90 protein-coding genes and 1 other RNA gene (1 of these 91 running past the window's edge) are annotated in these 115,343 nt (G+C 64.1%); 58 read left to right on the top strand and 33 right to left on the bottom strand.

What is annotated here, in order from left to right; translation table 11 throughout:
- The coding region (locus tag EBB56_RS22270; RefSeq protein ID WP_148091670.1) for a helix-turn-helix domain-containing protein at window positions 1–149 on the bottom strand (149 nt) is incomplete at its 3' end.
- Window positions 150–318: 169 nt separating this feature from the next.
- On the opposite strand from EBB56_RS22270, the gene EBB56_RS09980 reads away from it, so the two are divergent.
- The 3 genes from EBB56_RS09980 to EBB56_RS09990 all read left to right on the top strand — a co-directional run bounded on the left by EBB56_RS09980 (window position 319) and on the right by EBB56_RS09990 (window position 3,285).
- Window positions 319–1,197: an MBL fold metallo-hydrolase gene (locus EBB56_RS09980; RefSeq protein ID WP_124804256.1), complete on the top strand. Its 879-nt coding sequence runs from the start codon at window positions 319–321 to the stop codon at window positions 1,195–1,197.
- A 252-nt stretch (window positions 1,198–1,449) separates the two neighbouring features.
- Window positions 1,450–2,628 carry a PLP-dependent aspartate aminotransferase family protein gene (locus tag EBB56_RS09985; RefSeq protein ID WP_124804258.1) on the top strand — a complete coding sequence of 393 codons (1,179 nt, stop codon included), beginning with the start codon at window positions 1,450–1,452 and terminating at the stop codon, window positions 2,626–2,628.
- Between the two features lie 168 nt (window positions 2,629–2,796).
- Window positions 2,797–3,285, top strand: a complete 489-nt coding sequence (locus tag EBB56_RS09990; protein WP_108132572.1) for a DUF2938 family protein — start codon at window positions 2,797–2,799, stop codon at window positions 3,283–3,285.
- Here the strand turns inward: EBB56_RS09990 and EBB56_RS09995 are convergent.
- On the bottom strand, window positions 3,272–4,351 hold the full coding sequence (locus EBB56_RS09995; RefSeq protein WP_148091671.1) for a cytochrome c: 1,080 nt from the start codon (window positions 4,349–4,351) through the stop codon (window positions 3,272–3,274). The two genes, EBB56_RS09990 and EBB56_RS09995, sit on opposite strands and share 14 nt — an antisense overlap.
- Window positions 4,352–4,964: 613 nt before the next feature.
- Between EBB56_RS09995 and EBB56_RS10000 the strand changes: the two genes are divergently transcribed.
- Window positions 4,965–5,405 (top strand): hemerythrin domain-containing protein, encoded by a 441-nt coding sequence (locus EBB56_RS10000; protein WP_124804262.1) that lies wholly within the window; start codon window positions 4,965–4,967, stop codon window positions 5,403–5,405.
- A 967-nt stretch (window positions 5,406–6,372) separates the two neighbouring features.
- Window positions 6,373–16,077 (top strand): immunoglobulin-like domain-containing protein, encoded by a 9,705-nt coding sequence (locus tag EBB56_RS10005; protein WP_124804264.1) that lies wholly within the window; start codon window positions 6,373–6,375, stop codon window positions 16,075–16,077.
- A 136-nt stretch (window positions 16,078–16,213) separates the two neighbouring features.
- Here EBB56_RS10005 and EBB56_RS10010 read toward each other — a convergent pair whose 3' ends face one another.
- Entirely contained in the window at window positions 16,214–18,187 is a 1,974-nt protein-coding gene (locus EBB56_RS10010; protein WP_124804266.1) for an acyl CoA:acetate/3-ketoacid CoA transferase, read from the bottom strand.
- Window positions 18,188–18,496: 309 nt separating this feature from the next.
- Between EBB56_RS10010 and EBB56_RS10015 the strand changes: the two genes are divergently transcribed.
- On the top strand, window positions 18,497–19,348 hold the full coding sequence (locus EBB56_RS10015) for an SDR family oxidoreductase (RefSeq protein WP_045993342.1): 852 nt from the start codon (window positions 18,497–18,499) through the stop codon (window positions 19,346–19,348).
- Between the two features lie 113 nt (window positions 19,349–19,461).
- On the opposite strand, the gene cysK is transcribed toward EBB56_RS10015, so the two are convergent.
- Together cysK and EBB56_RS10025 are read right to left on the bottom strand one after the other, a co-directional pair.
- The gene (gene cysK / locus EBB56_RS10020; protein WP_124804268.1) at window positions 19,462–20,433 is read right to left on the bottom strand and encodes a cysteine synthase A; all 972 of its coding nucleotides are present in this window, start codon (window positions 20,431–20,433) and stop codon (window positions 19,462–19,464) included.
- A gap of 279 nt (window positions 20,434–20,712) precedes the next feature.
- Complete coding sequence (locus tag EBB56_RS10025; RefSeq protein WP_185696413.1) at window positions 20,713–21,660, bottom strand: alpha/beta fold hydrolase; 948 nt, start codon at window positions 21,658–21,660, stop codon at window positions 20,713–20,715.
- A gap of 407 nt (window positions 21,661–22,067) precedes the next feature.
- Here EBB56_RS10025 and EBB56_RS10030 point away from each other — a divergent pair, with 407 nt between their 5' ends.
- Window positions 22,068–23,006 (top strand): oxidoreductase, encoded by a 939-nt coding sequence (locus EBB56_RS10030; protein ID WP_221621164.1) that lies wholly within the window; start codon window positions 22,068–22,070, stop codon window positions 23,004–23,006.
- Between the two features lie 126 nt (window positions 23,007–23,132).
- Here the strand turns inward: EBB56_RS10030 and EBB56_RS10035 are convergent, their stop codons facing one another.
- The 8 genes from EBB56_RS10035 to EBB56_RS10070 all read right to left on the bottom strand — a co-directional run bounded on the left by EBB56_RS10035 (window position 23,133) and on the right by EBB56_RS10070 (window position 31,696).
- A complete protein-coding gene (locus EBB56_RS10035) occupies window positions 23,133–23,942 on the bottom strand; it encodes a transporter substrate-binding domain-containing protein (RefSeq protein WP_124804274.1) in 810 nt (269 codons plus the stop codon).
- A gap of 110 nt (window positions 23,943–24,052) precedes the next feature.
- Window positions 24,053–25,552 (bottom strand): tripartite tricarboxylate transporter permease, encoded by a 1,500-nt coding sequence (locus EBB56_RS10040; protein WP_260425328.1) that lies wholly within the window; start codon window positions 25,550–25,552, stop codon window positions 24,053–24,055.
- Window positions 25,553–25,582: 30 nt separating this feature from the next.
- Window positions 25,583–26,116 (bottom strand): tripartite tricarboxylate transporter TctB family protein, encoded by a 534-nt coding sequence (locus tag EBB56_RS10045; protein WP_124804276.1) that lies wholly within the window; start codon window positions 26,114–26,116, stop codon window positions 25,583–25,585.
- Window positions 26,113–27,114 carry a tripartite tricarboxylate transporter substrate binding protein gene (locus EBB56_RS10050; RefSeq protein WP_124804278.1) on the bottom strand — a complete coding sequence of 334 codons (1,002 nt, stop codon included), beginning with the start codon at window positions 27,112–27,114 and terminating at the stop codon, window positions 26,113–26,115. Before EBB56_RS10050 ends, EBB56_RS10045 begins: the two co-directional genes overlap by 4 nt.
- Window positions 27,115–27,241: 127 nt before the next feature.
- Entirely contained in the window at window positions 27,242–27,772 is a 531-nt protein-coding gene (locus EBB56_RS10055) for a chromate transporter (RefSeq protein WP_045993337.1), read from the bottom strand.
- Window positions 27,772–28,338, bottom strand: a complete 567-nt coding sequence (locus EBB56_RS10060; RefSeq protein ID WP_124804280.1) for a chromate transporter — start codon at window positions 28,336–28,338, stop codon at window positions 27,772–27,774. The genes EBB56_RS10055 and EBB56_RS10060 overlap by 1 nt, the downstream gene beginning before the upstream one ends.
- A gap of 3 nt (window positions 28,339–28,341) precedes the next feature.
- Window positions 28,342–30,003 carry a gamma-glutamyltransferase family protein gene (locus EBB56_RS10065; RefSeq protein WP_124804282.1) on the bottom strand — a complete coding sequence of 554 codons (1,662 nt, stop codon included), beginning with the start codon at window positions 30,001–30,003 and terminating at the stop codon, window positions 28,342–28,344.
- Between the two features lie 238 nt (window positions 30,004–30,241).
- Window positions 30,242–31,696, bottom strand: a complete 1,455-nt coding sequence (locus EBB56_RS10070; RefSeq protein WP_124804284.1) for a Na+/H+ antiporter NhaC family protein — start codon at window positions 31,694–31,696, stop codon at window positions 30,242–30,244.
- 257 nt (window positions 31,697–31,953) lie between these two features.
- Here EBB56_RS10070 and EBB56_RS10075 point away from each other — a divergent pair, with 257 nt between their 5' ends.
- The gene (locus EBB56_RS10075; protein WP_045993333.1) at window positions 31,954–32,631 is read left to right on the top strand and encodes a GntR family transcriptional regulator; all 678 of its coding nucleotides are present in this window, start codon (window positions 31,954–31,956) and stop codon (window positions 32,629–32,631) included.
- Window positions 32,632–32,886: 255 nt separating this feature from the next.
- Here EBB56_RS10075 and EBB56_RS10080 read toward each other — a convergent pair whose 3' ends face one another.
- Both EBB56_RS10080 and EBB56_RS10085 read right to left on the bottom strand, forming a co-directional pair.
- Window positions 32,887–33,579 carry a GntR family transcriptional regulator gene (locus EBB56_RS10080; protein ID WP_124804286.1) on the bottom strand — a complete coding sequence of 231 codons (693 nt, stop codon included), beginning with the start codon at window positions 33,577–33,579 and terminating at the stop codon, window positions 32,887–32,889.
- Window positions 33,580–33,686: 107 nt separating this feature from the next.
- Window positions 33,687–35,441, bottom strand: a complete 1,755-nt coding sequence (locus EBB56_RS10085; RefSeq protein WP_108132591.1) for an IlvD/Edd family dehydratase — start codon at window positions 35,439–35,441, stop codon at window positions 33,687–33,689.
- A gap of 331 nt (window positions 35,442–35,772) precedes the next feature.
- Between EBB56_RS10085 and EBB56_RS10090 the strand changes: the two genes are divergently transcribed.
- The 7 genes from EBB56_RS10090 to EBB56_RS10120 all read left to right on the top strand — a co-directional run bounded on the left by EBB56_RS10090 (window position 35,773) and on the right by EBB56_RS10120 (window position 43,388).
- Window positions 35,773–36,744 carry a tripartite tricarboxylate transporter substrate binding protein gene (locus EBB56_RS10090; RefSeq protein WP_124804288.1) on the top strand — a complete coding sequence of 324 codons (972 nt, stop codon included), beginning with the start codon at window positions 35,773–35,775 and terminating at the stop codon, window positions 36,742–36,744.
- A 57-nt stretch (window positions 36,745–36,801) separates the two neighbouring features.
- Window positions 36,802–37,311 (top strand): tripartite tricarboxylate transporter TctB family protein, encoded by a 510-nt coding sequence (locus EBB56_RS10095; protein WP_124804290.1) that lies wholly within the window; start codon window positions 36,802–36,804, stop codon window positions 37,309–37,311.
- A gap of 79 nt (window positions 37,312–37,390) precedes the next feature.
- The gene (locus EBB56_RS10100; RefSeq protein WP_045993329.1) at window positions 37,391–38,899 is read left to right on the top strand and encodes a tripartite tricarboxylate transporter permease; all 1,509 of its coding nucleotides are present in this window, start codon (window positions 37,391–37,393) and stop codon (window positions 38,897–38,899) included.
- 99 nt (window positions 38,900–38,998) lie between these two features.
- A complete protein-coding gene (locus EBB56_RS10105; RefSeq protein ID WP_108447595.1) occupies window positions 38,999–40,120 on the top strand; it encodes a mandelate racemase/muconate lactonizing enzyme family protein in 1,122 nt (373 codons plus the stop codon).
- Window positions 40,121–40,196: 76 nt separating this feature from the next.
- Window positions 40,197–41,138: a dihydrodipicolinate synthase family protein gene (locus EBB56_RS10110; RefSeq protein ID WP_124804292.1), complete on the top strand. Its 942-nt coding sequence runs from the start codon at window positions 40,197–40,199 to the stop codon at window positions 41,136–41,138.
- Entirely contained in the window at window positions 41,131–42,153 is a 1,023-nt protein-coding gene (locus EBB56_RS10115; RefSeq protein ID WP_124804294.1) for a D-glycerate dehydrogenase, read from the top strand. Before EBB56_RS10110 ends, EBB56_RS10115 begins: the two co-directional genes overlap by 8 nt.
- Window positions 42,150–43,388, top strand: a complete 1,239-nt coding sequence (locus EBB56_RS10120; RefSeq protein ID WP_108132597.1) for an alpha-hydroxy acid oxidase — start codon at window positions 42,150–42,152, stop codon at window positions 43,386–43,388. The genes EBB56_RS10115 and EBB56_RS10120 overlap by 4 nt, the downstream gene beginning before the upstream one ends.
- Before the next feature lie 21 nt (window positions 43,389–43,409).
- Here the strand turns inward: EBB56_RS10120 and EBB56_RS10125 are convergent, their stop codons facing one another.
- Complete coding sequence (locus EBB56_RS10125) at window positions 43,410–43,841, bottom strand: STAS/SEC14 domain-containing protein (RefSeq protein WP_045993324.1); 432 nt, start codon at window positions 43,839–43,841, stop codon at window positions 43,410–43,412.
- Window positions 43,842–44,122: 281 nt separating this feature from the next.
- On the opposite strand from EBB56_RS10125, the gene EBB56_RS10130 reads away from it, so the two are divergent.
- From EBB56_RS10130 to EBB56_RS10150, 5 genes are all read left to right on the top strand, one after another.
- A complete protein-coding gene (locus EBB56_RS10130; RefSeq protein ID WP_213230607.1) occupies window positions 44,123–44,647 on the top strand; it encodes a hypothetical protein in 525 nt (174 codons plus the stop codon).
- 259 nt (window positions 44,648–44,906) lie between these two features.
- Entirely contained in the window at window positions 44,907–45,398 is a 492-nt protein-coding gene (locus EBB56_RS10135) for a VOC family protein (RefSeq protein ID WP_124804296.1), read from the top strand.
- Window positions 45,399–45,570: 172 nt separating this feature from the next.
- Window positions 45,571–47,244, top strand: coding sequence for a carbon starvation protein A (locus EBB56_RS10140; protein ID WP_108132599.1), 1,674 nt, complete (start codon window positions 45,571–45,573; stop codon window positions 47,242–47,244).
- A 17-nt stretch (window positions 47,245–47,261) separates the two neighbouring features.
- Window positions 47,262–47,528, top strand: coding sequence for a cory-CC-star protein (locus EBB56_RS10145; RefSeq protein WP_045993347.1), 267 nt, complete (start codon window positions 47,262–47,264; stop codon window positions 47,526–47,528).
- 150 nt (window positions 47,529–47,678) lie between these two features.
- Entirely contained in the window at window positions 47,679–48,686 is a 1,008-nt protein-coding gene (locus EBB56_RS10150) for an ArsA family ATPase (protein ID WP_124804298.1), read from the top strand.
- A 24-nt stretch (window positions 48,687–48,710) separates the two neighbouring features.
- Here the strand turns inward: EBB56_RS10150 and EBB56_RS10155 are convergent, their stop codons facing one another.
- Window positions 48,711–51,824: an efflux RND transporter permease subunit gene (locus EBB56_RS10155; protein WP_124804300.1), complete on the bottom strand. Its 3,114-nt coding sequence runs from the start codon at window positions 51,822–51,824 to the stop codon at window positions 48,711–48,713.
- Entirely contained in the window at window positions 51,824–52,948 is a 1,125-nt protein-coding gene (locus EBB56_RS10160) for an efflux RND transporter periplasmic adaptor subunit (RefSeq protein ID WP_124804302.1), read from the bottom strand. The genes EBB56_RS10155 and EBB56_RS10160 overlap by 1 nt, the downstream gene beginning before the upstream one ends.
- A gap of 434 nt (window positions 52,949–53,382) precedes the next feature.
- Here EBB56_RS10160 and EBB56_RS10165 point away from each other — a divergent pair, with 434 nt between their 5' ends.
- A complete protein-coding gene (locus EBB56_RS10165) occupies window positions 53,383–54,558 on the top strand; it encodes an NAD(P)/FAD-dependent oxidoreductase (RefSeq protein WP_124804304.1) in 1,176 nt (391 codons plus the stop codon).
- A 19-nt stretch (window positions 54,559–54,577) separates the two neighbouring features.
- On the opposite strand, the gene EBB56_RS10170 is transcribed toward EBB56_RS10165, so the two are convergent.
- Window positions 54,578–55,480 (bottom strand): LysR family transcriptional regulator, encoded by a 903-nt coding sequence (locus EBB56_RS10170; protein WP_108132603.1) that lies wholly within the window; start codon window positions 55,478–55,480, stop codon window positions 54,578–54,580.
- Between the two features lie 124 nt (window positions 55,481–55,604).
- Between EBB56_RS10170 and EBB56_RS10175 the strand changes: the two genes are divergently transcribed.
- The 6 genes from EBB56_RS10175 (at window position 55,605) to EBB56_RS10200 (ending at window position 64,188) form a co-directional block, all read left to right on the top strand.
- Window positions 55,605–56,669 carry a tartrate dehydrogenase gene (locus EBB56_RS10175; protein ID WP_045993316.1) on the top strand — a complete coding sequence of 355 codons (1,065 nt, stop codon included), beginning with the start codon at window positions 55,605–55,607 and terminating at the stop codon, window positions 56,667–56,669.
- Window positions 56,670–56,857: 188 nt separating this feature from the next.
- On the top strand, window positions 56,858–57,835 hold the full coding sequence (locus EBB56_RS10180) for a TAXI family TRAP transporter solute-binding subunit (RefSeq protein WP_124804306.1): 978 nt from the start codon (window positions 56,858–56,860) through the stop codon (window positions 57,833–57,835).
- A 97-nt stretch (window positions 57,836–57,932) separates the two neighbouring features.
- The gene (locus EBB56_RS10185; RefSeq protein ID WP_185696414.1) at window positions 57,933–60,119 is read left to right on the top strand and encodes a TRAP transporter permease; all 2,187 of its coding nucleotides are present in this window, start codon (window positions 57,933–57,935) and stop codon (window positions 60,117–60,119) included.
- Window positions 60,120–60,395: 276 nt separating this feature from the next.
- Window positions 60,396–60,959: an RNA polymerase sigma factor gene (locus EBB56_RS10190; RefSeq protein WP_197037111.1), complete on the top strand. Its 564-nt coding sequence runs from the start codon at window positions 60,396–60,398 to the stop codon at window positions 60,957–60,959.
- Window positions 60,956–63,100, top strand: a complete 2,145-nt coding sequence (locus EBB56_RS10195; protein ID WP_124804308.1) for a VWA domain-containing protein — start codon at window positions 60,956–60,958, stop codon at window positions 63,098–63,100. The genes EBB56_RS10190 and EBB56_RS10195 overlap by 4 nt, the downstream gene beginning before the upstream one ends.
- 53 nt (window positions 63,101–63,153) lie before the next feature.
- A complete protein-coding gene (locus EBB56_RS10200) occupies window positions 63,154–64,188 on the top strand; it encodes a CHAD domain-containing protein (protein WP_124804310.1) in 1,035 nt (344 codons plus the stop codon).
- Window positions 64,189–64,250: 62 nt separating this feature from the next.
- On the opposite strand, the gene EBB56_RS10205 is transcribed toward EBB56_RS10200, so the two are convergent.
- The 5 genes from EBB56_RS10205 to EBB56_RS10225 all read right to left on the bottom strand — a co-directional run bounded on the left by EBB56_RS10205 (window position 64,251) and on the right by EBB56_RS10225 (window position 67,626).
- Entirely contained in the window at window positions 64,251–64,985 is a 735-nt protein-coding gene (locus tag EBB56_RS10205) for a ParA family protein (protein ID WP_124804312.1), read from the bottom strand.
- 236 nt (window positions 64,986–65,221) lie between these two features.
- Entirely contained in the window at window positions 65,222–65,521 is a 300-nt protein-coding gene (locus EBB56_RS10210; protein WP_045993311.1) for a YqjK-like family protein, read from the bottom strand.
- Window positions 65,522–65,559: 38 nt separating this feature from the next.
- Window positions 65,560–65,976, bottom strand: a complete 417-nt coding sequence (locus tag EBB56_RS10215) for a phage holin family protein (protein WP_045993310.1) — start codon at window positions 65,974–65,976, stop codon at window positions 65,560–65,562.
- Window positions 65,976–66,365 carry a YqjD family protein gene (locus tag EBB56_RS10220; RefSeq protein WP_045993309.1) on the bottom strand — a complete coding sequence of 130 codons (390 nt, stop codon included), beginning with the start codon at window positions 66,363–66,365 and terminating at the stop codon, window positions 65,976–65,978. The genes EBB56_RS10215 and EBB56_RS10220 overlap by 1 nt, the downstream gene beginning before the upstream one ends.
- A 136-nt stretch (window positions 66,366–66,501) precedes the next feature.
- On the bottom strand, window positions 66,502–67,626 hold the full coding sequence (locus EBB56_RS10225; protein WP_108132605.1) for a phospholipase A: 1,125 nt from the start codon (window positions 67,624–67,626) through the stop codon (window positions 66,502–66,504).
- 181 nt (window positions 67,627–67,807) lie between these two features.
- Between EBB56_RS10225 and mscK the strand changes: the two genes are divergently transcribed.
- The gene (gene mscK, locus EBB56_RS10230) at window positions 67,808–71,212 is read left to right on the top strand and encodes a mechanosensitive channel MscK (protein WP_260425329.1); all 3,405 of its coding nucleotides are present in this window, start codon (window positions 67,808–67,810) and stop codon (window positions 71,210–71,212) included.
- A gap of 105 nt (window positions 71,213–71,317) precedes the next feature.
- Here mscK and EBB56_RS10235 read toward each other — a convergent pair whose 3' ends face one another.
- The gene (locus EBB56_RS10235; protein ID WP_124804314.1) at window positions 71,318–72,076 is read right to left on the bottom strand and encodes a TlyA family RNA methyltransferase; all 759 of its coding nucleotides are present in this window, start codon (window positions 72,074–72,076) and stop codon (window positions 71,318–71,320) included.
- A 1,447-nt stretch (window positions 72,077–73,523) separates the two neighbouring features.
- Here EBB56_RS10235 and EBB56_RS10240 point away from each other — a divergent pair.
- The 6 genes from EBB56_RS10240 (at window position 73,524) to EBB56_RS10265 (ending at window position 76,635) form a co-directional block, all read left to right on the top strand.
- The gene (locus tag EBB56_RS10240) at window positions 73,524–73,880 is read left to right on the top strand and encodes a hypothetical protein (protein WP_124804315.1); all 357 of its coding nucleotides are present in this window, start codon (window positions 73,524–73,526) and stop codon (window positions 73,878–73,880) included.
- A gap of 113 nt (window positions 73,881–73,993) precedes the next feature.
- Window positions 73,994–74,386, top strand: coding sequence for a GFA family protein (locus tag EBB56_RS10245; RefSeq protein ID WP_124804316.1), 393 nt, complete (start codon window positions 73,994–73,996; stop codon window positions 74,384–74,386).
- Between the two features lie 166 nt (window positions 74,387–74,552).
- A complete protein-coding gene (locus EBB56_RS10250) occupies window positions 74,553–74,963 on the top strand; it encodes a VOC family protein (protein ID WP_124804317.1) in 411 nt (136 codons plus the stop codon).
- A gap of 124 nt (window positions 74,964–75,087) precedes the next feature.
- A complete protein-coding gene (locus EBB56_RS22150; RefSeq protein ID WP_260425330.1) occupies window positions 75,088–75,216 on the top strand; it encodes a hypothetical protein in 129 nt (42 codons plus the stop codon).
- Between the two features lie 319 nt (window positions 75,217–75,535).
- Window positions 75,536–75,988: a VOC family protein gene (locus EBB56_RS10260; RefSeq protein ID WP_260425331.1), complete on the top strand. Its 453-nt coding sequence runs from the start codon at window positions 75,536–75,538 to the stop codon at window positions 75,986–75,988.
- An 83-nt stretch (window positions 75,989–76,071) separates the two neighbouring features.
- A complete protein-coding gene (locus EBB56_RS10265; protein WP_124804318.1) occupies window positions 76,072–76,635 on the top strand; it encodes a GNAT family N-acetyltransferase in 564 nt (187 codons plus the stop codon).
- 253 nt (window positions 76,636–76,888) lie between these two features.
- Here EBB56_RS10265 and EBB56_RS10270 read toward each other — a convergent pair whose 3' ends face one another.
- Window positions 76,889–78,910, bottom strand: a complete 2,022-nt coding sequence (locus EBB56_RS10270) for a hypothetical protein (RefSeq protein WP_124804319.1) — start codon at window positions 78,908–78,910, stop codon at window positions 76,889–76,891.
- A gap of 174 nt (window positions 78,911–79,084) precedes the next feature.
- Window positions 79,085–80,308 carry an acetyl-CoA carboxylase biotin carboxylase subunit family protein gene (locus tag EBB56_RS10275; protein ID WP_045993197.1) on the bottom strand — a complete coding sequence of 408 codons (1,224 nt, stop codon included), beginning with the start codon at window positions 80,306–80,308 and terminating at the stop codon, window positions 79,085–79,087.
- A gap of 324 nt (window positions 80,309–80,632) precedes the next feature.
- On the opposite strand from EBB56_RS10275, the gene ffs reads away from it, so the two are divergent.
- Window positions 80,633–80,729: signal recognition particle sRNA small type (ffs, locus tag EBB56_RS10280), an RNA gene on the top strand.
- Window positions 80,730–81,034: 305 nt separating this feature from the next.
- Here ffs and EBB56_RS10285 read toward each other — a convergent pair.
- Window positions 81,035–81,997, bottom strand: a complete 963-nt coding sequence (locus EBB56_RS10285; protein ID WP_045993201.1) for a hypothetical protein — start codon at window positions 81,995–81,997, stop codon at window positions 81,035–81,037.
- A 30-nt stretch (window positions 81,998–82,027) separates the two neighbouring features.
- Window positions 82,028–82,219: a hypothetical protein gene (locus EBB56_RS10290; protein WP_124804320.1), complete on the bottom strand. Its 192-nt coding sequence runs from the start codon at window positions 82,217–82,219 to the stop codon at window positions 82,028–82,030.
- Here EBB56_RS10290 and EBB56_RS10295 point away from each other — a divergent pair.
- The 4 genes from EBB56_RS10295 to EBB56_RS22340 all read left to right on the top strand — a co-directional run bounded on the left by EBB56_RS10295 (window position 82,218) and on the right by EBB56_RS22340 (window position 87,017).
- Window positions 82,218–83,243 carry an aldo/keto reductase gene (locus EBB56_RS10295; RefSeq protein WP_124804321.1) on the top strand — a complete coding sequence of 342 codons (1,026 nt, stop codon included), beginning with the start codon at window positions 82,218–82,220 and terminating at the stop codon, window positions 83,241–83,243. The two genes, EBB56_RS10290 and EBB56_RS10295, sit on opposite strands and share 2 nt — an antisense overlap.
- Window positions 83,244–83,413: 170 nt before the next feature.
- Window positions 83,414–84,784 carry an NAD-dependent succinate-semialdehyde dehydrogenase gene (locus tag EBB56_RS10300; protein ID WP_108132613.1) on the top strand — a complete coding sequence of 457 codons (1,371 nt, stop codon included), beginning with the start codon at window positions 83,414–83,416 and terminating at the stop codon, window positions 84,782–84,784.
- A 249-nt stretch (window positions 84,785–85,033) separates the two neighbouring features.
- On the top strand, window positions 85,034–85,777 hold the full coding sequence (locus EBB56_RS10305; protein ID WP_124804322.1) for a tellurite resistance TerB family protein: 744 nt from the start codon (window positions 85,034–85,036) through the stop codon (window positions 85,775–85,777).
- Between the two features lie 595 nt (window positions 85,778–86,372).
- Complete coding sequence (locus EBB56_RS22340; RefSeq protein ID WP_409360205.1) at window positions 86,373–87,017, top strand: histone deacetylase family protein; 645 nt, start codon at window positions 86,373–86,375, stop codon at window positions 87,015–87,017.
- A gap of 20 nt (window positions 87,018–87,037) precedes the next feature.
- On the opposite strand, the gene EBB56_RS10315 is transcribed toward EBB56_RS22340, so the two are convergent.
- Window positions 87,038–88,315: a hypothetical protein gene (locus tag EBB56_RS10315; RefSeq protein WP_124804323.1), complete on the bottom strand. Its 1,278-nt coding sequence runs from the start codon at window positions 88,313–88,315 to the stop codon at window positions 87,038–87,040.
- Between the two features lie 281 nt (window positions 88,316–88,596).
- On the opposite strand from EBB56_RS10315, the gene dnaX reads away from it, so the two are divergent.
- The 6 genes from dnaX (at window position 88,597) to EBB56_RS10345 (ending at window position 94,047) form a co-directional block, all read left to right on the top strand.
- On the top strand, window positions 88,597–90,930 hold the full coding sequence (gene dnaX / locus EBB56_RS10320) for a DNA polymerase III subunit gamma/tau (RefSeq protein WP_124804324.1): 2,334 nt from the start codon (window positions 88,597–88,599) through the stop codon (window positions 90,928–90,930).
- A gap of 39 nt (window positions 90,931–90,969) precedes the next feature.
- Window positions 90,970–91,296 (top strand): YbaB/EbfC family nucleoid-associated protein, encoded by a 327-nt coding sequence (locus tag EBB56_RS10325; RefSeq protein ID WP_045993209.1) that lies wholly within the window; start codon window positions 90,970–90,972, stop codon window positions 91,294–91,296.
- A 92-nt stretch (window positions 91,297–91,388) separates the two neighbouring features.
- Window positions 91,389–91,994 carry a recombination mediator RecR gene (recR, locus tag EBB56_RS10330; RefSeq protein WP_045993210.1) on the top strand — a complete coding sequence of 202 codons (606 nt, stop codon included), beginning with the start codon at window positions 91,389–91,391 and terminating at the stop codon, window positions 91,992–91,994.
- 36 nt (window positions 91,995–92,030) lie between these two features.
- Complete coding sequence (gene rnd, locus EBB56_RS10335; RefSeq protein WP_124804325.1) at window positions 92,031–93,164, top strand: ribonuclease D; 1,134 nt, start codon at window positions 92,031–92,033, stop codon at window positions 93,162–93,164.
- A gap of 117 nt (window positions 93,165–93,281) precedes the next feature.
- Window positions 93,282–93,584: a YcgL domain-containing protein gene (locus tag EBB56_RS10340; protein ID WP_124804472.1), complete on the top strand. Its 303-nt coding sequence runs from the start codon at window positions 93,282–93,284 to the stop codon at window positions 93,582–93,584.
- Window positions 93,585–93,588: 4 nt separating this feature from the next.
- Window positions 93,589–94,047: a YcgN family cysteine cluster protein gene (locus tag EBB56_RS10345; RefSeq protein ID WP_045993212.1), complete on the top strand. Its 459-nt coding sequence runs from the start codon at window positions 93,589–93,591 to the stop codon at window positions 94,045–94,047.
- A 95-nt stretch (window positions 94,048–94,142) separates the two neighbouring features.
- Here EBB56_RS10345 and EBB56_RS10350 read toward each other — a convergent pair whose 3' ends face one another.
- Window positions 94,143–95,051 carry a LysR substrate-binding domain-containing protein gene (locus tag EBB56_RS10350; RefSeq protein ID WP_045993213.1) on the bottom strand — a complete coding sequence of 303 codons (909 nt, stop codon included), beginning with the start codon at window positions 95,049–95,051 and terminating at the stop codon, window positions 94,143–94,145.
- A gap of 132 nt (window positions 95,052–95,183) precedes the next feature.
- On the opposite strand from EBB56_RS10350, the gene EBB56_RS10355 reads away from it, so the two are divergent.
- The 6 genes from EBB56_RS10355 to EBB56_RS10380 all read left to right on the top strand — a co-directional run bounded on the left by EBB56_RS10355 (window position 95,184) and on the right by EBB56_RS10380 (window position 101,112).
- Window positions 95,184–95,939 (top strand): 5-oxoprolinase subunit PxpA, encoded by a 756-nt coding sequence (locus tag EBB56_RS10355; RefSeq protein WP_124804326.1) that lies wholly within the window; start codon window positions 95,184–95,186, stop codon window positions 95,937–95,939.
- Window positions 95,940–96,020: 81 nt separating this feature from the next.
- Window positions 96,021–96,278 (top strand): acetyl-CoA carboxylase, encoded by a 258-nt coding sequence (locus EBB56_RS10360; protein ID WP_045993215.1) that lies wholly within the window; start codon window positions 96,021–96,023, stop codon window positions 96,276–96,278.
- Window positions 96,275–97,663, top strand: coding sequence for an acetyl-CoA carboxylase biotin carboxylase subunit (locus EBB56_RS10365; protein WP_124804327.1), 1,389 nt, complete (start codon window positions 96,275–96,277; stop codon window positions 97,661–97,663). Before EBB56_RS10360 ends, EBB56_RS10365 begins: the two co-directional genes overlap by 4 nt.
- Window positions 97,660–98,574 carry an allophanate hydrolase subunit 1 gene (locus EBB56_RS10370; protein ID WP_124804328.1) on the top strand — a complete coding sequence of 305 codons (915 nt, stop codon included), beginning with the start codon at window positions 97,660–97,662 and terminating at the stop codon, window positions 98,572–98,574. The genes EBB56_RS10365 and EBB56_RS10370 overlap by 4 nt, the downstream gene beginning before the upstream one ends.
- Window positions 98,564–99,568 carry a biotin-dependent carboxyltransferase family protein gene (locus EBB56_RS10375; RefSeq protein ID WP_124804329.1) on the top strand — a complete coding sequence of 335 codons (1,005 nt, stop codon included), beginning with the start codon at window positions 98,564–98,566 and terminating at the stop codon, window positions 99,566–99,568. The genes EBB56_RS10370 and EBB56_RS10375 overlap by 11 nt, the downstream gene beginning before the upstream one ends.
- 209 nt (window positions 99,569–99,777) lie before the next feature.
- Complete coding sequence (locus tag EBB56_RS10380) at window positions 99,778–101,112, top strand: cytosine permease (protein WP_124804330.1); 1,335 nt, start codon at window positions 99,778–99,780, stop codon at window positions 101,110–101,112.
- A gap of 97 nt (window positions 101,113–101,209) precedes the next feature.
- On the opposite strand, the gene EBB56_RS10385 is transcribed toward EBB56_RS10380, so the two are convergent.
- On the bottom strand, window positions 101,210–102,088 hold the full coding sequence (locus EBB56_RS10385; protein ID WP_124804331.1) for a hypothetical protein: 879 nt from the start codon (window positions 102,086–102,088) through the stop codon (window positions 101,210–101,212).
- A 57-nt stretch (window positions 102,089–102,145) separates the two neighbouring features.
- Window positions 102,146–104,329, bottom strand: coding sequence for a S9 family peptidase (locus EBB56_RS10390; RefSeq protein ID WP_124804332.1), 2,184 nt, complete (start codon window positions 104,327–104,329; stop codon window positions 102,146–102,148).
- 70 nt (window positions 104,330–104,399) lie between these two features.
- On the opposite strand from EBB56_RS10390, the gene EBB56_RS10395 reads away from it, so the two are divergent.
- The 7 genes from EBB56_RS10395 to EBB56_RS10425 all read left to right on the top strand — a co-directional run.
- On the top strand, window positions 104,400–104,852 hold the full coding sequence (locus EBB56_RS10395) for a hypothetical protein (RefSeq protein WP_045993220.1): 453 nt from the start codon (window positions 104,400–104,402) through the stop codon (window positions 104,850–104,852).
- A gap of 180 nt (window positions 104,853–105,032) precedes the next feature.
- Window positions 105,033–106,847: a vWA domain-containing protein gene (locus EBB56_RS10400; RefSeq protein WP_185696415.1), complete on the top strand. Its 1,815-nt coding sequence runs from the start codon at window positions 105,033–105,035 to the stop codon at window positions 106,845–106,847.
- A complete protein-coding gene (locus EBB56_RS10405; protein WP_045993222.1) occupies window positions 106,840–107,625 on the top strand; it encodes a class II glutamine amidotransferase in 786 nt (261 codons plus the stop codon). Before EBB56_RS10400 ends, EBB56_RS10405 begins: the two co-directional genes overlap by 8 nt.
- Window positions 107,626–107,750: 125 nt before the next feature.
- On the top strand, window positions 107,751–109,439 hold the full coding sequence (locus tag EBB56_RS10410) for an AMP-binding protein (RefSeq protein ID WP_045993223.1): 1,689 nt from the start codon (window positions 107,751–107,753) through the stop codon (window positions 109,437–109,439).
- Window positions 109,440–109,595: 156 nt separating this feature from the next.
- A complete protein-coding gene (gene hrpA, locus EBB56_RS10415) occupies window positions 109,596–113,618 on the top strand; it encodes an ATP-dependent RNA helicase HrpA (protein WP_124804334.1) in 4,023 nt (1,340 codons plus the stop codon).
- Window positions 113,619–113,710: 92 nt separating this feature from the next.
- On the top strand, window positions 113,711–114,838 hold the full coding sequence (locus EBB56_RS10420; protein WP_124804335.1) for a beta-ketoacyl-ACP synthase III: 1,128 nt from the start codon (window positions 113,711–113,713) through the stop codon (window positions 114,836–114,838).
- A 160-nt stretch (window positions 114,839–114,998) separates the two neighbouring features.
- Window positions 114,999–115,343: the beginning of a VacJ family lipoprotein gene (locus EBB56_RS10425; RefSeq protein ID WP_240184119.1), read on the top strand. It continues 426 nt past the right edge of the window; the window shows 345 of its 771 coding nt (coding positions 1–345); its start codon is at window positions 114,999–115,001; its stop codon lies beyond the right edge, outside the window.

The raw sequence follows: 115,343 nt of genomic DNA on the forward strand, positions 1-115,343 counted from the left end.
GAAGGTACCGCATGCCGAGCCAGTTCTCGAGAAATCGTGCTGGCAGCTCTCCCAAGGAACTTGGCGATGGAGCGTATCGAGTGACCTTCACGCATCAGCATGATGGTGGCACGTTCTTCAGCAGTAAGGTGGTGGTAGCAATGAGTCATAGCGATAGCGTACCTGATCGATCAGGTGTTGCACTTGCTCATTGAGACCACCGAGTTGGGCTTCTTTCGTTTCTGCTTCCCATGCGGAATGCTGCTCTGGATGGAACAAAGGTGCTAAAGAAAGATCGAAATGGCATATTCATCGTACACAGAGCGAAGGAGGTGCCAGATGCAACGAATTCGTCATTCCGAGGGACGGCCACAGGTGACGGGGTTCTTCGATACCGCGACATCGAGCGTCCAGTACGTGGTCACGGACCCCGATACCAGACGGTGTGCCATCATCGATCCGGTGCTTGATTTCGATGCGGCCTCCGGTGCGACGTCCACCGCCAGCGCGGATGAACTGCTTGGCTACGTGAAGGAGCACGGCCTCGAAGTGGAGTGGGTGCTGGATACCCATCCCCATGCCGATCATCTGTCGGCGGCGCAGTATCTCAAGCAGCAGACGGGGGCGCCGACGGCGATTGGGCAGAAGATCACCGAGGTACAGGCGCTGTGGAAGGATATCTATCATTGGCCGGAGCTGGCCTGCGACGGTAGTCAGTGGGACAGGCTGTGGGCCGAGGGGGATCGCTTCTCCATCGGTAGTCTCGAGGTCGAAGTGATGTTCTCTCCCGGGCATACCCTGGCGTCGGTGACCTACCGCGTCGGTGATGCTGCCTTCGTCCACGACACCCTGTTTCAGCCTGACTTCGGCACGGCCCGGGCAGACTTTCCCGGTGGCGACGCTCAGGCATTGTGGCAGTCGATACAGGACCTGCTTGCCTTGCCGGAAGATACCCGCATATTTACCGGGCACGACTATCGCCCTGGAGGCCGAGAGCCCCGGTGGGAGAGCACGGTGGCTGAGCAGCGCCGTGACAACATCCATCTCCAGGGTCAGCACGAGGCCGGCTACATCGCCATGCGCAATGGACGCGACCAGGACTTGCCGATGCCTGCGCTGATGCTGCCGTCACTCCAGGTGAATATCCTTGGAGGACGTTTGCCCAAGGCAGAGTCCAACGGTCGTCGCTACCTCAAGATCCCGGTGAACGCCTTTTAAGCGCCGTAATGGCTGCTGAGAACGGCCTCCGAGAGCGGAGTCCATGAATATCTCTGCGGCGGGCGCTTGCCGATAGGGTCCGGTGAATATCATCCAGTGATGGTTCCTCGGGCCTTGCCCTTTCGATAGCGACTTCGATATCGACGTCGTTATCTAGCTCGGGCGCTTGGGCATGCGTTTCTGGTGAAGTGTCTGCTTTCACGCTAGGTTGGTCAGGCGGTGATTGGCTTGCAAGCTCACAAAGGAGGCAGCATGCCCCGTCTCGACCGCTACGGACTGGCGACGCGCACCATCCATGGCCAGCAACAGCGTGATCCCTTCGGCAGTCCCCATATGTCGATCTACGACACCACGACCTTCGCCTTCGATGATACGGCCTCTCTGCGAGAGGTCGGAGAAGGGAAGAAGCGTGGAGGATTCTATTCGCGCTATGGCATGAATCCGACGTTGTACGCCCTCGAGGATGTGTTGGCAGGACTGGAGGGGGCCGAGGCCGCCCTAAGTTTCAGTGCAGGGATGGGGGCCATCAGCGCCTTGCTGCTGGCCCACGGCAAAAAAGGGGTGGTGGGCTACGGTGAGATCTACGGTGGCACTCTGGGGCTGATGGCGAAGGGGTTGCCAAGCCTCGGTTATCCCGTCGACCTGGTGTTGGGCGATGAAGGCGACGCTCTCGAGCGGAGGCTACGCGAGGGCGTTGGACTGGTCTTCGTGGAGACACCGAGCAACCCGATGCTTGCCATCACCGATATCGAAAAGCTGGCGAGGCAGGCGCACGCCCATGGCGCACTGGTGGTGGTGGACAATACCTTTGCCACGCCGGTCAACCAGCTGCCGCTGCCACTCGGCGCCGATCTGGTGGTGCACAGTGCCACCAAATATCTGGGAGGGCACAGTGATCTCACCGCAGGGGCGGTGATGGGCACTCGTGCGTTGCTGGAGCCTATCGATTGGTGGCGTCAGTCTCTGGGCAGTGCACCATCGCCGCAGACAGCGTCATTGTTGTCGCGAAGCCTCAAGACCCTGTCGGTTCGAGTGGCGCAGCACAACCGTTCGGCGCAGACGATCGCCGAAGCGCTGCAATCGCATGCGGCAGTACGTCGTGTCCACTATCCTGGTCTGACGAGTCACCCCGGGCACGAGGTGGCTAGGCGGCAGATGCGTGGGTTCGGGGGCATGTTGACGCTCGAGCTGGAGGCGGACCTTTCGTTGACGGAGAAGATCGCGGAATCGCTTCGCTGGTTTGCCCTGGCACCAAGCCTGGGTGGCGCCGAAAGTCTGGTGACTCAGCCCCGCACGACCACCCACGTGGACTTGAGCGACGAGGAACGCCAGCGCAGAGGTATTTCGGACAGCATGTTGAGATTGTCGATAGGGCTCGAGGACGTGGAAGACCTGCTCGAGGATCTCGATCAGGCGCTGAGGCTTGCTTGAAGCAGCATGAAGAAGGCGGGGCAGGTCGATGCTATCTCGGCACGGCGATCGTCTTGCCTGTATTTTTCAGCTTGGCCTGCGCACGTCGGTGGTGACGCCGATCGTGTGATGGGCGCTTATGCCTTCGGCTCCAGGGCGATTGATGGAGTCCAGTGTCAGGAGAAAGGGATGTTCGATACGCTTGGTCTTGCCCTGGTGATCGGTGTCGGCGGGACGGCGCTGCTGGATCTGTGGAATTGGCTGTTGAACAAGTCGATAGGGCAACCACTGCCACCCTGGCATCTGGTCGGCCGCTGGTTTTCGGGCTTGCCCAAGGGGAGACTGGTCCATCGCCAGGGGATCGCTTCCTCGCCTGCGATCGGCGGGGAGCTCGCCATCGGCTGGATCATGCACTACGTCGTGGGCGTGAGCTTTGCCTTGGCGCTGTTGTTGGTGTGGGGAGATGGCTGGGCGTTGGCACCGACCTTTGGCCCGGCCTTGATCGTGGGCCTGGTAACGGTAGGCGCGGGCTGGTTCATCCTGCAGCCTGGCATGGGAGTGGGGGTTGCCTGCTCGGGCGCTCCCAACCCGAGCCTCGCCCGCATGAACAACGTAGTGGGCCATATCGTCTTTGCCCTGGGCATGTATCTGGCGGCGCGTCTGATCACGGCGGGCTGAGCAGATACCTCGGGGTGAAGCGAGGTTCCAGATAGACGGTCTGGGCCGTCAGAGCAATGCTCTCGAGTGCCTTGTTCAATCGCTCCGGTGTCAGATCGGCCCCCGCTGCAGCCAGGGCTTCTCCGAGCAGGGCGCCAAGGGCGTAGCCGCGCAGGGCTTCGGGCCCCTGATCGTGGAGGGCGGCCCAGCTCAGGGCGTCCTGGTGCGGTATGGCGAGGATAACCTCATGGCCGGCTTCTGCCAGGGCAGCGGCGTGTTCGCCGAGATGATCCAGACAACCGACCAGGGTTCTGGGGGTGTCCAGCAGTTCACCATTTTCCAGTTCGTCGACAATATTGTCGCTGGCGACCAGGGTCACATCGGCTGCCGCCGAGAGCGGAAGACTCATGGTCATCAGCCGAAAGCGAAATTCATCGCCATGGCGGCCGAGCAGGCCCACGCGCTGTGCGCTGGTATTGCGCACTTCCCTGACGGCGGCCACCAGGCAGGCCGTCTGCAAGCGCTCTTCCAGCCGGTCGTCGATCTCGGTCAGGGTCGTCAACACGTCAGGCCGCGTCGTCACCTCGATACGTCGACCAAAAGCGCCGCCCTGGCTATTGAAGGCAGCAATGGCCGCGCTGAAGCCGATATCCAGGTCCGAATTTCCGGAGATGCCCACCAGCACTCGTGTGGGTTCGATGCCGGTGTCCGTCGCCGCCGAGAGCTGTTGCAGGTGGTCGATCAGCGAGTCCAGAACGTCGTCGTCCAGCGCGTAACGTGGCATCTGCGCAGACAGTCGGCGTTGATCGGGAGCGATGCCCTGACTCAGTGCCTTCAGCAGACTCGTTCGATCATAGCCAGGCTGGTGGTCTTCGCTGGTCAATGCCGTCCAATGGACAGCAGGTGCAGTGCCATCGATCCCCAGGCCATCGACACCGTGGCAGCTTGCACAGGAGGTATGAGGCGACTCGCCGTGGGTTCCCTGCTGGTAGAGGGTCTGTCCTGACGTCAGAGGAGGGGAGTCGGCGGCTCGGGCGGAAAGCACGATGCATGAGGCCATGACGGCAAGTCGAATGCTGGCTCTCAAGGCAGGGTGTCCTCCCGCTATTGCGTGTCCATGTACAGTAACGCAGCTTCCGAGTGACTGGGCAAGCTACCATCGTCCACCCCCCGGCTCCTTGGTGCCCACACACTGTAGCCGGAATTGCCGACTCAGGGCGGCCGACGGCCGAGTTTGTAGTCAGTCGACGTAGCCTCTGTCGGATGCTAACCGACAACCTGTCGGTGCGACTCGAGGTGTTCCCGAAGCCGCCCGATTTGGCACGTACCGAACAAGAATTTGCCAATTGGGTCCGCCCGAAAATGACGTCCGTCCCAATGCTGGCGGTCGCTACCTGGCGTCTCCTGGACGAGCCCGACCGGCTAGCGTCCTCAAGCGTTCGCAAAGCGCTCCCGCGGGTTCCCTGAGCAAGCTTTCTTCCCGTAGCCGTCTGGCCTGGGAGTAAAGCCCAGCAGGAGTGGAGCAGAATTGGGCAAAAGACTCGGTAGACTTAGGCGATCGTAGGCTTCGGGTTGCGGATCTTGAACAATATAACCATCCTTGTACAAGTTTGGTATATGGAAGAGCCGTGACATCGCCATGGAACAGACGCCGTCGACGGCGCGATCCTGGCTTCGCTTCGACAAGGAGGAAGAGATCCGTGACCATCTTTGAAGCCCTGCGTGAGAGCCACGACAAGCAGCGCCGCCTGCTGGAACTGCTGGTGGAGACCGAAGGCGACAGTAACGGGCGTGATGAGCTGTTCAAACGCGTCAAGGAGGAGCTCGAGAACCACGCTGGCGCAGAAGAGCGGGCGCTGTACATGCCGATGATGGAGCATGACATGACCCAGGAGAAGGCGCGGCACAGCGTGGCCGAGCACCACGAGATCGATGAGCTGATCGAGGCGCTTGAGACGACCGACTACAGTTCACCGGGCTGGCTTGCCAGCGCCAAGAAGCTGCAGCATCTGGTCACTCATCACCTCGACGAGGAAGAGCAGGAGGTGTTCCAGCTCGCCGGACGCGCCTTTGACGATGCCACCAAGGCCAACCTCGCCGAAGAGTACCTGCAGGACATGCAGGATCGGGAAGCCGGCTGAAGGCAGACGCTTTCCAAGCCGCTTGCATAAAGGGCGCCGGAGGAAACTCCGGCGCCCTTTGTCGTGTGACAGGACTCTAGGACTTGTCTGAAAAGTGCCTGCGCTCGGTAATACGGCGTTAAAAATCGGATCAACATGCTCATTTACACCCCGTAAACTGCGCTGTCTCACCGATTTTTGCCTTGTCTAACCTTCGCTCGTCGACTTTTCGGACAGCGCCTAGGACCGGGCGTGTCGGAGTGGCGCCCCGGCGGACCAGGTTTCCAGCGCTCCACCCAGCGAATGCCTTCAACGGTGCTACCTCCGTAGCTTCGCCGAATATCCAGCGCTCTATGCCACAAGGCAGAGGTGGGTGCAGCCTGGCCAGGTCGGCCCGCCTGAAATGATTAGTAAAAAAGAATGATGAGAAACGTACTTTAATAGTGATAAATATAATACCTTAATATCTAGAATAATAATATAAAGTGTTTTATATAGTGGTTTCTGGAATCGAGAAGCATGGTGTCACGCAGAGGCGTGAGTGTTACTTAATATGCAGTTTCGTGCATTCTTGAGACGTGTTTTAGCTAACAATGTAACAAAATGTTCCAAAGTGCTATAACTCGGGCAAGGTTTCTTGGATGCATCTTACCGGTGTTAAGGCGCTGATCAATGTGGTCTCCCTCCTTGTTCACCGGTTGCGATACGTCGGTTTGCATTCCTTCCGAGGATTCGGTCCAGGAGCCTGGGTGACTGGCCAGTGACAATGATAATCGATCTACGACGGGGGCTTGGTGCTATGAATTCACGGGTTAGAATTCTCGACATGGAAGGGGAGGTCTGGATTCGTGATGACTCCGGTCAACTGCGTCTGCTGAGAGTAGGCGAAAGCCTATCTACCGATGCTGTTGTTTCGGCTCCCCAAGCCGCCACCTTGGTACTCGAAGGAGACCCAGCCCTTAGACTGAACCTGATGACGACGGATGGCGTGCTCGTTTCTCGACTGCTGAGTGAGAGCCCTTCGCCATCCGATTCGGGCGATTTTTACCGCGGGCCCGATGATGACACGCCCCTCGGTGAAGGGGATTTCAGTCGTCCGGGAGAGGAGATCGGTGACGAAACCCTGAATGAGCTGCTGGCTGAACTCGAGGAGAATCCTCCCCAGGCGGGTAGTAGCTCATCGGCTGGAGGGAGCGGTAATGAAGGACACGGTTTCGTACGCCTTTTGCGCATCGTCGAAAACGTGGATCCGCTAGCATTCAATTTCCCACTGGCGGATGAGGTGGGCATTGAAGTGCGTGACGGTGACCCCATCGACGATGATGATGGTGCCTTGCTGGATGATGCGCTCAGCGTGAGCGTCGAACTGTTGGGCGCGGGAGCCGACGGCATCTTTTCTCTGGCGGAAATCGGCGATGATGGCAGCGTCACCGCCAGAGTGATTCTTGGTGACGATACGGAGGTCGGTGATCGCCTGGTGGTGGTTGCCGCCGATGGCAGTGTACTGCTGGATCGCCCGGTCACGGTGACTGATCTAACGGAAGGCGTCGATCTGGAAGTGCCTGTTGCGCCCGGCGATGACAGTGTCAGTGTCCAGGCGACCGTGACCGACGCCGATGGCAACAGCGACAGCGACGACGACACCAAACCGATCGACGACCAGCCGCCGACGGTGGAGGTCAATCTGGCCGGCGCCGGTGATGATGGCGTCTACAACCTGGCCGAGATCGGCGACGACGGCAGTGTCACTGCCAGGGTGACCCTGGGTTCGGGCACCGAAGTAGGCGACACCCTGAGGGTGACCGATGGTCAAGGTAACGTGCTGCTCGAGCGCAGCCTCACCGCCCGGGACTTGAGCGATGGGCTCGACGTCGAGGTGCCGGTCACCAAGGGCGACGAAAGCGTGAGTGTCACCGCCACCGTCACCGATCCTGCCGGCAACAGCGACAGCGACGACGATACCAAGCCGATCGACGACCAGCCGCCGACGGTGGAGGTCAATCTGTCCGGCGCCGGTGACGATGGTGTCTATAACCTGGCCGAGATCGGCGACGACGACAGTGTTACTGCCAGGGTGACCCTGGGCGCGGGCACCGAAGTGGGCGACACCCTGAGGGTGACCGATGGTCAAGGCAATGTGCTGCTCGAGCGCAGCGTCACCGCCCAGGACCTGAGCGATGGGCTCGACGTCGAGGTGCCGGTCACCAAGGGCGACGAAAGCGTGAGCGTCACTGCCACCGTCACCGATCCTGCCGGCAACAGCGACAGCGACGACGATACCAAGCCGATCGACGACCAGCCGCCGACGGTGGAGGTCAATCTGTCCGGCGCCGGAAGCGATGGTGTCTATAACCTGGCCGAGATCGGCGACGACGGTAGTGTTACTGCCAGGGTGACCCTGGGCGCGGGCACCGAAGTGGGCGACACCCTGAGGGTGACCGATAGTCAAGGCAATGTGCTGCTCGAGCGTAGCGTCACCGCCCAGGACTTGAGCGATGGGCTCGACGTCGAGGTGCCTGTCGCCACGGGTGACGAAAGCGTGAGCGTCACCGCCACCGTCACCGATCCCGCCGGCAACAGCGACAGCGACGACGACACCAAGCCCATCGACGACCAGCCGCCGAGCGTGACGATCTCACTGATCGGGGCCGGTGATGATGGTGCCTACCAGCAGAGCGAGATCGGCAACGACGACAGTGTTACCGCGCGGGTGAACCTGGGTGCCGGCACCGAAGTGGGCGACACCCTGAGGGTGACCGATGGTCAAGGCAACGTGCTGCTCGAGCGTAGCGTCACCGCCCAGGACCTGAGCGATGGGCTCGACGTCGAAGTGCCGGTGGTGGCCGGTCAGACCCACGTTCAGGCAAATGCTCGGGTCACCGATCCGGCGGGCAACTCAGACGACGCCTTGGATCGCAAGCCGGTAGCGCTGAGCATCGAATTGAGCGCCAGCAGCACGGTCGTCGAGGGTGAGTTCATTACCGTAACCGCGACCATGGACAATGTGGCCGATCGCGATGTGGTGGTGACGCTCGAAGACGGAAATACCATCACCATCGTCGAGGGCGAGCGCAGTGCCAGTATTCAGGTGGCGAGCCGACCCGATGAGCATGTGAATCAGGGGGAGACGAGCCGGGGTTTCTCCATCGAGTCGGCCACGCCCACCGGCTACGACCAGGTCGATCTTGGCGATGGCGTCACTACCCTGATGGTGGACGACAACGACATTACTCGACTGGTGCTCAAGGCCACTCCTGAGGTGAAGGAAGGTGGCGCGATCACCTACACGGTGGAGTTGCAGGACCCTCAGGGCCAGCCCCGTAGCGCCGACAAGGCGATCGCTGTGACCTTGGCCAACGGCGAGTCGCTGACTGTACCGGCGGGTCAGACCAGCGCCTCGGTCACGGTGGCCGCGCCATCAGATGATGTCTACGTCGATCCCGGCCAGGTGGTCAACTCGATCCGTGAGGCGAAGGAAGTGGAGCCTGATGGCCAGCCGGCCAGCGGTATTGGCACACTGGAGAAGCTCGAGGTCGACTCCGCCACGGTCAGCACTCAGGTGAATGACACCATCGATGAAGTGGTGGTCTCCCTGAGTGCGCCTGACGATGCGGATGAAGGACAGGCGGTCAGCGTCACACTGACCGTCGAGGAACCACCCCAAGGCGGCCCTCTGACGATTACGCTCGACGATGGCACCAAAGTGGTCATCGCCGAGGGCGCCACCAGTGCCCAGGTGACGTTGCGTGCTCCCGATCAGGACCAGAATCTGGGGCCAGGCGAAAGCGCCGATGATACCGCTTCCTGGACCATTGGCATCGATACCTTGACGGGGGGTAACTACGAGAAGCTGGTTGCCGGGGGCGACAAGACGGTCATCGTCCATAGCGATGTCCCCGAACTGACGATCCCCGATGACAACGGTCCCACTGTGGCAGGAGACGCCAGCGTCAGCGAAGCCGGCCTCGAATCAGGCTCGCTGGCTGACGATAGCGATGTGGTGTCGGGAGTCATCGCCGTCGGCTCGGGCGGAGTCGACGAGGTGGCCAGTGTTGCATTCGGTTCCATCAGCAAGTCCCTGGCAGAGCTTCAGGCAGCGAGCGCCAGCCAGCCGATCTCTATCGACATGGCCTACGGAACCTTGTCGATCACAGGGTACGACGCGGTTGCCGATGAACTGTCCTACACCTATACGTTGACGAAACCAGCAAATCACGCCAGTGGTTCGGTGGTGGATTCGCTAGCGGTCAAGGTGACCGATGACTCCGGTGACAGCCGTCAGGATAATCTGGATATCCTGATCCGCGACGACGGTCCCTCTGCCACCAGCGACTCTCTGCAGACCACCACCGAGGGCGACGCGCGTACAAGCGGCACCAACCTGTTGGTCAACGACACCCTGGGCGCCGATGGGGCCCGGGTCGAGAGCATCACCTTTATCGATCGCAGCGGTGCCACGACCGCCCGCAGCATTTCCGACGGCGGCAGTGTGACTGTGGAGACTCGCTACGGCAGCCTGACCGTTGCAAGTGATGGAAACTGGAGCTATACGCCTGTCGCCAGCGCCGCCCATCCACGCCCGCAGGGTAATGACAGCGGCGATACGCTGCGCGACGATTTCAGCTATGTGCTGATTGATGCAGACGGCTCTCGGTCGAACACCGCGCAGCAGCCGGTGTTGGTCAAAGACACCGAACCGAGCATCGGTGATCCGACCGATGGACGCCTCGACGAACGGTATTTGGCATCTGGCTCCGAGCCGAACACCAGCAAACGCTCGGTGAGCGGTGATCTTGATGTCAACAAAGGTCAGGACAGCATCGATACCCGGTTCACCGCTGATACCGTGGCGACCCTGAATCAGCTTGGGCTGACCTCCGAGAATCAGGCGATCGGCTATTCGCTTTCCAGTGATGGGCACACCTTGACCGCCCGTGCAGACGGCGAAACGGTATTTACCATCAGCGTGCTCGATGCCGGTAGCAACGATGCCAGCTACCGCTTCACCCTGGAGGGCCCGCTGGATCACGTGACCTCGGTGGTCGATAGCAACGGCAATATCGTGCTGACGCTACCGTTCGAGGTGATCGACAGCGACGGCGATATCGATGAAGACGACTTCCAGGTGACCGTGGTCGATGACCCGGCGCAGGAGTCTCAGAGCATCACCTTGAAGGAAGATGGCAAGAAGACCTTCTCCACCCCCGCCAACGCTACCGAAGATACCCTGGCGATCAGCGACGCGCCGGAGTATGGCAGTGTCACCATCGGTGCCGACGGCAGACTCACCTACAAGCCCGACGGCAACTACAGTGGCGCCGATGCCTTTACCTATACCTACACAGAGGGCGGCACCACCTATTCGGTCGACGTCGATGTGACCGTCACCCCCGTGGCTGACAAGCCGGATCTTCCGTCATCATCGGCGGCGACCGACGAAGATGTATCGGTGGCGCTTGGTCTTGCCGCACCATCGCCTACCGACACCACCGATCAGAACATGGGGGCAGCAGGGGACAACCCCGAACTGCTGGGGGCCATTACCGTGTCCGGGCTTCCCTCTGGAGCCAAGCTGCTGAAGGCCGACGGTAGCGTTATCGACACCTTTGGCAAGAGTAGGTTGACCATCAAGCTGTCCGATGGCCCCCACCTCACGACGCTGGACGACGAGGACGTCGATCTGGTGATGACCCGTGCCGAGTTCGAAGGCTTGAAGGTGACGCCCAATGCTCACGATGGCACCAACTTCACGTTGTTGTTCAAGGTCCCTAGCTACGAGGTCGACGCCAACGGCGAGCCCTTGAGCGGTATCCCAAGCGCCACCCGGAGCACCAAGATCCCGGTGACGGTCCAGGCGGTCACCGATCCGGTGACCCTGACCTTCGATGACAACACGAAAGAGCGTGCCTTCACCACTCAGGAAGATGCTGCCTTCAACCTGAGCGAGACGCTGAAGGCGTCTTTCGAGGATCTGGACGGCAGCGAGTATCGTGAACTGTTGCTCGAGGGATTGCCCGAAGGCACTGTGGTGACCATCAACGACAACCTGGCGCGAGTCGTTGGCGCCAGTGGCCAGGTGCGGGTACCCGCCGGTGGGCTGAGTGCTTCGACTACCGACTTCCCCAAGATCACCATTACGCCGCCGGATGACTTCAGCGGTGAAATCAAGGGAGTCTCGGTAACCTTGAGAGCGCGGGATGGCGACGCCGATGGTCCCTCGCCGACCGGCGTCTGGAAGGAAGACAAAGTCACTCTGGACATCGATGTGACTCCAGTGGTGGATAAGCCTTCCGTCAGCGCGCGCGGTACTGAAGATGAGGCCTTCAAGTTTCTCGCCTCGCTCAAGGTCGGGGATGACGACGGTGGTGGTGCGACCAGCGAGACGATCACCTCGATCGAGATCGCCGTGGTACCCGATGGCTGGGAGATCCGCAACGCCGACGGCAACCTGGTGCACACCGGCAACGGCAGCGACGGGTTCAGCGTACCCAAGAGTGACGTGGATAGCGGTGCCTTCAAGAACTACAGCCTGACCGGGCCGGCCCACGAGAGCGATGACCCAAGCCTCACGCTCAAGGTCGGGATCACCGATACGGCCACCATCGATGGCGCTACTGTCAGCGATGAGGAGGTCAAGGAGGTGACCTACTCGCCCAAGGTCGCGCCCAAGGCGGAGGTCATTGCCGCCAGCGGCGTCAGCGACAGCGATGGCGATGGCAAGGCCGATCTCACCATGACCGGTGGGCATACCTATGGCGCCAGCGACGGTGTCGCCGAGGACGAGTGGTTCAAGCTGACCAATGATGATTTCGACTTGAAGGACGATTGGTCGAATCAGGACAGCGATGGTTCGGAGAAGACCTTCGCCCGACTGACGCCGGAGCAGCTGGATGGTCAGGCCGGAGACATGATCGGTGCCAGCTTCCGCTATCTCGATGAAGCTGGTCAGTGGGTAGAAAAGTCCTACGACGGGACCCCGGTAGAAATTCCGGTCCAGCATCTTTCCAGCGTGGAGTTTCGCCCGCCGACCAATCGCAAGGGCACCTTCCAGATCCGCGTGCAAGCGAAGACGGTGGATACCGATGGAGAGGGCAACGTGGACACTGCGGTGTCCGGCGAGGCGCTGTTGACCGGCATCCGCGTCCAGGAACCAGTAGCGGATCGTGTGTCCCTGGGCTACGAGCCGGTGGCCCAGACCGATGAAGACACGGCGGTGGCGCTTGAACTTCGGCCCCAGAGCGATGATCCCAACGAGGTCTATCGCATGACCCTGTCCGATCTGCCGGATGGGGCGGTGCTTCACTACAATGGTCAGCAGGTGGCCGATGACGGCAATGGCAACTATATCATCGACAACTTCGATGCCAGTGTGCCTCTCACCATTACACCTCCACCGGACAGCAACGAAGATTTTTCCATCAAGGCAACACCTGTCAGCGTGGACACCTTCGGTGGCGTCACCAGCGAGTTCACCGGTGAAGCACGCGATATCCTGGTCAAGGTCAAGGGAGTCGCAGACGCTCCCGAGGTGACCACCAGCGTCGAGTCCTACGTGGAGCAGGCGCTGGACGATGGCGTGACCGAGGTACGATTGAGCGATCTTGTCACGGTGCAAAGTGGTGATCGTGATGACTCTGAATCACTGGCCTACCGCATCAGCGGGTTGGACGAAGGCTTCGCCGTGGCCGGTGCGGTGCTGATCAGTCCTGAGGATGCCGAGGGCGACGAGCGGGTCTGGGTCACCAGAGAGCTTGCCGACGTGCGCATCACCACCCCTGACAACTTCAGCGGTCGTGTCGACTTCAGTGTCACCCCGGTGGTGACCGAAGATGATGGCGATTCACGCGATGGGGACCAGCATCAGGTCTCGTTCGAAGTGACGCCGAGTCCCGAAGGGGTGATCGAGACCGATTCGCGTCTTGTCGAGGATACCCTGGGCAAGCTCGATTTCAGTCTGGTAACACAGAATGGCGACACCAACGAGATGCTCGAGACGGTGTGGATCGACGCCGCTGATGTGCTCCAGGCGCCATTTACCATCTACGTCGGCAATTCCACGAGCACCACGCTCGCCCAGGCGGCGGCCACAGACCCGGATGTCACTCTGGAGGGCGGCGAGTACAAGCTGACCAATGGCGCCTGGGAGCGTCTCTACGCCAAGGGGGATGCCAACTTCGGTGCGGGTAGCGCCGAACTGGCGCTGCGCTACCAGGTGACCGACACACCGAACGCCGGCTACGAAGGTCAGGTGGATGACGTGACGTCGGCACCCAGGGATGCCATTCATCAGGTAGTCATCGATGCCGTCACCGACACGCCGACCATCGATATCACCAGCATCGTCAACCTCTCGGGTGGTGGTGTCAGCATCACCGGCAATGACGTCAATGCCGGGACCGGTGATCGCGTTCAGGTCAATGTCGCGGTCGATCAGTCCGCCGACGCCGACGCAGGCAACCAGCCCGACGAGGACGGCAGTGAGTCGCTCCGCTATTTCCTGATCGATGGTGTGCCGGAGGGCGTCAGTGTGGAAGGGGCCGAATATATCGGCGTGGTGGCCGGTGACAGCGGCGGCCGCCAGTGGCGAATCGAGTTGGACCCGCCCCAGAGTTTCGACGGCCCCATTCCGCAGCAGCACTCTTTCGTCTTTGTCCTGGGGGAAGGGGGGCAACTGAACGATATCAACAACCACTCCATCACTATCACCGCGGTGACCCAGGACGCCGGGGGCAACACCCTGGAGCAGAGCGCCAGCGCAAGCTGGACGCTGAGCGGCAGTGGCGATGACAACGACGGGGAGGATGCCTCCGATATCGAGCGCTGGGACAACGACTCCAGTGCTGCCATGACCGAGGACTCGGCGTCTCCGCTGTCGCAGCTGATCGATGCCCAGATCGCAGGGAACGATGGTGCCAGTTCCATCACCCTCAGCAATCTGCCGCCGGGGACCGTGGTCACGGGCATGGAGGAGACCACGGTCAACGGCCAATCGGTGTGGTACGCCAGTACCGACGGCGGTGGTCAGGCCGCATTGGATGACCTGATGGCGTCGATCAGCGTGACGCCACCGGCCAACTGGAATGACAATGGCGAAGATTTCACCTTCGACGCCACCCTGACCACCCGCTCATCCAGTGGCAAGGAAAACTCACATTCTGTCACCGTGGATCCTCCGGTTACTCCGGTGACGGATACCCCCGAGGTCAGCGTATCGGGCGAGCTGGCCGACAATGGTCGTGATGTTGACTTCGAGGTCGGCGTCACCAGCCCTGCCGACAGCCCAGACGTTACGCTGGTGGACGGCCAACTGGTTCTGACCCTCGACGAGAGTGGAGCAACCGATGCCGATGGTGGTGCCGTGCAAGGCGGTACCCTGTTCTACAACGGCCAGGCGCTGACGCCAGGATCAGATGGTCGCTATGTCATCGACGGCGTCGCAGTCGGAGACACGGTCAATCTGACCTACCGTCCGGCGGTGGGGGTCTGGGGAGACGTCTCGCTTGTCGCCGAAGGCTCCACCCAGGAAACCGACGCGACCAATCGGGAAGCCGATCAGGACCAGGCCAGCGTCGAGGTACCGCCGCCGCCGCCGGAAGTGTCGGTCAACGACATCCGGGGCGAGGAGGACAGCCTGATCGATGTCAGCGGTCTCGAGGTTGATTTGCTCGACCCCTCCCAGACCCTGGAAGCGGTGCTGATCGATGGCCTGCCTAACGGCTGGCTGGTGATGACGGGTGCCGACGCGGCTTCCGCGACCCTGGCGGAGAACGTAGGCAAGGGCAGCTGGTCGATTCTCAAGCCTGACGGGAGTTTGCCTGCCTACGTCGGCCTGATCCCTCCACGTGACTGGAGCGGAGACCTCAGTGGCGCCGATAGCCTCTCGGTGACAGCCATCGCCGGCCGTGATGGCGAACGTTACATCGGTGACGAGGCGTTCTCGGTGTTGGTGGACGCCGTGGCCGATCCGATCGAGGCCGATCCGTTGCTGAGCTTCGGCGATGAGGGCGACAGAATTCCGCTCAACCTCAACGCCTCGGTGCTGGATCGAGACGGTTCCGAACAGGTGACGTTGACCCTCAAGGGGCTGGGGGAGCACGCCAGCTTCTTCAGTGGCGACAATCTTCTGGACTGGACCTACGACGCCGGAACCGATACCTATGTGATCGATGACATCTCAATCGACCAACTGAATGCGCTGACGCTGGTGCAGAAGGCGACCGATGGCAATGTCACCCTGGACTTCAGCCTGGCCACCGTGGACGGTCAGGATACCCTCGACCCGCCTTATGAAGGCCAGGTGGATCTCGATATCCGCGCAGTGGAGCCGACGACCGGTGACGATACGCTGCTCTACAGCGGCAAGGCGATCAACGGTCTCGGTGGTGACGATGTGGTCGAGTTGCGCTTTGGCGAGGACATCGATCCCGGCAAGGTGCGCAATATCGAGACACTGGACCTGATGGGGGAGGGCCAGGACCATGACGTTACCTTGAGTGCACAGGATGTGCTCGACATGACCAGTGGTGATGAGCTGTTTGTGCGTGGTGACGCCGGAGACAGGGTCTCCTTGAGAGCCGATGAATGGTCCGCCACCGGCAATCAGGTGCAGGAAGATGGCATCACCTACAACGTCTACGATGGAAACGGCAACGCCGTGCTCAAGATCCAGGATGGTATCGACGTGGACATCTGATTTGCCGACTTGCCCGGCAGGTGGCAACGGGGGGCACGGTCCCCCGTTGCCGCATGGCTAGCGTGAATCGCTGGCTCGGGGGTAGTCGTGGCGCCTCTTCGCGAGCAGATGTACAGGCAGTTGAGCCGCAGAATGGTCAGCTGTCTTGCTGCTCGTCGAGCAGGTGGCTCAGGGCGTCCTTGCGGTTTTCGTAGATGTGCGGTGCATCGGCACGGCGCTCCAGCGCGTCGCCGAGCTTGAGGCGCAGGAAGGCACTGGTGGTGTAGCGAGTGACGCGCTCGTAGAAGCGCTCGGACAATCCGCAGATCATTTCGGTGTAGCGCTCGACCAGGTGCGGCGCGATGGTGAAGTTGTCGTAGTTGACGATGGCATAGACGGGACTGCCCAGGGGCTCAAGCAGGCGTTCTACCTCCCTCTCGATGGTGGCGATGGTGTCATCGTCGTTGACCGCCAGTCCCTCGAAATTGATGAAGAACTGGTAAGTGTCGAGATCGACGCTCAAGCGCTCGGCGATCGGGCGCTCCAGCAGGGTCTCGAGCAGGTCCATGGAGGCGCTGTCGAACAGGCGGGGATCCATGGTGGCAAGGGGCGCGTCGATGTGCGGCCGAAAGTCCATCAGCGCCAGGATGTCGCGCTCCAGTTCCACCCCCGGGGCGATCTCGATCAGCGTCAGCCCTTGCGCACGCAGTTCGAACACGCAGCGCTCGGTGACGTAGAGCACCGGCTGGCCGCGCTTCGCCGCCAGGGGGCCGCTGAAGGTGCGGTGCTCGACGCGCTCGACAAACTTGCGCTGACTGCCGTCGGCGTCGATCTTTAGTCTTCCAGAGTCGATGGACAGCTGGGCACCGGCGGTGAAAGTGCCGACGAACACCAGCCGTTTGGCGTTCTGGCTGATGTTGATAAAGCCGCCGGCGCCGGCAAGCCTGGGGCCGAAGCGGCTGACGTTGACGCTGCCCTCCTGGTCGACCTGGGCGAGACCGAGAAAGGCGATGTCCAGGCCGCCGCCATCGTAGAAGTCGAACTGGCTTGGCTGGTCGATGATCGCCTGGGTATTGATGGCGGCGCCGAAGTCGAGCCCGCCCGCCGGCAGCCCGCCGATGACGCCGGGCTCGGCGGTCAGCGTCAGGTACTCCAGCAGCCCTTCCTCATTGGCCACGTTGGCGATGCCCTCAGGCATGCCGATGCCCAGATTGACGATGCTGTTGGGCCGAAGCTCGAAGGCGGCGCGGCGGGCGATGACCTTGCGCTCGGTCAGCGAGAGGCTGGCGATGTCATTCATCGGCACCTTCACTTCGCCGGCGAAGGCGCGACTGAACTGGGTGGCGAAGGTCTGCCAGTGATGCTCGGGCTGTGCCAGCACCACGGCGTCGACCAGCACGCCGGGGATCTTCACGTCCTTGGCCTTGAGGGTGCCTCGTTCGGCCAGACTCTCGACCTGGACGATGACGATGCCTCCGGAGTTGTGCACCGCCATGGCAATGGCCTGCATCTCCAGAAACAGCGCCTCACGCTCCATCGTCACATTGCCGTCGGCGTCGGCGGTGGTCCCGCGCAATAGCGCGACCTGAATCGGCTGAGCCTGGTAGAACAGGTACTCCTCGCCATCGATGGGCATCAGCCGCACGCGATCCTCGGTGGTGCGCTCGTTGATCTTGCCGCCCCCCTGGCGTGGGTCGACAAAGGTATCGAGCCCCACCTTGGTCAGGGTGCCCGGCTTGCCGGCGGCGGTGTCGCGAAATAGATGGGAGATCACGCCCTGTGGCAGGTTGTAGGCCTCGATCTGGTTGTCGATGGCCAGCTTCTGCAAGCGGGGTACCAGCCCCCAGTGGCCTCCGATGACGCGCTTGAGCAGTCCCGGGTGACCGAAGTGATCGACGCCACGGCCCTTGCCGTCGCCCTGGCCGGCGGCGTAGATCAGCGTCAGGTCACGAGGATGGCCGGACTCCACGAAGCGTTGCTCCAGCGCTACCGCCAGTGCCTCGGGAAAGGCCACCCCGACGAAGCCGCCGGTGGCAAGGCTGTCGCCGTCACGGATCAGCTGTACCGACTCCTCGGCACTGACCACCTTGTTGCGTTGGCGACTGACGCTGGGAGGAGTGCGATGGGGCATGGGTGTTCCTTTTCAAGCCATGGGGATAGGGGGGCACGTCGGCACGCAGAGCCTATGGACCAGTGTGAGCGACATGAAGGCGGCGAGAGGTCGAGATGCTTGACGGTGCAAAGGAGAGAGTCGTTGCTTGGCCCTTGAAGTCAGTCGCTGACTGTCCCACTCTATACAAAAGTGGTACACAACCTTCACGTCACGTGCAGAGAAGGGCTTCTGCCGCAGACGTCTGTTGCGTACCGCCGGCCCCCAGGGATGCCCGTGGTGGCGGGGGTCATGACGTTCGCCATGTCGATGAGCCGAAGGAGTGGATCCATGTCTACACAGCAACCCCCTCAGCAACAGCATCGTCAGCCCGGCAGCGAGTCGGCCATGCAGCCCGAGCCCGAGGTGATCCGTGACAGCTACCGTGGCAGCGGCAAGCTGGACGGCAAGGTGGCGCTGATCAGCGGCGGCGACAGCGGTATCGGTCGCTCCGTGGCGGTGCACTATGCCCGTGAGGGCGCGCACTGCGCCATCGTGCATCTGGAAGAAGACCAGGATGCCGAGACCACCCGCCAGATGGTCGAGAAGGAAGGCGGTGAGTGCCTGGTGCTCAAGGGGGACGTCGGCGATGCCGACTTCTGTCGTCAGGCCGTGGCCAGCACCATCGAGCGCTTTGGACGGCTCAATATCCTGGTCAACAACGCCGCCGAACAGTATGACTGGTCCGATATTACCGAGGTGGATGATGCGCAGCTGGAGCGGACCTTCCGCACCAATGTCTACAGCCACTTCTATCTGTCCAAGGCGGCGGTGCCCCACCTCGACGCCGGCGATACCATCATCGCTACCTCCTCGATCAATGCCTTCAAGGGCAATGACACCCTGCTCGACTACACCGCGACCAAGGGGGCGGTGCAGGCACTGGTACGTTCGCTGGCGGCGACCCTGATGGATCGCGAGATTCGCGTCAACGCAGTGGCGCCGGGGCCGGTATGGACGCCGTTGATCCCGGCGAGCTTCGACGAACAAAAGGTCGCCGAGTTCGGTGGTCAGGTGCCGATGAATCGGGCAGGCCAGCCCAGCGAGATGGGGCCCGCCTATGTCTATCTGGCCAGCGAAGAGTCGTCCTACATGAGTGGCCAGACGCTGCACCTCAATGGCGGCGTGGTGCTCAATACCTGAGATGCCGCGGGAGGCTGCGCGAATCGCCTCTCCAGCGGCAGCGATGAAAGGCGGGATCGAAATGACAGGCGAGCCGGCACGGGCCGGCTCGCCTGTTGACCGTCTGGGCGACGTTACTGGTTGAGTTCCTGCTCGGTGAACAGGTCAGCGAACAGCGCCGAGCTCAAATAGCGCTCAGCGCTGTCTGGCAGTACCACCACGATATTCTTGCCGGCGAACTCGGGCAGCTTGCTGACACGCACCGCAGCTTCGACCGCTGCCCCGCAGGAAATGCCGCAGAGGATGCCTTCCTCACGCATCAGTCGATGGGCCATGGCCATGGCGTCCTCGTTGGTGACCGTCTCGACGCGATCGACCAGATCCATGTCCAGATTGTCCGGCACGAAGCCGGCACCGATGCCCTGGATCTTGTGGGGAGCGGGCTTGAGTTCCTTGCCTTCCCTGGCCTGGGTCAGGATGGGGGAGTCGGTGGGCTCCACCGCCACGGTGGTGATCGCCTTGCCCAGGGTCTTCTTGATGTAGCGCGAGACCCCGGTCAGGGTGCCCCCGGTGCCGACGCCGGCTACGAAGACATCGACCTCGCCGTCGGTATCGTTCCAGATCTCGGGGCCGGTGGTGGTCTCGTGAATGCGCGGGTTGGCCGGGTTGGAGAACTGCTGGGGCAGGAAGTAGGTCGACGGATCGGACTTGGCCATCTCTTCGGCCTTGGCGATGGCGCCGGGCATGCCCTTGGCCGGTTCGGTCAGCACCAGTTCGGCGCCCAGGGCCTTCAGTACCTTGCGCCGCTCCAGGCTCATGGAGGCCGGCATGGTCAGGGTCAGCGGGTAGCCCTTGGCGGCGGCAACGAAGGCCAGGGCGATGCCGGTATTGCCGCTGGTGGGCTCGATGATGGTCATGCCCGGCTTGAGCACGCCGCGTTCCTCGGCATCCCAGATCATCGCCGCACCGATCCGGCACTTGACGCTGTAGGCCGGATTGCGCCCCTCGATCTTGGCCCAGATCGTGGCGCCTTCATTGACCCGGTTCAGCCGCACCAGCGGGGTGTTGCCGATTGCCTGGGCATTGTCGTCGTGGATGCGAGCCATGTCTGACCTCCGTTGCAGGGCCCCGGGTAGCCAGTACAGGCGAGTCGACCAGGGGCAGATGATGGATGCGAAAGAAATCTATCGAGCGTCCACTATGCCTCAGGTTGGCGCCCGCCACGAGAGAGCGAGGGCTCGCTTACCGCCAGGGGAATTAAAGCGGCTGGCGAAACAGCACGCGCCCGCATCAAGCGGGCGCGTGATCGGCATGGTGAACGCCGTCGCCGTTCAGGACCCAAGGTCGGGTCTTCCGGCGAGCAGCGCTGACAAGGGCGGAACCTCCTACTGCTGGTCCCACGCAACGAAGGCGTCGACCACCTCCTGTGGGCGCTCCAGCGGATAGAAGTGGCTGGCGTCCAGATATTCCCAGGTGGCGTGGGGCATGATGCGGGCCAGCGCCACGCCGGAGACGTAGGGCGGCTGGAAGGGGTCATGCACGCCCCACAGCAGCATCGCAGGCTTGTTCCACATCACCATCTGAGGTGAGGCCTCAAGGGTGAGGCGGTTATCCATGGCCTTGAGGTACTCGATGAAATGGTTGCGGGTCGACTCGTTCTCGGCATAGTTGCCGTAGAGGTCCTCGAGGATCTCGTCGGTCAGGGTCTCCTCCGGCTGCATGAGACCTGCCGAGGCGAAGTTCTTGACGATCTCGCGGACGTTGTCGGCACTGAAGATCTGGCTGGCCTCGGCGGACTTGGCCTTGGCGATGGCGGCGTTGGCCTCAGGGACCGGCCACATGTCGAGCACGGCGGAGTTGCCGATCACGATCTTGCGGACCTGGTTCTGCTCCTTGAGCTCGGGATCGGTCACCATGATCTGGGCGATGCCGCCTCCCAGGTCGTGGCCGAACAGGATGTAGGGGCCGGGCATGACCTGATTGGCGAAGTCGGTCATGATTTCGGCCTGGCCCTTGAGCGAGTGGTCGGCATCCATGGGGCCGTCGGTGTAGCTGAGCCCGAGTTGGCCGGGCGCGAAGACGTGATAGCCCTGTTCCGCCAGCAGCGGGCCCACCCGGGAGAACAGCACGCTGTTGAGCGGAATGCCATGGATCAGCATGACCGCCGGATCACCAGGCTCACCCCACTCGCGATAGGCGACGCGAAAGTCTCCTACATCAGCAAACTGGCGGCCTGGCATCTCGTCGGCAAAGGCCGCAAGTGGTGTGACGGCAAGCGGCGGGATGGCAAGGGCGAGCGACAGGGCAAGGGCGTTGATCGTGCGGATGGGCATGGCGGCTCCTGGGATGGTTATCGATAGCGCTGGCGCCGATGAACACGGTCGTGATGGCGGTGGTGCAGGCACGAGTGTCAACGGCGGTGCTGACATGGGAGACGGTGGCCGGCCGAGGGCCGAGGCCAGTCGCTTCAAAGGCACTTCATACTCTAGATCAGCGTTACCCGATAAGAAGCCCCCCTGGATTGTCCAAGCATGTTTGAGCATAACGTGATGAAAGCTCGAGTCTGTGCCTTCTCTCCGAGGCCTGTGCCTCTTCACCATGGTCGGGGCTAAAAGAGCACAAGATCGAGCACCTACCTCGAAAGGTGAGTGCCATCTTCGAATTCAAACGCGCTAGCGTGGTAACCGAATCCATGAAATAGGGAGCTTGGCCGTTGAACCATCAAGGGACTGAAAGGTGCGTGCTGGTGACAGGGGCGTCGTCAGGGATCGGCGAGGCGATCGTCACCGCGCTGCTCGAGCAGGGGTTTATCGTCTACGCAGGCGCTCGGCGGGTCGAGCGCATGAGCCACCTGGCTGACAAGGGCGCCCGGGTGCTGTCGCTGGATATCACCGACGCCGACAGCATTGCCGCGGTGCTGACACGTATCGAGCGCGACGGCGTCGAGCTCGATGGGTTGGTCAACAACGCAGGCTACGGCAGCTATGGCGTGCTGGAGGAAGTCCCGATCGAGGAGGCCAGGCGTCAGTTCGAGGTCAACGTGTTCGGGCTGATGGCGTTGACTCGGGAGGTCTTGCCCGGCATGCGACGTCGACGGCGCGGTCGCATCGTCAATATCGGCTCCATGGCCGGCCGTATCTGGTTTCCGGTGGGTGGCTGGTACCACGCCACCAAGTACGCGTTGGAAGCGCTGAGTGATGCCCTGAGGGTCGAGACGCGCCCCTTTGGCCTGTCCGTCAGCCTGATCCAGCCCGGGGTGATTCGCAGCGAATGGGCGGCGATTGCCCGCAAGCCCTTGTACGAGAACCTTCCCGAGGCGCCCTATGCGCGGATCAAGCGCGGCATGGCCGAGATCCTCGCCGATCACTCCCGGGCCGGCACCCCCGAGATGATCGCCGAGGCGGTGGTCCATGCCCTGACCGCCAGTCGCCCGCGTCGACGCTACGCGCGGCCTCGGGACGCCAGGATATTGATCTTCCTGCACTGGCTTTTACCCACCTGGGCGTGGGAGAGAGGCGTCAGGTGGTTGCTGGCACGCTATGCCCGCAAAGCGAGTGACGACAACGGCGGCGGTGCTAGTGTCGACGGAGACGAGGCCGGCCCTGACAGCGGCCCGGAAAACAGCAACGAAAGCGGTAATCCACGCGACGGCGAACAGCGGGGTGAGGCGGAAAGCTGAGCCGACGCCGGTCAGAACAACGTGGAAAGCATCAAGGGAAGCATCGAGGGAAGCTACAAGGGAAACCACGAAGGAAACGACAAGGGCCCGCCATGCTCAGGCGGGCCCTTGTGATTGCCATGCCGGTTACAGGCGGCTGGCGGGGCGCAGATCGTAGTCGAAGTACTGCTCCATCAGTCGCTGGAAGGTGCCGTCGGCGTAGACCTCGTTTAGAGCCTGGTTGAAGGTCTCGGCCAGGGCTTCATCGCGGGGACGCACGGCGATGGCGTTGCCGCGCCCGAAGATCGACTCCGGCGAATTGATACGCTCGCCGACCTGGGTGAAGTCGCCATCCTCGGCCTTGATATCCAGCGCCTCGATGGCCACCGGGTAGTTGATGAAGGCCAGGTCCAGACGCCCGCTTTCCATGTCGAGGGCGACCTCGTCGGCGGTGGCGTAGCGGCGGATATCGAGGGTGTCGCGATAGCGCCCGGTGATGTAGGTGTCCTGGGTGGTACCGCGCTGGACGCCGACGGTCATGCCCTCGAGGCTTGCCAGGTCTTCCGGGTCGACGGCCTCGCCGCGACGGGCCACCCAGACCTTGGGCGACATGGCGTAGGGCTCGCTGAAGCGAACCTGGCGTTCACGCGCTTCGGTGATGCGCATCGACGACAGGATGGCGTCGTACTTGCGTGCCAGCAGGCCGGGGATGATGCCGTCCCAGCCCTGGACGATCCACTCGCAGTCCAGTTCGGCGCGTTTGCACAACTCGTTGCCCAGATCGATCTCGAAGCCCGCGAGTTCGCCGTTGGCGTCGCGGTATTCGAACGGTGGATAAGGCACATCGACGGCGATACGCACCTGGCGAGCCTCGTCGGCGAAGGCGGCGGGCATCGTCAGCATCGTCGCGCAGGCGATGGCCAGGGGGGACAGCAGACGCTGGGAGAAAGAGCGCATGGGGAACCTTGTCGTCAGGGAAGAAGGGGGAGGGGTTATCGTTATGGTGACCGTCGACGGGGCCAGCAGGGCCCCCTCGACGGTCTGTCGGGTGAGTTGCACCCAGGCCGTCAGGCCGCCTGCAGGCGCTTGGTGCGACGGTGGTGGCGTACCGCCAGCACGATCGACAGTGCCGCCAGCAACAGCAGGCCCAGCGAGATAGGACGGGTGAAGAACAACATCCAGTTCTCGTCGGACATCAGCGCGCGGCGCAGGTTGGTCTCGGCGATGGGGCCGAGAATCACGCCCAGTACCAGCGGTGCCAGCGGGTAGTCCAGCTTGCTGAGCACGTAGCCGAAGACGCCGACACCGAGCAGCAGGTAGACGTCGGTGACCCGGTTGTTCAGCGCGAAGGCACCGATCACGCAGCACACCAGGACCACCGGCACGATGATCGACTTGGGCACCTCGGTGACGCGCAGAAACCAGCGCATGCTGAACAGACACACCACCAGTACCATCAAGGCGGCCACCAGCATCGCCATGAACATGCCGTAGACCAGATCACCGTGATCCATGATCAGGCGCGGACCGACGCCGATGCCGTGGACCATCAGCGAGGCCATCAACACCGCGTCCACCGCGCTACCCGGGATACCGAGTGCGATCATCGGAATCAGGCCGCCACCGGAGGTGGCCGAGTTGCCGGACTCCGAGGCGATCACCCCTTCCGGCGTCCCGGTGCCGAAGGCCTCCGGGGTCTTCGAGGCGCGCTTGGCCTGGTCATAGGCCAGCAGGTTGGCGATGCTGCCGCCGGCGCCGGGCACCGCACCGATGAACACCCCGACCAGGGAAGAGCGCACCAGGTTGACCGGATAGCTGAGCGTTTCCTTCAGCGCCGCCATGGGGTTGAAGTTGACGTCGTCGGGCATCAGCGCCTTGCCGTGCTTGACGCCCTCGGCGTCTTCCACCTCGGACAGCAGCTGGCTGACGGCGAAGATACCGATCAGCACCACCAGGAAGGGGAAGCCGTTGGCGAGCAGGTCCGAGTCGAAGGTGAAACGTGCCACCCCCATCATCGGGTCGGAGCCGACGGTGGCAATGAACAGTCCCAGCAGGCCGGTCATCAGGCCTTTGAGCATGGACTTGCCGACCAGGCTTGCGACCACCGTCATGGCGAAGATGATCAGCGAGAAGTACTCCCAGGCGCCCAGCTTGACGGCGATCAGCGCCAGCGGTGGGGCGGCGATGATCAACACCACCACGCTGACCAGGGCGCCGAAGAAGGAAGCCCAGATACCCAGCGCCAGGGCGCGGCCAGGCTCGCCCTTGCGCGCCATCGGGAAGGCGTCGAAGGTGGTCGCCACCGACGACGGCGTGCCAGGGATGCCGAGCAGCGCGGCGGAGATCAGGCCGCCGGTATAACCGCCGACATAGACCGCCAGCATGGTGGCCACGCCCTGCAGCGGGTCCATGGTGAAGGTCAGCGGCAGGGTCAGCACGATGGCCATGGTGATGGTGAAGCCAGGAATCGCCGAGGCGATGACGCCGGCGATGACACCCAGCAGCATGGCGAACATGGTCGAGAGCGTAAACAGTTGGTCCATGCCGGACAGCAGCGCATCCATCATGAGCAATTTCCTCGAGGAGTCGTTGCCGCCTCAGCCGAACAGGCCGCGGGGCAGGCTGATGACGAAGACGTCGCGGAACAGGGTGTCGACCCCGAGCGAGAACACCAGGGCGACCACCACAGCGATGGCCAGGGCCTTGAGCGAGCGCGCGCCCAGAAGCCATTGACCCGCCAGCAGGAAGGCCAGCGAGGCCAGGCTGAAACCCAGCCAGGGCAGGGCGATGATGTACACCGCAAACAGCGCCAGCACAGCGAAGGCCAGCCGGTGACGCCAGATCCAGGCACCGACCTGGCCGCGCTCACCGGGGCTCTGGCGCAGGAAGGCACGCGCCTCCTTGAAGGCGATGGCCAGGTTCAATGCCACCAGCGCCGCCAGCACCAGCCGCGGGAAGCTGCCCGAACCCAGTGGTTCCCACATCGACGATGGCAGCGCCTGGGCCCTGACAAAGAGCGCGGTGAACAGCGCCGCCAGGGCGATGTTCAACAGCACATGGGCCAGGGGACCACCCCGGCCCGGGGCGTGCCGCTCCCCGGAAGGGGAGCGGTCGGTGGTGCTCTGGCTCATCGTGCAAGCTTCCCTGACAGACGCTCGATGGTGGCGTTGCTGGTCTCGAGGTACTCGGCGAACGCCTCGGGGCCTTCGAACACCACACTGGCGCCGGCGTTGTGCACCGCCTGGGCGAAGGCCTCGTCCTGGCTCATGGCCTCGAAGGCCTCGGCCAGGGTGTCGATGCGTTCTTCCGGGGTGCCCTTGGGTGCCAGAATGCCGCGAATGATGTTCAGCTTGAGCTCAGGATGGCCGAGCTCGGTGAAGGTCGGTACGTCCGGCGCTTCGGGCTGGCGCTCCTCGCTGCCCACCGCCAGGAATCGAAGGTCACCGTTCTTGACGAACTCGCCGCTTGAGGAGATGTCGCCGATGGCGGCGTCGATGTGGCCGCCGACCAGGGCGCGGATGCGCGAGCCGGTGCCCTCGAAGCCGACGTAGCGGAATTGCAGGTCTTCGGCTTCTTCCATCATGGCGGCGTGGATATGCGGCACGCCGCCCAGGGTCACGCCGAAGCGGACCTCACCCGGATTGGCCTTGGCGTACTCGACGAACTCCTCGAAGGTGGTGTAGGGCGCGCCGGCAGGAACCGTCAGGTACTGGGGCGACTGGGTGACGCCGGCCACCGGTTCGAAGTCATCGTAGTTGAGCGGAGTCAGGCCGGTGTGGTGGGCCACCATCAGACCTTCGTGGACCTGACCGATGGTGTAGCCGTCGGCGTCACGCCGGGACAGTTCCTTGAGGCCCGTGGTGCCGCTGACCCCGGGCATGTTGATCACGGGGATCGGCTGACCAAGCTGGGATTCGGCGTGGTTGGCGACCAGGCGCATCAGGGTGTCGCTGCCGCCGCCCGGCGACCAGGGCACGATGAATTCCACCGGCTTGTCAGGGTAGGCGTCCTGGGCCACGGCCATACTGGCGGCGGCCAGGGCGGAGGCAGAGACCACCAGGGCCAGCGCGGTCCGGGTGCAAGAGCGGCGGGAAAGAGCGATCTTTGACGGGGTACGGTGCAGGGTCATGGGATTGTCCTGTGCGTTGAGGGCTTTTGTCAGTGATTGTTGGATTGGGTGGTCGGGTTGATTGTTATGGGTGGATCGAAGGTCACGCGTGGTTGTTGTGGATGGATCGGTGGTGTCGTGTCGTCTCTCAGCCCAGCAGCAGGGCGCCGTAGCCGAGCCCGAAGCACACCACCAGGGCCGGGTGTACGCGGGTCTTGAGCAGCAGCAGTGCCGCCACAGCGGCGATGATCAGGGTGTGCACCAGGCCCGAGGTCGCCATGCCCTCCTTGAGGAAGCTGACGGTCAGGTAGGCCATCAGCACCATGACGACAGGACGGACCCACTGGCTCATGGACTTGACCTTGATCGAGTCGCGGTAGCGATAGAGGGTGCCCAGGGCCGCCAGCATCAACAGCAGCGAGGGACCGACGGTGGCCAGCACCGCCACCATGGCGCCGCCGGCGCCGGCCACTTCGTAGCCGATATAGCCGGCCATCTTGGTGGCGATGGGGCTCGGCAGGGCATTGCCCAGCGCCAGCGTCTCGGCGAAGCCCTGATGGGTCATCCAGCCGTAGGTGCCGACCACCTCGTTCTCGATCAGCGGAATGATCGCGGGGCCACCGCCGTAGCCGACGATATTGGGGATGAAAAAGGCCAGAAACAGCTGCCAGTAGATCATCAGGAGCGACCTCCTTCAGGGGCGTTGCGGGGCTTCTCGGGCCTGAGCAGAGCGGCGATCAGAATGGCGCCGATGATCAGCCCTGGGTTTACGCCAAGACCATAGATCAGGCCTCCGGCGGCCACTCCCATGATCAGGGTGGCGACCACGCCGAGCCCGGCCCGGGACTTCTGGAAGAAATCGAAGGTCAGCTGGGCCATCATCACCATCACCACCGGCACCACGCCCAGCCCCATGCCCTGCACCCAGCGTTGGTCGCCGTAGCGACTGTAAAGGCCGAGCAGCGCGATCATGGCGAAGATTACCGGCACGATCACCGCCACCACCGCATTGATGGCGCCGAACACCCCGCCGACCCGATAGCCGATGTAGCCGGCCATCTTGGTGGCGATGGGCCCCGGCAGGGTATTGCCGATGGCCAGGACATCGGCGAAGGCGTCGTCGTCCATCCAGGCGTGGCGCTTGACCACCTCCTGGTGGACCAGCGGAATCATCGACGGACCTCCGCCGAAGCCGAAGATGCCGATGCGAAAGAAGGCGGCAAATAGCGAAGCTTGTGCGCTCATGGGTCAGAGCACCGCGATGGTGGCGTCGGTGCGGGGCTCGGTGCCGCCGCAGTAGATGCCGGTATCGGGGTCACGCAGGATCACCTGGCCACGGCCGTAGCTGCGGCTGTCGGTATCTACCTGAATGCGATGACCACGTGCGGCCATGGCACGTACCAGCGGTGCCGGATAGCCGTGCTCGATACCGATGGTGCGACCGCCCATCCACTGCCAGCGCGGTGCGTCCAGCGCCGACTGGGGGTTGAGGCCGAAGTCGACCAGGTTCATCACCACCTGGACGTGGCCCTGGGGCTGCATGAAGCCGCCCATCACGCCAAAGGGCCCTAACGCCTTGCCGTTTCGGGTCAGGAAGCCCGGGATAATGGTGTGGAAGGTCTTCTTGCCGGGCTTGAGCACATTGTCGTGGCTCTCGTCGAGGCTGAAGTCGTGACCGCGGTTCTGCAAGGCGATGCCGGTTCCCGGCACCACGATGCCGGAGCCGAAGCCGTGATAGTTGCTCTGGATGAAGGACACCATGTTGCCGTCCGCGTCGGCGGTGGCCAGATAGACGGTGCCACCGGCCCTGGGCTTGCCCGGCTGCGGGTCGATGGCCGCGTCCTGGATCAGCTCGCGACGGGCCTCGGTGTAGGCGTCGGACAACAGCTCCTCGACCGTGTAGGTCATGGCCTGTGGCTCGCTGATATGGGTCTTGCCGTCCGTGTAGGCGAGCTTCATCGCCTCGAGCTGACGATGCAGCAGTTCCGGGTCGTCGCGGTGGGACGCCGGATAGCCATCGAGCAGGCGCAGCGCCATCAGCGCCACCAGGCCCTGGCCATTGGGCGGGATCTCCCAGACGTCGACGTTGCGGTAGCGGGCCGAGATCGGGGTGACCCACTCGGGCTGATAGGCCGCCAGGTCGTCCTTGCGCAGATAGCCGCCGGTGCGACGCGAGAAGGCGTCGATGGCCTCGGCCAGCTCGCCCCGGTAGAAGCTCTCCGCCTGACTCTCGGCGATGGCCTCCAGGGTCCTGGCCTGGTCTTCGTTGCGAAACCACTCACCGGCGTCGGGAGCGCGGCCATCGAAGGTAAAGGTGTCGAACCAGGGCTGGGTGGCTTCGCCTTCGAGGTGCTTGTGGAAGGTCGCGGTGTCGCGCTGCCACAGGCTGGCGATGACCGGTGACACCGGAAAACCATCGCGGGCCAGGCGAATGGCGGGTTCGAGCAGGGTCTTGAAATCCAGCTTGCCGAAGCGGCGCGACAGTTCGGCCCAGGCGGATGGCGTGCCGGGCACCGTCACCGGGGTCCAGCCGTAGAGCGGGACCTTGTCGTGGCCGGCCTCGACCAGCGCTTCCCGATTCAGCGCCTGGGGCGCCACGCCGCTGGCGTTGAGCCCGTGCAGCTCGCCGTTGCCCTGATCGTCGTTGGCGATCCACACCAGCGCGAAGGCATCGCCGCCGATGCCGCAGCCGGTGGGCTCGACCACCGTCAGCGCGGCGGCGGTGGCGATGGCGGCGTCCACCGCGTTGCCGCCGCGGGCAAGCATATCGCGGCCGATCTGCGCGGCTTGGGGCTGGGACGCCGCCACCATGCCATCGCGAGAATAGGTCGGGCTGCGCCGGGACGGGTAGGGCGTGGCATCGGGGTAGGGAGTGGACAGGGAGCTGGGGTTCGCGCGCTGGGAAGACATGGCGTCTCTCTTCAAGGTGGCTGACTCGAGGTCGCTGATCCAAGCTGGATCGGGTCAATCGTTATTGGTGTTAAAAATCGATTTTATGACCCGACTATGCCGCGCCCTCGAAAGGCCGTCAATCCCCTGAAGAGCGATCTAACGGTTCGGGGCCCGGCAAGGCGGGCCCCGAGGATGATGGCGGGTTTGATGTTCATCGTGGCCGCGATCCAGCGGTGACGCAGGTCTTGGCGGAATATCAGGCCCCGGAGGCGGAGCCGGCCGGCTGGCGCTCGTCGCTGCCATGACCCAGGGTCAGGCCGGTGAGTACATAGAGCAACGAGAAGGCGATGGCGCCGTAGCAGAGGATGGCGTAGACGAAGAAGTCGGCGGTGGCGACCCCCAGGGTGGCGGCGGTGAAGGCGCCGGTGACGCCCCAGGGCACCAGTGGCGACAGGGTCGTGCCGGTGTCCTCGAGGATACGTGACAGGTTCTTGGTCGGGCTGCCACTGCTGGCGACCAGCGGGCGCAGCAGCGGGCCAAGCAGCGAGAAGGTCACGTAGTAGCTGCCGGTCAGCAGAAAGGCGAGGCTATGCAGCGCCATGGAGCCACCGAGCACCTGGCGCCGGCCGGCGTGGCGTCGGGCCAGGTAGGCGATGGCGGCGTCCAGGGTGCCGGCACTCTTGAACGGGGCCCCCAATACGGCGGCGGCGATCAGCACCGCCACGGTGGACATCATGCCCTGCAGGCCACCCCGGGACAGCATCTTGTCGACCATGGCGACCCCGGTATCGGCGACGAAGCCTGCGTTCATGGCAGAACCGATCTCGGAAAGGCTCGCGCCCTGGAGCACCACCGCGATCAGCGCCGCGCTGACGATGCCGAGCATGAAGGCGGGCAGCACCGGCTTCTTGGCCAGGATGCAGCCGAACACCACCAGGGGCGGCAACAGGGTCAGCAGATTGTCGCTGAAGGTGGCGGCCAGGGTGTCGATGATCGCCTGGGTCTGGGTCGACATGCCGTCACCGGCGAGGGTCGCCCCGGAGGTGGCGACGTCGCTGCCGAGCCAGGCGTAGACCACCAGGGCGATCAGGTAGGCCGGCAGGGTCGAATACAGCATATGGCGGATGTGGGTGATGATATTGACCTCGCATACCGCCGAGGCCATCACCGTGGTATCCGACAGCGGCGACAGCTTGTCGCCGAAGAAGGTACCGGTGACGATGGCGCCGGCGGCGTAGGCCGGGGGAATGCCGAGCCCCAGCGCGACCCCCATCAGCGCCACGCCAATGGTGCTGAGGGTGCCCCAGGAGGTCCCGGCCATGACCGACATCAGCGAGCATGACAGGCAGGCCACGACCAGAAAGAGCCCCGGCGTCAGCGACTCGAGGCCCAGGGTGACCATGGCAGGAATGGTGCCGGAGAGCATCCATACCCCCACCATCATGCCAACGCTCATCAGGATCAGGATGGGTACCAGCATGGCCTGGATGCCCTTGAGCAGATCACTTTCCAGACGGGACCAGGCGATACCCCAGGCAAGGCATAGCGTCATGGCGATGGCACCGGCAACGATCAGCGCCACCGCGGTGGGAATGCCAAGACCCATGATGCCGACCAGCAGGCTGCCGATGGCGGCGATGAGCAGAATCAGATGGCGAGGGCCAGACAGCGAGACAGCGGGCGCTGTCGAAGGGGAAGCGTCTTGGGACATGGGCGTGTTCCGAAGCTGTTGTTGTGGTGAAAGGGACAGGCTCCGCCCTGTTGGGTCAGGGCTTTCTGTGTCGGGGCATTCTGTGTCAGGGCCTGTTTTGTGAGAGATATCGACCCTTGTGGAAGAAATATCTCGATCGTTGTAAGAAATATCGTCTACTGTAGTTAATATCGATATTTTCTAAAAACTATGGCCCAGCGCTTGGCGAACGTCAATTGCCGACGTACTCTGCAAGCCTGTTATTTGCGAGTGTTGTCATGATCAATTCCCAACCAGCCGAGGTAGCGGCGAGCGGCGAGACGGCGGCGAGCCAGGTATTCAGTGCGCTGAAGCAGGACCTGATCCGTGGGCGTTTTGCGGCGGGGGAGAAGCTCGCCATCAGCGCGCTGAAAGAGCGCTACGAGGTGGGGCTGAGCCCGCTGCGGGAGGCGCTCAACCGGTTGGCTGCCTACGGCCTGCTGGAGCAGCACAATCAGCGCGGCTTCCGGGTGCCGCCGCTGTCGGCGGAAGAACTCGAGGATATCTCTCGGCTACGTATGCAGCTGGAGTGCATGGCGCTGACCCAGGCCTTCCAGGAGGGTGACGCCGAGTGGGAGTCGCAGTTGCTGGCCGCCAGCCATCGTCTGTCGCGGGCCAACAAGGCCCAGGGCGAGATCGAACAGTGGGAGCAGGCCCACCAGCGTTTTCACCGCACCCTGTTGGCGCCCTGTGGTTCGCACTGGCTGTTGCGCTTCATCGAGCAGTTGCACGATCAGTTCGATCGCTATCGTCGTCTGGCCCCGGGCAACCCGGAGATTCGTGACCGCCTTGATGCCCAGCACGGCGAGCTGGTCGAGCTGGCGCTGGACCGGCGTATCCACGATGCCCGCTACCTTCTCGAAGATCATATCCGTCAGTCCTGGGAGGTCGCCAAGGGCGCCTGCGAGCAAGGCTGATGGCTCGCTGATGGCTCGCCCTGTCGGCCGCTGGAGGAAGCGCTGGAAGAGGCTAGGCGCTGTCCGAAAAGTCGACGAGCGAAGGTTAGACAAGGCAAAAATCGGTGAGAAAGCGCAGTTTACGGGGTGTAAATGAGCATTTTGATCCGATTTTTAACGCCGTATTACCGAGCGCAGGCACTTTTCAGACAAGCCCTAGTGGCGCGTCAGTTCCCGGAGGTCGCCAGGGATGCCTGCAAGGGAGGATGTCAGCGCCTAGCGATTGGAAGGATGCAGCTCGAGGTAGCGATTCTTGGAGGGCAGCAGGTGCTGACGGCATAGCTCGCGCAGTGCGTGGCGGTCCTGCTGTCGGATCGCCTCGATCATCGCCTGGTGCTCGTGGCGCGCCCGGGACAGGCTGTGGCTGTCGGCGATGGCGATAAAACGAATGCCGTGGGCCTTCTGGGCGAACTCGTTGATGGTCTCGTAGAGGTAGGGATTGCCGGTCGCCGCGAACAGGGTGCGGTGAAAGGCGATATTGAGATGGAATACCCGTCGCAGATCATGGGCGTCCACGGCAGCGCTGTAGCGCTGATGGATGTCCTCCAGTTCGCTCAGCCACTGCTCCGGCGCCGGTAGTGGCAGGGCGTCGACACCGGCGAGTTCGAGGATCTCACGCATGGCGTAGAGCTGCTCGACCTCTTCGGGCGTGTAGGCCTTGACGAAGGCGCCGCGGTTCCTGATGCGTTCGACCAGGCCGATGCTCTCGAGCTGAAACAGCGCCTGACGCACCACGTGGCGCTTGCAGTCGAAGCGCTCGATCAGGTCCTCCTCGACCAGCCGCTCCCTGGGGTGCAGACGCCCCAGCACGATGTCCTCCTCGACACTGCCGACGATGTCCTCCGCCACGCTGGTGGCGCTGGGACGACGGGTGCTGTTGGAAGGGTCCTGCACGCTGACCTGGCTCATCTCGCATCCTCTGCGATCACGATGGTGAAGCGGCGACGAGACGGTCCCGTCGCCGACTCCAGTCTATCAATAGCGCTCACCGCCTTCATCGGCTTGAATGACTTTCCTCACTCCTGGGTCGGCACGCGACAGTGGGACTCGGGGCGGCACACCTTGAAGTCACAGCCCTGGTCGGCCTGCAGGATCTGCTCCATGAACAGCCGACGATAGCCGAGCATCGGTGGCTGCTCACGCGGCGGGGCCGTGGTCTCCTGGCGGCGGCTCTCCAGGGTCTGCTCGTCCACTTCCAGCGAAATACGGTTGGCAGAGACGTCGAGTTCGATGATGTCGCCGTCGCGCACCAGGCCCAGCGTTCCCCCTTCGGCGGCCTCCGGCGATACGTGCAGCACAATGGTGCCGGCGGCGGTGCCGCTCATGCGTCCGTCCGAGATGCGCACCATGTCCTTGACGCCCTGGGTGGCGAGCTTCTTCGGGATCGGAATGTATCCGGCCTCGGGCATGCCCGGAGCACCCTTGGGGCCGATGTTGGCCAGCACCAGGACGTCGTCGGCGTTGACGTCCAGGTCCGGATCGTCGATGCGCGTCGCCAGATCCTCCAGCGAATGAAAGACCACCGCCCGTCCGCGATGCTGCATCAGCTCCGCAGACGCCGCCGACTGCTTGATGATGGCGCCGGCCGGGGCCAGGTTGCCGCGCAGCACGGCGATACCGCCTTGTGCGTAGACAGGGCGGGAGCGTGGGCGCACCACTGGCTGCTCGACCAGATGCACCGCCGCGTCGATGTTCTCGCCCAGGGTGCGACCATTGATCGTCATGGTGTCCAGGTGCAGCAGGGGCTTCAGCTCTCGCAGCAGCGTCGGCAGGCCGCCGGCGCGATGCAGATCCTCCATGTAGCCCTCGCCGGAGGGCTTGAGGTCGACCAGCACCGGCGTCTCGCGGCTCATGCGATCGAAGGCGTCCAGGTCGATGTCGATGCCCAGACGACCGGCGATGGCGGTCAGGTGGATCAGACCGTTGGTCGAGCCACCCAGTGACAGCAGCACCCGCAGGGCATTTTCGAAGGCCTTGGGGGTCAGGATCCGGGAGGGCGTGACCCCGTCACGGGCCAGCCGTACCGCCTCGGTCCCGGACTGCTCGGCGATGCGCTGGCGGTCGGCGTAGACCGCCGGCGCGGTGGCGCTGTTGGGCAGCATGATGCCCAGGGTCTCGGCCAGGCAGGCCATGGTGCTGGCGGTGCCCATCACCGAACAGGTACCCACGGTAGGCACCAGCTTGTCGTTGACCTCGCTGATCTCGGCGTCGTCGATGTCCTGGCCGCGGTAGGCCGCCCAGTAGCGACGGCAGTCGGTACAGGCGCCGACCCGGGTGCCGCGATGGGAGCCCGACAGCATGGGCCCGGTGACCAGCTGGACGGTGGGTATATCGGCGCTGGCCGCCGCCATCAGCTGGGCCGGCACCGTCTTGTCACAGCCGCCGATCACCACCACCGCATCCATCGGCTGGGCACGGATCATCTCCTCGGTGTCCAGCGCCATCAGGTTTCTCAGGTACATGCTGGTGGGGTGGGCGAAGGACTCATGCAGGGTGATGGTGGGGAACTCCACCGGCAGCCCGCCGGCCAGCATCACCCCTCGCTTCACGCTCTCGACCAGCCCCGGCACGTTGCCGTGACAGGCGTTGTAGCCGCTGTAGGTGTTGGCGATGCCGATCACCGGCCGCGACAGCGCATCGTCGGTATAGCCCATGCCCTTGATGAACGCCTTGCGCAGAAACAGCGAAAAGTCGGCGTCACCGTAGTTGGTCAGGCGGTTGGACATGCCCCGGGTGGCGTTGTTGTGGTTGTTGTCTGAGTCCTGGCTCATCGATCGGTCCTCGTATCTTTATCGCTGGCGCCGAACAGCCCCTTCGCAGGAGGGCGTTGCGTCGTGGTTCGCTAGCTAGGTTAGGACGAGAAAAGATGGTTAACAAGATTATTGACAATTTTATTGGCGACCGTCTACGTTGAATCTGGCAGTCACGACGTGCCCGGCGCCTTCGCCCCGACTCAGCGCCCCAAGACAGCGCCCCAGCGTCCTGAGACAGGGCCCAGCGCTCGAAGACAGCGCCTGAGCAGGTGCGCGATGACCGCGCCCGTCGCACGTACCAGTGCAAGACAACGATAAAGACAACGACAACCGCACAAGAGGTGCAGCCATGAAACATCGTGGAGCTTACGCCGCCATCCTTCTGTCGACCCTGCTTCTGCCCGGCGCCGCCATGGCGGAGTACTCCGCCGGCGACGAGATCAAGGTGCTGCAGGGATTCAAGGCCGGCGGGGGCAGTGACGCCCTGGCCCAGCTGACCCAGCCGTTCCTGCGCGAGTCGCTGGGAGTGGACTTCGTCAACGAGTACCTGCCGGGGGCTACCGGTGCCATCGCCTGGACCCGCCTGGCCAAGCAGACCGAGGCCGACGGCACCACCATCAGCATCACCAATACGCCGATGCTGATGACCAACTACATCATGAACGACACCATCACCTACTCGGTGGACGAGCTGACCCCGATCGCCAATGTGGTGACCGACCCGGGCATCATCGTGGTCCCGGCGGACAGTCCCTACGAGACGGTGGAGGAGTTCCTGGCCGCCGCCGAAGAGAACCCGGGCACCATCACCGTGGGCAACTCCGGCGTGGGCGGTGACGACTTCTTCTCCACCATCCTGATCGAGCAGGCCTCCGGGATCAGCTTCCAGAAGGTGCCGTTCCAGGGTGACGGACCTTCGGCCACCGCCGCCATGGGCGGGCAGATCGACGCCAGCTTCAACAACCTGGGCAACGTCTACGGGCACATTCAGTCCGGTAGCCTGAGGCCGCTGGCGGTGTTTGCCCGCGAGCGCCTGTCGATGCTGCCCGACGTGCCGACCCTGAGCGAGAAGGGCATCGAGGTGGTGGCCGGCTCCTCACGTGGCTACAGCGCACCTGCCGGCATCCCCGAGGAGGCGCGCCAGCAGCTGATCGACGCCTTCGAGGCACTCAAGACCAACGAGGAGTTCAAGAAGGTCGCCGAGGAGCGGGCCATGAACCTCGATATCCAGACCGGCGACGACTATCGCCAGATGATCGAGGACATGGAAGGCCAGTTCGAGGAGATCTGGGCCAGCGTGAAGGACGAGATCAACGGTTGATCGGTGCGCTTGCCGACGGGCCTGGCCCGTCGGCAAGCGACCGAGGGAGTCATACTGATGAAACTCAGTCGCCTGCTGTTTGGCCTTTTCGCCCTGGGGGTGGCCACGCTGTTCGGGGTCACCTCGCTGGGCTATCCCGACGCCGCGGCGCGGATGCCGCTGATCTACGCGGTGGTGGTGGGGCTATTCGCCATCGCCATGATCGTGCAGGAGTTGACCGCGCATTCCCGCACGCGGGCCCAGGCCTCGTCGAGCGCCGCGCCCACCCTCGAGGGCAGTCAGCTGGCCGAGGGCGAACTCACCGAAGGCGATAGCGCGCCCGCGCCGCCCGCCAGGCCGCTCAAGGCGATGGCGGTGTTCGTGCTCGCCGCCGTCTACATCTACAGCATCTCCTGGCTCGGCTATGTGGTCGCCACGGCGGCCTTCATGGGCCTGTCGCTGTGGCTGGTGCGCCATGTGTCACTGCGTTTCAGCCTGATCGGCATCGCCGGCCTGATCACCGTGATCTGCCTGGTATTCATCGGCTTTCTGGGCCTGCCCGTGCCGCTGTTGCCGCCGCTGTTTTAAGCCCTGTCGTGCGCTTCGCCACACCGATCGGCTTCGCTGAGGTCGTCATTGCACCCGCGCGAACCTGGAGCCTGACCCTATGAACGACTCGCTTGTGATGGTGGGACTGAGCAATGTGCTCACCTTCACCAATATTGCGCTGATCCTCGGCGGCACCCTGCTGGGGCTGTTCGTCGGCGCCATGCCGGGGCTGTCCGCCACCATGGCGCTGGCGCTGCTGTTGCCGCTGACCTTTACCATGGACCCGGCGACGGGGCTCAGCATGCTGGCCTCGCTGTACGTCGGCGCCTCCTACGGCGGCTCCATCGCCGCCATCCTGCTGCGTACCCCAGGCACGCCCTCGGCGGCGGCCACGGTGCTCGACGGCTTTCCGTTGTCCCAGCAGGGGCAGGCGGGCAAGGCGCTGGGGGTGTCGCTGTTCGCCTCCTTCTTTGGCGGCCTGATGAGCGGTATCGCCCTGCTGACCGCCGCACCGTTGCTGGGGGTGCTGGTGTTGAAGTTCGGCCCGGTGGAGCTGTTTGCCATCGCCGTGCTGGGCATCACCATCATCGGCTCGCTGTCCCAGGGCTCCATCGTCAGCGGGTTGCTGTCCGGCATCATGGGGCTGTTGCTCAGCACCGTGGGCATGGACCTGATCACCGGCACACCGCGCATGACCTTCGGCAACATCAACCTGTTTTCCGGCATCGAATTCACGGTGGCTCTGATCGGGCTGTTCTCGATTCCCCAGGCGTTGATCCTGATCGAAAACGCCCACGACAGCGACAAGGTGGCCAGCAAGATCACCGATCGGCTGGTGCCGCGGCTGAAAGAGCTGCGCACGTTGATGCCCAACATCCTGCGCTCCGGCGGCATCGGTATCGTCACCGGCCTGATCCCCGGCACCGGCGGCGACACCGCGAGCTGGTTTGCCTACAACGAAGCCAAGCGCTTTGCCAAGGACAAGAGCCGCTTCGGCAAGGGCGACATCGCCGGCGTCGCCGCCCCCGAGGCCGCCAACAACGCGGTGGTCGGCGGCGCGCTGATCCCGACCATCGCCCTCGGCATTCCCGGCAGTTCGTCCACCGCCATCCTGCTGGGGGCGCTGATGGTCCAGGGCATCCTGCCAGGCCCTAACCTGCTCACCGACTATGGCGATGTCACCTACACCCTGATCTGGGCGGTGATCTTCGCCAATGTCGGCCTGCTGGCGGTGGGGCTGATGTTCACCCGGCTGTGCGTCGGGGTGACCAAGGTGCCGGACAGCTTCGTCGCCTGCGCCATCATCACCCTGTGCGTGATCGGCGCCTTCGCCATCAACAACAGTCTGTTCGAGGTGGGGCTGATGCTCGGCTTCGGCCTGTTCGGCTACTGGATGAACAAGGCCGGCATCTCACCGGCGCCGATGGTCATCGGTCTGATCCTGGGGCCGGTGATGGAAACCAGCTTCCAGCAGTCGATGCTGATCGGCCAGAACAGCCCGATGATCTTCGTCGAAAGCCCCATCGCCATGGTGCTGCTCGGCATCGCGGTGCTGTCGATCCTTCAGGCCACGCCGGTCTTCCGCTGGCTGCGAAGCTCGTTGCGGCGCGGGGCACGCACCGGCTGATCGAGGCGCCGTCACCGCTTCAATAGCGGTGACAGCGCTTCATCCACGCCTGCAACCATGCTAGCGACAACCACAACAATGTCTTGAAAGGAGCCCACCATGACGCGTATCAGCGACGTCCGTGCCCGCACCATCAGTGTTCCGCTGGACCATCCCACCAGCTTCTCCAATCGTCAGGTGTTCAAGCGCGACTACGCCCTGGTGGAGGTCGAAGGCGACGACGGCGTGGTCGGGATCGGCTTCTGCTACGGCGGCAACAATGCCGGTCTGCTGGTATCACAGGCGGTTCGTGAGCTGCTGAGGCCAGTACTGCTGGGGGCCGACGCCCACGCCACCGAAGGCCTGTGGCAGGCCATGTATCAGGAGTCTCTGCTGCATGGTCGCTGCGGCTCGGTGATGCGGGCCATCAGCATTCTCGACACCGCCCTGTGGGATCGCAACGCCCGGGCGGCGGGGCTGCCGCTGTACAAGTACCTGGGGGCGAGTGACAGCGACAGCGTCCCGGCCTACGCCAGTGGCGGCTACTACCTCGACGGCAAGACGCCGGAGATGCTGGGCGAGGAAATGGCCGGCTACGTGGCGCAGGGCTTCAAGGCGGTGAAGCTGAAGGTGGGCCGCGAGGACCTGGCCGGGGAGGAGGCGCGACTGGCGGCGGTGCGCGAGGCGGTCGGCCCCCATGTGGCGGTGATGATGGATGCCAACAACGCCTGGCGCGACCTGCCATCTGCGCTCGCGTTCATGCGCATGGCCGAAGCGTACTCGCCGTTCTGGATCGAGGAGCCGTTCAGCCCCGACGACATCGACAACCACCGCCGTCTGGCCGAGCGTACCCCGGTGCCGGTCGCCACCGGCGAGATCGAGGCCGGACGCTGGCGCTTCAAGGAGCTGCTGGACAAGGAGGCGGCGATGATCCTGCAGACCGACGCTGCGGTGTGCGGCGGCATCACCGAGTTTCGCCGCATCACCGCCACGGCGGCGAGCTACGGGGTCGAGGTCTATCCCCACTGGTTCCATGACCTGCACGTACACCTGGTGGCCTCGGCGCCCAACGCGCGCATGGTGGAGTTCTTCGCCGATGATCAGGTCCTCAACTTCCGCCGGCTGATCGACACCCAGCTTCAGTTCTCCGACGGCAACCTGCTGCTGCCGAGCGCCCCGGGCCTTGGCTTCAACTTCGACAGCGAGGCGCTGGAGCGCTACGCCAGCGAGCCCTGGTCGTGACCCGTCGTCATCGGACGCTGGTCGGGCGGGGCCCGACCTCGATCGAGCGCTCCACTCCATTTAAGGAAATCGCATCATGACAGCCACCAACCTGTCCCATGCCGGCGACGCCTGGTCGCCGGTGATCACCCCCTTTACGTCGAATCTCGCCGTCGATACCGAGCGCTTCGTTGCCCACTGCCGCTGGCTTGACTCCCACGGGGTCGGACTCGCGGTGTTCGGCACCAACTCCGAGGCCAACTCGCTGACCCTTGGCGAGAAGCGCGAATTGCTCTCACAGCTGGGGCAGGCGGGCATCGATCCCTCCCGGCTGATGCCGGGCACCGGCCACTGCGCCATCGACGATACGGTCACGCTGACCCGCGACGCGGTAGACATGGGCGCGGCCGGAGTGCTGATGCTGCCGCCGTTCTACTACAAGGGCGTCAGCGACGAGGGCCTCTATCGCTACTATTCCGAGGTCATCGAGCGGGTAGGCGATGCGCGCCTGCGGCTGTATCTCTACCATATTCCGCCGGTGGCCCAGGTGCCGCTGTCGATCGAGCTGATCGCACGGCTGCGCGAGGCCTTCCCCGAGATGGTCGCGGGGATCAAGGACAGCGGTGGCGACTTCGCCAACACCCAGGCACTGATCGACGCCTTCGGCGCCGACGGCTTTGCGGTGTACGCCGGCAGCGAGCGTTTTCTGCTGGATACGCTGCGCGGCGGGGGAGCGGGCTGCATCAGTGCCACCGCCAACGTCAATCCGGCGGCCATCGCCGGGCTCGCCGCCGACTGGCAGACAGCCGAGGCCGATGAACGCCAGGCAGGGCTGAACGCCATGCGCGATCTGTTCGAGCGCTACCCGCTGATACCGGCGATGAAGGCGGCTACCGCACATTTTTCGGGACAGGCGTCCTGGGCGACGCTACGCCCGCCCTTGATTGAACTGGCGTCAGGGCGCCGCCAGGAGCTGATCGCGGCGCTGGAAGAGCGAGACTTCGCCATGCCGGGACTCAAGGAGGAACAACATGGATAAAGCACCCGCTGCCCGCGATCGTGGGCAGGCGCCTCGTATCGTCGCCCTGAGGCGGCTGGGCGAGGAGGAACTCGCGGCCTTGAACGAGGTGGGCCAGGTGGACTATTTCGAGGATCTGAGCGAGGGCAATCGCGAGGCCTTCGAGGCAGCGATGGCCAGCGCCCACGGTCTGATCGGCGGCAAGCTCGAACTCGATGAAGCGATGCTCGAGCGCTCGCCCCATCTCGAGGTGGTGTCGACCATCTCGGTCGGCTACGACCAACTGCCGCTCGAGGCGATGAATCGTCGGGGCATCCTGCTGTGCAATACCCCGGACGTGCTTACCGAGACCACCGCAGACACCGCCTTTGCCCTGATCATGGCGACCCAGCGGCGGTTGGTGGAGCTGTCCTGCATGGTGCGTGAAGGACGCTGGACGTCCCATGTCGGGCCCGACCAGTTTGGTCACGACGTGCACGGCAAGACACTGGGCATCGTCGGCGCCGGGCGTATCGGCGCGGCGATCGCCAGGCGCGGCGCGCTGGGCTTCGGCATGTCGGTGCTGTACACCGCGCGGGCACCGAAGCCTGAGCTCGAGCAACACCTCGGCGCCGAACACTGCACCCTGGACGAGCTGCTCGCGCGCGCCGACATCGTCTGTCTGGCGGTGCCCTACAGCGATGACACCCATCACCTGATCGACGCCGACGCCCTTGCCCGGATGAAGCCCTCCGCCGCGCTGATCAACATCGCCCGGGGCAAGGTCGTCGACGAGAAGGCGCTGATCGAGGCGCTGCAACAGGGCACCCTCCGCGCCGCCGGGCTCGACGTCTTCACCCAGGAGCCGCTGGACGCCGACTCGCCGCTCGCGCGCATGGACAATGTGGTGGTGCTGCCGCATATCGGTTCGGCCACCCACGAGACCCGTGCTGCCATGGCACGGCGGGCGGTGGACAACCTGATCGGCGCGCTGGTCGGCGAAGGCCCGGTCAACGCCGTCAACCAGGCGTCCTGGCGAGCAGGGAGGGCATCATGAAGCGACGTCTCGAGCGCATCCTGAGTCTGGACGACTTCGAGCGGGCGGCACGTCGCCACCTGCCGCGGCCCCTGTTCGGCTATGTCGCCAGCGTGGCCGAGGAGGGCGAGACGGCAAGGGCTGGTCGCGAGGCCTTCAATGAAGTGCACTGGCTGCCCAGGGCGCTGGTCAATGTGTCGTCGATTTCCACCGAGGTGGAGCTGCTGGGGCAGCGGTTCTCGCAGCCCTTCGGTATCGCCCCCATGGGTATCAGCGCGCTGACCGCCTACCGGGGCGACATGGTGCTGGCCGAACAGGCCCAACGTGCCGAGATCCCGATGATCGTCAGCGCCTCCTCGTTGATACCCATGGAGGAACTCGCCGAGGCCACCGGTGCGGACTGGTTCCAGGCCTACCTGCCCGGCACCCTGGAGGGCATCGACGCCCTGCTTGAGCGGGTCATCCAGGCCGGCTACAAGCGTCTGGTCATCACTGTCGACTACCCGGTGCCGCCCAACCCGGAAAACCATCGTCGCTCGGGCTTTTCGAGCCCCTTGAAGCCGAGCGCGCGGCTGGCCTGGGATGGACTGACACGTCCGCGCTGGCTCACCGGCACCTTCCTGCGCACCCTGTTGCGTCATGGCGTTCCCCACTTCGAGAACAACGCGGCGACGCGCGGGGTGCCGGTGCTGGCGAAGCACGCCGCCCGCGACTTCGCCGGCCGGCGTCACCTGGACTGGTCGACCCTCGAGCACGTGCGCTCGCGCTTTCCCGGCCAGCTGGTGGTCAAGGGGATCCTGCATCCCGACGACGCACGCCGGGCCTGCGAGGCGGGCGCCGACGGTCTGATCGTGTCCAACCACGGCGGTCGCCAGCTCGACGCTACGGTGGCGCCTATGACCATGCTGCCCGAGGTTGTGAAGGCGGTGGAGGGCAAGGTTCCGGTGATGATCGATGGCGGCTTTCGCCGCGGCGGCCAGGTGCTCAAGGCGCTGGCGCTGGGGGCCGACTTCGTGTTCGTCGGCAGGCCCTTCAACTATGCCGCGAGCGTCGCCGGAGGGGCGGGGGTCGCCCACGCCATTCGTCTGATGAGCGAAGAGATCGAGCGCAACATGGCGCTGCTCGGGGTAACCGCCATCGACCAGCTCGGCCCCCACCTGCTGCGCCGCAGGGAAGGTGGCACGGCAGGTGCCACGACAGCCGCCGATACGGGTGTCGGGGCGGGCGTCGAGACCGGCGACAAGGCATCCGACTGAGCCGCTCGCGCCTGATGTGCGTCAGGCCCCGTGGTAGCCCTTTTGCTCGGGCTCTTCATCGGCGTCATCGGTGGCTGCTTCGGGCAGTTCGGCCACCCACTCCATGGCCGCGCTGTGCTCCTTGTGGGAGAAGGTGCGGATCTCGATCTTCCTGACCAGCTTGTCCTCGAGATGGGCGATGTGCTTGATCCACTCCTTGTCGGTGATCACCGCGGCGCGATGGTAGTGGTCAAGCTCGCCGATCTGGGTTAGTCCATAGCCCAGGTCACGTAGCAGCGCGGTCAGGGTCATCCATCGCAGGTTATCGAGTTCCGCCACCAGGCTGACCTTGGGGCAGCGCTTCTTGGTCATTTCGATCAGATCGATGGCTTGCTGGAGTTCCTGCGCGGTCACGGTACCGCCGGCGCGGATGGCGACCACGTGTTCGGCCGGGTGGGGAATCTGCTCGAGCATCTTGAATCTCCTTGTCGGGGACGGCGGGACTCACGTCGCGATGCAGCGTGACGGGATTTTCTCAGCATAGTCGCTGTGGCATCCATGGCGGCCGATCTTCCGTGTTCGACGCCAACGCTTTGCCGTCCTTGCACTCGGTCGTAAGGCCTGACGTAACGATAGCGACAACGACAGGTAGGCCCCGACCTTGCTTCTAACGTAGCGATAGATACAGGTGTGAACACAGCAATGTCGGCGCCATGACCAGATCAGGCATCATCATGCAAAGGAGGGTGGCGAACATGCAAGCGGATGGAGAGAAAGGCCAGACGGTGGGGTGGGCGAGCTGGGCCCTGGCCTTCGGCCTGGTGGGGGCACTGGGCTGGGTCGCGCCGGCCCATTCACAGCAAGCCCAGGCAGCCGACACGTCCTCCGGTCAGGCAACCGTCATCGAGTTGACCCAGGTCGGCTGTCAGTTCCTGGAAAGCGAGAACGGCACCGATCACGGCATTCACCCGCAGAGCAAGGCCGACTGCGAGGCCTTCAACGACGACACCGGTGAGGCGCGGCTGGCAGAGGCCAGGGTGCTGAAAGTGCCCGCCGGAGACTATGTGTTCCGGGTCAAGAACGAGGGCGTGCCCTATGACCTGGGTTTCTGGCTGCGTGGCGACGGCCTGCTCAACCGCGCTCGGCTACCCAGCGTATCCGGCGGCGGCCTCGGCACCGGCCAGACCGGGGATTTCGCCGTCAGCCTGGAACCCGGTGAATACGTCTACTCCTGCCCGCTGAACCCAACCCTGGACTATAAGCTGGTTGTCGAAGGCTAAGGATAAAGCGGAAGGCTTGCGCGGCAAGTACCTGCGGTCGTCGACAATTCGGGCCATGCCCAGGCATGTCGGTGATCTCATCACTGTCAGTGGATCACGACACCTGACGATCGCCTACGCCGCCGACGAAAAAGCTTAACCACCTTGATACCCGCTGTGTCGTTTCGACACGGCGGGTTTTTTGTATCTCCAGCATCAGAGTTTTCCCGTCTAGGCTCTCAGCAATAGCTGTCGTACGCCAAAGCGTCAGGAGGGCCAGATGGCAAAGGTCGAACCCCGCGCGCCCAAGCCGCGTATCGGAATGGTCACCCTCGGTGTTCACTCGCTCGAACGGGCCATCGACTTCTATCAACAGGGGCTTGGCTGGCCTCGCCTGGAGGACAGCGCCCCCAGGATCGCCTTCTTTTCGCTGCAGGGTACCTGGCTTGCCTTGTACGGCTGGCACGATCTGGCCGATGACCTGATGGTCAACGCCGGTGGCGAGGGCTTTCGCGGCGTGACCCTGGCCTACATGGCCGAGGACCCCGAAGAAGTGGACGCGGTGCTGATCCAGGCCAGGCGAGCGGGCGGGAACCTGCTCAAGCCTGGGCAGAAGGCCTTCTGGGGCGGCTACTCCGGCTACTTTGCCGACCCCGACGGGCACCTCTGGGAGGTGGCCCACAATCCCTTCTTCTGGCCAGGGCCGGGCGAGCCCCAGGCCAGGTCCAGCAGCGCCAGGCCCAGCAACGCCAGATCCAGCAACGATAGTTGATCTCGGTCCACGTTCTGGCGGATATCCAGGATGCTGTTTTTCCAATAAAAACAAAGCTGTTAAGCAGGGGGTAGGACGTCGAGGAGAGCCTGGTGGCTACGGGTGCTGTGCTTTCAGGAAGGGACCCTCGACTCAAGGCCGTTACCAATAACCTGCCGCAAGGGAGTCGCTCATGAGTGCAGTCATCGTGTTGGTCCTGGGGTTGGCCGCCATGGCCCTCGGGTACTTCATCTACTCGAAGTTCATCGCCGAGAAGGTGTTGAAGCTGTCCAGGGACTTCGTCACCCCCGCCCACGAGTTCGAAGATGGCGTCGACTTCGTGCCGACCAATCGCTACGTGCTGTGGGGCCACCACTTCACCTCGGTGGCCGGAGCGGCACCGATCGTCGGCCCGGCCATCGCGGTCATCTGGGGCTGGGTACCGGCCTTCTTGTGGGTCATCTTCGGCACCATCTTCTTCGCCGGGGTCCATGACGCCGGCGCGATCTGGGCCAGCGTGCGCAACAAGGCCAAGTCGGTGGGCGCGCTCACCGGGGAAGTGGTCGGCACCCGTGCCCGCAGCATCTTCATGATCGTGATCTTCCTGCTGCTGCTGATGGTCAACGCGGTCTTTGCCGTGGTCATCGCCGGCCTGATGATGAAGTTCCCCTCGGCTGTCATCCCGGTGTGGGGCGCCATCCTGGTGGCGCTGGTCATCGGTCAGTTGATCTATCGCCGGATCATCGGCCTTGGCCTGGTATCGGTGATCGGTGTGGTGGCGCTCTACGCGCTGATCGGCATCGGGCCGGCGGTGCCGATCCAGATGCCCACCGAGGTCGGCGTGCTGTCCGGTCAGGCGGTGTGGATCCTCCTGCTGTTCGGCTATGCCGCCATCGCCTCGCTGCTGCCGGTGTGGATGCTGCTGCAGCCGCGCGACTACATCAACGGCCTGCAGCTGTTCATCGGCCTGATCATCCTTTACGGCGCCCTGGCGCTGTTGAACCCGGACATTGTTGCGCCTGGCTTCAACAGCGATGTGCCCGAGGGCACGCCGTCGCTGTTCCCGCTGTTGTTCGTGACCATCGCCTGCGGCGCGATTTCCGGTTTCCATGGTCTGGTGTCTTCCGGCACCACCTCCAAGCAGCTGGATCGCGAGACCGACGTGCGCTTCGTCGGCTACTTCGGCGCGGTGGGCGAGGGCATGCTGGCGCTGGGGTCGATCCTGGCAGCCACCGCAGGCTTCGCCACCCTCGGCGACTGGCAGGCCATGTACGACGCCTTCGGCAAGGGCGGGGTCAACGCCTTCGTCGAGGGCGGTGCCTTCATCATCCACAACGGCATCGGTTTGCCCCAGGCCACCGCCGCGACCCTGCTCACGGTGATGGCGGCACTGTTCGCCGGCACCACCATGGATACCGGCCTGCGCCTGCAGCGCTACATCTTCCAGGAGTGGGGTGAGATCTACGACCAGCCGTGGATGAAGAAGCCGGCGGTGGCGACCCTGCTGGCGGTGCTGTCGTGCCTGGTGCTGGCCTTCGGCGCCGGGGCAGACGGTTCCGGTGGCCTGATCATCTGGCCGCTGTTCGGCACCACCAACCAGCTGCTGGCCGGCCTGACCCTGCTGGTGGTCACGGTGATGCTGATGCGCAACCATCGCCCGGTCTATTACACCCTGATTCCCCTGGTGTTCCTGCTGATCGTCACGGTGCTGGCGCTGCTGGCCCAGCTCAAGAGCTTCTTCGTCGCAGGCAACTACTTCCTGCTGGCGCTCGATATTGTGGTGCTGATCGCCTCGGTGCTGGTGGCGATGGAGTGCGCCTCGGCGCTCAAGCGGCTACGCCATGAGGTGCGCGGGGAGGCGCCGTGAGCGATCACGACGAGGGTCTGGCCAAGTGGCGTCGCTGGTTGTCGTCGGCGCGCCACTTCGCCGAGGAGTCCTACTCGGCGCCGTATCGCGGTGCCATTGCCCGCGCCCGGCGCGACGAGGACGACCTGTTCATGCTGCTGGTGTTCTCGGAGCTGATGGGCATGCCCAATCCGGTGGGCTACTACACCCTGGAGCTTCAGCCACTGTTGATGGAACGGTTCCATGACTGGCACCAGCGCATGGGCATGGAGCGCTCACCGCTGGATGACTTCCGCTGCTGCTGAACCGGGGGCGGAGGACGATCACGACACCCTCTAGCAACAATTGCCGGGACCGAGCGTGCGCTGGACAGGGGGTAACGCTGTACCGGGCTGACAAGGACAGGGCTGACAAGGGCTGGGCTGACAAGGGACCAGAATGGACAAGGGAAGACCATGAAGGAACTGCTGGATCGTCGCCGACTGTGGGTCGGCGGCAAGGGCGGCGTCGGCAAGACCTCGATGTCGGCGGCGCTGGGCGTGCTGGCGGCACGCCGAGGCAAGCGCGTGCTGGTGGCCTCCACCGACCCCGCCCATAGCCTGGGCGACGTCTTTGCCAGTGAACTCGGGGATACCCCGCGGCGGCTATTGCCCGGCCTGGACGCCATGGAGATCGATCCTGATCGCGAGGTCGAGGCGCATCTGGCGCGGGTAACCGCCCAGATGCGGCGCTATGCGGCGCCTGCCATGATGGATGAGCTGGAACGTCAGATGCGCCTGTCGCGGCAGTCGCCGGGGACCCAGGAGGCGGCGCTGCTGGAGCGGCTGTCGCGACTGATGACCGACGACAGCCTGCCCTACGATCTGGTGCTGTTCGACACCGCGCCCACCGGTCATACCCTGCGCTTGTTGAGCCTGCCCGAGGCCATGGCCGCCTGGACCGACGGCTTGCTCGCCCATAGCCGCAAGTCCGAGCATCTGGGCAAGGTGCTGGCCCATCTGACGCCTGGCTCTCGGCGCGACGTGGCCTCGCCGTTCGAGTCGGACGACGAGGCAGCGTCCCGGGATCAGGACCCGCGCACCCGGGATATCGCCGAGACCCTGCTGGCGCGACGGCGGCTGTTTCATCAGGCCCGCCGGCGCATCCAGGACGCAAGTCACAATGGCTTCCTGTTCGTGCTGACGCCGGAGCGCCTGCCGATCCTCGAGACCGCCCGTGCCGTGGCGTCACTGGAAGAGGCGGGGATTCCCGTTGCCGCCACCCTGGTCAACCGCGTACTGCCGGTAGAGGCGGACGGCGACTTTCTTGCCGCCCGTCGCGTGCAGGAAGAGACCTACCTTGCGCGTATCGATACGACCTTCGCCCACCTGCCGCGTCCGCGGGTGCCCTGGCTCGCCACCGACGTCCAGGGTGTCCCGGCGCTGGAGACCCTGGCCGACTGCCTGGAGAACGCAGGTTTTTAGAACGCTGGTTTCCAGGACAACGGTTCAGTGGGCGTCCGGCGACTGTTCCATCTCTCGCTCCAGCTTGCGCGCCACGTCGCCGGGCGAGCCGGTGCGCCGTGCCATCAGATCGTAGGCCACCGGTACCACGAACAGCGTAAAGAAGGTGGCGGCGGCGACGCCGGTGAAGATCACGGTGCCGATGACGATGCGCGTCTCGGCGCCGGCGCCGCTGGACAGGATCAAGGGCACGCTGCCGGCGATGGTGGTGACCGAGGTCATCACGATGGGACGCAGGCGGGTCATGGCCGCACGCATCAGCGCCTCGCGGAACTCGGTGCCTTCGTCCCTGAGCTGGTTGGCGAACTCGACGATCAGGATGCCGTTCTTGGCGGCGAGCCCCACCAGCATGACCAGGCCCACCTGGCTATAGATATTCAGCGACTGACCGGTGAGCCACAGGCCGAGCAGGGCGCCGCCGATGGCCAGGGGCACCGTCAGCATGATCACCAGCGGATGGACGAAGCTCTCGAACTGGGCCGCCAGCACCAGGAAGACCACCAGGGTGCCGAGTACCAGCAGGAAGGTGGTGGCGCCGGTGGACTCGCGATAGTCCCGGGCCGCCCCCTTGACGTCGGTCTGCACGCCCGCCGGCAGCACCTCACTGACGGCGTTCTCGAGGTAGTCCAGCGCTTCGCCCATGGAGTAGCCGTCGGCCAGGTCGGCCTGCAGGGTGATCGCCCGCAGGCGGTTATAGCGGTTGAGCTGGCTGGGACCGGCGAAGGCCTCGACGGTGACCAGGCTCGACAGCGGGATCAGCTCACCGGTGCGGTCCGAGCGCACCCGCACGTTGTCCAGGGAACTCGGCGTGGGGGTGGAGCCGCGCTCGCCTTCGAGGATGACGTCGTATTCTTCGCCCTGGTCGGTGAAGCGGGTCACGGTGCGGCCACCCAGCAGCGTCTCCAGGGTGCGGCCGATCTCGCTGACGGTGACGCCGAGATCCGCGGCGCGGGTGTAGTCGATATTGACGTTGAGCTGGGGCTGGTTTTCCTCGTAGTCGCTCTCGAGGTTCAACAGTCTCGGATTGGTCTGGCGAATATGGTCCATCAGGGCGTCGCGCCAGGTCACCAGCTGCTCGTAGCTGCCCCCGCCAAGCACGAACTGCACGCCCTGTTCGGTGCCGCCGCCGAAGCCCTGGCGCATCACCGGGAAGGCTCGGATGCCGGGCAGGTCGGCCAGTGACTGGCGCACCTCGTTCATGATCGGCCAGGCGGGTCGACGCTCGGCCCAGTCCGACAGGCCGACGATGGTGAAACCGGAGTTGAAGTTCTCGGTGTTGCCGCGCCCCTGGGGCGCGATGATCAGCACCCGTTCGACCTCGCCGCTCTCGCGCAGGGGTAAAAGCCGCGCCTCGACCTCGTCCATGTAGTCCTCCATATAGGAGAAGGTGGCGCCGGGCGGGCCGCTGATGATGACGAAGAAGGTGCCGCGGTCTTCCCGCGGGGTGTACTCGGCCGGCAGTTGAGGATACAGCCAGGCGATCCCGGCCAGCATCGCCACGAAGCAGGCTACCACCAGCCAGCGCGCCTTGAGCACGACCTCCAGGCAAGCCCGGTAGACCCCCTGGGCCCAGTTCAGCCCCTGGTCGACCCAGTGGGCCAGGCGCCCCTCGTGAAGGCTTGGCGACAGGATCTTGGAGGCCATCATCGGGGTCAGGGTCAGCGCCAGCAGGGTGGAGATGGCCACCGCCGCCGACAGGGTCAGGGCAAACTCGGTGAACAGCTTGCCGACGTCGCCCTGAATAAAGCTCAGGGGCACGAACACCGCGATCAGCACAAGGCTGGTGGCAATAACCGCAAAGGCCAGCTGGCGGGCACCGCGGAAGGCCGCCACCAGCGGCGTCTCGCCGTACAGGTGCATGCGTCGATGGATGTTCTCCAGCACCACGATGGCGTCGTCCACCACCAGGCCGATGGCCAGCACCAGTGCCAGCAGGGTCAGCAGGTTGATGGTGAAGCCCATGGCCGCCAGGGCGGCGAAGGTGCCGATCAGGGTGACCGGTACGGTGACCGCCGGCACCAGGGTGGTGCGCAGGTTACCGAGGAACACGAAGATTGCCACCACCACCAGGCCGATGGCGATCAACAGGGTGCTGACCACCTCGCGAATGGCGCCGGAGACGAAGGTGGAGGCGTCGTAGTTGAGTGACAGGCTCATGCCGTCCGGCAGGCGAGGGGACAGCCGTTGCATTTCGGCGCGCACCGCCTTGGACAGCGCCATGACGTTGGCGGTGGACTGCTTGACCATGCCAAGGCCCACCACCGTCTGGCCGTTGCCGCGAAACAGCGAGCGCTCCTCCACGGTGCCGAGTTCCACCCGGGCCACGTCGGCCAGCCGCACCAGATAGCCGCCGTCGCCGCGATCGAGCACCAGGGCGCGGAAGTCCTCCGGGGTCGAGAAGCTTCGTGGCAGGCGCACCATGAACTGACGATCCTGTGACTCCACCGCGCCGCCGGGCAACTCGACGTTTTCAGCCCTGAGTGCGGACTCCACGTCGCTGACGGTCAGCCCACGGGCGGCCAGGGCGTCATTGTCGAGCCACACCCGCATGGCGTATTCCTTGGCGCCGCCGACGAACACCCCGGAAACGCCTTCCTGCACCGAGAAGCTGTCCACCAGGTAGCGCTCGGCGTAGTCGGTCAGCTCCGCCGTGGTATAGCCCTCGCCGGACAGCATCAGCCACATCACCACCTCGGAGCTGGTGTCCTCCTTGCGCACCTCCGGTGGGTCGGCCTCGTCCGGCAGATTGTCGGCGGCGCCGGAAATACGGTCGCGCATGTCATTGGCGGCGGCGTCGATGTCGGTGGACAGGCTGAACTCAACGTTGATATTGGAGCTGCCGTCGGTGGAGGTGGAGGAGATCACCTCGATGCCGGCGATGCCGGCGATGCGCTCTTCGAGTACCTGGGTGATACGGGTCTCGACCACGTCGGCGGACGCCCCGGGGTAAGCGGTGCGGATGCTGACGATGGGCGGATCGATGGTCGGGTATTCCTGCAGCGGCAGACGGGTCAGCGCCAGCAGGCCGAAGGCGACGATCAGGGCGGCGAGCACGGTGGCCAGCACCGGGCGCTGGACGGAAACGTCGGACAGGCGCATCAGGTGTCGTCTCCCTGGCGCTGCTCGAGCAGGATGTCGCTGACGCTGGTGGTGTCGTCCTCGATGCCGATCAGCGTGATCCGGGAGGCTTCATGCAGGCGGTCATTGCCGTGGGTGACCACCAGCTCGCCGGCCTCGAGTCCCTTGACGACTTCCACGTCGCCTTCGCGCCGCGAGCCTACCTCGATATCCCGGCGGATCACTTCACCGGCCTCGGTCGACGTCGGCTCACGCGTGGTCAGTACCCAGACCCGCTGGCGCTGGCCTTCCGGGACCAGCGCGGACTCGGGAATCACCAGCGCCTGACGCGGGCTTCTGGCGATGGTCACCCGCATCAGCATGCCGGGACGCAGCAGCCTTTCTTCGTTGTCGAGCAGGGCACGCACCGAGATGCTGCGGCTGATCGGGTCGATGCGCGAGTCGATGGTGGCGATCTCTCCCTCGAACACCCGGTCCGGGTAGGCCGCGGTGGTGGCGGTAAGCGTGAGCCCCCGTGACAGCGAACCGAGCTGGACCTCGGGCACGTCGAAGTCGAGCTTCATGTGGGAGACGTCGTCCAGGGTGGTCAGCTCGGTGCCCGGGGTGACCAGGGTGCCGACGCTGATATCGCGTACCCCGACCACGCCGTCGAAGGGCGCCTTGACCCGGTAGTTCTCGAGCATCGCCTCGAGCCCGGCGATGGTCGCGTCCACCTGCTGAAGCTGGGCACGGCTGTCCTCGACGTCGGCGCGGGGCGCCAGATTGCGGCTTTCGAGCTGAGCGAAGCGATTGACCGCGTTCTGTCGCTCGGTGCGCAGTGCCTGGGCCTCGCGCAGGGCGGCGCGTTCCTCGATGTCGGACAGCTCCACCAGAACATCGCCTTGGCTGACCTCTTCGCCGCCCTCGAAGTTGAGCGCCGAGACGGTGTCGGTCACCGTGGCCGACAGGGTCACGCTCTCGTTGGCCGATAGCGTCCCCAGCGACTCCAGCGGATCGGACCAGGCCTCCTGGGTCACCTCGGCGGCGATCACCGGGGTGGGGGGAGGCCCCTGGGTGCCGGCACCGCGCTGCTGCGCCAGGCTGGGCGACACCACACCCGCCAGCACCGGGGCCAACACCAGAGCCAGGGCCAGGCGAACCCCCATCCTCCCTGGTCTCGACGTGCGATGCGATAGGGTCCTGGGGCAACGAACTGACGGCATGGCAAGCTTCCTGCGTTGGGCATTCTACGGTGGACGGCGCTCGAGGCGTGGCCGACGCACAGCGTAAACGATCGGATACGATGGTCGTACAAAGTGTCCGAGGATAGCGACAGCATGCCTGAGACATGGCCTCGCTGGCTTGAGCAAGGTGCGGGTTGCACAATCTTTTCGCAAGTCGTTCGCCGAGTAACAACAGGCCGTTGCATGCCACGGTGTTTCAGGGCGAATCGAGTGGACGGCTCTGCTAGTATGGCGGGCTTTTGTTGCGCCAAGGGTTTCGGCAGCGCGCTTGCACATGGCGACCAGCCCAGGGTGAGGCGCGGCCGACGAGGGCGCCAGGGCGTGATGCGAACAACGGGCGGTGAGGGGAATGATCCATGAAGGTTGACGTGGTAGTGATTGGTGCCGGAGCCGCCGGTCTGATGTGTGCGCTGACGGCGGGCTACGCCGGACGCTCGGTGCTGGTGATCGATCACGCCAACAAGCCGGGCAAGAAGATCCTGATGTCCGGCGGGGGGCGCTGCAACTTCACCAATATGGCGACGACCCCGGCCAACTTCTTCTCCGCCAATCCCCACTTCTGCATCTCGGCGCTCAAGCGCTATCGCCCCGAGCACTTCGTCGAGCTGGTCGAACGCCACGGCCTCGAGTACGTCGAGAAGGCGCCGGGACAGTTGTTCTGCGCCGACTCCGCCAAGGACCTGCTCCAGGTGCTGCTGACCGAATGCGACTGGGCCGGCGTCGAGCTACGCCTGAAGACCAGTGTCGAGCGCATCGAACGCCAGGGCGAGGGCATGCGCCTGGCCACCTCCGCCGGGCGCATCGATGCCGGTGCAGTGGTCGTCGCCACCGGTGGGCTGTCGATCCCCAGCATGGGCGCCACCGGCTTTGGCTACGATATCGCCCGTCAGTTCGGCCTGGAGGTTACCGAGACCCGGGCGGCGCTGGTGCCCTTTACCCTGACCTCGCAGTGGAAGGAGCGGGCGGCGGCGCTTGCCGGGGTGTCCACCGACGTCGTCGCCCGCTGTCGCGGGGGCGAGTATCGTGAACCCTTGCTGTTTACCCACCGTGGGCTGTCCGGTCCCGCCATGCTGCAGATCTCCAGCTACTGGCAGCCCGGCGACGACCTCGAGATCGACCTGATGCCCGGCAAGGACGCCTTCGAGGCGCTGTGTCAGGCCCGCCGCGATACCCCCAAGCGTCGCCTGTCCACCTGGCTGTCCGAGCACTACCCCAAGCGCCTGGCGCAGTCCCTGGTGGAGTGGCAGGGCGATGACGGCGTACTCGCCGAGCGCTCCAACGCAAGCCTTGCGGCCTGGGCGGACTTCCTCAACCGCTTTCGCATCAAGCCCTCCGGCACCGAAGGCTGGCGCACCGCCGAGGTGACCATGGGCGGCGTCTGCGTCGACGACATCTCGTCGAAGACCTTCGAAGTCCAGGGCCTGCCCCAGCTTCGCTTTATCGGCGAGGTGCTCGATGTCACCGGCGAACTCGGCGGCTACAACTTCCAGTGGGCCTGGGCGTCGGCCGTGGCCTGCGGCCAGTCGGTGTAGACGCTTCGTCCCCCCCTGCCTACTCGTGCGACGGCAAGGCCTCCATCTCGCTGACCAGATGGTCGATAAAGCGGCGGATGCGGATCGGCAGGTGATCGGCGTAGGGGTAGACCGCGTAGATGTCGGCGTTGGGTAGCTGGTAGTCCGGCAGCACCCGTACCAGGCGTCCCTGCTCCAGATGTTCGTGCACGTCCCACTCGGCGCGCACGGCGATGCCGTGGCCGCGAATGGCCCAGGTCAGCACGCTCTCGCCGTCGTTGGCCGACAGGTTGCCACGGACCTTGACCTGATGGTGACGTTCTCCCCGGGTGAAGCGCCAGTTGCCGTAGGTGTCCTCGTTCTGTCTGAGCACGATGCAGTTGTGTTCGCTCAATGCTTCCGGGGTGTCGGGATGCCCGTGTTTCTTCAGATATTCGGGTGATGCACAAAGCAGACGTCGGTGGGAGGCGATCTTTCTGGCATGCAGTCCCGAGTCGGGAAGGGTGCCGAATCGGATACCGATATCGAAGGCATTTGCCACCAGATTAAGCGGGTGATCCGAGAGGTGAAGCTGACAGTCGATATCGGGGAATTGTTCGACGAAAGATGCGACGAAAGGAGCAATATGACGTCGACCGAATCCGAAGGGGGCGTTGATTCTTATCTGTCCCGAGGCTTCGTCGGCGTTCACCTTTAGTGCATGGTGAAGCGCTTCCATGTCGGCCAGCATGCGCTTCGCGTAGCGCAACATGACGACCCCGTCCGGGGTCAGACTCATGGCTCTCGGGGTGCGGTAAAAAAGCTGGGTGTCCAGGGATTTTTCCAGATTTGCCAAGCGCTTGCTGGCAGCAGCCGGGGTGATGTCGAGATCCTTTGCGGTGCGCGACAGGCTGCCCGCTTCACACAGGATGACAAAGAATTCGAGGTCGGCAAGCGATTTCATGGTTAACCCAGGCGTCATGGTAGCTTCAACCGCCAGTCTATTGCCGCCAATTGTCCCTGTCACCTAGCCTTCGTGAACCCGGCAAGACCTCCGGTTTACAGAATCTTCAGTGAGGTGACAGCAGATGAGAACGCATAAGGTGGCGGTGATTCCCGGTGACGGTATCGGCCTTGAGGTCATCGAGGCAGGCAAGCAGGTCATCGAGGCGCTGGCCAAGAAGAGCGGCGACTTCAACTTCGAATTCGAGGACTTCGACTGGAGCTCGAAGCGCTATCTGGAACAGGGCGAGTACATCCCCGAGGGTGGCCTCGCTAAGCTCGCGAAGTTCGACGCCATCTACTTTGGCGCCGTGGGCAGCCAGGACGTGCCCGACCACGTGTCGCTGTGGGATCTGCGCCTGGCCATCTGCCAGGGCTTCGATCAGTACGCCAATGTGCGCCCCGCTCGGGTGCTGCCGGGCGTGAAGAGTCGTCTCGAGGGCGCCGACAAGATCGACTGGGTGATCATCCGCGAGAACAGCGAGGGTGAGTACTCCGGCAACGGCGGGCGCGTGCACCAGGGGCTGCCCGACGAGATCGGCACCGAGCTTTCCATCTTCTCGCGCAAGGGCATCGAGCGGATCCATCGCTTTGCCTTCGAGATGGCCCAGAGCCGCCCGCGCAAGAAGCTGACCCTGGTGACCAAGTCCAATGCCCAGCGTCACGGCATGGTGCTGTGGGACGAGGTGTTCTTCGAGGTGGCCAAGGACTTCCCCGAGGTCGAGATCGATCGTGAGCTGGTCGATGCGGTGACCACCCGCATGGTACTCAAGCCCGAGACCCTGGATGTGGTGGTCGCCACCAACCTGCACGCCGACATCCTCTCGGATCTTGCGGCAGCGCTTTCCGGCAGCCTGGGTATTGCGCCTACCGCCAACCTCAACCCCGAGCGCAGCTTCCCCTCCATGTTCGAGCCGATCCATGGCTCTGCCTTCGATATCGCGGGCCAGGGGATCGCCAATCCGGTGGGCTCGTTCTGGACCGCAGCGATGATGCTCGAATACCTCGGCGAGAATACCGCCGCCGAGCGCCTGATGGCGGCCATCGAGCGCCTGACCGAGTCCGGCATGCAGACCAAGGACCTGGGCGGCGACGCCATGACCCGCGACGTGACGGCGGCCATCTGCGCCGACATCGAGGCCCAGGGCTGAGTCTGAGATCCCCGTCGTTTCCTGCCCCCTGCGGGCAGGAGGCGATGACCTTGTCCCCGTCGGATGGCATCGATGCCGAAACACCGACGCGGGATTCGGGGAGGCTCGGCTTCCGAGCAGAGACTCCCCGCTCCACGAGCCCATCGAGAGGCTTGGCAGTAACAATCACAACGCCAAGGAGCAACGCCATGAAATCCCAAACCCTTCTTTTCAGTGCAGTGATCGCCGCGGTGGCGGCGAGTCCGAGCATGGCCGCCGACGACCAGAGTGACTGGCCCCAGAGTGTCACCATCGGCACCGGTAGCCAGGGCGCTACCTACTACATCTACGGCAGCGGCTGGGGCAACCTGGTAGGTGAGCGCACCGGCATCTCGTTCGGCGCCGAGGTCACCGGTGGCCCGGTGCAGAACGTCACCATGGTGCAGATGGGCGAGCACGAGTTCGGCATGGTCACCATGGGACCGGCCTATCAGGCCTGGCAGGGTAACAGCCAGCTGGCACCGGGGGTCGAGCACACCGACGTGCGCGCGGTCTTCCCGATGTACCAGACGGCGCTGCAGGTGATCGCGCTCAAGGACTCGGGCATCGATTCCATCGATGACCTCGACGGCAAGACCGTCGGTATCGGGCCTGCCGGTGGTACCGGTGATCTGTATTTCCCGCAGATCTTCGACAAGCTCGGGATCGAGGCAGATACCCGGAACGGCGGCGCTGCCGACCAGGCCGGTCAGGTCCAGGATGGCCTGCTCGATGCGTTCGCCTTCGCCTCGGGGATTCCGGTATCGGCGTTCAGTCAGCTGGAAGCCCAGGCCGACGTCAACATCTTCTCGTTCTCGCCGGAGGAGAGTGAGCAGTTCCTTGAGGACTTCCCGGCACTCAGCGCCTCGTCGATCCCGGCCAGCGCCTATCAGTCGCTGGACGAGCCGACACCGGCGGTGTCGATCTGGAACTTCGCCATCACCCACAAGGACATGCCGGAGGGGCTGGTCTACGAGGTGACCAAGGCCGTGATGGAAGAGCATGAGCGCATGCTCAAGGTCCATGGCTCGGCGAAGGAAACGCTGCCGGAAAACTTCTCCCAGAACAGCTTCATGCCTTGGCATCCGGGCGCCGCGCGCTGGTTCGAGGAGAACGGCTACGACATTCCGGACGATCTGGAAGGCTGAAGTGCTATGGCGCCGGCCGTCTGAGACGGTCGGCCCTTGAAGCTCGTGAGCCGGGGTCCGCCAGGGCCTCGGCCCTCGTGACCTGAGGTACAGCGAGATGACAACGACAAGACAACCGGAGCCCGCCGACGAGGTGGCTCCGCTTCAGACGGTGGTGGCGGATGGCGCCGACGAGCTGCCCCGTGCCCACAACGAGCGCGTCCTCGGCGGGCTGGTCGGCAGGACAGTGATGCTCGGCTGCGTGCTGTTTACCGCGATGCACCTCTACGCGCTGAATATCGCGCCGATCGAGACCTGGACCTTTCGCATTCTGCACATCGCCGGTGGACTGATGGTCGGCTTCGCCATCACCGCAGCGATGTCGGTGGACCCTGAAGGCGGGGCCGGCAAGGGCTCAAGGCCAGCAGGACTCGAGCGAATCGCTGCACTGATCACGGCACTCGCCAGTGGCTACGCGGGCGCCTGCGCGCTGGCCCTGTGGGGGCTTAGTGAAGGCCCTGGTGTGGCGGTGACCAACTGGCTGCCGCTGCATCTGGCGGTGGCGCTGGCGATCGCCAGCGTGGCGGGGGTGGTATCGAGCTGGTGCTTTCCCAGTCGTGGTGATCGCATTCACTGGCCGGATCTGGCGTTGATGGTATCGGCGCTGGTGGTGGCGGCCTTTCTGATCTTCGTACTGGGACGCTGGCGCATGGCGGCGGGCACTCCGCTGGTGGGCACGCCTGAACTGCTGGTCTCGGCCAGTGGGGTGCTGTTGATCATGGAGCTGACCCGGCGTATCGCCGGTCTGGCGCTGATCGCCATCACCAGTGTCTTCCTGCTCTACGCCTTTGCCGGGCCCTACCTGCCGGGCATCCTCGAACATGACGGCTACACGGCCAAGCGCTTCTTCACCTACCTGTACACCGACAGCGGGGTGCTGGGGCCGACCACCGCGGTGTCGTCCACCTACATCATCCTGTTCATCACCTTCGCCGCCTTTCTGCAGGCCTCCAAGGTCGGGGACTACTTCGTCAACTTCGCCTTCGCCGTGGCCGGGCGTTCGCGCGGTGGCCCGGCCAAGGTGGCGGTATTCGCCTCGGGGCTGATGGGCATGATCAACGGCACCTCGGCGGGCAATGTGGTGGCCACCGGCTCGCTGACCATCCCGTTGATGAAGCGGGTGGGCTACCATCCGCTCAGCGCGGGCGGCATCGAAGCGGCAGCCTCCACCGGTGGCCAGATCGTGCCACCGATCATGGGCGCCGGCGCCTTTATCATGGCCGAGATCACCGGCATCCCCTATACCGAGATCGCCTTCGCCGCGCTGATTCCGGCGGCGCTGTACTTCCTCGCCATCTATCTGATGGTGGACCTGGAAGCCCGACGCGACGGCATGCAGGGTCTGCCCAAGGACCAGTTGCCGCTGGTCACCGAGATGCTCAAGCGGGTCTATCTGTTCCTGCCGATCATCATCCTGATCACCACCCTGTTCATGGGCTATTCGGTGATCCGTGCCGGTACCCTGGCGATGGCCAGCGCCGCCGTGGTGTCCTGGCTGACGCCGCACTGGATGGGGCCCAAGGCCTTGCTGCGGGCGCTGGAACTGGGGGCCCGAATGTCGGTGCCCTTGATCGCAGTGTGCGCCTGTGCCGGCATCATCGTCGGCGTGATCTCGCTGACCGGCGTCGGTGCGCGCTTTGCCTCCATGCTGCTGGGGCTGGCCGACACCAGCCACTTCCTGGCGCTGTTCTTCGCCATGTGCATCTCGATTCTGCTTGGCATGGGCATGCCGACCACGGCGGCCTACGCGGTGGCGGCGTCGGTGGTGGCGCCGGGGCTTCAGCAGATCGGTATCTCGCCGCTGGTGTCACACTTCTTCGTGTTCTACTACGCGGTTCTGTCCGCGATCACGCCACCAGTGGCGCTGGCCGGCTACGCGGCGGCGGCGATCTCCAACACCAATGCGCTGAAGACCGCAGCCACTTCGTTCAAGTTCGGCCTGGCGGCGTTCATCGTGCCCTTCATGTTCTTCTACAGCCCCGAGCTTCTGATGCAGGGGACCTGGTGGGCGATCCTGAGGGTGGCGATCACCGCCGGTATCGGCATCTATCTGCTGGCGGCGGCGCTTCAGGGCTATTTCCTGGCGGCTCCGGCGAATCTGCTCCAGCGTGTGGTGCTGGGGGCAGCCGCTCTGGCGATGATCTCCGGTGGCCTTGTCACCGATCTGATCGGCCTGGGACTGGGCGCGGCGATCTGGGGCGTGCAACGCTGGCGCCACAAGAGCGCCGGTACGCTGCCCTCCTGAGGAGCGCAAGGCAGCAAAGCCAGGACGCCGCGGTACCTGGCGTCCTGGACCTGAGCGCAAGCCCAGGTGGTAAATCGCGGGGAGGCGGCCTACGGGCCGCCTCTTTTTGTGCTACTACCGTTTGCAGACGTGGAGGCTTCCTGTTCAAGCGATCCCTGTCCGCCACTTTTTTTCTCAGCCGCCCAAGGAATCGGCTACCAGCGACGTCTTTACGTGTAGATGCCCCCCTGTGGGCTGATGTGTATTTCCGAGAGCCCGACCGCGAGGAGCGGCCACTTGTCGATTCAAGAGCCCGAAACCCGGGCGCCAACGGATGTAGAACTGGTGAAGGGCGCCGCCGGAGGCGAGCGTGAGGCCTTTGCGTGCCTGCTGTCTCGCCACTACGACCGGCTTTATGCGCTGGCCTGGCGGCTGACCGGCAGCCGCGCCGAGGCCGAGGATCTGACCCAGGACATCTGTCTTGCGTTGCCCGACAAGCTAATCCGCTTCGATGGGCGCGCCGCCTTTACTACCTGGCTCTATCGGGTCGCGGTCAACGCCGCCCACGATCGACGCCGGCAGCAGGCCACGCGGCGCAAGGCTGCCGAGGGCTGGGAGGCCTGGGAGCGTGGCCGACACCAGCGCAATCGACAGCGCGACGATGAACAGCGCTGGCTCGCCAGGGCGATGGCGACGCTATCGACTGACCTGCGTGACACCGTGGCGCTGTCCCTAGGCGAAGGCATGACCCAGGCGCAGGTGGCCGAGGTGCTGGAGGTTTCAGAAGGTACCGTGGCCTGGCGCATGAGCGAGGTGAAACGACAATTGAGCGCGCTGGCCCAGGCGGAGGAGGAAAGATGAGTGATGAGCTGAAGCGCCTCGAACGGGCCCTGTCATCGGCACCCGCGCCGGAGGCGGAGGTGAAGTCCGGGCATCTAAAGGCGGCGCTTGACGGGTTCGATCAACGTCAGGCCGCCGACCAAGAGTCCAACGCCGAGCCACGTCTCTCGGGGGAAGGTCGCGACGACATCAGGTCGCGGCCGCGTTCACCCCGGAGGGATGCCAGCATGAACCGATCGCTTAGCCACAGCCCGTCACACCGTCGCCCATTGCATCGTCGACCATCAGTGGCTGCCGCCGCCTCGCTGGCGGCGTTGTCACTGGGGCTTTACCTGCTGTGGCCCCAGGCCCAGGACTTCGACGCCATGACAGGGCCCGAGCCGAGCCAGGATGCCGAGATGGCCGTCTCGCCACCTCGAACTGCCAGCAAGCCCGAGTCTGCCCCTGAGTCGACCGAGGGCGAACGTCTGGCGATTGTGGCGAGCAAGACAGGACCGGTGGCAGACCAGATGGCCGGTGACATGCCCCTTGATACGGCCGTCGTGACGGCTGTCGAGACGGAAAGCAAGTCTGCGGGGCAGGTCACTCAGTTGGCCGAGGCTCCCAGGCTCTCTGTGTCGCGATCTTCGTCGCTCTCTTCTTCACCATCGACGTCGCTCTCTCCTTCGATATCGATGGAGATGCGCGGCCTGATGCCGAGTCAGGAGGTCGCACGGATAGCGCCCTTGCCGAGCCCGGGACCTTCGGTCCAGGTGCCCACCGCCACCTCGGAAGCCTATCCCGAGTTCGACGCCTCGAGTGTCAGGGTGACCGCCGAGACGCCGGTGTCGACCTTCTCGGTGGACGTGGACACGGCAAGCTACGCGGTGGTGCGTTCTTCGCTGATGCAGGGGCAGTTGCCGCCGCCCCAGGCGGTGCGTATCGAGGAGATGATCAACTACTTCGGCTACGACTACCCCCAGCCGGACGCCGAGGCCTTTCGCCCGATGGTCGACGTCTTTGCCTCGCCGTGGAATCCCGAGCGTCAGCTGGTGCGCGTGGCGCTGCAGGGCAGGGCGGCCACGCCTGGCCCCCGCTCGCCGGTCAACCTGGTGCTGCTGATCGACACATCCGGCTCGATGCGCTCGCCAGACAAGCTGCCCTTGCTCAAGCGCTCCATGGCGCTGTTGCTGGGTGAGCTGAATGACGACGACGAGGTCGCCATCGTCACCTACGCCGGCAGCGCCGGGGTGGCACTGGCACCGACTGGGGCATCGAACACAGAGGAGATCATGCAAGCGCTCGAGAGCCTGGCGCCCAGCGGCGGTACCGCCGGCGAAGCCGGCCTGAGCCAGGCCTATCGGCTGGCGGGGCAGATGAACGGCGAGGACGAGACGACCCGGGTGCTGCTGGCCACCGACGGCGATTTCAATCTTGGCCTGAGTGATCCCGAGGCGCTCGAGCGCTTTATCGCCGACCGGCGTGAGGGCGGCGTGTATCTGTCGGTGCTGGGCTTTGGCCGAGGTAATCTCGACGACGCCGTGATGCAGTCGCTGGCCCAGTATGGCAACGGCCAGGCCGCCTATATCGACAGTCTGGCCGAGGCGCAGAAGGTGCTGGTGGACCAACTGGCGGCGTCGCTCGAGCCCATCGCCAACGACGTCAAGGTGCAGGTCGAATTCAATCCGGCGCGGGTGCAGGAGTACCGCTTGATCGGCTACGAGACCCGCGCGCTCAGGCGAGAGGACTTCCGCAACGACCGCGTCGATGCCGGCGATATCGGTGCGGGTCATCAGGTGACGGCGCTCTACGAGATTGCCCCGGTGGGCTCGAGCGCTGCCCTGACCCGGCCATCTCGCTATCAGCAGGGACAGCAAGTGACGGGGGGCCAGCATGACGAGCTGGGGCATGTGGCGCTGCGCTACAAGGTGCCGGGGGAGTCGCAAAGCCGCCTGATCGAAACGCCGATCTCGCCAGGCGTGACGACAGCCGACAGCGAGGCGTCCTTCGCCGCCGCCATCGCAGGCTTCGGCCAGCTGCTGGGTGACGATCGCTACCTGGGCGACTGGGGGTGGGATGAGGCTATCGCGCTGGCCGAGGCCAGCAAGGGCAAGGACCGCTACGGCTATCGCGCCGAGGCGGTACGCCTGATGCGCCTGGCCGGCGGACTGTCGGATCGCTGAGTTTCTGCGCTACGCTTGAATGCATCATCTATTTCTTGTTCAGGAGAGAGTGTATGGCCAAGGCGCTGGGACAACGGCGGCTGGGGACGGTGCTTGAAGCCGTCATCCTTGAGATGCTCGATGAGGCTCGTCAGGCCTATCCGCGCATCCAGGACCCCGAGGACAGCGAAGGGCTGCACGACTTTCGGGTGGCCTTGAGGCGCCTGCGCAGCACCATCAAGGAGTTTGGCGATCAGCCGGGGTTTGCGATCGACAAGGCATTGTTGCGCCAGTTGACGGCGCTGGCGCGAGCCACCAACGACGCTCGTGACGGTGAGGTGATGCTGGCCTGGCTCGATAGTGTGGCCGAGACGACGGGAGCGCCGGAGCGTGGCGCCATCGGCTGGTGGCGGGAGCGCCTGGCGGCGCAGGTGGAACAGGAGTACGCCTCCATCGACGCCAGTGTGGCGGGGTTTCCGCTGCTCGACACCCGCCTGCGCGAGGCTGCCGGCAAGGCCGCTCTCAAGGACAAGGGCAAAGACAAGGACAGCAAGAAGAAGGACAAGAACAAGGACAAGAAAAAAGGCAGCAACAAGGCCGGCAAGGAGCCTCGGTTTGGTGACGCGTCGGCCCAGGTGCTGGCCCGGCTTGGTGAGGGCTGGCTTGAGGAGCTCGCCGCGGTAAAAGGGCGCGAGGAAGAAGAGACGCTGCACCGGCCGCGTATCACCGGCAAGCGACTGCGCTACCTGCTGCGTCCCTGGCGGGAACAGGGCGAGGTCTTCGCCGAGCTCGAGGAAGAGCTGAAGACCTTTCAGGATGCCTTTGGCGATCTCCACGACGACCTGGTGAGGGGCGACGTGCTGACCACGGCGGCGCTCTTGCATACCGAGGAAGAAACCCTGGATCGTCTGGAGGCAGCGCTCGAGCAGGCCTCACCCAGGGCCACCGCGCCTCGCCATCTACGCGGCTTCATGCTGCTGCACGCGCACCACGAGGCGCAGACAGAGCAGAACCTCAAACGGGTGCAGGCGCTATGTCGCAAGCCGCGCCTGGAGCGTCTCGAGGCCAGGATCAATGAGGCCGTGACACTGATGAAGGCTCCGCAATAGCGCTGAAAAAGACCCAGGGCGGCCCTGAGGGCGCGCCCGAGAACAAGCCTCGGGCCGTTCAATCAGGCCAGGCGCTGTTCGATCTCCTTCCACAGGCTGGCGTAGGCGCGGCACGCTGGGGTATAGGGGGCGAAGTGGCGTACTGGGGCGCGCTCAAGCCCCATGCGCTCCACCGCACTGGCCGCCGGGATGACGCTGGACAGCCGCAGCGGCCAGCGCTTGCCGAAGCTTTCCATCACCTCGCGATGCATGGTGCGGCGACGATCGGCCAGGGTGATGAAGGGCCACAGCGGGCAGACCAGATCCTGGTCGTCGAGGAAGGTCTCGAGTTGCTCCAGGGTGCGTAGCGAAAGGGTGGAAGGCACCACCGGCACCAGCAGGGCGTCGACGCTGGTGAACATGTTCTCGGACATGTGGGACAGCGTCGGTGGGCAGTCGAGGATGACCAGATCGTACTCGTCGCGTACCTTGCCGAGGATCTGACGCAGATGACTGGAGCCATGATGCTCGAGCAGCTGGTCCATCTCGCGGGAGTCCAGCGAGGCCGGCAGCACATCGAGGCCATCCACGTTGGTCGAGCGGATGACCTTGTTGAAGGCCGCCTTGCCTTTCACCAGCTTCTCGACGCCACCGCGGATCTTGGGCTTGATCTTCAGATAGAACGTCGTTGCCGCCTGGGGATCCAGGTCCCACAGCAGCACCCTGTGGCCACAGGCGGCGGCTTCGCAGGCTAGATTGACCGCCGACGCCGTCTTGCCCACGCCCCCCTTGATGCTGTAAAGCGACAACATCCGCATCGCAATTCGCCCCCGTGAATTTGATGAACTAGAACAACGACTTTAGCACAGCTTTGTGCAGTGAATGGCGTTGTTCACCAGGGGATATTGATGTTGTTTTGTATACGGTCTTGGTAGTCGCTGCAACAACAACCTTTCTTGGCTGAAGGTTGGGGCGCTGAAGGTTGGGGCGCTGAAGGTCTGGGCGCAGAGGGGCTGGGTGCTGTAGGGCCGGATAGTGAGGGGGTGGTGTCCTGTCAGCGCTTGACCAGGCGCCTGACGCGCTGGATGGCGAGACCGGTCACCACCAGCTTGCGACCCCAGCGAGCCAGTCGGCCGGGGTGGCGCAGCACGGGAATCAGCGCCGTGCCGGCGGCAAGCAGGGCCGGCGTGCGATAGCGACTGAGTGCCTGCCAGCCGGCGTCGATGCGCTCTCCGGCAAGATGGAAACGGCGCGAGGCCAGCAGGATGTCCAGCCGCTGCTGTTCGATGGTGGCCTCGAGTTCGGCCTTGCGCTCGGCGCGAGAGGGGCTCGCACGGCGGTCATCGCGGCTCATGGCATTGCTCCCTGACGTGTCGGCAGAAAGATGGCGGCTCATCGACGATGTGGCTCATCGACGTCCGGCCGCATCGATTCTTCGGCAAGCTCTCGATCCAGGGCCAGGTGCTTCAAGGTGCTGACCAGCAGCGTGCGACGGCGTGCCAGGCGCATGGCCGCCAGGGCCAGCCCGACGCCTCCTGCCAGAAGCACCGCCGCGCATACGGCGATGGCGGTAAGCCGGAAGGAGTTCCAGAACAGCACCACGACGAAGGCCGTCAGGGTGGCGATGCCGAGCATCAACAGCACCATGCTCAGCCCCAGCAACAGGGCCAGGGTTACCAGTCGAGCGCGTTCTTCCTCGAGTTCCAGAACGGCGAGACGCAGGCGCGTCTCGCCGGTGGCGATCAGGGTCGAGAGGACCCGCTTGCCCGCCCCGAATAGCCGTTGTGCCGGTCCTTGGCTGTCTGCCATCAGCGCCGCCCGATCAGCATACCGACGATGCAGCCGACGGCAGCACCGATGCCGATGCTCTTCCAGGGGTTGTCGTGGACGTAGCGATCACAGGCATCGACCTGGTCGGTGACGCTGTCGCGGGTCTGACGGTAGACGCGCTCTCCAGTGGCTTCGAGGCGAGCACGGGTATCCTTCAGTCGTGCCTCTGCCTTGCTGCGCCATTCCTTGACGGTCTCGCTGGAGTCGTCGGCGGTGGCGCTCAGCAGGTCTTCGAGGGTGCTCGACAGCTGCTTGAGGTCGTCCCTGAGTTGCTCGGTGGAGGCGCTGGAGCTGCTGGTGTCCGCGTCGCTTGCCGCGCTCTTGGCGTTGGACTTGCTGGCGGTGGTGCTGGAGCTTCGTGTAGCCATCGTGTCTTCCTTTGACGCAGGTGGATTAACTGTACCAAGGATGAATCTTTACCCGTTCATGCTCGCATCAGAATAGCAGTCACGGCAATGGCCGGCGGCCGACCGTGCAAAGAAGCACAATTGGCCGCCGCCGGCATCACGGATTGAAGCCGCCCGCCGAGAACAGCGGGTTCATGCTGAAGCCGATACCCAGGCGATTGACGCGCTCGTCGTAGTCGATAAGGCTCTCGCCGTAGCCATAGTAGTACTGCACGTGGCCACGCACCTTGCCGAACAGCGGCCAGGAGTAGTCGAGCTGGGTGCCGTAGTTGCCTTCGTCGGGGTTGCCGCGCATCAGCAGGCTGGCTTCGTGGGTGTCGAACATCTGCCGGGCCACGGTGACGTCGGCATAACCCACGTAGTCCTCGATGTCGGGGTTGTCGTCATCACTATCGTCTTCCGGGATGCGCCAGAACGGCGAGACTGCCAGCGCCCACTCGTCGTTGATCCAGGAAGTGGTGCCGATGACCCGGTTCCAGCTGCGAGACAGCGGGTCCGAGCGGCCGTTGGACTGGTGATTGAGCGAGATGCGGTTGTTGACGTTGGTCCAGCCCCACAGGGTGGTGTCGTTCTGGAAGTCGATGAAGAACTCAGGCTCGTAGTTGGTCTCGCGAAACGGCGAGGACTCGTCGCTGTTGTAGGCCTGCCACCAGCTCTTCTGGGTGTAGGCGAAGTAGAGGTCGGCGTTGTCGAACAGCACGTCCTCGGCGATGTTGAACTTGGCACTGAACTGAAACTTGAGTTCGGTGTTGTCCATGTCAGCATCGTCTTCACCGGCACGAAAGGCGCCGGAATTCGGGTTGGTGTTGTAGCTGATCGGCAGGATGTAGTTGCGCCGGTGGGTGGTGATCGAGAACGGGTTGCTCTCGGACTCCTGCTCTAGCTGACGACGCTCCTCGACGGTCTCCTCGATGGGCTTGCCCGAGGCACGTGCAACGATCTCCTCGGAGGCGGGCAGACCGGTGGTGTCGGGGGCTTCGGCGTTGACCGTCGATGAAGTACCGGCGCTACTGACGGCCACGGCCTGTGCACCCTCGCGCTGGGCCTCGTCATCGTCGAGTTCATTTTCCAGCTTGGCGAGCTCAGCCTTCAGGGCCTCGATACGCGCCTCCTTGGCCGCGCGCTCGGCGTCGGTCAGGCCGCCGTCGGCGACGGCCTGTCCACTGATGGCAAGCGCCAGCAGGGAAGGGAACAGGGAGGAACGGACGGCGGGGCGGGTCATAGGGTGAATCCATTCGACAGGTTGAGGCGTTGTTCTACCATGGCGGCGCAGCGAGTCAACTTCGTGGAAGAATCTTGCACTGGATTGCCATACTGACACACTGGGTTGAGAATCTCGCCTCCTCCACGCTGCGACAGGAAGTTCTCTTAAGATGCCCAGCTCGCCTTCTTCGTTGTTCCGAATGCTCCCCCTCTTGCTGGTGTTGCTGCTGTCTCTGCTGTCGGTATCTACGGTGGTGGCCCAGGAAGCGCCCGAGAAGAGGCTGCCGGACAAGCAAGAGCTGCAGTCGCGCCTTGACGAGCGCGTCGCCAATGCCAGCGATCCGCCAAGCGCCACGGCGCAGGAAGAGATCGATGCGCTGTCCGAGGCGATCGACGCGGTGGAGAAATTGGCCGAGGTCGAGCGTGAACTGGAGAGTCTAGAGCGGCGTATCGAGGAGGCACCCGAACGGCTGGCGGCGCTGGAGGAAGCGCTGCGCCAGAGTGAAGAAGGCGAGTCGCACAATCTGGCTGAGCTCGAGGGGCTGAAGATGCCGGCCGTCGAGCAGCGCCTGAGCGACGCCACCCGAGTGCTGCAGTCGACCCAGGATACCCTGACCAGTGTGCAGAGCCAGTTGCTGGGGGCCCAGACGCTGCCGGAGCGGGCGCAACAGGCCATCACCGAGGCCAATCGGGAGATGGATGAGGCGAGGGTCAAGCTCGAAGACCTCAATCGTCGTGACGTGCCGGAAGATGCCCCCTTGCGGGTGGCGGCGCGGGCGCGCCAGGCTCTGGCCGAGGCTCAGCTCGAGCTGCACCAGCGTCAGCTCAATACCAATACACGTATGCGTGAGGTGCTGCAGCAGCGCCTCGCGCTGTTGAAACTGGAGGCGGCAAGCGAGGAGGCCTGGGTCTCCGCGCTGCAGGGTCGTCTCGATCGACTGCGCCGCGAGCAGACCGAGCGGGCCATCGCCGAGGCAGTACGCGATGAGCCAGAGGCCATCTCACGGCATCCGGTGATTCAGGCGGCCCAGACCACCAACCGTCAGCTCTCCAGGGACTTGCTCAACGCCACCTCGCGAGCCAACGATCTGGTGCGTGACGGACTCGAAGTGCGTCGCCAGCTCGAACGGGTGCGTCGCCTGCAGCAGGGGCTGACCCAGAACATCGAGGCGGTGCGCGGCAGTGTACTGTTGTCGCGCATCCTGCGTGAGCAGCGCGCATCGCTGCCCGAAGTGCAGCCACGGCCGGGCCTGCGTGACGAGATCGCCGATGTACGCCTGGCGCAGTTCGAACTCGACAGCGAACGCGACGCCTTGCGCTCCCCGGAGGCACTGGCAAGGGAGGTGTTGGCGCAGGCCGAGGTGGATGAGCCCGAGCCCCTGGTGGAGCCGCTGGTGCAGCTGTTCAATTCTCGGCGTGAGCTGATCAGCCAGCTAGAGCCCACCTACGGTCAGATCCTCACGGCTGCCATCGATATGCAGCTCAACCAGCAGCAGTTGCTCGACATCAGTGCGCAGTTGCGCACCAGCATCGACGAACAATTGTTCTGGGTGGCCAATGCCAGGCCCATCGATCTCGGCTGGCTGATGAAGATTCCCCAGAACCTGATGATGGAGTGGCGGGAAGGCGAGTGGCGCCAGATCCTGCCTCACAACTGGCGCTGGCCGGGGCCTGGTGCCTGGGTAGCGGTCCCGGTACTGCTGGTGGTGTTGCTGCTGCTGGCGCTCAGGCGCGCGATCATGCGTCGCCTGGTCACCCTGCACGACCAGATCGGTCGACTTCGCTACGATTCTCAGCTGCATACGCCCAAGGCGGTGGCGCTGAACGCCCTGGTGGCCGCACCGGGACCGCTGTGCCTGGTGGCCTTCGGCCTGCTGTTGACCCTCGGTGGCTCCGAGGTGGCAGCGGATGTCGGCTACTCGGTACTGCAGCTTTCACTGGCCTGGGGCGTGGTCGCCTGGTCGCGTCGCCTGCTGGTCAGCGACGGCGTGGCGACACGTCATTTCCACTGGCCGGTAAAGTACGTGGGCAAGCTGCGCTGGTGGCTTTTGTGGCTTGGCGTCAGCATGGCGCCGGTGCTGCTGATCGCGCCGCTTGCCAGGGACGCTGCGGTGACCTTCAACCAGCGCCCGCTGGGGCTCGGGCTGTTGCTGCTGGGGCTGATCGGCATGAGCGTGGCGCTCAGCAAGCTGATCATGGCCCACACCCCCTTCTTCGGGGTGAAGCTCTTTCGCCTGGTGCTGGGGCTGGCGCTGGCGATGGTGCCGGTAGTGCTGGGTGGCGCCGTGCTTTATGGCTACGTCTACTCGGCGCTGAGCCTGGTCAGCCGCTTCGTGATCTCGTTGTACCTGCTGGGCGTGTGGATCCTGGTCGAGGCGGCGGTGGTCCGCGGACTGGCGGTGGCGGCCCGACGCCTGGCCTATCGTCGTGCGCTGGCTCGCCGGCGAGCCCTGGCCCAGGACGACAACGACCGTGGCCTCGATATCGTCGAAGAGCCGCCGCTGGACATGGAGCAGGTCAACCAGCAGTCGCTGAGGCTGTCCAAGCTGCTGCTGACCATCGGCTTCGCCGCCTTGCTGTATCTGGTCTGGACCGACTTTCTCGGGGTCATCGGCTACCTCGATAACGTCACCCTGGTGGAAGGTGCCACCGGAGAGGGTGGCGAGGCGCTTGAGGACAACCTGAGTGTCGGCGACGTGCTGGTGGCCTTGTTCATCGCCGGGGTGACCATGATGCTGGCGCGCAACCTGCCGGGTCTGCTCGAGGTGATGGTGCTGTCGCGCCTGGAGCTCAAGCAGGGCAGCGCCTACGCCATCAGTTCGCTGTTGTCCTACACCATCGTCGGCACCGGTACGGTGATGACCCTGGGCGCACTCGGGGTGTCATGGGCCAAGTTGCAGTGGCTGGTAGCGGCGCTTGGCGTGGGTCTCGGTTTCGGTCTTCAGGAGATCTTTGCCAACTTCATCTCGGGTCTGATCATCCTGTTCGAACGGCCTGTACGCATCGGTGACACCATTACCCTGGGCAACCTTACCGGTACGGTGAGCCGGATTCGCATCCGCGCGACCACGGTCACCGACTTCGATCGCAAGGAGATCATCATCCCCAACAAGACCTTCGTCACAGACCAGCTGATCAACTGGTCACTGTCGGACAGCGTGACGCGGGTGACGTTGAAGTATGGGGTCAGCCACGACGCCGATCGCAGCCTGGTGCATCGCCTGCTGGAGCAGGCCGCCGAGGAGAACGAGCGGGTACTGTCCGATCCGCCCCCGGAGATCTACTTCATGGCCTACACCGCCAGCACCATGGAGTACGAGTTGCGCATCTACGTGAATGCCCTGGGGGATCGACTGCTGGCCACCGACGAGCTCAATGGCCGCATCGGCGACATGTTCTCCGAGCATGGCATCCGCATCGCCTTTGACCAGCTCGATGTACACATCCGACGCTCGGGGCAGCGCGACGTGTGGAAGGGCGTGCATCAGGTCAAGGGCGATCCCCAGGAAGGCCACCCGCCCCCCGGGGCCAAGGGTGACCCGGGTGACGTCAGTATCGGGGATGGCAGCGGCAGCGATGGGGGCGGAGACGCCGGCGGGCGCTGAGGGCGACCGACCGCGGTCGCTGGCGAAAGGCTACAGGGTCTGCTGTAAGGCCTGCTGCATGGCATGTCGCACAGCCCGTCGCATGACACGTCGCACAGCCTATCGCTAGCGCCGGCGGGCCTGTAGCAGAAACTCGCGGTTGCCATCGCCGCCGAGGATCGGACTTTCCTGCCAGTGCAGGATCTCGAAACCGACCGAGGCGCAGCAGTCGCGGATGCGCTGCTCGACCTCGGCGTAGCGGCGGGGGTCGCTTACCACGCCTCGCTGATCCACCGCACCTGGCCCCAGTTCGAACTGGGGCTTCACCAGCGACAGCAGCAGGGCGTCCTGTGCCAGCAGCGTCGCTAGTTCCGGTAGGATCAGCGTCTGCGAGATAAAGGACACGTCCATCACCGCCACCTCCGGCTGACCTATCCGCTCCATCAGCGTCGCCAGTTCGCGGCTTTCACTCAGGTGGCGGGCGTTGAGCCCCTCCAGGCAACTGACGCGGGCGTCGCCACGCAGGCTGTCGTCGAGCTGGCCGTGGCCCACCTCGACGCCGATGACGTGGCGCGCGCCGGCGGCCAGGGCACAGTCGGTAAAGCCCCCGGTGGATTGGCCCACGTCCAGCACCAGGCGACCATCCAGTGACAGTTCCAACGCCGAGAGCACCGCCTCCAGCTTGAGTCCGGCGCGGGAAACGTAGCGCTCCTCCGGGTCCTCGGCGACTACCAGAGCGAGGTCGTCGGGGCACTTCTCCCCGGGGCGTGTCAAAACCTTGCCGTCATCCCGGCGGGAGACACGGCCGTGGCGGATCAACCGCTGGGCGCGGGTGCGAGAGCGAACCAGGCCCTGGCTGACGAGGAGTTGGTCGAGACGTGGCATGGGGTGTCCTGTGGCGCCTTGGTCGGGCTGTCTGGAGTTCAGGCAGAAAATGCCGGCGCATTATGCCACGGCGAGGCCCCCGTGGGCGCGCACACCAGTCTCAAGCGCTATGAGCCGTCCACCACAGCTTTCCACCACATCCCGTCAGTTACTACTCGCTAACCTGTTGTCAGCCTCTGGCTAGCACTCGTCTCCTTTCGACACCGACTAGTTTCGACACCGCCTAGGCTCTCCCGACGTCGGGACTCTCCATTTTTAGCGCCACCTTCCGGTCGAAATGTCCGGGATCGCAGGCTATGCTAAAAACTCATCAAGTTTAATTAGGATTGCACAAGGCGACAGGTTCTGTGCGGAGTTGCGACAAGTGGCGGCGAGACAAGCAGTACGGTGCGACAAGCAGTACGGCACGGGCGTGCTGGTCGAAAGACAGCATCAGGTGACAAGACAAAACCACGAGTCGGCGGTCTCTATGTCATGTCACACCACGCGCAGCCCCAGTCCCTACCCAACTTGTGACTTCTTCCCGCCAGAGAGTGATGACGTCGCCACCTTGAAGTTAAGGGGAGGGACTTGCACGGATGGCATGTCCTCCCGGTAGGGTGCCCGAACGGTTTATGTCGCCGTTCCCCACCGCTATCTCTCCGCCACCTGATCAACAATGACTGATTGCCCTGTGGAGGGACGTCAACAAGGGCCTCCTGATGGGGCCGCAGCGCTCGCACCCAAAAAATGGATTTATATACAGTATATCTGTCCGCACGCTGAGAGCCTGCGTGGAATGACGAAAGTGAGTGCTCACTTTTTCGGCAGAGTCTCAAGATTCTGGCTTGAAAAGCAAGATGATAGAGAAAATGGCGACGCGATATTCTGCATGGTTACCGGGAAAAATGAGCATGCACACTTTTGATTTCAAGACCTGATGGGTCCATAAATCGAACCGTGAGTTTTCAAGTGGATAAACAAAGATTTTGCGGTATCAGTCGCGGCAAACTCGAGCATGCATACGATTAAAAATGTTAAAACTCTATGAGTGATCCAGCCTGTAAACATTGTAGTGAAGTAAACAGAGGATTTCGGATAAGAAGTCCGAGAGAGCTTGAAAAGATAATTCGAATAGTGGCCCAAAATCTATCTGATGGCACTATTCGAGAAAGTAATTATCGGCCAAAGGGTGTCCCTAATTGCCGTGAGATTTTTCCCTTCTCTAAAATTGCAAATGGTCAGTGGTGGGGAGATGCCTTAGATTTCTACTTTGAGTGTCCTAAATGCAATCAGATTTATCACCTCACTGCAGAAACATACCATGGCAGCGGAGGCAGATGGTGTGTTTTGGAGAAAGAGAACTTTTAACCAGTCAAAGCACACGGACTTAGCAAAGCTGTCACTTTTTCTCAAAAAAGTAGCCAGCTTCACCAAGCCGGTGTTGAGGCGTTATGAGTCAATCTAGATGACTGAAGACGAAGTAAATTCAGCCAAATCCGATAGGAATCTCGCCAAAGAGTCAGTAAAGTGGGCTACAATATTTGTGGCGGGCTTACTTGCAGTGGTCTACCTGTTTTGGATCATCTGGGGGTTCAATTATGACAAACGTTTCATCGATATCCTGTATGAGCATCTCGCCGCAGTAATTGGCGTTCCGGGTTCAATAATTGTGGCATTCCTACTTGTCAGTGTTTTGGAGAATGTTTCGGGCGCAATTAAATTTGAAGGCTTGGGTTTTAAGTTCGAAGGGGCATCAGGACCAATAGTAATGTGGGTAATTGTTTTCCTATCTTTAATTGGGGGGATTCGGTTACTTTGGTGATTGCTCATAACAAGCGTATGCAGACGGACCGTTCCACCTGCTACGCGAGTGAAACGGCCGCTGAGCGCGGGCGTTAGGCCGCACGGATGCGTGCTGCTCACTGGAGGCAATGAATGACCACATACAACGGTGGTTGCCTATGCGGTGCCGTTCGAATTACGGCATCAGGCCAGCCTTATCGGGTCGGCCTGTGCCATTGTCTTGACTGCCGCAAGCACCATGGTGCCCTCTTTCACGCTTCCGCCGTTTTTCCTAGCGGCGCAGTCATGATCGATGGCGAGACAACAAGTTATGAGGAGCGTCATTTCTGCCCACAATGCGGCTCATCGGTCTATTCGTGCAGCGCAGATGAAATCGAGGTCAATCTAGGTTCGCTGGACTTTCCAGATCAACTAACCCCGACCTACGAACTCTGGACGAGCCGTCGAGAGTCTTGGTTGCCGGCGTTTCCATCTGTCCGGCACTACACCCAAGATCGTGACCCCACGAGCCGTGTTGAAGAATAGGCCGCCGATAAATCGTCGCGCTTCTTTTTACAATCATCAAAGGTTGAGCCGGTGCGGCCAAACCAGTTGCTGCAGGGGACGTTTGACCCGCCACCCGCTTTGCTATCGCAAAGCGCAAATGCCCCTGAGTTCAGGTGTTAGGCTCCATGAGCCACGGAGGAATTGAGTGGAAATCAAGTGTATTGCAGGCTTTGCATCAATCACCAAAGACCCTGCGGCAAGTACGTCCTTGTATGAGGATGCGCTAGGTCTACCGCTAGAAAAGATGGACGATTATCGTTTCATGGATAAATTCCCAGGAGCGAATCATTTCGGGGTATGGCCCCTCGCTATGGCGGCCCAATCTTGTTTTGGCCAGGAGGAATGGCCTGACCATGTTCCTGAGCCGACAGCTACAATTGAATTTGAGTTGGCGGACCCAGCTGCAGTGGAAGCGGCAGTGAAAGAATTGAAGGAAAGGGGGCAGGAGTTCGTTCATGAATCCCGGACTGAACCTTGGGGGCAGACAGTTGCAAGGTTTATGAGCCCCGAGGGAGTGTTGGTAGGTCTGAGTTATGCGCCATGGCTTCATGAATAAGAGCCTAACCATAGCATCAACGCGGACTGGCTTTTCCGCTGACGCTGAAAAGCCAACCGGTTACGCTGGGCGTTATGCAGAAGGAGAGTGACAATGCAGTGTCCAAAGTGTGGATCTTTAAAGATTGACAAGCGGAATTATGGAAAGCGAGCTGGCGCTACCATCGGGGGGATGGGTGGAGCAGCGGGTGGGGCGGCAACGGCGGTTGCTGGCGCTGCTGCGGGAGGAAAAGCAGGTGCGGCAGTTGGCGTGATTGCTGGCCCTCTTGGTGCGGCAGCGGGAGCCTCGATTGGAACAGTGGCGGGAGCTATCGCGGGTGCCTTGGCAGGAGGTACAGTAGGTGCCACGGCTGGAGCGATGACGGGCAGGGCAGTAGACGAGAATATTCTCGATAATTTTAAGTGTTTGAGCTGCGAGCACGCATTTAATGAGGCTTAGTTGCGGTGTGACAAGTGGTTACAGGCGCAGGAAGGTTGGCCATTTCCCATTTCTTCCATATCGTGGTCGATATGTCGGTTATCTTTGCGATATGGGGTAAACTCGCCTAACCACCGCGTGAACGCGGGCAAGCTTTGTCGCTGCGCTCCATATTTCGCCGGTACGCTAAACGTCAGGCAGTAGGGGGAATTGTGTACGCGAATGTGTCCCGTTACGGAATCATCCCCAACTCCGAAAACTATTCGGATTGCGTTGCTTTTTATCGCGACCTATTTGGTCTTCCTCTACTGTTCGAAAAAAATGAGGATGACTTTAAACTATCCTGTTTCGAGTATGGAAGCGGATACCTGATGGTTGAACAGGGGGGCAAGGCGAAGAAGGGAATCAAGTCGCCAAAAGAGTGCAGTTTCAAGTTGCGGTTCAACGTTGATGACCTGGAAGATGCGCTGAGGGAAATTAGGTCATGGGGCATCGAAGCTTCTATTACCGAGAGTGCATGGGGAAGAACCATCAATATCAGTGATCCTGATGGCAACCGAGTTGGAGTTCGGGATGAGTCCGGCTTTGTGCAACAGATCACTGCATAACGAATCGCATCAGTACGGGGCCGTTGGCTGCCACTGAAGTGGCGTCGCTGTGCTCAGCGTTATACGCAAAAGTGGAGAGGTGAATGTCGAAAGAGTTATTTTTTCCAGTTGTGGAAACTGAACGATTGGTACTTAGGCCTATAGTGATTGAGGACGCGGAAAGCCTGCTGGGAATTTTCTCTGATCCTGAGGTTATGCGGTATTGGAATACTGCGCCTTGGAAAACCCTTCAGGACGCCATTGACTTCATCAATGCGAGTAATGATGCGATACGACGTCAAACATCGCTCGTACTTGGCGTATATCTGAAGTCTACGGGTGATCTGGCTGGTAAATGTATGTTGTTCAGCTATGACAAGGAATCCAGGCGTGCCGAGATCGGATTTGGGTTGGGTCGTTCTGCTTGGGGAAAGGGTTACATTGGTGAGGCTGGCGAGGCATTAATTCAGTATGGTTTCAATTCATTGGGGCTACGGCGAATTGAGGCAGAAATCGATCCGGACAACCAGGCTTCTGCAAACGCGCTTGAGAGACTCGGGTTTTCCCGAGAAGGCTTGTTGAGGCAGCGTTGGGAAGTCAACGGCATTGTCTCTGACTCGGCGATGTATGGTCGACTGGCAAGCGACCCTTCAGCAATGGCTAGCTGAGAATTGCACGTGGCAAGCGCATGATGGCGACGTTAATGAGGTAGAAGACCTCGAATCCAGACATTCATGCACCGGCAGTCCCGGCAAGCCGAGTCGGGTGGCGGCGAGGGTAGCAGACCCTCTGACACCGTGTGTTCGGTGTCTGTTGTGTCTGGACGACGATTCAAAAAGGTTTACACAGGTAGAAGGAAGGGCACTGGCCCGGACTTGGCGGAAGGAAGCACTCTTCCGCCAAGTCCGGGCCAGTGGCGTTTTAGACGCCCTCGTCGGCCTGTAGGCCACCTGCCGGGATGCGGTCGGCGCCCCAGCTTTCCTGAATCATGGCGACGACGCGGTCGAGTTCCTGCTGGTCGACCTGGGCCAGTTCGCCGTGCTCCAGTGGGTCGTAGTGGTAGATGTACAGACGCGAGGCGAACTGCTCGAAGGGCAGAGAGGCCTCGCCAAAGCGTTCTCCATGGCTGGAGGTGCTGACCTTCACGCCCATGCCCCAGTCCTGTCCGCTATCGTTGTTGGGGTTGAAGAAGTAGATGCGCATCTGTCCCGACGGATCCAGCGAGGCCCGCAACACGGTGATGGCATGCCAGCCGATGAAGCGCCCGGCGCTGTCGGTGACGGCGATGCCGGCGGGCTGGGGGTGAATCAGCGGCTGGTTACCGTTGTAGTAGGGGTGGTAGCTCGCATAGAAATGGCGCAGGAAGGTGTCCAGGTCGGTGAGCTGGCCGGTGGCCACGTCCACATTGATACGAAACCCGCGTCCTGCCCACCAGCCATGGAATTCCGGGTTGACCCAGCGGTGGGGGTCTCCCTCACGGCCCAGGCAGCGACGCCCCATCTCGGCGTAGATACGGTCCAGATGCGGCACCACCAGCAGCGACACTGGATCAAGGTCCAGCGGCAGGGTCTGTGCGACGCCGGAGAGGCTCTCCTGAGACGAGATCGGCTGGCCTTCGAAGTGCATCAGGATCTCATCGTCGCGGGCGGCCCAGGCCACCATCTGCAACAGATAGTCCGGGTCGTTGTAGGCCCACATGGACAGCGCTCGCGCCGACTGGCAGGTCGGGTTGTTGCCCTGGCCGACGCCCAATGGAAGGCCCAGCATGCACAGCACACCTTCCATCAGGCGGGCCCGGTAGGACACGCCATCACCGAAGGCGGCGTGGAGTCGCGCCTCGGACCAGTCGGATAGCTTGAGGCCAAGCTGCCGCCACAGTGCCGGCGCCACCGGTGGCTGGTAAAGGATGCCACGTTCCAGGGTCAGTGCCAGCCCATAGACGGCCTGGGCGGTCTCCGGATAGATGGCGGTGCGCACCATGGTGTGGACCAGATCGCAGTAGCACAGCAGGCAATCGCGGCCGGTGGACGAAAGCCCCAGCGCCTCGGACAGCAGGTTGTCACCAAAGTCGAGCAGGTGGCGCAGCAGCACCGGGTGATAGGGCGACACCAGGCCGGTGTCGTGCATCGCCCTGGCAAAACCGCTGGCTTCGTACTGCAGGCCTCTCGCGTCCATGCTGGCTAGCCGTTCGCGGTAGACCTCGATGCCGGGGTCCTCACGGCAGCCCTGGGTCGGGCCGAACAGCGAGCTGACCAGGCGGTCCGCGCCCTGGCCGCTGGCGCCCAGGTCGATCTCGGGGTTGGCTTGACACAGGGCGATCTGGGTGATCATCTGCTTGACCGGATCAACCTGGATCGGGCGCTGCTGCAGGATCCGCCAGATCTCGCTGATCAGCTCGTCGATGACGTGTTCGTAGCCGATGCGCTCGGCCAGGTACTGAAACAGCTGGCGGGGAATCTCGGCCAGACGGCCCTGGGTCTCACGCTCTGCCTCCGACGGGGCGGAAAACAGCAGCGGCAGATTGATCGCCATGACCTGGGTGAGGTAGTGGTGGGCCCCCTCATCGGAAATGAGGTGGTGGCGATAGCGTCCCTTGGCGACTGCCAGCATACGCAACTCGCTCAAGGCCTCGATAACAACCAGCGAACTGTCGGCGCTCTTGAGCGACTGGGTGGTCAGGGAGGGGATCAGAATATGCGGGCTGGCCCAGTCCGATCCCAGAAACAGGCCAGCCTGTTCGAGGGTTTCGGCGCGCTGTTCGATTTCCGCGCAGCCTCCCGGCTGCATCAGCACCCGGCGACAGGTATCGATGACCCGAGGCAGCTTGGCCGGTTTGGCGAACTCCCGGGACTCGCCAAGGCTGGCGATCGCGTCGTCCAGCTTGGTCAGCAGGCCCCGAAGCTTGTCGTTATCCGCGGGGGATGGAGTGTCTGGGTTGGTCACACCGGCTCCTTGTCGTCCTGAAGTTGGCTCCCGGAGGAGTTCCGGCAGCAGTCCCTACATCAGGGGGTCGAGTCGTGTCACGTCGAGCGGACGACGCCAGTATACGCATGCTCGGGCGGCGGCGTCGCCAATCCGGCGGCGCTGCCCCGACGGGGCAGCGCTTAACAGGCAGGCCTAGATGTAGTAGTCCTCGTCTTCCTGTGCCTTCAACAGGTCGCGCAAGGTATGGGCGTCGTCGCCCTTGAAGTAGACCAGGCCCCAGTGGGTACCGAAGGCGGTACGCTTGGTGACGGTCTCTTCCAGCGGCGCGGTCAGCTCGTGTGACTCGAAGTAGGGGTGGTCTTCCACCGACTCCGGGATTTCCAGACGGCTGACCACACGGCGGCGCGGATAGACCCCGAAACAGCCGGCGAAGCCGTTGGCGTCGACCACTTCGCGCGGGAAGAACTCGGCGACTTCCTCGGGCGTGGTCTTGGGGTCGAACACCAGCATGCTGGCCTGGTAGGCGTTGAAGCCATAGACCCGCTCGAGCAGCTCGAACACCTTGAAGCCGGGCGGACGATAGGCCACTTCGCCGAAGTACATCTCGCCATCGCTGGTGACGAAGTACTCGGGGTGGATCAGGCCGAAATCGATGTCGAAGGCCTTGATCAGCTTCTCGATCTGCACGCGGATCTGCTCGCGGTAGCGCTCAAGCTCCGGCGAGGCCGGCACGAACACCGAATAACCCAGGGTCACGTACTCGGAGATGTTGAGAAAGGCGATCTTGCCATCATGGATCCAGGCCTCCACCGCGAACTCCCAGCCGTCCAGGTGGGATTCCATCAGCACCGGAAATTCCTCTTCCGGGATGGTGTCGACCTCGTCGGGTGTACGGATCACCCGGTGTCCAAGGCAGCCAGCCTTGTCGAAGGCCTTGAGGTGGATCGGGTCGTTGGGGTCACCGTCGAGCTTGAGCAGGGTCTGGTTGACCCGCTTGAGGAAGCGGATGACGTCCTGGTGGTCGTGGGCTTCCTCGAAGATGCCGACGCGAATACCGCCGAGCTGCGCACGCCGCTTCATCAGGGCCTTGTCACGCAGCAGCAGCGACTGGCCGTAGAGGCGCGGGTTGTCGAGTAGCACTGAGTTGATCGCTCCGGCCCACTCCACGGTTTCCTCGAACAGTGGAATGGACACGTCCACGCCCATGTCGCGCAGGGTCTCGGCGATTTCCAGCGAGCGGTCGTTGAGCCGTTCGAAGTTCCAGGAGACGTAGGGGATATCGTGCTGCTTGCAGTAGTCCTCGGCCCAGTCCGGGGCCACCACAACGTAGCGACGGTCGAAATTCTCGGCGGCCTCGATGGCGTTCAGGCTCCAGCCGAGTAGTGCGATGTAGCCTTTGTTGGGATCCTTGTTCATGCAGCGCCTCCTTGGAATGGGCGTTGGTGGGCGTAATGGTGCTGGTTGTTCGTGGTCGTCATCCTCAAAAAGTGACGCCTGGTGAGTATGAGCTCCCAGGCGTTAAGGTGCTTCCACCATACAGCTTCAGTGTAGAAGTCTCACATTTCGAGCGCTGCATGACTGTTGAGGCAAAGTCTACTGGGTTTGCCCTTGTGGCCCGGGCATGACCTTGGTATAGTGCCCGCGTCCTGAGCAAGAGGCTGATTTTTCAGGCCTTGCCCGGTGACGTTTTCAGGCAGTCGACATTTCCTTGTTGTCGAGCTCGCCTCGCTGTGGTGGCCCTGTCGGTCCTCCCGCAACGCTAGACCGCAAACCCCGCCAGGCCCGGAAGGGAGCAACGGTAGTGGTGGACGCGTGTGCCGGGATGTGGCTGTCGGGGCCGCCTCCATTTCAGGCCATGCCTTTGATCCTGCAGGACCTTCTACCTCATTGATCCCGCTGTTGCACAACAGTGGTACAAAGAGGTGGTACAACCGTGTCTGCTATCTTGCGCTGAGTATTCCTTATTCCCGCATTTGTGGGTCGGTATTGAGGTGCCCCTTCGATGTGGCATTCGCCGGTCTGATGCGCCGCCCGCGCTGCGATACCAGGAACTTCCTGTTTACACAGCGGAGCGCCTTGCTCGGCGCCCCTACCTGTCTTTCTCGTCTCGGCTCTTCCTCGCCCAGGCGGATACTGCCTTGCCTAGCGGATCTCGCGATCCAGGGCAAAGTAGTCATCGGACTTGAGTTTGGCGATCTCCGCCGAGAGAGTGGATTCTTCGTTGCGCGACAGCAGCACGCTGGCGACGGCGCTCAGTGAGCACAGCACCTCCTTGCATTCGGTGCGGGTGCGCTGGATCGACTGGCGCGCCAGCAGCAGGCACATGGCCTGAGCGCGGGCAGGGCGCTTGATCAGGGTGCCGTAAAGGTTACCGATGACCACGCCACTCAGCTCCTGGTCCTGGATCTCTCGATTGTCGTACTCACGGTAGAAGGCTTCTTCCTGGCCGTCGGGGATGAAGTAGTGGATGAACTCCTTGTAGTCGGGGTCGTAGGCGATGCTGCTGACGGCGTTGACCAGCTTCTTTTTCAGGGCGGCGTGCTCGGGATCCTGCTCGTCGACCTTGGCGAGCCGGTCGGCAATCTTGACCGCGCCTTCCAGTTCACGCAGCAGGTGGGCGTAGCCTGAGTTGATCTCGTCATGGCAGCGGGCGATATCGTCGAAGTCGCTCTTGATGCTGGCGACCATGCCGTCGCCTTCGGGCAGGCTGCCGAGGACCGGGAACAGCAGGTACTTGTGGACGTGGCAGCTCTCGTAGTAGCGCGAGACCTCGTCCTTGAACGCCTGCAGGTATTCGCCGACCTCTTCCAGGTAGTCGTCGTTCTGCTCGATATGCCGCTGGACCGCGTCCACACCATCCTGTTTCCACAGCCGGTTGAGGCGTCGTTCGATCTTGCCGGCGTTGGTGATCATGCTGTTGAAGTCTTTTGACAGCTGGATGGTGGTTTCCTGGACCTTGGTCACGGCGATGGCGCGGGCCTGGTCATTGATGCCGACCTCGCGAGCCATGCGCCGCTGACGGTGATTGTCCAGCGTCCAGGACACGAAGGCACCGAGGATCGCCAGGCTGGTGGCGATGTCCACGCCAATCGATAGGTTGTCCACTGCGTTGTCTATCCTTTTTAGGGGTTATCGTTATGTGCTGGGAATCGCTTCCGGGTTACCAGAAACGATGGCCGTCTCGCGGGCATACTGGTGTAGCCTTAAACAGGTATGCTGAATCGGGCTAATACGATAGTAGTGGTTGTCGATGACGCTTAGAAGCGGAAATCCCGTCGTTTCGATGTGGGTTGTCAGTTTTTTATCAACATGATCGGGAGATTGCATGTCAGACGTCCTTCGTCGGCTCGAGCGGTTGCGGGCGCCAGCCATCGGCCTTGGCTGCATGAACGTGTCCCACGCCTATGGCAGTCCGTTGCCGGAAGCCGAGGCGGTCAGGGTGTTGCAGCACGCTTTCGAGGTGGGCTACCGCCACTTCGATACCGCCACCCTCTACGGCAAGACGGCCAATGAGCGAGTCGTGGGGCAAGCGCTTGCCGGTCGCCGTGAAGAGGTCTTCCTGGCCAGCAAGTGTGGCATGGCCTTCGACCCGGAGATCGGTGCCAAGCGCATCGACGGGCGGCCTGAGACGCTGCGCCGCCAATGCGAGCAGAGCCTGTCGCGACTGAAGACCGATCATCTGGATCTCTACTACCTGCATCGACGGGATCGCCGGGTGCCGATCGAGGAGAGCGTGGGAGAACTGGGACGACTCGAGCAGGAAGGCAAGATCGGCGGGGTCGGGCTGTCCGAGGTGTCGGCGGCGACGCTCAGGCAGGCCCGGCAGGAGCATCCCATCGCGGCGGTGCAGTCGGAGTACTCGGTGTGGACGCGCAACCCCGAGATCGCGCTGCTCGACGCCTGCCGTGAGTCGAATACCGTGCTGGTGGCGTTCAGCCCGCTGGGCCGCGCCTTTCTGACCGGTACCCTGCGTGACCCCGCCAGGCTCGAGGAGGCCGACATGCGCCGAGGCATGCCGCGCTTTAGTGCCGACAACTACCCGCGCAATCTCGCCCTGCTGGCCGAGTTCGAGGCGCTGGCGCGCCAGCGCGAGTGCACCCCCGCCCAGTTGGCGCTGGCCTGGCTGAGAGGGCAGGGCGCGGACGTGATACCGATCCCCGGATCACGAACCGCTGCCCACCAGGAAGAGAACCTGGCTGCCGAGGCGCTGACGCTGGACGCCGGCACGCTTGCGCTGATCAACGCCATGATGACGCCGGACCAGGTGGTCGGTGCGCGTTACAGCGAGGCCCAGCAGGCGGATATCGATACCGAGGAGTTTGCACCGGCGCGTGGCGACGGGGATCACTGAGGCGTCGACAGGCCTCGGGGAGAAATTTGTTCGGCAGCCACGCCGAACTCTGGTCGAATCCTCCTGTCCACCGTGGCGGGCCGGCGCTATGCTGTTTAGCCCCTGAATCTGCCGAGAGCCTTCGCCATGCGAAGGCTGGTCGCACAGCCATGCCGCAAGGAGAGACAGCCATGAGCCATTACAAGGTTACCAACCCGGCGACCGGAGAGGTCGAAGCCACCTACCCCGACGCCAGCGACGGCGAGATTCTGAAGGCCGTGGAGTCGGCGCACCAGGCGTATCTGGCCTGGCGTGACGTTACCCCCGCCGAGCGTGCGGCGCTGCTGCACCGGGTCGCCGACCTGCACGAACAGCGTCGTGACCAGCTCGCCGATATCATCGTGCGCGAGATGGGCAAGCCGAAGTCCCAGGCCCTGGGCGAAATGTCGGTGGTGGTGGACATCTACCGCTACTACGCCGACAACGGCCCGGCCTGGCTGGAGCCGGAGCCCATCGTCACCGGCGGCGCCAAGGCCGAGGTGCGCAAGCAGGGCCTCGGGGTGCTGCTGGGCATCATGCCCTGGAACTTCCCCTACTATCAGGTGGCGCGCTTTGCTGGCCCCAACGTGCTCAACGGCAACACCATCCTGCTCAAGCACGCTCCCCAGTGTCCGGAGTCGGCCAAGGCCATCGAGGACATCTTCACAGAGGCGGGTGCGCCCAAGGGGCTTTACACCAACCTTTACGCCAGCAACGAGCAGGTGGGCGAGCTGATCGCCGACCCACGGGTGCAGGGCGTGTCGCTGACCGGTTCAGAGCGTGCTGGCGCGGCGGTGGCCGAGCAGGCCGGTCGCCAGCTCAAGAAGGTGGTGCTGGAGCTGGGGGGCTCCGATCCCTTCCTGGTGCTGCCCGACGCCGATCTGGAACAGGCGGTCAAGCAGGCGGTGCAGGGGCGTTTCGGTAACTGTGGTCAGGCCTGTAACGCGGCCAAGCGGATCATCGTCGACGACGCCGTCTACGATGACTTCCTGGCGGCCTTCCGCGAGGCGGTGGAGCAGATCAAGGTCGGTGATCCCATGGCGGACGATACCGTGATGGGACCGATGTCCTCGGAGCAGGCGCTGACCAACCTGGATGCCCAGGTCCAGGACGCGATCCGCCAGGGCGCGACCCTGGTCACCGGCGGCAAGCGCCTGGATCGCGCTGGCGCCTGGTACGCGCCGACCCTGCTGACCGGCGTGACCCGCGATATGCGGATCTTCCAGGAGGAGCTGTTCGGACCGGTGGCCGTGGTCTACCGCGCCGCCGATCTGGAGGACGCGATCGACCTGGCCAACGATACGCCCTATGGCCTGGGCGCGGTGATCCAGACCTCCAACCCGGAGGGAGCGCTCGAGCTGGCCAATCGTCTCGAGGTGGGCATGGTCCACATCAACGAGCCGCCCGGCAGTGAAGCCGAGCTGCCCTTCGGTGGCGTCAAGCGCTCCGGCTTCGGCCGTGAGCTTGGCAAGGATGGCATGGATGAGTTCGTCAACCGCCAGATGGTGAAGATGGCACGCTGACCCCGGGCCGACATCTGAGCCGACAGCGCGATGCGCCGCTGAACCAGGACCCGTCAAGTTCGCTTGGCGGGTTCTTGCGTTCAGGAGGGCTCGATCCGCGAGGACAAAACAGGAGGCCAAGGCTGGTGCCAGTGTCTATGGTGACGCCATGGGCCCTTGTCCGCGGTTGAATCGAGACGGCGGCTCGTGTCTGGGGAACCTCGCCGTCGTCGAGCTTTCCAATGACCATCGACCAAGGAGGAGTGCGATATGAATGCCAAGTACCTGCTCGACCAACTGATGAAACAGGCCGGCGGTTCATCTTCCGGCGGTTCGTCTTCCGGCAAGGGCGGCTTCGACGTGCAGGGGCTGATCAGCAGTGTCTCGTCCCAGCTTTCCGGGGGATCGTCGTCGTCCAGCGGTGGCGGCGGCATGGACATGAAGAGCCTGCTCGGCGGCGGTGCGCTGGGTATGCTGATGGGGTCCAAGCGCGGCCGCAGCATGGGCGGCAAGGCGATCAAGTATGGCGCCATCGCCGGCGTCGGCATGCTGGCCTGGAAGGCCTGGCAGAAGTCCCGTGGCGGTGACGAGGCCACCCCCGCGTCTCAGGGGGCTCAATCCGGTGAAGGGGCTCCGCTGGAGGAGCTCGGCGGCGAGGCCCAGGAGCGGCGTAGCCTGGAGGTATTGCAGGCGGTGATCATGGCGGCCCGGGCCGATGGCCACATCGACGCCCAGGAGCGCGCCCTGATCAGCGAGCAGATTCAGCAGCTCGGGGCCGATGATGAGTTGCATGGCTGGGTCGAGCGTCAGCTCCAGGCGCCGCTGGACGCCCAGGCCCTGGCCAGTCAGGCCGACTCGCCCCAGGCGGCGCGGGAGATGTACCTGGCCAGCGCCGCGGTGATCGACGACCAGAATGCCATGGAGCGTGCCTGGCTGGACGAGCTAGGCACCGCGCTGTCGCTGGACGAGAACGTGCGTCGCGAACTGGAACGCCAGCTCGAGGGGCAGGGCTGAGCCACCGTCACGCACGGCCGCTTGAGAAGCTCTCGGACACGCAAGCTCTGACAAGAGCACTGACAGAAAAGCCTTTTGATGATGAAGCCCGGCGCCAGTCGCCGGGCTTCCCTTGTTGACGGGCCCGGCGGCACAATACGTTCGCCCGATTTGCGCTGAAGGCGCTGTCGGTCAACCCGTCGCCGGTCAACAAAAGGAATAATGCAAGCATGCAGGTGTACCACAGTGAAGCGACCAAGCTGCGTCGTGCCAGGACCGAACTCCACGATGGCCAGCTGATGACCCCCTTCGAGTGCCCCGAGCGGGTCGACCTGGTGCTCGCACAGCTCCGTGACAGCGGTGTCGGACCGGTCGCCGCGCCGAGGGAGCACGGCCTGGCGCCGGTGCTGGCGGTGCATGATGCAGCCTACGTCGAGTTTCTCTCGACCTGCTGGGACGAATGGCAGGCCGCCGGTCACGGCGGCGAGGCCATCCCTACCATCTGGCCGACGCGTACCATGCGCGAAGATCGTATTCCCGGCCATGTCGGGGGCAAGCTTGGTTACTATGCCCTCGGTGGCGACACCTCGATTTCCCCGGCACCTTCGAGGCGGCGATGGCCAGCAAGGACGTGGCGCTGTCGGCCTACGAGCACACCGCTTCCAGCGGCCAGCCCAGCTTTGGCCTGTGCCGCCCGCCGGGTCATCACGCCGCCAGTGATCAGTTCGGTGGCTACTGCTTTTTCAACAATGCGGCCATCGTGGCCCAGCGTGCGCTCGACGATGGTCACGCTCGGGTGGCGATCCTCGACGTCGACTTCCACCACGGCAACGGCACCCAGCAGATCTTCTATGGCCGTGACGATGTCCTGACCCAGTCGATCCACGGCGACCCGGACCAGTGCTTTCCCTACTATCTCGGCCACGCCGACGAGAAGGGCGAGGGGCGGGGGCTTGGCTACAACGTCAACTATCCGCTGCCGCCTGGTACCGACTATGCCACCTGGCGCGAGCGCCTGGAGCTTGCCCTGGCCGAGATCAGCGACAAGCAGGCAAGCCTTCTGGTGGTGTCGCTGGGTGTCGATACCTTCGAAGGCGACCCCATCTCGAGCTTCCGCCTCAAGAGCGATGACTTCCTCGACATGGGGCGGCGCCTGGCAAGCCTGGGCCTGCCCACCGTCATCCTGATGGAGGGCGGCTACGCGGTGGAAGAGATCGGCGTCAATGTGGCCAAGGTGCTCCTGGGCTTCCAGGGCGCCTAGGCTTCCAGGGGGGGGGGCGTTCAGTCTAGTGACTCGACGTCTGCCTGGGGCGGCGGATGGATCACCCGCTCCTGCCTGGGTGGTGGCAGGCGAAGGGATGCCCCGGGCCGCGAATACAGCCCCTTGAACAGCTTCAGCCCGAGCCATAGAAACAGCAGCGGAATCACCAGGGTGCGCATCACAAACAGCGCCATCAACTGGAGGATGGCGTTGGTGCCGGATTCGACTCGGCTCTGAATGGCGCTGATGCTGAGGCCGTCGCTGAGGGCTCCGATGCGCTCGGCCAGGCCGTCGAACAGACCTTCGTCCGGGTCCTCGCCCGCCAGGCGGCGTCGCAGGGTGTCGCGTTCGCGGTCCACGGCGGCAAGCTCGGCGAGCTGATTCTCGCGCTCGTCGGTGAGCTCGGCCAGGCGCTGTCGCCGTTGGCCAAGCTGCTGTTCGAGGCGCTCGATCTCGGGGTTGTCGTGGAAGGGGTTGAGGCGCTCGGTCAGACTCAGCCGGGCGGTCAACAGCGACAGCCGACCGCGACTCTGTTCCACCGCGTCCTCGGCCTTGCCGATCTGTCGATTGGTCTCGATCAGCGATTCGCGCAGTTGCTGGCGCCGCTGGTCGGTATCGGACATCTCGGCCTCAAGCCGCTCGCGCTGCTGTGGCGTCAGGGCATCGCCGGCCTCTGCCAGGCCGGTGGCCTGGACCTCTTCGGACAGGCCCTGGACCTCGGCCATGCTGGCGCTGGTGCGCTCATCGAGAAAGGCCTGGTCCACCAGGGTGCTGGCCACCAGTGTCATCAGCAGCAGAAACCGGCCGAGTCCGATCAGTGCGAAGGCCTTCCACGCCAGTGGCGTCAGCCGCCAATCTCGCCACAGGCACAGGATCAGCAACGCCCCGGCCAGGCTCAGGGCAATCTTGAACATCAGCGAGCCGGTGATTTCCAGCAGCAGGGTCTGGCCGATCAGTGAGCCGATGGCCAGCTTCATCACGCTGGCGTAGTCCTCCACCAGGTCGTTGAAGGGGTCCAGCGCCTCGAAGGGATGGGTCGACACGCCAACGCCCATCTCGGTGGACTGCAGCACCGAGATGCCCGCATTGAGCCCCCGGGCCGCAGCGAAGGCGAGCAGCGCCTGGGTAGTGGCGCCCTCGACCTGGCGCTGGGTCGCACGATCGAGCACATCGAGCCAGGACAGCGCCATCACCGCGACGATGGCCAGCGTCAGCAGCACCTTCAGTCGCCGTGAGGGCGAAAGCCGTCGCTTCGCGGTGGGGGGCGTCTCAGAGGAGGTGGGCGCGGAGTCAGACATGAAGGGTCCTGTGGCAATGGAAGGCGGGACGCTACCGTCGGTTGGCTGCGGGTACCTCTCACCATTGGCGGATGCGAGCAACGCCAGACGGGCGCACAGGTGTGAGGTGCCGCTTCAACGGCGTGAACCCCCTTGGCCTTTGCGCCCAAGGCCCCACCCGGTAGAATGCCACGACCATCGGGCGGGAAACACCGTCGCGTGACCGCCACGCCGCCTCGCTCCCGCCGCGTTGTCTCAGCGGGTCGCCTGGCCCAAAGCCCAGCCGCAGGAAAGAACGTTCAATGAGCTATCAGGTACTGGCCCGCAAATGGCGGCCTCGCACCTTCCATGAACTGGTGGGGCAGGAGCATGTCCAGCGGGCGTTGGTCAATGCCCTGGACCAGGGCCGCCTGCACCATGCCTACCTGTTCACCGGGACCCGAGGTGTCGGCAAGACGACCCTGGCGCGTATCCTGGCCAAGTGCCTCAATTGCACCGACAAGGGGGAAGGTGACGACGGCGTGACCTCGACCCCCTGTGGCCGTTGCGATAGCTGTCAGTCCATCGACCAGGGCCGCTTCGTCGACCTGATCGAGGTCGACGCCGCCTCGCGGACCAAGGTCGAAGACACCCGCGAGCTGCTCGACAATGTTCAGTACGCGCCGACCCAGGGTCGCTACAAGGTGTACCTCATCGATGAGGTGCACATGCTCTCCACCAGCAGTTTCAATGCGCTGCTGAAGACCCTGGAAGAGCCGCCGCCCCATGTGAAGTTCCTGCTGGCGACCACCGATCCGCAGAAGCTGCCGCCCACGGTGCTGTCGCGCTGCCTGCAGTTTACCCTCAAGCATATGCCGCCGGAGCGTATCGTCGGCCACCTGTCCAAGGTGCTGGAAGCCGAGCAGGTACCCTTCGAGGAGTCTGCACTGTGGCTGCTGGGCAAGGCCGCCGCCGGCTCCATGCGCGATGCCATGAGTCTGACCGACCAGTCGATCGCCTTCGGCCAGGGTGAGGTCCGCCACGCCGACGTCGCCGCCATGCTCGGTACCCTCGACCATCGCCACGTGCTGGCGCTGATCGAGGCGCTGGCCGAGGTGGACGCCTCGCGGCTGCTCCAGGAGGTGGCGAGCCTGGCCGAGCAGGGCCCGGACTTCGGCGCGGTGCTCGACGATCTGACGGCGGTGCTGCACCGCCTGGCGATCGGTCAGATGGTGCCGTCGGCGCTGGACAACGGTCACGGCGACCGTCAGGCGCTGCTGGAACTGGCCGGGCGCTTCGCCGCCGAGGACGTGCAGCTCTACTATCAGATCGGGGTACAGGGACGTGCCGACATGGCCCACGCCCCTGACCTGCGTACCGCCCTGGAAATGACCCTGCTGCGGATGCTGGCGTTTCGTCCCCAGGGCGTGCCCAGGCCCGCCCGGACGCCGCTGCCGATGCGCGGCGAGACAGCGCCGCAGGCGGGTTCACCGTCTGCCGCGCTGCCTGACTCTCGGAGCGAACCGCAGCCCGAAGTTCAGACACAAGCTCAGAGCCAAGCCCAGAACCAAGCTCAGCCTCACGTTCAAGCTCAGTCCCAGGCTCAGTCTCACGTTCAGCCCGCACCGCAGCCTGAACCACAGCCCGAGCCTGGGGCGCCATCCCCGTCCGAGACCCAGGCGCAGACGGCGGCGCCGGTCGAGGCCAGTGTCGATGCCGCGCCGGCGCCCGTCGATGGGCCAGCGCCCATGCCGGGTGAAGCGCCAGACAGTCGCGATGATAGCGGTGGCGAAGCCGACTATCGTGCGAACAACCACGCCAGTGACGTGCCGCCGCCCTGGGAGGGCGGTGCTCCCGAGGACCCTACGCCGGGCGCTGAGGCGCCCACCGCCGTCGCCAGCGAGCCGGCACCGACCGCCTCGAATGAGCCGGTTGGCCTGGCCGAGACGCCGTCCGCCGAGGCCCAGGCCGGGCAAGCGATGGCGTCTACTCAGGACCAACCGCTCCCGACCGAACCGCTCCCGACTGAACCGCACCTGGCCGAAACGCCTGCGGTCGCCGGGGGCGAAGCGAGTAGCGAAGAGCCCAGCCCCGAGCCAAGCCCCGAGCCAAGCCCCGAGCCAAGCCTTGAGCCCGACGCCGAGGTCGAGGAGAGGGCGGCCGAGGCGATGGTCGACGAGGCGCCGCAGCACCAGCAGCACGCCGCAGAGCCCGCCGCTGGCGAGACTACCGCGATGCCGACAGGGGCGCTGACTCACAGCGCCTGGCTGGCCCACTTCGACGATCTTGGCGTGTCGGGCCTGACCCGTAACCTTGCCGCCCACTGCGTGGTGGCCGCCGACGACGGTGAACGGCTACATCTGCATCTGGACCCGTCGCAATCGGCGATGAACGCCGAGGTTCACCAGAACCGGATTCGCGATGCGCTCGAGGCCCTGGGGTATCCCCGTCGACTCGAGATCGAGGTGCGTCAGCTCGACACCAGCGTCGAGACTCCGCGGCAGATGGCCGAACGCCTGGCAGCGGAACGCCACGCCGAAGCGGTTGAGGCCTTGAAGCGTGATCCCCATATTCAACAATTGCAGCAGACATTCGGCGCCAGGCTGGTGGAGTCCACCGTGACCCCCGCCGGCGAGACCCGCAAGGCCAGACGCTGAGCGTCTGCGCCTGACAGTTTAAAACGAGAGGATCGGACCATGATGAAAGGTGGAATGGGTAACCTGATGAAGCAGGCCCAGGAAATGCAGGACAAGATGCAGCGGGTCCAGGAAGAAATCGCCAAGGCCGAGGTGCTGGGTGAAGCCGGCGCCGGCATGGTCAAGGTGACCATGAACGGCCGCCATGACGTCAGCAAGGTCGAGATCGACCCGTCGGTGATGGAAGAGGACAAGGAACTGCTCGAGGACTTGCTGGCCGCTGCGGTCAACGACGCCGTGCGCAAGGTCGAGACCAGCTCCAAGGCCAAGATGGAAGAGGTGACCTCGGGCCTCAACCTGCCGCCCGGCTTCAAGATGCCGTTCTGAGCCGACCCTGACGCGACCCGGGCCAGCGACTGGCCTGGGCGAGAGTGTATCCGCCGGACGCAGTGTTCGCCCGGCGCTGGACGAGTTTGCCCATGAGTTTTTCTCCCCTGGTCGAGCAATTGATGGACGCGCTGCGCGTGCTGCCGGGCGTCGGGCCCAAGACCGCCCAGCGTATGGCCATGCACCTGCTGGAGCGCCAGCGTGAAGGCGGCCAGCGTCTGGCCGAGGTGATGCGTGAGGCGGTCGAAAGGGTAGGCTACTGCCAGCGCTGCCGGACCCTGACCGAAGAGCCGCTGTGCGGGCTTTGTCAGAGCGCGCGTCGGGACGACAGCCTGCTGTGTGTGGTCGAGTCGCCGGCGGATATGCTGGCCATCGAGGAGGCCGGCGGCTTTCAGGGACGTTACTTCGTGCTGCACGGCCACCTGTCGCCGCTGGACGGTATCGGGCCCGAGGACATCGGTCTCGATCAGCTCGAGACCCTGATGGAAGAGGGCCTGATCGAAGAGGTGGTGCTGGCGACCAATCCCACCGTGGAAGGCGAAGCCACCGCCCACTATATCGCCACCCAGATCCAGCGCCACGGTGCACGTCTGTCGCGTCTGGCCTATGGTGTTCCCATGGGGGGTGAGCTCGAGTACGTCGACGGCGGGACCTTGAGCCGCGCCTTTTCCGGTCGCCTGCCCTTCGACAGTGAATAAGTCGGGCGAACGTTGTTGCCTCAAATGGATGCTTGAATGCCTGTAATCCCTGATATTCGATGGATCGATAGCGCCGACGCTCTCGACGACGCCTGCCAGGCGCTGTCCCAGGCACCGGTACTGGCGCTGGACACGGAGTTCTTTCGCGAGAAGACCTTTCACCCGGTTCCCGCACTGATCCAGATCTACGGTGGCGACGCCACCTATCTGATCGACCCGCTGGAGGTCGCCTGCACCGAGCGTTGCCGGCAACTGCTGACCAATGACGCCTTGAAGCTGCTGCACGCCAGCAGCGAGGACCTCGAGGTATTCGGCCACTGGGCCGGGGTCGCGCCGACGCCGCTGGTCGACACCCAGGTGGCCCAGGGGCTCTTGGGCGAAGACGCCGCCATGGGCTACCAGCGGCTGGTGGAGTTCTGGGTGGGCGAGACGCTGCCCAAGGAAGAGACCCGTTCGAACTGGCTGGAGCGCCCCCTTAGTGATTCCCAGCTGAGCTACGCGGCGCTGGACGTGGTCTACCTGCTGATGGTGTGGCAGCACCAGCGTGAGTCGCTGGAGCGCCACGGTCGACTCGAGTGGGTGCTGGAGGACTGCACCGACCTGGTGGCCCAGTCGCAGCGCTCCAGCGAAAGCGACGGCCAGTGGTACCTGCGCCAGCGTCAGCTATGGCGGCTGGCCCCGCGTCAGGTCGAGGCCTACCGCCTGATGACCACCTGGCGCGAGGGCGAGGCCCGGGCCAGGGACCTGCCGCGCAACTGGGTGATTCAGGATCGTGTGCTCTACGCCATCGCCGAGAAGATGCCGGCCAACCGTCATGACCTGGCGGCGGTGGAGGGCGTCAAGCCGACCCTGATCAAGCGAGAGGGCGACACCCTCTTGGCGATGGTCAAGCAGGCCGCGCACCGAGAGGCCTCGGAGCTCGCGCCTGCGCCGCTGGCACCGACCTTGCCGCCGTTCAAGGCGCGCATGAAGGCGCTCAAGAAGGTGGTCAATCTCGACGCCGAGTCGCTGGGAGTCGCCCCCGAGGTGCTGCTGCGCCGGCGTGAGCTGGAAGCCCTGGTCACTGCCAGCCTGCGCAACCAGCCGCTGCCGCTGCCCGGTGGCTGGCGTGGCGAACGACTTAATGAGCGCCTTGAAGGAGCCCTGGGGGAGTTGGCCCAAGCCGGCTAGAAAGAAGGACTCGACCAGGCTGACGAAACACTAACAGCAACGACGAGGCGTCCGATGAATCGAAAGGACGCCCACCAGACCGACAGGGCAGCCCAGGTGGCGCCCGATGAGACCGACATGACGACGATGCAGGGCAAGATGCTGTGCGAGATATTCAAGAGCTCGCGCAAGGACGAGATGTATCTCTACGTGGACAAGCGCGAGGGGCTCAAGCGGGTCCCCGAAGCGCTGATGGAGCGCTTCGGCACGCCGGTATCGGTGATGACCATGATCCTCACCACCGACAAGGCGCTGGCGCGCGCCAGCGGCGCCGAGGTGATGGCGGCGATCGAGGAAAAGGGGTTCTATTTTCAGATGCCGCCGGCCAAGGACGAGTATCTGCTGGACCTGTATCGCACCCCCACCGAAGCCCGCTACTGACGTCATGGCCGAGCTGAGAGAACGTTTCTGGGAGCGCTACGCGCTCGATGAGCTGACCCAGCAGGAATGGGAGGCGCTGTGCGATGGCTGCGGCCAGTGCTGCCTGCGCAAGCTCGAGGACGAGGACACCGGCGATCTGGCGGTGCTGGGCCTGTCCTGCCGGCTGCTCGATACCCACAGCTGCCGCTGCAGCGACTATGACAATCGCCTCGCCAAGGTGCCGGACTGCACCCAACTGACGCCCGAGCTCGCCCACCAGTTCAAGTGGTTGCCGCACTCCTGCGCCTACCGACGGCTGGCCGAGGGACGAAAGCTCGCCGGCTGGCACCATCTGATCTGCGGTGATCCCGAGCGGGTCCACCGCAAGGGTATCAGCGTGCGCAGCTTCGCCATCCCCGAGACCGAGGTGGACGAGGCCGACCTCGAGGACCACATCATCGCAGTGATCCCGGTCGAGGGCTGAACGCCTCTTGTGGCAACGCCACCTGCAATCTCTGATAGCGACCTCCTTCGGGAGGTCGCTTGCGTTGTGGCATGCCCCTGGTACCTGGCGTGCCGTCAGCCCGCCGCCATGGCCTCGATCAGGGCGTCGCGAAACGCTTGGGCCGGCGGCGACAGTGCTCTCTTGCGGTCCCAGGCGAAGCCCACGTCCATGGTCGGGATGGGGTCGGCCAGGTCGATGTGCTCGATGCGTCGGCCCTCCAGCGACCAGGGCCGATAGACCATATCCGACAGGATGCTGACGCCCGAGCCGCTGGCGACAAGGGAGCGCACCGCTTCCACCGAGGATGTGCTGAACAGCGTCTGTGGACCGAGTCCCGATGGTGCCCAGTAGCGCAGTGCGGTCTGCTCGGCCTCGTCGACGTTGAGCATGATATAGGGCTCGCGGGCGACGTCGGCCAGGCCAACGTCGCGCCTGCCGTGAAGAGGGTGGTGGCTGGCGACCCACAGGCGGCGGGGCGATCGGATCAGCAGGTGCTGGGCCAGCGGGGCACCCGGTTCAAGGTTGGAGATCAGCATGATGGCCAGATCGAAGCGCCCGCCGAGCAGGCCGGCCTGGATCGTCGGCCTCGAGGCCTCGTGCAGGCGTACCGTCACACCGGGATAGCGACGTTGAAACTGTGCCAGCAGCGGCGGAAGAAAGTAACCCGCCACGGTATAGCTCATGGCCAGATCGAGGCGTCCCTCCAGCGTCGGCGAGTGCACCCGGGTCGAGTCGAAGGCCTCGTCCACCGCCTGGAAGACGTGTCTGACCCGGTCGAGAAAACGCGTGCCTTCGCGGGTCAGCACCATGCCCTGGGCCTGTCGGTCGAACAGCTTGACGCCCAGCTCGTCCTCGATTTCCCGCACCCCGGTGGTGATCGACGACTGGGACACGTTCAGGTCCACCGCGGCCTGGGTCACCTTGCCGCTTTCCGCCACCGCCACGAAGTAGCGCAGCTTGCGAAGGGAAGGACTGCGCGCCATGTGAGATCTCCCTCAAGTTCTGTTGTTCGAACCTGTTATTCGGATTTTTTGATAATGCCAAACAAGAATTGGTATTTCCAATCAGTGGCGTCTCTCATATACAACGATGGAACACCCGCGAGGAGACCCACAATGACAACACTGGACCTCAATGCCGACATGGGGGAGGGATTCGGCGCCTGGCGCATCGGCGGAGACATCGACGATCGCATCATGGCCGGCATCAGTTCCGCCAATATCGCCACCGGCTTCCACGCCGGCGACCCAACCATCATGACCCATAGCCTGCAGCAGGCGGCGAAGCACGGGGTCGCGGTGGGGGCCCATCCCGGATTTCGCGACCTGGTCGGCTTTGGTCGCCGGCATATTCACGCCGCCGCCGATGAACTGGTCAATGACGTCATCTATCAGCTCGGCGCCCTGCGCGAACTGGCCGCCCGGGAGGGCCTAGGCCTTCATCACCTGAAGCTTCACGGGGCCCTGTTCATGCACGCGGCCAGGGACGAGGGCTTCGCCACGGCGCTATGTCGTGCACTGATGACCATCGACGCCAATCTGCCGATCTACTGCCTGGCAGGGTCGGTGATCGATCGTGTGGCCGAGGCCGAGGGCATCCAGCGCGTCCACGAGTTCTACGCCGATCGTGACTACGACGATCAGGGTTCCATCGTCTTTGTCCGCCAGGTGCAGCGCCTCGACCCCGAAACGGTAGCCGAGAAGGTGCTGCTGGCGGCCCGCGAGGGCGTGGTCGAGACCGCCAGCGGCAAGCGTGTACCGGTCAGCTTTCAGTCGGTGTGCCTGCACAGCGATTCCCCCGGGGCGCTGGAGATGCTCGACGCCATCCGCCGCCGGCTGGCCGATGCCGGCATCGAGCTCAAGGCTCCCTGAGCCTGCGGCCGCCTGGCCACAGCCATCTTCACCTTGATCGTGTTCAGCGCAAACCAATTCCAATGACAAGCGAGAGACCTCATGTCCCAGCAAACACAGCAAGCCCCCTTTCCCGGCGTCTTCTATCGCCGTCCCTCGCCCGAGGCCGAGGCCTTCGTGTCCCCGGGTGATAGCGTCCAGGCCGGCGACACCATCGGCCTGCTCGAAGTGATGAAGCAGTTCTGCGAACTCAAGGCCGAGGTGACAGGCCAGATCGCGTCCATCGAGGTGGATGACGGCGATGTGCTGGAAGCCGGTCAGGACATCCTGGTCATCGACGTTTCGGAGGGCGAGGCATGAACGCGACCCGTCTGTTGATCGTCAATCGCGGTGAGATCGCCGTGCGGGTGGTGCGCGCCGCCCGCGAACTCGGCCTGACCAGCATCGTCACCCACAGTGAGGCCGACGCCGACAGCCTGGCGGTCAAACTGGCCGATGAGGCGGTATGTATCGGCCCGGCCCAGGCCGCCAAGAGCTATCTGAACATCGAGGCGATCCTGGCGGCAGCCCGGGAAGTCGGTGCCGAGGCGGTCCATCCCGGCTACGGCTTCCTGTCGGAGAGCGCCGACTTCGCGCGCCGTGTGGTCGAGGCCGGCATGATCTTCGTCGGCCCCGACGCCGAATTGATCGAGCGCATGGGCAACAAGGCCGAGGCCAGGCGCACCGCTCTGGTCGCAGGTGTTCCGGTGGTGCCGGGGTCGCCGTCGGCGGTGGCCGACGTGGAGGAGGCGGTGAAGGTCGCCCTGGAGGTCGGCTATCCACTGCTGATCAAGGCCGCCGCCGGCGGTGGCGGGCGCGGCATTCGCACCGCTGCCGACGAGGCGGAACTCCGCGCCCAGCTACCGCTGGCCCAGAGCGAGGCGCGAGCCGCCTTCGGCGATGACAGCGTCTATCTCGAGCGTTTTATCGAGCGTGCACGACATATCGAGGTGCAGATCCTGGCCGACGGTGAGCGTGCCGTGCATCTGTACGAGCGGGAGTGCTCGCTGCAGCGACGGCGTCAGAAGGTGTTCGAGGAAAGCCCATCGCCGGCGCTGGACGAGGCCGCCCGCGAGCGCCTCTGCGCCTCCGCGGTGGCGCTCGCCGAGCACGTCGGCTACAAGGCCGCCGGGACGCTTGAGTACCTGTACGACGATGACAGCGGTGAGTTCTTCTTTATCGAGATGAATACCCGCATCCAGGTGGAGCATCCGGTCACCGAGATGATCACCGGTGTCGATCTGGTGCGGGCGATGCTCAGGGTATGCCTGGGTGAGCCGCTGGGGGTGGCCCAGGACGATATCGCGATACGTGGCTGGGCCGTGGAGATGCGTATCAACGCGGAAGACCCGGACAATGGCTTCTTTCCGTCGCTGGGGCAGGTCGAGCGACTGACCTGGCCCACCGGCCCGGGAGTACGCGTCGACAGCGCCCTGTACGAGGGCTACAGGATGCCGCCGTTCTATGACTCGCTGGTGGCCAAGCTGGTCGTCTGGGACGAGGATCGCGCCTCGGCGCTGGTCCGAGCCAGCCGTGCCCTCGACGAGTTCACGCTGGAGGGCTTCACCACCACGGCGGGGCTGCATCGTCGGCTGGTCGAGGACCAGGCAGTACGTCGCGGCGACTTCCATACCGGCACCCTGGAGCACTGGCTGGGCACAGCATCGGCGGCGTCAGCGCCATCAGTACAGGAGCAAGCGTCATGAAGCCATCCACCCAGCGTGACCCCAGGCAGGCCAAGCCCGCACGCTACAGCGCCGCCGGAGACGAGTTCCTGTTCGTCGAACTGTCCGAGGCGATGAACCTGGAAGCCTTCTTTCGCGGGGTGTCGATCACCAGTCGGCTTGCCGAGCGCGAGATCCCCGGGGTGACCGAGATCTGTCCCGCCAACGCCTCCTATCAGGTGCGCTACGATCCTGACCGGCTGCCGCTGTCACGCTTGATCGAGACTCTGGAGCAGATCGATGCCGAGGTGCTCGGCCAGCAGGTTCAGCGCCTGGAGACCCGGGTGGTGGAGGTGCCGGTGCTCTACAACGACCCCTGGACCCATGAGACGCTGATGCGCTTTCGCGATCGCCACCAGGACCCGTCAGGCACCGACCTGGAGTACGCCGCCAGGATCAACGGCTTTGCCAGCGTCGATGGCTTTATCGAGGCCCACAGCGCCAGTCCCTGGTTCGTGTCCATGGTGGGGTTCGTCGCCGGCCTGCCGTTCATGTACCAGATGGTGCCCCGAGAGCGCCAGATCGAGGTGCCCAAGTACGTGCGGCCTCGTACCGATACGCCCAAGCAGACCGTCGGCTACGGCGGCTGCTTCAGCTGCATCTACTCGGTGCGCGGCGCCGGGGGCTATCAGATGTTCGGGGTGACCCCCATGCCGATCTACGATCCCAGCGGCAGCCAGCCCCACATCGACGACTCGATGATCTATTTCCGTCCCGGTGACATCGTCAAGCATCGGCCCGTCGATCGCAGCGAGTACGACGCCATGGTGGCCGCTGCCGAGGCTGGGCGCTTCCGCCCGAAAACCGCGCCATTCGTGTTCGACCTGGATGAATATCGCGAGGCCCCCGAAGCCGTGGCCCGTCGCGTCGAGGAGGTGCTCAATGAGCATTGAAGTGATCAAGCCGGGGCTTGCGACCTCGGTCCAGGATGCCGGACGCGCCGGTCATTACCACCTGGGCATTCCGCCCTCTGGCGCCATGGACCAGTTCGCCATGCGCTCGGCCAACCTGCTGCTGGGCAACGCCGAGGACGCCGCGGTACTCGAGTGCGCCTTGATGGGACCGGAGCTGCGCTTTACCCAGGCCTGCCGTATCGCCACCGGTGGCGCAGAAATGGTGCCGAAGATCGATGGCCAGCCCCACCCCAACTTCGAGGTGCTTGAGGTACCCGCCGGCAGCGTGCTGAGTTTCGACTTCGTGCGTGCCGGGGCGCGACTCTACCTGGCGGTGGAGGGTGGCATCGACGTGCCCGAGCGTCTGGGTAGTCGCAGCACCTACGCGCTCGGTGCCCTCGGTGGCTTCGAGGGACGCCCGCTCAAGGCCGGCGATGTGCTGCCCATCGGTCAACCCAACGCCGCAACCCGCGCGGCAGTCGGTCGGCGTCTTCCCGAGGCCTTTGTGCCGCGCTTTGCCAAGCACTATGAGCTGCGCGTGGTGCCGGGACTCTACGACCACCTGCTCGAGGAAGAGGCGAGGGAACGCTTCTATCAGGAGGACTGGAGCGTGGCCTCGGAGGCCGATCGCATCGGCTATCGCTTCAAGGGCGGCACGCCGCTTCGGTTCATCGAGCGAGAGCCGCCCTTCGGAGCCGGTGACGACCCGTCCAACATCGTCGATGCCTGCTATCCCATCGGCTCGATCCAGGTGCCCGCCGGCAGCGAGCCGATCATTCTCCACCGAGACGCCGTGTCCGGCGGTGGCTACGCCATGGTTGGCACGGTGATCAGCGCCGACATGGATCTGGTGGGCCAGATTCAGCCCCATCAGAAGGTGCGCTTCGTACAGGTGTCCCTCGGACAGGCGCTGGAGGCGCGCAAGGCCTACGCTGAGCGCCTGGAGGCGCTGCGCATCGCCCTGGGTCAGGCCCAGGGTCAGGCGCTCGACTAGCCGGCTGAAAAGGATCGAAGGCAAGAGCCTGAGTGCTTCGATCCCGTCTCACTTATTCCCGCAATTGCCACTTTGCCCGGCGGAGCCAGACGTCTCCGCCCGGGCTCCCCTTGCCCGGAATGTCACTCGAGCCCTGTCACCGAGGTATGGGCTGACTCTTCTGTCCAAGGGACTTCGTCCAACCACAACAACAGCACGAGGCAACAACCATGAACGACACGACATCCCACGAGAAGGCTGGGCAAGGCGCCGGCGACTTCGCCGACCGCCCCATGCCCCTGGACCAACGCATGCCCAGAGGCAATTTGATGATGGCCTGGTGGGCGGTATGCAGCGCCATCTTCTACATGGTGGTGGCCGCCGCCATGGCCCGCAGCTACGGCACCACCAACGCGCTGATCGGGATCGCCCTGACGGTGGTCTGCTACGGCGTCATCAATGCGGTGATCAGCCGCTATGCGATACGTACCGGGCTGACCGTGGCGCTGTTTTCCCGGGTCCTGTTCGGTCATCTGGGAGCGATGATCGCGACCCTGATCTTTTTTGCCACGGCGCTCTACTACGCGGTATTCGAAGGCTATGTGATGGCGCTGGTGCTGTCCGAGTGGTCGCCCTCGCTCGGCATGGCCAGCGCTACCCTGATCGTGGTGGTGGTCGGAGTCTCGCTGATCTTCGGCAGCGTCCAGCACTGGCTCGACAAGTTCAACGGCGTGCTGCTGCCGGTGTACATCGTCGGCATGCTGATCGCCGTGGGCATGGCGATGGCCGAGTTCGGCTATCCCTCCGGCTGGCTCTCCCGGGTGCCCGAAGGAGGCGCCAGTCCCTTCGGCTGGCTGTCCACCTTTGCCTACTACATGGGGGTCTGGGTGCTGATGATGTTTACCTTCGACTACGCCCGCTTCGGTCGCGTCGAGGATAGCCGCTTCCATGCCCGCGTCACCTTCGGCATTCCCTTTTATCTGATGACCTTCGTGTTCAGCGGAGTGGTGGGGATCCTGCTCGACGCCTGCCTGCCTACCGACGGCCTGTCGGAGGCGTCCATCGTGTTGGGGCTGCTAGAGTTGATGGGGCTCGGCGGGCTGGCGCTGGTGTGGGTGACCCAGAGCCGCATCAACACCGCCAACTTCTACCTGGCGACGGTCAATCTCGAGGCCTTCGTCGGCAAGCTCACCGGCCTCAAACTCAACAAGATCCTGGCCGGCTGTCTGGTGGGCGGGCTTGCCTACCTGCTGATGCGGGCGGACGTGTTCAGCTACCTGCTGGCGGCCCTGGCCTATCAAGGCGTGTTCGTGGTGGCCTGGGTGGGGGTGGCACTGGCCCATATCCTGTCGCCGGAGGGGCGTCTCGAGGTCGATCTGGACGCTGACATCAGCGCCTTCAACCCTGTGGGGCTGGCGGCCTGGGCCCTGGCGGCGATTGTCGGCATCGCGCTGATGCTGTCGCCGAGTCTGGCCGGAGCCTCGGCACCGCTGACCTTTGTGGTGGCCTGGGGGAGCTACGCCCTGGGCCGTGGTCTGGCCCGGCATGGAGCCACCGCTGCCTGACCGGCTATGACCGGCTAGATAGGGAAACGACAGCGCCGGGCCTCGTGAAGAGGCCCGGCGCCTTGTCGGCAAAGAAGGCTTCGCCGAGTGTTGGCGATCAATTGCCGCTGTGGCTGGCGTCCGTCTGCCGGTCGTCGCCTTCTTCTGTGCTTTCTCCTTCGTTGTCAGCCTGGGCGTCATCGCTACCTTGCGGTTCGGCGGCTGTAGCGGCGGCGTCGGGGTCGACCGCCGGCTCTGAGCGCTCGCTTTCCATCGCTTCTTCCATCTCGCCTTCCATGTCACCTTCGAGAGACCCCGACATGGCCCCCTCACCGGTGAACAGCGGACGGGCGTCATCGAGGCTGTTGAAGTCTTCAATCAGGACGGTGGCGTTCTCGGCCTCGCCTTCGTTGCCTTCGGCTTCGACGTAGCTGCTGCCGTCGAAGCGCAGGTGCAGGGCCTGAGCCGGCTGATCGGCGGCCAGGTGGCGCTTGACCACCAGGTCTCGCCAGCCCTCGTGAGATGCTTCGCCAAGCTGGATCGGAGGCTGGGTGGTGGGCTGGGCGCTGATGACGCGGTAGGCGTCGTCCTGGGCTTCGAGGATCAGGGTATCGCAACCACCGGTGCCGCAGACCATCGGGCCGACCACGTGGACCACGGCCTCGTCCTGACCATCGTCGTTCAGGTCACTCCAGCCGACCAGGTAGCGAATCTCGCCGAGCTGGGGATCAAAGTTGGCGCGCAGGGACTGCTCCAGTGCCTCGCGGCGATCCGCCGGGCTCATCTCCGAGATGTCGTCGCCTTGTTCGCCGCTGGTTTCGTCTTCACTGGCGGAGTCTGCGCTCTCGTTGCTGCCGCCACCATTACCGGAGGTGACGTTTTCGCTCTGCTGTGACGCGCCCTCGGACGTCTCGGAATCGCTGTCGTCGGAGCAGCCGACGAGGGAGGTGCCGAGCCATAGCGCAGCGGTGAGGGCGAGCATCGGTTTGGCGTTCATGAAATTCCTTATTCTGAAAGTGGCCGCTAAAGCGGCCAAGGGCGTCCAAAGGTGCGGTCAGGCCTGCGGGTTCTCGTCGGTGGGGCAGGGATGGGGCCTTGGTGATTCGACCGGAGGGTTGTCCATCAGGTCCGCATTCACCAGGTCTGCATCCAGCAAGTCCAGGGCCCAGAGCACGAAGGCATCCTGGCGTGCCCCTTCGCGCCAGGCCTTGAAACGACCCGAGGCGCCGCCGTGACCGGACGTCATGTCGGTCTTCAATAGGGTTGCCCGGTTGGACAGTGCCGCCTGCTCGGCGTTCGCCAGGCTCAGGCGTGCGTAGAGCTTGGCCGGCTCCCAGTACGGCACACGGCTATCGTGCCAGCCACCCTGCAGGAATACCGGCGGCCAGGCCTCGGCATCGAGGTTGTCCAGCGGTGAATAGCTGCCGATCCGTCGGGCGTCGGCGGCGTGGCTGGGATTGCCCCATTCGGTGTACTCCGCCGTGGTCAGCGGCAGGTCCGGGTTTTCCATGGTACGCAGGACGTCCACAAAGGGCACGTCGAGTACCGCCGCGCAGAATGCCTGTGGCGCGCGATTGAGGCTGGCGCCCACCAGCAGACCGCCGGCGCTGGCCCCGTAGGCGACGATACGCTGGGGATTCGATACACCCGCGTCGACCAGGGCGTCACGTGCGGCCAGGAAGTCCTCGAAGCTGTTGGGCTTGTGCTCCAGCTTACCGGCCAGGTACCAGGGTTCGCCGCGCTCACCGCCGCCTCGCACGTGGGCCACCGCGAAGGCCGCGCCACGCTGGAGCAGTTCCAGGCGGGATACCGAGAACCATGGGTCCAGCGCCTCGCCGTAGGCGCCGTAGCCATACAGCAGCGTCGGCAGCGGCTGGTTCGCCAGGTCCTTGCGGCAGACCACGGACACCGGTACCCGCTCGCCGTCGTGGGACTCGGCCCACAGCCGTTGGCAGTGCAGGTCTTCCGGTGCCAGATCGCCGTGCAGAGGCTGCCGCTTGAGCAGTCGGCGCTCGCCGCTATCAAGATCCAGCGACCACCAGCTTGGCGGGGTGCAGAAGGATTCCTCGCGCAGGCGCAGTACCCGGTCGTCGAAGTGTGGGCTGTCGCCGAGCCCCAGGCTAAGCGGTGCGGGCGAGCAGGGCAGGGGGGCGTTGAGGGTGACGCTGTGGTCGCTGTCGAACTCGAGGCGACGCAGGCGCACCTGGGCCTCGAGGTGGTCGCGTTCGGCGATCACCAGGCCCCAGGCGTAGGCATCGACACCCTCCAGGGTGGTCTCCTGGCGATGGGGCACCAGTACTCGCCGCTGACCGGAGCGGTCCTCGTTCTCCACTTCCAGCTGAAAGTGCACCAGCCCTTCGTTGTGCAACACATAGAAGTGGCCGGGACGATGATCGAGGGCGTACTCAACGCCCGGGCGACGGGGCTGAAAGCAGTGCGGGGGAGTCGCTGGCGCGTGGGCCGGAACCAGATGGGTCTCGCTGGTGTCCTTGGAGGCCGACTCGATGGTCAGCCAGGCCCGCGATCGGGTCTTGCCCAGACCGATCCAGAACTCGGCGTCGTCCTCGCGCAGGACCAGCTCGTCGGTCTCGACCCTGGCGTCTGCGCTGGCCGCATCCAGCGACAGGCTGAGCCGCCAGGCGCTGTCGGGTCGCTGGGTGGCGTCGTAGCGGGTGAACAGCAGGGTCTGGCCGTCCTCGGCCCAGCACAGCTCAGGGCCGATGTCGTCCAGCAGTCGATGCTCGGCGCCATCGGGCAGGCGCTTGATGAACAGGCGATAGGTCTCGTCACCCTGGGTGTCCTCGGTCCAGGCCAGCCACTGCTCGTCCGGGGACAGCGCCATGTCACCGAGTTCGAGGAAGGTGTGCTCCTGCGCTCTGGCCTCGAGGTCGAAGAACACCTCGCGCGACTGCGGGGCATCGTTGGGGTGGCGCCACCAGACCGGATAGTCGGCGTCGGCGGCGGTCTCGCTCCACAGGGTGAAGTGGTCCAGGCGACTGGGCAGCCCCTTGACGGCCAGCTCTCGCCGCGCCAGGTGGCCCTGGTAGAGTCGCTCGATCAAGGATTCCAGAGGGGCAAACCAGGTGTCGGCCTGGCGGTTGGCGGCCTCGAGAAAGTCACTCACGGCGGGATCGTCGCGATTCTCGAGCCAGTGCCAGGCGTTATCGTCCTGACGCGTGAAGTCCAGGGCGGGGCCCCGAGTTGCTGCGGCCGGTGCATTTGGCGGCTGTGCTTTCATGGTGCGAGATGTACCATACTCAAGAGAAATTTCATCTGTGCGCGGCGCGCACGTCAGGTTGGAGCATGCAATGTTGATTTCGGATTCCATGTCCACGCTGTGGTTGATCTATGGCGCATTGTCGCTGGTCGTACTGTTGGCTGGCTACCTTGGACTGGCTTTTTTACCGCGCCTGCCACGCCTGGTGCTGACCTGGGCAGTGGCCGGCGTGATGTGGATGCCGTCGATGTTCGAACTGCCGTTGATCGAGGAAGGCCAGGTCTACAGCGGTCAGGCGCCGGCCATCATGGTGGCAGCGGTCGCCTTCATGGACGGCAACAATGGCGTGCTGGTGCCGGCGGCCACGCGCGTCATCGTCGGCGCGGCGATCGGTGCGCTGTTTGGACTGGCACTGTGGTGGAGTGGCCGTCGTCGCCGTCTGCGCAAGGCCGAGGCCGCTGCAGCGGCGCGTGACCAGGACGCAGAGGCTCATGGGACGTCGCGTGAAGAAGGGCGGGAGCGTCAGGAGCCGGTGCTCGGCTAGAAACTGCTCGGCTAGAAACTGCTGGCGAGGTCGCTCTGGCCACCGTGAACGGTGAACCATCGATAAACACGTCGAAGGGGGATGTAAAAGACGTCCACCGCCCACGGCCTGGAGATTCCGGGCAAGTTCCAAGGAGGACACATGGCCAAGCGGGGCCAGCAACGCTGCGGGAAAGGGGTAATGATGGCGACAATCGTGGCGTTGTGCCTGTCGCCGCTGACGGCGCTTGCCCAGTCGGCGACTGGGCAAGCGGGCTCGGATGAGCCACCGGACGTTCGCGTCGTGGTGGACGTGTCCGGCAGCATGAAGACCAATGACCCCAATCGCCTGGCAGGCAGTGCGCTGGACATGCTGGTGGCGCTGTTGCCGAGTGGTGTCAGCGCCGGCATCTGGACCTTCGGCGAGTCGATCGACAATCCGTTGCCTCTGGGGCAGGTCGACGCCCAGTGGCGCGAGCGGGCCTTGGCGCTGCCGCCGGCGCTGGAACAGTATCAGCAGCATACCGATATCGAGGCGGCGCTGCGCACCGCGGCAGCAGCCGAGGGTGACGGCTGGCGCCACCTGGTGTTGCTGACCGACGGGGTGATCGACCTGTCGCCGGGCAGGGGTGCCAAGCCCGACGTGGACCTTGCCTCTCGCCAACGCCTGGTCGAGGCGATGGTGCCGGACCTGGCCAACCAGGGGGTGGCCATCCACGCCATCGCCTTTTCGCCAGGCGCCGACGTTGCCTTGGTCGAGCGACTGGCGCAGCGCACCGGGGGACTGGCGGCGGTGGTCGAGACACCGGACGCCCTGTTGGGCGCCTTTCTCGATATCGTCGAGCGCATCTTCCCGGTGGATCAGGTGCCGCTTGAGGACCGCCGTTTCACCGTCGATGCCGGCGTCGACGATTTTTCCGCGTTGATCTTCCATGACCCCGGCCAGGGAGAGGTGACCCTGGTGGCGCCGGACGGCACCCGTTACACCCGCGACACCGCACCCGCAGAGGTGCGCTGGCAGCGGGAACCACGCTTCGACCTGATCCGCGTACCCGACCCCGCCCAGGGGGAGTGGCGGATCGAGGGTCCTCTGGCGGCGGACTCGCGGATTACCGTCAACAGCGATCGCCACCTGGTGACGGAGGCGCTGCCCGCGACGCTGTATTCCGGCTTCGAGGTGCCGTTGGCGGTGCGTGTCGAAAGTGACGGCGAGGTGACGGTGCCCGAGGGGCTCAAGGTGACGGCGGAGCTGTCCGGCGAGGCGGTGGACGGCCTGCAGATCCTGGCGCTTGGCAACGATGATGGCGTGTTTCGCGGGCGGCTGCCGTCGCCGTCGGGCACCGGCGCGGCTGAGCTGGTGATCACCGCCGAGGGCGAGGACTTCCATCGCCGACGGGTGCAGGCGGTCAATGTGCTGCCGGCCGTCGGCGCGGCACTGGACGAATCCGGGCGTCGGGTGACGCTGGTGGCCGAACATCCGCGCCTTGGCCACGACAACACCCGCTTCGAGGCCGATCTGCTGGGCCAGTCGCTGGAGGTGGCCCCGGCAGACGCCAGGCGCTGGAGCCTGGAAATTCCGCCCCAGGAGGATGAGGTCAGCCGTCCGCTGCGGATCTCGGCGGTGGCGACGATCGACGGCAACGAGACCCGCTGGAACCTGCCGCCGCTGTGGATCAATCGCGATGGCGAGGTGGCCCTGGATCGGGCGCTGGCAGGCCCCACCCTGTCCGGTGAACGCTTCGCCGAAGCCAGTGAGCGACAGGCCGAGGAGGAGGCTGGCGAGGCGCTGGCCGACCAGTTTGTGGCGTTGGTGAATGAAGGCCCCGAGCGGCTGGTGCAGTGGTGGCGCGAGGGAAGGCCTGGTCTTGAGCCCGCCCTCGAGCGTGCTCGACATGATCCGCGCAGCTGGCTGGTAGCCGCTATCCTGGCGGTGGTGGTGATCGCCTGGCTGTTGTGGCGTCGCAGGCGCACTCGCCTGGCTGCGGCCGGGTCAACAAGAGAAGAACCCCATGTGTGAGCTTCTGGGCATGAGTGCCAATGTGCCCACGGATATCTGTTTCAGCTTTACCGGCTTTCTGCATCGTGGCGGCGGCACCGGCCCCCACCGTGACGGCTGGGGCATCGCTTTTTACGAAGAGGGGGGCTATCGCGAATTTCGCGACCCTCATCCTTCGGTGCACTCGCGAATCGCCCGGCTGATCTGCGAATACCCGATCAAGTCGAATATCGTCATCAGCCATATCCGCCAGGCCAATGTGGGTGGAGTGAAACTGGCCAATACCCATCCGTTCGTGCGCGAGATGTGGGGGCAGCCCTGGTGCTATGCCCACAACGGCCAGTTGTCCGGCTGGGAGACGCTGGAACTCGCCAGCTATCGACCGGTGGGGTCCACCGACAGCGAGCACGCCTTCTGCCACCTGCTGGGTGAGCTCCGGCGGCGCTATCCAGACCCGCCGGAGGATCGTCGCGGTCTGTGGTCTTCGCTGCACGAGCTGTGCGAGAAGCTCAGAGGTCTGGGGGTCTTCAACCTGCTGCTGGCCGACGGCGAGTACCTGTACACCTATTGTTCCACCAAGCTCGCCCATATCACCCGCCGCGCGCCCTTTGGCGAGGCCAACCTGTCGGACGCCGAGATGGTGGTCAACTTTGTCGAGCACACCACCCCCGACGATGTGGTCTCGGTGCTGGCCACCGAACCGCTCACCGACAACGAAGAGTGGGTGCGCATGCAGCCGGGTGAGCTGCTGGTGTGGCGGGAAGGCGAGATCGTGGCCCGTTATCTAAGCGATGAATAGCGGGTTTTAAACGAAAGTTTGAATCAAGCGTATTACAGTCGCTGCGGGACTGGGCTATGGTAGCCAGTGTCGACACCACAATTTGATAATAAGAGGGGACCTGGTCCCCCGAATGGAGAACGCCCATGAGTGAGAACGCCGCTGCATCGATCGTTCGGGGGGAGGCCCTGGAAGGGCTCGATGACTATCATTCGGTGATGGATATCTTCCACCGCTCCGTCAAGCGCTACGACGAAAAGGTGGCCTTCTCGTGCATGGGCAAGTCCCTGACCTACGCCGAGCTTGACCGGCTGTCCGGTGATTTCGCCGCCTGGCTGCAGCACGAGACCAACCTTGAGCCCGGTGATCGGGTGGCGATCCAGTTGCCGAACCTGCTGCAGTTCCCGGTAGCGGTGTTCGGCGCCATTCGCGCCGGCATGGTGGTGGTCAACACCAATCCGCTGTACACCGAGCGCGAGATGACCCACCAGTTCAAGGATTCCGGCGCCAAGGCGATCCTGATCCTGGCCAACATGGCAGACAAGCTCGAGCGGGTGCTGGACAAGACCGACATCGAGCATGTGGTGATCACCGAGATCGGTGATCTGCACGACTTCCCCAAACGACCGCTGATCAACTTTGTGGTCAAGTACGTCAAGAAGATGGTGCCGCGCTACTCGATCCCCAAGGCGGTCAGGTTGCGTCAGGTGCTCAAGCAAGGCGCCTCCCTCGAGCACCGTGAGGTAGAACGCGAGCTCGACGATATCGCCGCGCTGCAGTACACCGGGGGGACCACCGGGCTTGCCAAGGGCACCATGCTGACCCACCGCAATCTGGTGGCCAACATGCTGCAGGCCAAGCAGATCATCGGGGGTGGCTTGAGCGAGGGTAGCGAGGTGGTCGTCGCGCCGCTGCCGGTCTATCACATCTATACCTTTACGGTGAACTGCCTGTTCATGCTGGAAGGCGGCAACCATTCGCTGCTGATCACCAATCCGCGGGACCTCGATACCTTTATCAAGGAGCTCTCGAAGACGCGTTTCACCGGCTTCGTCGGACTCAATACGCTGTTCAATGCGCTATGCAATCGTGACGACTTCAAGGCGCTGGACTTCTCCCACCTGCACCTGACCATCTCCGGCGGCATGGCGCTGACCAAGGCCGCGGCCAAGCGTTGGGAAGAGGTGACGGGCTGCCCCATCGCCGAGGGTTACGGCCTGACCGAGACCTCGCCGATCGTCAGCTTCAACCCGGTGGAGGCGATACAGCTGGGCACCATCGGCCGCCCCGTCGCCGGCACCGAGCTCAAGCTGTGCAACCCTGACGGTGGCGACCCCGAGCCGGGCGAGCCGGGCGAGCTGTGCGTGCGCGGCCCCCAGGTGATGAAGGGATACTGGAACCGCGATGACGAGACGGCCAAGGTCATCGATGCCGATGGCTTCTTCCACACCGGTGACATCGCGGTCATCCAGGACGATGGCTACGTGCGTATCGTCGATCGCAAGAAGGACATGATTCTGGTGTCCGGCTTCAACGTCTATCCCAACGAGATCGAGGACGTGGTCGCGGCCCACCCCAAGGTGGTCGAGTCCTGCGCCGTCGGGGTGCCCGACGATACCAGCGGCGAAGTCATCAAGCTGTTCGTGGTGGCCAAGGACAGCTCCTTGACCAGTGACGAGCTGCGCGCCTGGTGCAAGCAGGAGTTGGCCGGCTACAAGGTGCCCAAGCTGGTGGAGTTTCGTGACGAACTGCCCAAGACCAACGTCGGCAAGGTGCTCCGGCGCCAGTTGCGTGACGAAGGCAGCACCGAAACCGGGACCGGCACCGACGGCTGACGCCCGCCGACAAGGTCCGGGGAAGGGCAGGGGCCGGCGATTGGCCCTTGCCTTGGCTGCGGCGTTACAATAGCGCCCTTTGCGTTGCGGGAGCCTTCCCGCCCCGCGTCCGTGCGACGCGGCGCCCATGATCCACCCGGAGCCTTCGACCCCAACGTGAGTAGTTCTACGCCCACCGCCCAGCAAAACGCCGACGACGCCTCTCGCCTGAAGTCTCTGACCGAAGGACTGGAACAGGTGATGCTTCGCGATCGCCCGACGCTGGCCAAGCGTCTGGCCGGTCTCGAGCGTCGTCGACGCGACGGCAAGCCCATCGACCGGGGACTCAAGGAGGTCGAGCACCACTGGCAGCGCTCTCGTCAGACCCTGGCCTCGCGCCAGGCGCGCCCGGTCACGCTCGACTATCCCGAACAGCTCCCGGTGGCGGCGCGGCGAGCCGATATCCTCAAGGCACTGGAGTCCCATCAGGTGGTGGTGGTGGCCGGCGAAACCGGCTCCGGCAAGACCACCCAGCTGCCCAAGCTGTGTCTGGAGCTGGGGCTTGGCCGTCGCGGGCTGATCGGCCACACCCAGCCGCGGCGCCTGGCGGCGCGCTCGGTGGCGACCCGCCTGGCAGAAGAACTGCAGGTGCCGCTGGGCGAGCAGGTGGGTTATCAGGTCCGCTTCACCGACCAGACCAACGACGACACCCTGGTCAAGCTGATGACCGACGGCATCCTGCTGGCGGAGACCCGCCAGGATCCGGACCTGCGCCGCTATGACACCCTGATCATCGACGAGGCCCACGAACGCAGCCTCAATATCGATTTCCTGCTCGGTTACCTCAAGCGCCTGCTCGATCGCCGCCCTGACCTCAAGGTCATCATCACCTCCGCCACCATCGATGTGGAACGCTTCAGTCAGCACTTTGCCAGCCGAGACCAGGACGGTGTCGTGCGCCCTGCTCCGGTGGTGGAGGTCTCGGGTCGTACCTACCCGGTGGAGGTGCGTTATCGTCCGCTGATCCGCGACGAAGATGACGAGGAAGACCGCACCCTCAGCGAGGGTATCCTTCACGCGGTGGAGGAAATCGAGACCATCGAGCGCGAAAAGCGCTGGTTCCATGGTCCCCGCGATATTCTGGTGTTTTTGCCCGGTGAGCGTGAGATCCGCGAGACCGCCGACGTGCTCCGGCGCGCCGATCTCAAGAGCACAGAGATACTGCCGCTCTACGCCAGGCTTTCTAACGCCGAGCAGAACCGCGTGTTTGCTCCCCACAGCGGGCGGCGCATCGTGCTCGCCACCAACGTGGCCGAGACCTCGCTGACGGTGCCGGGTATCCGCTACGTGATCGACCCGGGGCTGGTGCGCATCAGTCGCTACAGCTATCGCGCCAAGATTCAGCGCCTGCCGGTGGAGGCGGTCAGCCAGGCCAGCGCCAATCAGCGCAAGGGCCGCTGCGGCCGGGTGGCGGAAGGCGTGTGCATCCGTCTGTATGACGAAGACGACTTCCTGGCGCGCCCTGAGTTTACCGATCCGGAGATCCGGCGCACCAACCTGGCCTCGGTGATCCTGTCGATGCTGTCGCTGAAACTGGGCGACATCCAGGACTTTCCCTTCGTTGATCCACCCGACTCGCGCTTTGTCACCGATGGCTTCAAGTTGCTCTATGAGCTGGGTGCGGTCGACGACAACAGTCGCCTGACGACACTGGGGAGACGGCTGGCGCGACTACCCATCGATCCGCGCCTGGCCCGCATGGTGCTGGCCGGGGTCGAGCAGCAGAGCCTGCGCGAGGTGCTGATCGTGGTCTCGGCGCTGGCGGTGCAGGACCCGCGTGATCGACCCTCCGACAAACGCGAAGCCGCCGATCAGGCCCACCGCCGCTGGCAGGATCCGGATTCCGACTTCGTGGCGCTGCTCAATCTGTGGCACGGCTTCGAAGCCGCCCGAGAGGAACTCTCGGGCAACCGGTTGCGTCGCTGGTGTCGTGATAACTTCCTGAATTACCTGCGCCTGCGCGAGTGGCACGATACCTTCCGCCAGTTGCGTCAGCTGCTCAAGGACATGGATATCCAGGTGCCGTCGGCCAGGCCCGCCATCGCCGCCGAAGGTGAAGATGACGACGGTCAGGCCAAGGAGCGCCAGCGTCAGCAGACGGTGGCCATGCACAAGGCGCTGTTGACCGGCCTGCTGAGCCACCTGGGCACCCTGACCGAGAACCGCGAGTATCTTGGGGCGCGCAATCGCAAGTTCATGATTCATCCGGCATCGGGGCTTTCGAAGAAGTCTCCGAAGTGGGTGATGGCGATGGAGCTGGTCGAGACCTCGAAGCTGTTCGCGCGCAGCGTGGCCAAGGTCGAGCCACAGTGGATCGAGCCTCTGGCGGGCCATCTGGTCAAGCGCAGCTACAGCGAGCCCCATTGGGAGATGAAGCGGGCCCAGGTGGTGGCCTTCGAGCAGGTCACCCTGTTCGGGCTGCCGATCGTGGCCCGGCGCAAGGTCCACTATGGCCCCATCGCCCCGGTCGAAAGCCGTGAGCTGTTTATCCGCCGGGCGCTGGTGGAAGGCGAGTTTCGCACCAAGGGCGAGTTCTTCGCCCACAACCGGGCACTGATCGACGAGGTCGAGGACCTCGAGGATCGCGCACGGCGGCGCGACATTCTGGTGGACGAGGAGCAGCTGTTCGACTTCTACGACGCTCGCCTGCCTGAGGATATCGTCAACGGCAAGGGCTTCGAAGCCTGGCGGCGCAAGGCCGAGCGCAGTGACCCTGAGCTGCTCAAGTTCGACCGTCAGGCGCTGCTGGCACGGGAGGCGGATGACGTCACCGGTGACGCCTATCCTGACGAGCTGTCGATCGACGGTGTGCGCTATCCGCTGGCTTATCACTTCGCGCCGGGGGCCGAGGATGACGGTGTGACCATGACGGTGCCGGCGGCGATGCTGTCTCAGCTGTCGTCGTCTCGTCTCGAGTGGCTGGTGCCGGGATTGCTCCGGGACAAGTGCATCGCCCTGTTGAAGTCGCTGCCCAAGTCGATACGCCGACAGGTGGTGCCGATACCCGACTGGGTCGACGCAGCGCTGGAGGCACTGGTGCCCGGGGACGGCAGCCTGACCGAGGCGCTCGGTGAATTTCTGCGGGTCAAGACCGGGCTGCGCCTGTCGCCGGACGACTGGCGCCTCGATCAGCTCGAGCCCCATCTGGTGATGAACCTCAAGGTGGTCGACCACAGCGGCAAGGTGCTGGGCCAGGGCCGTGACCTGCGGGCGCTGGAGCGGCGCTTCGAGGCTGCCGCCAGTCAGGGTGCCCGGGCGCTGGCCAAGAGCGTGGAGAGCCAGTCCGAGCTGTCGGGCTTCCCCGAGCAGGCATTGCCGGAATCGCGGGTGACCTCCCAGGCCGGGATTCGTGTCGAGGCTTTCCCGGCGCTGGTGCCTTCGTCGAGCGGGCTCAGCCTCGAGCTGTTCGACCATCCGGCCAAGGCCCATGAAGCGCATCGCCGCGGGGTGGTCAAGGCGGCGATGGAACGCCTGCCAGATCAAGTGAAGGCCATCGAGCGTACCCAGGGACTGTCGACCTGTGCTCTATTGTTCGCCAAGGTAGGCAGCAAGCGTGCTCTGACCGAAGATGTGGTGACGGCCGTCTTCCGGCAGGTCGTGGCGGTGGATCCGCTGCCGCGAAGTGCCGAGGCCCTGGAACAACGCATTCAGGCGGTTCGCCAGGATATCGTTCCCCATGCCGACAAGCTGGTGGCAGTGCTCAAGCCGGCACTGGAAGGCCACCTGGCGGTGACAAAGGCGTTGAAGGGTAACCTGAGCCTGTCGCTGGCGCTGGTATACAGTGACCTCAAGGCACAGATGCAGCGGCTGGTGTACCCGGGGTTCGTGACAGACGCCGGTGCCTGGCTCGAGGCTTATCCGCGCTACATGGAGGCCGCCCAGGTGCGCCTGGAGAAGGCCCCGCGCGAGCGCATGCGCGACCAGATGCTGATGCAGACGGTGCAGGACTTCGAGACGCGCCTCGAGACGCGTCGACAGGCCGAGCACCGAGGCGGCGTCGAAGATCCATCGCTGGTGGAGTTTCGCTGGTGGATCGAGGAGTTGCGGGTATCGCTGTTTGCGCAGCAGCTGGGTACCGCCATGCCGGTATCGGAGAAGCGCCTGGAGAAACGCTGGGCGGAATTGACCGGGCGGGGGTAAGGCCCCCGCGCCAAAGATGACGAAAGTGAGTGACCGCCCCGGGCGGTCGCGATCGACCGGCGGCACCGAGGTGCCGCATGAAGGAGAAGGGCATGACCCCAGCGAAGGTGCTTATTACCGGCAGCGGCCTGTATACCCCGGCCAACGCCATCGACAACGACGCCCTGGTGGCGTCGTACAACGCCTGGGTGGATGCCGAGAATGCCCGCCACCGCGAGGCGATCGAGGCCGGGGAACGTGACGCCCTGGCCCATTCCAGCAGTGAATTCATCGTCAAGGCCTCGGGTATCCACAGCCGCTACGTGCTGGACGCAGAGGGTATCCTTGATCCTGAGCGCATGCGCCCGAAGCTCGACGAGCGCGACAACGACAGCCCCGGCATCCAGTGCGAGATGGCGCTGGCCGCCTCGCACGAGGCGCTGGCCGCAGCCGGGGTCGAGGCCGCCGACATCGACCTGGTGATCGTGGCCTGCTCGAACCTGGAGCGCCCCTATCCGGCGGTGGCGGTGGAGTTGCAGCGTGCGCTGGGCACCGGGGGCTACGCCTTCGACATGAACGTGGCCTGTTCCTCGGCCACCTTCGCCATCGACAACGCCGCCAATGCCATCCGCTCCGGCGGCGTGCGTCGCGCCCTGGTGGTCAACCCCGAGGTGTGTTCGGCACACCTGAACTTCCGCGACCGCGACAGCCACTTCATCTTTGGCGACGCCTGTACCGCCCTGGTGCTGGAAAGCGACGACGTGGCGAAAGCCGAGACACGGTTCGAGGTGCTCGGGACCCGCCTGGTGACGCAGTTTTCCAACGCCATTCGCAATAATGCGGGCTTTCTCAACCGCGTCACCGACGCCGACCCCCAGGCAGCCGACAAGCTGTTCGTGCAGGAAGGCCGCAGGGTCTTCAAGGAAGTCTGCCCGATGGTGGCACAGTTGATCCGTGACCACCTGGAGAGCCTGGATATCGCGCCTGGTACGCTGTCGCGGCTATGGCTGCATCAGGCCAATCGACACATGAACGATCTTATCGCACGACGGGTGCTGGGCCAGGAGCCTGCTCCGGATCAAGCGCCGATTATTCTTGACCGTTACGCTAATACAAGTTCTGCCGGTTCGATCATTGCGTTCCATCTGCATCATCAGGACCTGGAACCGGGCGCTACCGGGGTGGTGTGTTCCTTCGGCGCGGGCTACAGTGCGGGCTGCGTGGTGATTCGCAGGGACTGAGGCCGACCCTCCGGGGAACCGACCGCTGACTCGTCGGCGGAACCAGACGACTGCCGTACGCAGAGGCGTCGTCGCTGACGCTACCCGGAGTCCAACCCCGGACAACAGCGCCGATAGATTGACGATCGTGACAAGGACAGGCAAGGGAGGCAGTCGAACGATGAACGCGAACTACAGCGGTGCCCTGGGCAAGGGCATGCAGAGGGGTGTCCTGGTCATGGCCGTCGCCCTGGCGGCAAGTGGCTGCGCCAGCAGCGGCGTATCCAGCGAGCCCAATCCAGCGGACCCCTGGGAGGGCTTCAATCGCAGGGTCTTCGCCTTCAACGATGTGCTGGATCGCTATGCACTCAAGCCTGCCGCCCAGGGTTATCGCTACGTGACCCCGGACCCGCTCGAGCGCGGTGTCAGCAACTTCTTCGACAACCTCGGCGAAGTGCGCACGGTGCTCAACAGCCTGCTGCAGGGCAAGGGTGCCAATGCCGGCAACTCGAGCATGCGCTTTCTG

The organism is Halomonas sp. YLB-10 (assembly GCF_003856855.1).
Classification (GTDB): Bacteria; Pseudomonadota; Gammaproteobacteria; order Pseudomonadales; family Halomonadaceae; genus Halomonas; species Halomonas litopenaei.

Excerpts from the sequence above, each read along its gene's own strand:
- EBB56_RS09980 (WP_124804256.1), top strand. The coding sequence starts at position 319 with ATGCAACGAATTCGTCATTCCGAGGGACGGCCACAGGTGACGGGGTTC.
- EBB56_RS09985 (WP_124804258.1), top strand. The coding sequence starts at position 1,450 with ATGCCCCGTCTCGACCGCTACGGACTGGCGACGCGCACCATCCATGGC.
- EBB56_RS09990 (WP_108132572.1), top strand. The coding sequence starts at position 2,797 with ATGTTCGATACGCTTGGTCTTGCCCTGGTGATCGGTGTCGGCGGGACG.
- EBB56_RS10010 (WP_124804266.1), bottom strand. The coding sequence starts at position 18,187 with ATGCCCCATCGCACTCCTCCCAGCGTCAGTCGCCAACGCAACAAGGTG.
- EBB56_RS10015 (WP_045993342.1), top strand. The coding sequence starts at position 18,497 with ATGTCTACACAGCAACCCCCTCAGCAACAGCATCGTCAGCCCGGCAGC.
- cysK (WP_124804268.1), bottom strand. The coding sequence starts at position 20,433 with ATGGCTCGCATCCACGACGACAATGCCCAGGCAATCGGCAACACCCCG.
- EBB56_RS10025 (WP_185696413.1), bottom strand. The coding sequence starts at position 21,660 with ATGCCCATCCGCACGATCAACGCCCTTGCCCTGTCGCTCGCCCTTGCC.
- EBB56_RS10035 (WP_124804274.1), bottom strand. The coding sequence starts at position 23,942 with ATGCGCTCTTTCTCCCAGCGTCTGCTGTCCCCCCTGGCCATCGCCTGC.
- EBB56_RS10040 (WP_260425328.1), bottom strand. The coding sequence starts at position 25,552 with ATGATGGATGCGCTGCTGTCCGGCATGGACCAACTGTTTACGCTCTCG.
- EBB56_RS10045 (WP_124804276.1), bottom strand. The coding sequence starts at position 26,116 with ATGAGCCAGAGCACCACCGACCGCTCCCCTTCCGGGGAGCGGCACGCC.
- EBB56_RS10050 (WP_124804278.1), bottom strand. The coding sequence starts at position 27,114 with ATGACCCTGCACCGTACCCCGTCAAAGATCGCTCTTTCCCGCCGCTCT.
- EBB56_RS10055 (WP_045993337.1), bottom strand. The coding sequence starts at position 27,772 with ATGATCTACTGGCAGCTGTTTCTGGCCTTTTTCATCCCCAATATCGTC.
- EBB56_RS10060 (WP_124804280.1), bottom strand. The coding sequence starts at position 28,338 with ATGAGCGCACAAGCTTCGCTATTTGCCGCCTTCTTTCGCATCGGCATC.
- EBB56_RS10065 (WP_124804282.1), bottom strand. The coding sequence starts at position 30,003 with ATGTCTTCCCAGCGCGCGAACCCCAGCTCCCTGTCCACTCCCTACCCC.
- EBB56_RS10070 (WP_124804284.1), bottom strand. The coding sequence starts at position 31,696 with ATGTCCCAAGACGCTTCCCCTTCGACAGCGCCCGCTGTCTCGCTGTCT.
- EBB56_RS10075 (WP_045993333.1), top strand. The coding sequence starts at position 31,954 with ATGATCAATTCCCAACCAGCCGAGGTAGCGGCGAGCGGCGAGACGGCG.
- EBB56_RS10080 (WP_124804286.1), bottom strand. The coding sequence starts at position 33,579 with ATGAGCCAGGTCAGCGTGCAGGACCCTTCCAACAGCACCCGTCGTCCC.
- EBB56_RS10085 (WP_108132591.1), bottom strand. The coding sequence starts at position 35,441 with ATGAGCCAGGACTCAGACAACAACCACAACAACGCCACCCGGGGCATG.
- EBB56_RS10090 (WP_124804288.1), top strand. The coding sequence starts at position 35,773 with ATGAAACATCGTGGAGCTTACGCCGCCATCCTTCTGTCGACCCTGCTT.
- EBB56_RS10095 (WP_124804290.1), top strand. The coding sequence starts at position 36,802 with ATGAAACTCAGTCGCCTGCTGTTTGGCCTTTTCGCCCTGGGGGTGGCC.
- EBB56_RS10100 (WP_045993329.1), top strand. The coding sequence starts at position 37,391 with ATGAACGACTCGCTTGTGATGGTGGGACTGAGCAATGTGCTCACCTTC.
- EBB56_RS10105 (WP_108447595.1), top strand. The coding sequence starts at position 38,999 with ATGACGCGTATCAGCGACGTCCGTGCCCGCACCATCAGTGTTCCGCTG.
- EBB56_RS10110 (WP_124804292.1), top strand. The coding sequence starts at position 40,197 with ATGACAGCCACCAACCTGTCCCATGCCGGCGACGCCTGGTCGCCGGTG.
- EBB56_RS10115 (WP_124804294.1), top strand. The coding sequence starts at position 41,131 with ATGGATAAAGCACCCGCTGCCCGCGATCGTGGGCAGGCGCCTCGTATC.
- EBB56_RS10120 (WP_108132597.1), top strand. The coding sequence starts at position 42,150 with ATGAAGCGACGTCTCGAGCGCATCCTGAGTCTGGACGACTTCGAGCGG.
- EBB56_RS10125 (WP_045993324.1), bottom strand. The coding sequence starts at position 43,841 with ATGCTCGAGCAGATTCCCCACCCGGCCGAACACGTGGTCGCCATCCGC.
- EBB56_RS10130 (WP_213230607.1), top strand. The coding sequence starts at position 44,123 with ATGCAAGCGGATGGAGAGAAAGGCCAGACGGTGGGGTGGGCGAGCTGG.
- EBB56_RS10135 (WP_124804296.1), top strand. The coding sequence starts at position 44,907 with ATGGCAAAGGTCGAACCCCGCGCGCCCAAGCCGCGTATCGGAATGGTC.
- EBB56_RS10140 (WP_108132599.1), top strand. The coding sequence starts at position 45,571 with ATGAGTGCAGTCATCGTGTTGGTCCTGGGGTTGGCCGCCATGGCCCTC.
- EBB56_RS10150 (WP_124804298.1), top strand. The coding sequence starts at position 47,679 with ATGAAGGAACTGCTGGATCGTCGCCGACTGTGGGTCGGCGGCAAGGGC.
- EBB56_RS10155 (WP_124804300.1), bottom strand. The coding sequence starts at position 51,824 with ATGCGCCTGTCCGACGTTTCCGTCCAGCGCCCGGTGCTGGCCACCGTG.
- EBB56_RS10160 (WP_124804302.1), bottom strand. The coding sequence starts at position 52,948 with ATGGGGGTTCGCCTGGCCCTGGCTCTGGTGTTGGCCCCGGTGCTGGCG.
- EBB56_RS10165 (WP_124804304.1), top strand. The coding sequence starts at position 53,383 with ATGAAGGTTGACGTGGTAGTGATTGGTGCCGGAGCCGCCGGTCTGATG.
- EBB56_RS10170 (WP_108132603.1), bottom strand. The coding sequence starts at position 55,480 with ATGAAATCGCTTGCCGACCTCGAATTCTTTGTCATCCTGTGTGAAGCG.
- EBB56_RS10175 (WP_045993316.1), top strand. The coding sequence starts at position 55,605 with ATGAGAACGCATAAGGTGGCGGTGATTCCCGGTGACGGTATCGGCCTT.
- EBB56_RS10180 (WP_124804306.1), top strand. The coding sequence starts at position 56,858 with ATGAAATCCCAAACCCTTCTTTTCAGTGCAGTGATCGCCGCGGTGGCG.
- EBB56_RS10185 (WP_185696414.1), top strand. The coding sequence starts at position 57,933 with ATGACAACGACAAGACAACCGGAGCCCGCCGACGAGGTGGCTCCGCTT.
- EBB56_RS10195 (WP_124804308.1), top strand. The coding sequence starts at position 60,956 with ATGAGTGATGAGCTGAAGCGCCTCGAACGGGCCCTGTCATCGGCACCC.
- EBB56_RS10200 (WP_124804310.1), top strand. The coding sequence starts at position 63,154 with ATGGCCAAGGCGCTGGGACAACGGCGGCTGGGGACGGTGCTTGAAGCC.
- EBB56_RS10205 (WP_124804312.1), bottom strand. The coding sequence starts at position 64,985 with ATGCGGATGTTGTCGCTTTACAGCATCAAGGGGGGCGTGGGCAAGACG.
- EBB56_RS10210 (WP_045993311.1), bottom strand. The coding sequence starts at position 65,521 with ATGAGCCGCGATGACCGCCGTGCGAGCCCCTCTCGCGCCGAGCGCAAG.
- EBB56_RS10215 (WP_045993310.1), bottom strand. The coding sequence starts at position 65,976 with ATGGCAGACAGCCAAGGACCGGCACAACGGCTATTCGGGGCGGGCAAG.
- EBB56_RS10220 (WP_045993309.1), bottom strand. The coding sequence starts at position 66,365 with ATGGCTACACGAAGCTCCAGCACCACCGCCAGCAAGTCCAACGCCAAG.
- EBB56_RS10225 (WP_108132605.1), bottom strand. The coding sequence starts at position 67,626 with ATGACCCGCCCCGCCGTCCGTTCCTCCCTGTTCCCTTCCCTGCTGGCG.
- mscK (WP_260425329.1), top strand. The coding sequence starts at position 67,808 with ATGCTCCCCCTCTTGCTGGTGTTGCTGCTGTCTCTGCTGTCGGTATCT.
- EBB56_RS10235 (WP_124804314.1), bottom strand. The coding sequence starts at position 72,076 with ATGCCACGTCTCGACCAACTCCTCGTCAGCCAGGGCCTGGTTCGCTCT.
- EBB56_RS10240 (WP_124804315.1), top strand. The coding sequence starts at position 73,524 with ATGACTGAAGACGAAGTAAATTCAGCCAAATCCGATAGGAATCTCGCC.
- EBB56_RS10245 (WP_124804316.1), top strand. The coding sequence starts at position 73,994 with ATGACCACATACAACGGTGGTTGCCTATGCGGTGCCGTTCGAATTACG.
- EBB56_RS10265 (WP_124804318.1), top strand. The coding sequence starts at position 76,072 with ATGTCGAAAGAGTTATTTTTTCCAGTTGTGGAAACTGAACGATTGGTA.
- EBB56_RS10275 (WP_045993197.1), bottom strand. The coding sequence starts at position 80,308 with ATGAACAAGGATCCCAACAAAGGCTACATCGCACTACTCGGCTGGAGC.
- EBB56_RS10295 (WP_124804321.1), top strand. The coding sequence starts at position 82,218 with ATGTCAGACGTCCTTCGTCGGCTCGAGCGGTTGCGGGCGCCAGCCATC.
- EBB56_RS10290 (WP_124804320.1), bottom strand. The coding sequence starts at position 82,219 with ATGCAATCTCCCGATCATGTTGATAAAAAACTGACAACCCACATCGAA.
- EBB56_RS10300 (WP_108132613.1), top strand. The coding sequence starts at position 83,414 with ATGAGCCATTACAAGGTTACCAACCCGGCGACCGGAGAGGTCGAAGCC.
- EBB56_RS10305 (WP_124804322.1), top strand. The coding sequence starts at position 85,034 with ATGAATGCCAAGTACCTGCTCGACCAACTGATGAAACAGGCCGGCGGT.
- EBB56_RS22340 (WP_409360205.1), top strand. The coding sequence starts at position 86,373 with ATGGCCAGCAAGGACGTGGCGCTGTCGGCCTACGAGCACACCGCTTCC.
- EBB56_RS10315 (WP_124804323.1), bottom strand. The coding sequence starts at position 88,315 with ATGTCTGACTCCGCGCCCACCTCCTCTGAGACGCCCCCCACCGCGAAG.
- dnaX (WP_124804324.1), top strand. The coding sequence starts at position 88,597 with ATGAGCTATCAGGTACTGGCCCGCAAATGGCGGCCTCGCACCTTCCAT.
- EBB56_RS10325 (WP_045993209.1), top strand. The coding sequence starts at position 90,970 with ATGATGAAAGGTGGAATGGGTAACCTGATGAAGCAGGCCCAGGAAATG.
- recR (WP_045993210.1), top strand. The coding sequence starts at position 91,389 with ATGAGTTTTTCTCCCCTGGTCGAGCAATTGATGGACGCGCTGCGCGTG.
- rnd (WP_124804325.1), top strand. The coding sequence starts at position 92,031 with ATGCCTGTAATCCCTGATATTCGATGGATCGATAGCGCCGACGCTCTC.
- EBB56_RS10340 (WP_124804472.1), top strand. The coding sequence starts at position 93,282 with ATGACGACGATGCAGGGCAAGATGCTGTGCGAGATATTCAAGAGCTCG.
- EBB56_RS10345 (WP_045993212.1), top strand. The coding sequence starts at position 93,589 with ATGGCCGAGCTGAGAGAACGTTTCTGGGAGCGCTACGCGCTCGATGAG.
- EBB56_RS10350 (WP_045993213.1), bottom strand. The coding sequence starts at position 95,051 with ATGGCGCGCAGTCCTTCCCTTCGCAAGCTGCGCTACTTCGTGGCGGTG.
- EBB56_RS10355 (WP_124804326.1), top strand. The coding sequence starts at position 95,184 with ATGACAACACTGGACCTCAATGCCGACATGGGGGAGGGATTCGGCGCC.
- EBB56_RS10360 (WP_045993215.1), top strand. The coding sequence starts at position 96,021 with ATGTCCCAGCAAACACAGCAAGCCCCCTTTCCCGGCGTCTTCTATCGC.
- EBB56_RS10365 (WP_124804327.1), top strand. The coding sequence starts at position 96,275 with ATGAACGCGACCCGTCTGTTGATCGTCAATCGCGGTGAGATCGCCGTG.
- EBB56_RS10370 (WP_124804328.1), top strand. The coding sequence starts at position 97,660 with ATGAAGCCATCCACCCAGCGTGACCCCAGGCAGGCCAAGCCCGCACGC.
- EBB56_RS10375 (WP_124804329.1), top strand. The coding sequence starts at position 98,564 with ATGAGCATTGAAGTGATCAAGCCGGGGCTTGCGACCTCGGTCCAGGAT.
- EBB56_RS10380 (WP_124804330.1), top strand. The coding sequence starts at position 99,778 with ATGAACGACACGACATCCCACGAGAAGGCTGGGCAAGGCGCCGGCGAC.
- EBB56_RS10385 (WP_124804331.1), bottom strand. The coding sequence starts at position 102,088 with ATGAACGCCAAACCGATGCTCGCCCTCACCGCTGCGCTATGGCTCGGC.
- EBB56_RS10390 (WP_124804332.1), bottom strand. The coding sequence starts at position 104,329 with ATGAAAGCACAGCCGCCAAATGCACCGGCCGCAGCAACTCGGGGCCCC.
- EBB56_RS10395 (WP_045993220.1), top strand. The coding sequence starts at position 104,400 with ATGTTGATTTCGGATTCCATGTCCACGCTGTGGTTGATCTATGGCGCA.
- EBB56_RS10400 (WP_185696415.1), top strand. The coding sequence starts at position 105,033 with ATGATGGCGACAATCGTGGCGTTGTGCCTGTCGCCGCTGACGGCGCTT.
- EBB56_RS10405 (WP_045993222.1), top strand. The coding sequence starts at position 106,840 with ATGTGTGAGCTTCTGGGCATGAGTGCCAATGTGCCCACGGATATCTGT.
- EBB56_RS10410 (WP_045993223.1), top strand. The coding sequence starts at position 107,751 with ATGAGTGAGAACGCCGCTGCATCGATCGTTCGGGGGGAGGCCCTGGAA.
- EBB56_RS10420 (WP_124804335.1), top strand. The coding sequence starts at position 113,711 with ATGACCCCAGCGAAGGTGCTTATTACCGGCAGCGGCCTGTATACCCCG.